The organism is Lysinibacillus sp. FSL P2-0066 (genome assembly GCF_037969495.1).
Lineage (GTDB): Bacteria > Bacillota > Bacilli > Bacillales_A > Planococcaceae > Lysinibacillus > Lysinibacillus boronitolerans.
Genome location: NZ_CP150202.1, coordinates 3,923,458 through 4,038,800 on the forward strand (window position 1 = coordinate 3,923,458; position 115,343 = coordinate 4,038,800).

The 115,343-nt window shown below is 38.3% G+C and carries 96 protein-coding genes, 3 rRNA genes, 2 pseudogenes and 5 riboswitches (1 of these 106 running past the window's edge); of the genes and pseudogenes, 21 read left to right on the top strand and 80 right to left on the bottom strand.

All coding sequences use genetic code 11. From position 1 onward, the window contains the following. The 17 genes and pseudogenes from MKZ14_RS19575 to MKZ14_RS19655 all read right to left on the bottom strand — a co-directional run. Positions 1-362, bottom strand: partial view of a DNA cytosine methyltransferase gene (locus tag MKZ14_RS19575; RefSeq protein ID WP_312753486.1) — the 5' end (the start) only. The gene continues 757 nt to the left of window position 1, outside the view; 362 of the gene's 1,119 nt are visible here — the first part of the coding sequence; it begins with the start codon at positions 360-362; the stop codon falls past the left edge of the window. Continuing rightward, positions 355-576, bottom strand: a complete 222-nt coding sequence (locus tag MKZ14_RS19580) for a helix-turn-helix transcriptional regulator (protein WP_053995397.1) — start codon at positions 574-576, stop codon at positions 355-357. Before MKZ14_RS19580 ends, MKZ14_RS19575 begins: the two co-directional genes overlap by 8 nt. Before the next feature lie 457 nt (positions 577-1,033). Continuing rightward, positions 1,034-2,404, bottom strand: a complete 1,371-nt coding sequence (rlmD, locus tag MKZ14_RS19585; protein WP_339281022.1) for a 23S rRNA (uracil(1939)-C(5))-methyltransferase RlmD — start codon at positions 2,402-2,404, stop codon at positions 1,034-1,036. 109 nt (positions 2,405-2,513) lie between these two features. Further along, entirely contained in the window at positions 2,514-2,636 is a 123-nt protein-coding gene (locus MKZ14_RS19590; protein ID WP_004225690.1) for a hypothetical protein, read from the bottom strand. Positions 2,637-2,649: 13 nt separating this feature from the next. Continuing rightward, a complete protein-coding gene (locus MKZ14_RS19595) occupies positions 2,650-3,675 on the bottom strand; it encodes a cytochrome d ubiquinol oxidase subunit II (RefSeq protein ID WP_016995189.1) in 1,026 nt (341 codons plus the stop codon). Next, entirely contained in the window at positions 3,672-5,018 is a 1,347-nt protein-coding gene (locus tag MKZ14_RS19600) for a cytochrome ubiquinol oxidase subunit I (RefSeq protein WP_036076878.1), read from the bottom strand. Before MKZ14_RS19600 ends, MKZ14_RS19595 begins: the two co-directional genes overlap by 4 nt. A 442-nt stretch (positions 5,019-5,460) precedes the next feature. Continuing rightward, positions 5,461-6,375, bottom strand: a complete 915-nt coding sequence (locus MKZ14_RS19605) for a diacylglycerol kinase (RefSeq protein ID WP_004225701.1) — start codon at positions 6,373-6,375, stop codon at positions 5,461-5,463. Between the two features lie 72 nt (positions 6,376-6,447). Then, the gene (locus MKZ14_RS19610) at positions 6,448-7,011 is read right to left on the bottom strand and encodes a thioredoxin family protein (protein WP_016995191.1); all 564 of its coding nucleotides are present in this window, start codon (positions 7,009-7,011) and stop codon (positions 6,448-6,450) included. A 158-nt stretch (positions 7,012-7,169) separates the two neighbouring features. Then, on the bottom strand, positions 7,170-8,597 hold the full coding sequence (gene gatB, locus MKZ14_RS19615; RefSeq protein WP_016995192.1) for an Asp-tRNA(Asn)/Glu-tRNA(Gln) amidotransferase subunit GatB: 1,428 nt from the start codon (positions 8,595-8,597) through the stop codon (positions 7,170-7,172). 1 nt (position 8,598) lies between these two features. After that, positions 8,599-10,062: an Asp-tRNA(Asn)/Glu-tRNA(Gln) amidotransferase subunit GatA gene (gene gatA, locus MKZ14_RS19620; protein ID WP_004225706.1), complete on the bottom strand. Its 1,464-nt coding sequence runs from the start codon at positions 10,060-10,062 to the stop codon at positions 8,599-8,601. Positions 10,063-10,086: 24 nt separating this feature from the next. Then, positions 10,087-10,374 (bottom strand): Asp-tRNA(Asn)/Glu-tRNA(Gln) amidotransferase subunit GatC, encoded by a 288-nt coding sequence (gene gatC, locus MKZ14_RS19625; RefSeq protein ID WP_274794581.1) that lies wholly within the window; start codon positions 10,372-10,374, stop codon positions 10,087-10,089. Positions 10,375-10,607: 233 nt separating this feature from the next. After that, positions 10,608-11,747 (bottom strand): CamS family sex pheromone protein, encoded by a 1,140-nt coding sequence (locus MKZ14_RS19630; protein WP_339280370.1) that lies wholly within the window; start codon positions 11,745-11,747, stop codon positions 10,608-10,610. Between the two features lie 119 nt (positions 11,748-11,866). Then, complete coding sequence (gene ligA, locus MKZ14_RS19635) at positions 11,867-13,870, bottom strand: NAD-dependent DNA ligase LigA (protein ID WP_036076877.1); 2,004 nt, start codon at positions 13,868-13,870, stop codon at positions 11,867-11,869. Between the two features lie 15 nt (positions 13,871-13,885). Continuing rightward, positions 13,886-15,445, bottom strand: a pseudogene (locus MKZ14_RS19640) (3'-5' exonuclease); the annotation flags it as partial. A gap of 100 nt (positions 15,446-15,545) precedes the next feature. Continuing rightward, a complete protein-coding gene (gene ltrA / locus MKZ14_RS19645) occupies positions 15,546-17,462 on the bottom strand; it encodes a group II intron reverse transcriptase/maturase (protein ID WP_016994770.1) in 1,917 nt (638 codons plus the stop codon). Positions 17,463-18,134: 672 nt separating this feature from the next. Beyond that, positions 18,135-18,827 (bottom strand): annotated as a pseudogene (locus MKZ14_RS19650) (UvrD-helicase domain-containing protein); the annotation flags it as partial. Positions 18,828-18,859: 32 nt separating this feature from the next. Then, positions 18,860-19,549, bottom strand: coding sequence for a heptaprenylglyceryl phosphate synthase (locus tag MKZ14_RS19655; protein WP_036076874.1), 690 nt, complete (start codon positions 19,547-19,549; stop codon positions 18,860-18,862). Positions 19,550-19,733: 184 nt separating this feature from the next. Between MKZ14_RS19655 and MKZ14_RS19660 the strand changes: the two genes are divergently transcribed. Continuing rightward, a protein-coding gene (locus MKZ14_RS19660; RefSeq protein WP_339280167.1) for an IS3 family transposase occupies positions 19,734-21,064 on the top strand; the annotation gives its coding sequence in 2 pieces (ribosomal slippage) (positions 19,734-20,115 and positions 20,115-21,064; 1,332 coding nt in all). A gap of 62 nt (positions 21,065-21,126) precedes the next feature. Here the strand turns inward: MKZ14_RS19660 and MKZ14_RS19665 are convergent. The 3 genes from MKZ14_RS19665 to MKZ14_RS19675 form a co-directional block, all read right to left on the bottom strand. Continuing rightward, on the bottom strand, positions 21,127-21,447 hold the full coding sequence (locus tag MKZ14_RS19665) for a YerC/YecD family TrpR-related protein (protein WP_004225717.1): 321 nt from the start codon (positions 21,445-21,447) through the stop codon (positions 21,127-21,129). Between the two features lie 15 nt (positions 21,448-21,462). Beyond that, positions 21,463-22,518 carry a DUF3048 domain-containing protein gene (locus tag MKZ14_RS19670; RefSeq protein WP_016992376.1) on the bottom strand — a complete coding sequence of 352 codons (1,056 nt, stop codon included), beginning with the start codon at positions 22,516-22,518 and terminating at the stop codon, positions 21,463-21,465. A 69-nt stretch (positions 22,519-22,587) separates the two neighbouring features. Further along, positions 22,588-24,309, bottom strand: coding sequence for an adenine deaminase C-terminal domain-containing protein (locus MKZ14_RS19675; protein WP_312127150.1), 1,722 nt, complete (start codon positions 24,307-24,309; stop codon positions 22,588-22,590). A 199-nt stretch (positions 24,310-24,508) separates the two neighbouring features. Here MKZ14_RS19675 and MKZ14_RS19680 point away from each other — a divergent pair, with 199 nt between their 5' ends. Then, positions 24,509-24,931, top strand: a complete 423-nt coding sequence (locus MKZ14_RS19680; protein ID WP_312127148.1) for a YgaP-like transmembrane domain — start codon at positions 24,509-24,511, stop codon at positions 24,929-24,931. 106 nt (positions 24,932-25,037) lie between these two features. Here MKZ14_RS19680 and purD read toward each other — a convergent pair whose 3' ends face one another. The 19 genes from purD to MKZ14_RS19775 form a co-directional block, all read right to left on the bottom strand. After that, positions 25,038-26,294, bottom strand: coding sequence for a phosphoribosylamine--glycine ligase (gene purD, locus MKZ14_RS19685; RefSeq protein WP_312127146.1), 1,257 nt, complete (start codon positions 26,292-26,294; stop codon positions 25,038-25,040). Positions 26,295-26,376: 82 nt separating this feature from the next. Then, complete coding sequence (gene purH / locus MKZ14_RS19690; RefSeq protein ID WP_312127144.1) at positions 26,377-27,903, bottom strand: bifunctional phosphoribosylaminoimidazolecarboxamide formyltransferase/IMP cyclohydrolase; 1,527 nt, start codon at positions 27,901-27,903, stop codon at positions 26,377-26,379. A gap of 112 nt (positions 27,904-28,015) precedes the next feature. Then, positions 28,016-28,585 carry a phosphoribosylglycinamide formyltransferase gene (purN, locus tag MKZ14_RS19695; RefSeq protein WP_004225729.1) on the bottom strand — a complete coding sequence of 190 codons (570 nt, stop codon included), beginning with the start codon at positions 28,583-28,585 and terminating at the stop codon, positions 28,016-28,018. Next, a complete protein-coding gene (gene purM, locus MKZ14_RS19700) occupies positions 28,585-29,640 on the bottom strand; it encodes a phosphoribosylformylglycinamidine cyclo-ligase (RefSeq protein WP_016992380.1) in 1,056 nt (351 codons plus the stop codon). Before purM ends, purN begins: the two co-directional genes overlap by 1 nt. Before the next feature lie 95 nt (positions 29,641-29,735). Next, a complete protein-coding gene (gene purF, locus MKZ14_RS19705) occupies positions 29,736-31,160 on the bottom strand; it encodes an amidophosphoribosyltransferase (RefSeq protein ID WP_004225733.1) in 1,425 nt (474 codons plus the stop codon). Further along, the gene (gene purL, locus MKZ14_RS19710; protein ID WP_016992381.1) at positions 31,136-33,370 is read right to left on the bottom strand and encodes a phosphoribosylformylglycinamidine synthase subunit PurL; all 2,235 of its coding nucleotides are present in this window, start codon (positions 33,368-33,370) and stop codon (positions 31,136-31,138) included. The genes purF and purL overlap by 25 nt, the downstream gene beginning before the upstream one ends. Beyond that, complete coding sequence (gene purQ, locus MKZ14_RS19715) at positions 33,357-34,040, bottom strand: phosphoribosylformylglycinamidine synthase subunit PurQ (protein ID WP_016992382.1); 684 nt, start codon at positions 34,038-34,040, stop codon at positions 33,357-33,359. Before purQ ends, purL begins: the two co-directional genes overlap by 14 nt. Positions 34,041-34,042: 2 nt before the next feature. Next, on the bottom strand, positions 34,043-34,291 hold the full coding sequence (gene purS, locus MKZ14_RS19720; protein WP_016992383.1) for a phosphoribosylformylglycinamidine synthase subunit PurS: 249 nt from the start codon (positions 34,289-34,291) through the stop codon (positions 34,043-34,045). 2 nt (positions 34,292-34,293) lie between these two features. Continuing rightward, positions 34,294-35,004, bottom strand: a complete 711-nt coding sequence (gene purC, locus MKZ14_RS19725) for a phosphoribosylaminoimidazolesuccinocarboxamide synthase (protein ID WP_312127141.1) — start codon at positions 35,002-35,004, stop codon at positions 34,294-34,296. Positions 35,005-35,132: 128 nt separating this feature from the next. Beyond that, the gene (gene purB / locus MKZ14_RS19730) at positions 35,133-36,428 is read right to left on the bottom strand and encodes an adenylosuccinate lyase (protein WP_016992384.1); all 1,296 of its coding nucleotides are present in this window, start codon (positions 36,426-36,428) and stop codon (positions 35,133-35,135) included. A 13-nt stretch (positions 36,429-36,441) separates the two neighbouring features. Continuing rightward, entirely contained in the window at positions 36,442-37,566 is a 1,125-nt protein-coding gene (gene purK, locus MKZ14_RS19735) for a 5-(carboxyamino)imidazole ribonucleotide synthase (RefSeq protein ID WP_339280371.1), read from the bottom strand. Next, positions 37,563-38,051 (bottom strand): 5-(carboxyamino)imidazole ribonucleotide mutase, encoded by a 489-nt coding sequence (gene purE, locus MKZ14_RS19740; RefSeq protein ID WP_312127137.1) that lies wholly within the window; start codon positions 38,049-38,051, stop codon positions 37,563-37,565. Before purE ends, purK begins: the two co-directional genes overlap by 4 nt. Positions 38,052-38,263: 212 nt before the next feature. Continuing rightward, a riboswitch (purine riboswitch) is annotated at positions 38,264-38,362 on the bottom strand. 93 nt (positions 38,363-38,455) lie between these two features. Beyond that, positions 38,456-38,650 (bottom strand): NETI motif-containing protein, encoded by a 195-nt coding sequence (locus MKZ14_RS19745; RefSeq protein ID WP_016992387.1) that lies wholly within the window; start codon positions 38,648-38,650, stop codon positions 38,456-38,458. A gap of 136 nt (positions 38,651-38,786) precedes the next feature. Next, positions 38,787-39,053, bottom strand: coding sequence for a hypothetical protein (locus MKZ14_RS19750; protein ID WP_312127134.1), 267 nt, complete (start codon positions 39,051-39,053; stop codon positions 38,787-38,789). 150 nt (positions 39,054-39,203) lie between these two features. Continuing rightward, a 5S ribosomal RNA gene (gene rrf / locus MKZ14_RS19755) occupies positions 39,204-39,319 on the bottom strand. A gap of 68 nt (positions 39,320-39,387) precedes the next feature. Beyond that, positions 39,388-42,315 (bottom strand): 23S ribosomal RNA (locus MKZ14_RS19760). A 182-nt stretch (positions 42,316-42,497) separates the two neighbouring features. Beyond that, positions 42,498-44,049, bottom strand: a 16S ribosomal RNA gene (locus tag MKZ14_RS19765). The 16S, 23S and 5S rRNA genes sit together here, the layout of an rRNA operon. 468 nt (positions 44,050-44,517) lie before the next feature. Continuing rightward, entirely contained in the window at positions 44,518-45,819 is a 1,302-nt protein-coding gene (locus MKZ14_RS19770; RefSeq protein WP_004230532.1) for an NCS2 family permease, read from the bottom strand. 131 nt (positions 45,820-45,950) lie between these two features. Continuing rightward, positions 45,951-46,052, bottom strand: a riboswitch (purine riboswitch). 209 nt (positions 46,053-46,261) lie between these two features. Then, the gene (locus MKZ14_RS19775; RefSeq protein WP_048395027.1) at positions 46,262-46,930 is read right to left on the bottom strand and encodes an MOSC domain-containing protein; all 669 of its coding nucleotides are present in this window, start codon (positions 46,928-46,930) and stop codon (positions 46,262-46,264) included. Positions 46,931-47,168: 238 nt separating this feature from the next. On the opposite strand from MKZ14_RS19775, the gene MKZ14_RS19780 reads away from it, so the two are divergent. Then, entirely contained in the window at positions 47,169-47,489 is a 321-nt protein-coding gene (locus MKZ14_RS19780) for a helix-turn-helix domain-containing protein (RefSeq protein ID WP_016995084.1), read from the top strand. Positions 47,490-47,497: 8 nt separating this feature from the next. Further along, entirely contained in the window at positions 47,498-48,361 is an 864-nt protein-coding gene (locus tag MKZ14_RS19785; protein ID WP_053996766.1) for an IS3 family transposase, read from the top strand. Between the two features lie 61 nt (positions 48,362-48,422). On the opposite strand, the gene guaA is transcribed toward MKZ14_RS19785, so the two are convergent. The 9 genes from guaA to MKZ14_RS19830 all read right to left on the bottom strand — a co-directional run bounded on the left by guaA (position 48,423) and on the right by MKZ14_RS19830 (position 58,642). Further along, complete coding sequence (guaA, locus tag MKZ14_RS19790; RefSeq protein ID WP_036076059.1) at positions 48,423-49,976, bottom strand: glutamine-hydrolyzing GMP synthase; 1,554 nt, start codon at positions 49,974-49,976, stop codon at positions 48,423-48,425. A 155-nt stretch (positions 49,977-50,131) separates the two neighbouring features. Beyond that, positions 50,132-50,233, bottom strand: a riboswitch (purine riboswitch). Between the two features lie 32 nt (positions 50,234-50,265). Then, the gene (locus tag MKZ14_RS19795) at positions 50,266-52,449 is read right to left on the bottom strand and encodes a transglutaminase domain-containing protein (RefSeq protein WP_339280372.1); all 2,184 of its coding nucleotides are present in this window, start codon (positions 52,447-52,449) and stop codon (positions 50,266-50,268) included. After that, positions 52,446-53,627 (bottom strand): DUF58 domain-containing protein, encoded by a 1,182-nt coding sequence (locus MKZ14_RS19800; RefSeq protein ID WP_339280373.1) that lies wholly within the window; start codon positions 53,625-53,627, stop codon positions 52,446-52,448. Before MKZ14_RS19800 ends, MKZ14_RS19795 begins: the two co-directional genes overlap by 4 nt. Further along, positions 53,624-54,568, bottom strand: a complete 945-nt coding sequence (locus tag MKZ14_RS19805) for a MoxR family ATPase (protein WP_048395021.1) — start codon at positions 54,566-54,568, stop codon at positions 53,624-53,626. The genes MKZ14_RS19800 and MKZ14_RS19805 overlap by 4 nt, the downstream gene beginning before the upstream one ends. A gap of 194 nt (positions 54,569-54,762) precedes the next feature. Then, complete coding sequence (locus MKZ14_RS19810) at positions 54,763-55,443, bottom strand: ABC transporter ATP-binding protein (RefSeq protein ID WP_103118863.1); 681 nt, start codon at positions 55,441-55,443, stop codon at positions 54,763-54,765. Further along, entirely contained in the window at positions 55,440-56,240 is an 801-nt protein-coding gene (locus tag MKZ14_RS19815; protein WP_279496392.1) for an ABC transporter permease subunit, read from the bottom strand. Before MKZ14_RS19815 ends, MKZ14_RS19810 begins: the two co-directional genes overlap by 4 nt. Continuing rightward, complete coding sequence (locus MKZ14_RS19820; protein ID WP_233436264.1) at positions 56,240-56,692, bottom strand: nitrous oxide reductase accessory protein NosL; 453 nt, start codon at positions 56,690-56,692, stop codon at positions 56,240-56,242. The genes MKZ14_RS19815 and MKZ14_RS19820 overlap by 1 nt, the downstream gene beginning before the upstream one ends. Then, positions 56,689-57,960, bottom strand: a complete 1,272-nt coding sequence (locus MKZ14_RS19825) for a NosD domain-containing protein (RefSeq protein WP_328025428.1) — start codon at positions 57,958-57,960, stop codon at positions 56,689-56,691. Before MKZ14_RS19825 ends, MKZ14_RS19820 begins: the two co-directional genes overlap by 4 nt. 58 nt (positions 57,961-58,018) lie before the next feature. After that, on the bottom strand, positions 58,019-58,642 hold the full coding sequence (locus tag MKZ14_RS19830; RefSeq protein WP_339280374.1) for a hypothetical protein: 624 nt from the start codon (positions 58,640-58,642) through the stop codon (positions 58,019-58,021). 329 nt (positions 58,643-58,971) lie between these two features. Here MKZ14_RS19830 and MKZ14_RS19835 point away from each other — a divergent pair, with 329 nt between their 5' ends. Next, positions 58,972-60,540, top strand: a complete 1,569-nt coding sequence (locus MKZ14_RS19835) for an IS1182 family transposase (protein WP_339280375.1) — start codon at positions 58,972-58,974, stop codon at positions 60,538-60,540. Between the two features lie 102 nt (positions 60,541-60,642). On the opposite strand, the gene MKZ14_RS19840 is transcribed toward MKZ14_RS19835, so the two are convergent. The 3 genes from MKZ14_RS19840 to MKZ14_RS19850 all read right to left on the bottom strand — a co-directional run bounded on the left by MKZ14_RS19840 (position 60,643) and on the right by MKZ14_RS19850 (position 63,426). After that, positions 60,643-60,963: a hypothetical protein gene (locus tag MKZ14_RS19840; protein ID WP_048395004.1), complete on the bottom strand. Its 321-nt coding sequence runs from the start codon at positions 60,961-60,963 to the stop codon at positions 60,643-60,645. A gap of 159 nt (positions 60,964-61,122) precedes the next feature. Beyond that, on the bottom strand, positions 61,123-61,947 hold the full coding sequence (gene nadE / locus MKZ14_RS19845; RefSeq protein ID WP_048395002.1) for an ammonia-dependent NAD(+) synthetase: 825 nt from the start codon (positions 61,945-61,947) through the stop codon (positions 61,123-61,125). Positions 61,948-61,965: 18 nt separating this feature from the next. Then, positions 61,966-63,426, bottom strand: a complete 1,461-nt coding sequence (locus tag MKZ14_RS19850; RefSeq protein WP_082148178.1) for a nicotinate phosphoribosyltransferase — start codon at positions 63,424-63,426, stop codon at positions 61,966-61,968. 312 nt (positions 63,427-63,738) lie between these two features. Between MKZ14_RS19850 and MKZ14_RS19855 the strand changes: the two genes are divergently transcribed. Together MKZ14_RS19855 and MKZ14_RS19860 are read left to right on the top strand one after the other, a co-directional pair. Next, positions 63,739-64,080: a P-II family nitrogen regulator gene (locus tag MKZ14_RS19855; protein ID WP_016995352.1), complete on the top strand. Its 342-nt coding sequence runs from the start codon at positions 63,739-63,741 to the stop codon at positions 64,078-64,080. 14 nt (positions 64,081-64,094) lie between these two features. Then, positions 64,095-65,393, top strand: coding sequence for an ammonium transporter (locus MKZ14_RS19860; RefSeq protein ID WP_131522325.1), 1,299 nt, complete (start codon positions 64,095-64,097; stop codon positions 65,391-65,393). Positions 65,394-65,625: 232 nt separating this feature from the next. On the opposite strand, the gene MKZ14_RS19865 is transcribed toward MKZ14_RS19860, so the two are convergent. Next, positions 65,626-66,126: a methylated-DNA--[protein]-cysteine S-methyltransferase gene (locus MKZ14_RS19865; RefSeq protein ID WP_312126812.1), complete on the bottom strand. Its 501-nt coding sequence runs from the start codon at positions 66,124-66,126 to the stop codon at positions 65,626-65,628. Between the two features lie 91 nt (positions 66,127-66,217). Between MKZ14_RS19865 and MKZ14_RS19870 the strand changes: the two genes are divergently transcribed. The 3 genes from MKZ14_RS19870 to MKZ14_RS19880 all read left to right on the top strand — a co-directional run bounded on the left by MKZ14_RS19870 (position 66,218) and on the right by MKZ14_RS19880 (position 68,747). Continuing rightward, the gene (locus MKZ14_RS19870; protein ID WP_312126810.1) at positions 66,218-66,949 is read left to right on the top strand and encodes a phosphate ABC transporter ATP-binding protein; all 732 of its coding nucleotides are present in this window, start codon (positions 66,218-66,220) and stop codon (positions 66,947-66,949) included. After that, complete coding sequence (gene fetB, locus MKZ14_RS19875) at positions 66,946-67,698, top strand: iron export ABC transporter permease subunit FetB (protein ID WP_333005906.1); 753 nt, start codon at positions 66,946-66,948, stop codon at positions 67,696-67,698. Before MKZ14_RS19870 ends, fetB begins: the two co-directional genes overlap by 4 nt. A 74-nt stretch (positions 67,699-67,772) precedes the next feature. After that, a complete protein-coding gene (locus MKZ14_RS19880) occupies positions 67,773-68,747 on the top strand; it encodes a proline dehydrogenase (RefSeq protein ID WP_036076039.1) in 975 nt (324 codons plus the stop codon). A gap of 42 nt (positions 68,748-68,789) precedes the next feature. Here the strand turns inward: MKZ14_RS19880 and MKZ14_RS19885 are convergent, their stop codons facing one another. The 10 genes from MKZ14_RS19885 to MKZ14_RS19930 form a co-directional block, all read right to left on the bottom strand. Next, positions 68,790-69,401 carry a response regulator transcription factor gene (locus tag MKZ14_RS19885; RefSeq protein ID WP_016993691.1) on the bottom strand — a complete coding sequence of 204 codons (612 nt, stop codon included), beginning with the start codon at positions 69,399-69,401 and terminating at the stop codon, positions 68,790-68,792. A 16-nt stretch (positions 69,402-69,417) separates the two neighbouring features. Beyond that, the gene (locus MKZ14_RS19890; RefSeq protein ID WP_333005916.1) at positions 69,418-70,425 is read right to left on the bottom strand and encodes a sensor histidine kinase; all 1,008 of its coding nucleotides are present in this window, start codon (positions 70,423-70,425) and stop codon (positions 69,418-69,420) included. A 271-nt stretch (positions 70,426-70,696) separates the two neighbouring features. Then, a complete protein-coding gene (locus MKZ14_RS19895) occupies positions 70,697-71,728 on the bottom strand; it encodes a fatty acid desaturase (RefSeq protein ID WP_333005905.1) in 1,032 nt (343 codons plus the stop codon). A gap of 108 nt (positions 71,729-71,836) precedes the next feature. Further along, a complete protein-coding gene (locus tag MKZ14_RS19900; RefSeq protein WP_016993695.1) occupies positions 71,837-72,337 on the bottom strand; it encodes a GNAT family N-acetyltransferase in 501 nt (166 codons plus the stop codon). A gap of 92 nt (positions 72,338-72,429) precedes the next feature. Then, on the bottom strand, positions 72,430-75,861 hold the full coding sequence (gene metH, locus MKZ14_RS19905; protein WP_333005904.1) for a methionine synthase: 3,432 nt from the start codon (positions 75,859-75,861) through the stop codon (positions 72,430-72,432). Continuing rightward, entirely contained in the window at positions 75,854-77,701 is a 1,848-nt protein-coding gene (locus MKZ14_RS19910) for a bifunctional homocysteine S-methyltransferase/methylenetetrahydrofolate reductase (RefSeq protein WP_333005903.1), read from the bottom strand. Before MKZ14_RS19910 ends, metH begins: the two co-directional genes overlap by 8 nt. An 89-nt stretch (positions 77,702-77,790) precedes the next feature. Further along, a riboswitch (SAM riboswitch) is annotated at positions 77,791-77,891 on the bottom strand. A 99-nt stretch (positions 77,892-77,990) separates the two neighbouring features. Then, positions 77,991-79,385 (bottom strand): protoporphyrinogen oxidase, encoded by a 1,395-nt coding sequence (locus MKZ14_RS19915; RefSeq protein ID WP_333005902.1) that lies wholly within the window; start codon positions 79,383-79,385, stop codon positions 77,991-77,993. 812 nt (positions 79,386-80,197) lie between these two features. After that, on the bottom strand, positions 80,198-81,490 hold the full coding sequence (locus tag MKZ14_RS19920; RefSeq protein ID WP_258859694.1) for a globin-coupled sensor protein: 1,293 nt from the start codon (positions 81,488-81,490) through the stop codon (positions 80,198-80,200). A 625-nt stretch (positions 81,491-82,115) separates the two neighbouring features. Beyond that, the gene (locus MKZ14_RS19925) at positions 82,116-83,402 is read right to left on the bottom strand and encodes a tetratricopeptide repeat protein (protein ID WP_333005901.1); all 1,287 of its coding nucleotides are present in this window, start codon (positions 83,400-83,402) and stop codon (positions 82,116-82,118) included. Positions 83,403-83,474: 72 nt separating this feature from the next. Further along, positions 83,475-84,491 (bottom strand): YdcF family protein, encoded by a 1,017-nt coding sequence (locus tag MKZ14_RS19930; protein ID WP_036076030.1) that lies wholly within the window; start codon positions 84,489-84,491, stop codon positions 83,475-83,477. Positions 84,492-84,675: 184 nt separating this feature from the next. Between MKZ14_RS19930 and MKZ14_RS19935 the strand changes: the two genes are divergently transcribed. Continuing rightward, complete coding sequence (locus tag MKZ14_RS19935; protein WP_036076029.1) at positions 84,676-85,140, top strand: hypothetical protein; 465 nt, start codon at positions 84,676-84,678, stop codon at positions 85,138-85,140. Continuing rightward, entirely contained in the window at positions 85,128-85,415 is a 288-nt protein-coding gene (locus tag MKZ14_RS19940) for a DUF2653 family protein (RefSeq protein ID WP_004224435.1), read from the top strand. The genes MKZ14_RS19935 and MKZ14_RS19940 overlap by 13 nt, the downstream gene beginning before the upstream one ends. 48 nt (positions 85,416-85,463) lie before the next feature. Here MKZ14_RS19940 and MKZ14_RS19945 read toward each other — a convergent pair whose 3' ends face one another. The 4 genes from MKZ14_RS19945 to MKZ14_RS19960 all read right to left on the bottom strand — a co-directional run bounded on the left by MKZ14_RS19945 (position 85,464) and on the right by MKZ14_RS19960 (position 89,082). Beyond that, complete coding sequence (locus MKZ14_RS19945; protein ID WP_036076026.1) at positions 85,464-85,832, bottom strand: potassium channel family protein; 369 nt, start codon at positions 85,830-85,832, stop codon at positions 85,464-85,466. Between the two features lie 106 nt (positions 85,833-85,938). After that, positions 85,939-87,564, bottom strand: coding sequence for an S-layer homology domain-containing protein (locus tag MKZ14_RS19950; protein WP_333005900.1), 1,626 nt, complete (start codon positions 87,562-87,564; stop codon positions 85,939-85,941). 109 nt (positions 87,565-87,673) lie between these two features. Further along, entirely contained in the window at positions 87,674-88,840 is a 1,167-nt protein-coding gene (locus MKZ14_RS19955; RefSeq protein WP_333005899.1) for an endonuclease Q family protein, read from the bottom strand. Positions 88,841-88,911: 71 nt separating this feature from the next. After that, complete coding sequence (locus tag MKZ14_RS19960) at positions 88,912-89,082, bottom strand: hypothetical protein (RefSeq protein WP_333005898.1); 171 nt, start codon at positions 89,080-89,082, stop codon at positions 88,912-88,914. A gap of 190 nt (positions 89,083-89,272) precedes the next feature. On the opposite strand from MKZ14_RS19960, the gene MKZ14_RS19965 reads away from it, so the two are divergent. The 3 genes from MKZ14_RS19965 (at position 89,273) to MKZ14_RS19975 (ending at position 90,593) form a co-directional block, all read left to right on the top strand. After that, a complete protein-coding gene (locus MKZ14_RS19965) occupies positions 89,273-89,851 on the top strand; it encodes a TetR family transcriptional regulator (protein ID WP_333005897.1) in 579 nt (192 codons plus the stop codon). A gap of 74 nt (positions 89,852-89,925) precedes the next feature. After that, complete coding sequence (locus MKZ14_RS19970) at positions 89,926-90,279, top strand: SMR family transporter (RefSeq protein ID WP_016993707.1); 354 nt, start codon at positions 89,926-89,928, stop codon at positions 90,277-90,279. Then, a complete protein-coding gene (locus tag MKZ14_RS19975) occupies positions 90,279-90,593 on the top strand; it encodes an SMR family transporter (RefSeq protein WP_016993708.1) in 315 nt (104 codons plus the stop codon). Before MKZ14_RS19970 ends, MKZ14_RS19975 begins: the two co-directional genes overlap by 1 nt. 82 nt (positions 90,594-90,675) lie before the next feature. Here MKZ14_RS19975 and dapF read toward each other — a convergent pair whose 3' ends face one another. The 3 genes from dapF to MKZ14_RS19990 are packed head-to-tail and all read right to left on the bottom strand — an operon-like array spanning position 90,676 to position 93,429. Further along, positions 90,676-91,533: a diaminopimelate epimerase gene (gene dapF, locus MKZ14_RS19980; RefSeq protein ID WP_333005896.1), complete on the bottom strand. Its 858-nt coding sequence runs from the start codon at positions 91,531-91,533 to the stop codon at positions 90,676-90,678. Between the two features lie 58 nt (positions 91,534-91,591). Continuing rightward, on the bottom strand, positions 91,592-92,377 hold the full coding sequence (locus tag MKZ14_RS19985; RefSeq protein ID WP_016993710.1) for a heme ABC transporter ATP-binding protein: 786 nt from the start codon (positions 92,375-92,377) through the stop codon (positions 91,592-91,594). Positions 92,378-92,382: 5 nt separating this feature from the next. Then, on the bottom strand, positions 92,383-93,429 hold the full coding sequence (locus MKZ14_RS19990; protein WP_036076018.1) for an iron chelate uptake ABC transporter family permease subunit: 1,047 nt from the start codon (positions 93,427-93,429) through the stop codon (positions 92,383-92,385). A 145-nt stretch (positions 93,430-93,574) separates the two neighbouring features. After that, positions 93,575-93,763, bottom strand: a riboswitch (cobalamin riboswitch). 145 nt (positions 93,764-93,908) lie between these two features. Between MKZ14_RS19990 and MKZ14_RS19995 the strand changes: the two genes are divergently transcribed. Together MKZ14_RS19995 and MKZ14_RS20000 are read left to right on the top strand one after the other, a co-directional pair. Further along, entirely contained in the window at positions 93,909-94,505 is a 597-nt protein-coding gene (locus MKZ14_RS19995; protein ID WP_339280376.1) for a biotin transporter BioY, read from the top strand. Positions 94,506-94,609: 104 nt separating this feature from the next. Next, entirely contained in the window at positions 94,610-95,179 is a 570-nt protein-coding gene (locus MKZ14_RS20000) for a YdhK family protein (RefSeq protein ID WP_258859698.1), read from the top strand. Between the two features lie 40 nt (positions 95,180-95,219). Here the strand turns inward: MKZ14_RS20000 and MKZ14_RS20005 are convergent, their stop codons facing one another. From MKZ14_RS20005 to MKZ14_RS20030, 6 genes are all read right to left on the bottom strand, one after another. After that, entirely contained in the window at positions 95,220-95,921 is a 702-nt protein-coding gene (locus MKZ14_RS20005; RefSeq protein WP_258859699.1) for a response regulator transcription factor, read from the bottom strand. Then, complete coding sequence (locus MKZ14_RS20010; RefSeq protein ID WP_339280377.1) at positions 95,899-97,293, bottom strand: ATP-binding protein; 1,395 nt, start codon at positions 97,291-97,293, stop codon at positions 95,899-95,901. Before MKZ14_RS20010 ends, MKZ14_RS20005 begins: the two co-directional genes overlap by 23 nt. Positions 97,294-97,420: 127 nt before the next feature. Next, complete coding sequence (locus MKZ14_RS20015) at positions 97,421-97,963, bottom strand: NADPH-dependent FMN reductase (protein WP_016993715.1); 543 nt, start codon at positions 97,961-97,963, stop codon at positions 97,421-97,423. A gap of 63 nt (positions 97,964-98,026) precedes the next feature. Beyond that, positions 98,027-98,644: a nitroreductase family protein gene (locus MKZ14_RS20020; RefSeq protein ID WP_339280378.1), complete on the bottom strand. Its 618-nt coding sequence runs from the start codon at positions 98,642-98,644 to the stop codon at positions 98,027-98,029. Between the two features lie 70 nt (positions 98,645-98,714). Then, positions 98,715-99,698 (bottom strand): ring-cleaving dioxygenase, encoded by a 984-nt coding sequence (locus MKZ14_RS20025; RefSeq protein WP_258859701.1) that lies wholly within the window; start codon positions 99,696-99,698, stop codon positions 98,715-98,717. Between the two features lie 49 nt (positions 99,699-99,747). Further along, complete coding sequence (locus MKZ14_RS20030) at positions 99,748-100,182, bottom strand: MarR family transcriptional regulator (protein WP_036076013.1); 435 nt, start codon at positions 100,180-100,182, stop codon at positions 99,748-99,750. 152 nt (positions 100,183-100,334) lie between these two features. On the opposite strand from MKZ14_RS20030, the gene MKZ14_RS20035 reads away from it, so the two are divergent. Then, positions 100,335-102,329: a catalase gene (locus tag MKZ14_RS20035; RefSeq protein WP_036076012.1), complete on the top strand. Its 1,995-nt coding sequence runs from the start codon at positions 100,335-100,337 to the stop codon at positions 102,327-102,329. Positions 102,330-102,376: 47 nt separating this feature from the next. Here MKZ14_RS20035 and MKZ14_RS20040 read toward each other — a convergent pair whose 3' ends face one another. The 3 genes from MKZ14_RS20040 to MKZ14_RS20050 all read right to left on the bottom strand — a co-directional run bounded on the left by MKZ14_RS20040 (position 102,377) and on the right by MKZ14_RS20050 (position 106,572). Next, a complete protein-coding gene (locus MKZ14_RS20040) occupies positions 102,377-102,841 on the bottom strand; it encodes a YusW family protein (protein ID WP_339280379.1) in 465 nt (154 codons plus the stop codon). 106 nt (positions 102,842-102,947) lie between these two features. Beyond that, positions 102,948-105,155: a YcdB/YcdC domain-containing protein gene (locus MKZ14_RS20045; protein WP_258859703.1), complete on the bottom strand. Its 2,208-nt coding sequence runs from the start codon at positions 105,153-105,155 to the stop codon at positions 102,948-102,950. 127 nt (positions 105,156-105,282) lie between these two features. Beyond that, entirely contained in the window at positions 105,283-106,572 is a 1,290-nt protein-coding gene (locus MKZ14_RS20050) for a glycoside hydrolase family 18 protein (RefSeq protein ID WP_339281023.1), read from the bottom strand. 487 nt (positions 106,573-107,059) lie between these two features. On the opposite strand from MKZ14_RS20050, the gene MKZ14_RS20055 reads away from it, so the two are divergent. Both MKZ14_RS20055 and MKZ14_RS20060 read left to right on the top strand, forming a co-directional pair. Continuing rightward, positions 107,060-107,479 carry a hypothetical protein gene (locus MKZ14_RS20055; RefSeq protein WP_016994781.1) on the top strand — a complete coding sequence of 140 codons (420 nt, stop codon included), beginning with the start codon at positions 107,060-107,062 and terminating at the stop codon, positions 107,477-107,479. Between the two features lie 12 nt (positions 107,480-107,491). Further along, on the top strand, positions 107,492-112,582 hold the full coding sequence (locus tag MKZ14_RS20060) for a DUF4132 domain-containing protein (RefSeq protein ID WP_339280380.1): 5,091 nt from the start codon (positions 107,492-107,494) through the stop codon (positions 112,580-112,582). Between the two features lie 45 nt (positions 112,583-112,627). Here the strand turns inward: MKZ14_RS20060 and MKZ14_RS20065 are convergent, their stop codons facing one another. After that, on the bottom strand, positions 112,628-113,359 hold the full coding sequence (locus tag MKZ14_RS20065) for a hypothetical protein (RefSeq protein ID WP_016994783.1): 732 nt from the start codon (positions 113,357-113,359) through the stop codon (positions 112,628-112,630). Further along, positions 113,352-114,689, bottom strand: a complete 1,338-nt coding sequence (locus MKZ14_RS20070; protein WP_036076003.1) for an AAA family ATPase — start codon at positions 114,687-114,689, stop codon at positions 113,352-113,354. The genes MKZ14_RS20065 and MKZ14_RS20070 overlap by 8 nt, the downstream gene beginning before the upstream one ends. A gap of 149 nt (positions 114,690-114,838) precedes the next feature. Here MKZ14_RS20070 and MKZ14_RS20075 point away from each other — a divergent pair, with 149 nt between their 5' ends. Beyond that, entirely contained in the window at positions 114,839-115,300 is a 462-nt protein-coding gene (locus MKZ14_RS20075) for a hypothetical protein (RefSeq protein WP_339280381.1), read from the top strand. The last annotated feature ends 43 nt before the right edge of the window (positions 115,301-115,343 follow it).

Consider the following 115,343-nt stretch of genomic DNA (forward strand, 5'->3'; position numbering starts at 1 on the left):
TCAATCAAAAATGCTTTTGGACGGAAGTATTTAACAGCATGAGCCACGGCAACATAAAGTTTGTTTCGAGAATCATTAATATCTCGTGATCCAGTTAGACTAAATCCTTGACATGGAGGACCCGCAATAATAACGTCAATATCTCGATTTCCAATCGCATTTTCTATACTTTTAATGGACTCCTCTTCTTTATACAAATCTTCCTTTAAGGCTTTTGCTCCTTTAATATTATGAGCATATGTACGAAGAGCCGCCTCATCAAAATCTATTCCTGCTAATATTTCATAACCTGCTTGTACAAATCCTTGACTAAGTCCACCCGCACCTGAAAATAAATCAATTACTGTATATCTCTTACTCATCTAAAATCACCTTATCTTCTATAAATTCAACAATATCTCCTATTTCACAATCCAAAGCTCGACAGATACGTTCTAAAGCCTCGAGTGAAACTCCTTGGTTTTTACTTAATCTAGCTAATGTAGCAGATGTAATCCCTGAACAGTCTCGGAGTTGTGTTTTATTTATTTTTTTGTCTATAATTAACTTCCATAATTTATCATATGATACAGACATGTCACTCATCCTTTTTTCTCTATAAATAGAAAAAAATTCTATATATATAGAATTAATACTAGGATAATACTACCACACTCATTTCATTTCGTAAACTAAAACTCTTTACCATTGCTCATTCATTTTTAACAGAATAATTGGGCACCTAACAATAATGAACTAACAATCTATTTATAAAGTTAGACATTTTAAACGCCTCGTAAATCCAAACACCTTACATTATTTTAAATACTTAATATAATCAAGACATTCAATGTATTCCATTACATCTGTCCTGTCTCCTCAACCCTACAAAATCATCCATTCTATCTCCTCAACCTTCCGCTGATTTTTTTAGTTGATATGTTTCCTCAATAAATAAAAATAAGGATTTCCAAGGTTAAAAGGCACTGCCAGACATCGGGCAGAAAACCCTCCAATCTTGAAAACCCTCTATTTATCAGTATTTTGAGCAGTCCTATTTCTCCGCCCTTGACATCAAAACAACACACTCCACATGCGTCGAATGCGGGAACATATCCACTGGCTGGATTTCCTGTGTGTGATAGCCGCCATCCTCTAAAATGCGAAGATCGCGTGCTAGTGTGGCTGGGTTACAGGATACGTAGACCACTCGTTTTGGTCGTTGCTCTAGAATAGTAGTTAGCAGTGCTTCATCGCAGCCTTTGCGCGGTGGATCAACTACTAGTACGTCTGCTTCCTTGCCCTCTTTATACCATCTTGGTATGACTTCCTCTGCTGGTCCTGCCTCAAAATAAGTATTTGTAAAACCATTAAGCAATGCGTTACGCTTGGCATCTTCGATCGCTTGTGGGACAATTTCCACGCCCATGACAGCCTTTGCTTTTTGAGCAAGGAATAAAGAAATCGTACCAATTCCACAATACGCATCAATGACACGTTCATCTCCCTGTAAGTCAGCATAATCTAGTGCTTGCTTGTAGAGGACCTCTGTTTGCTCTGGGTTGACTTGATAGAAGGAGCGAGCCGAGATTTCAAAACGTACGTCACCAATAGTATCAATAATAATGTCTTTACCCCAAAGGTTGATTGTGTCATCACCAAAAATAACATTGGTTTTCTCACTATTCACATTTTGCATAATCGATGTAACGTTTGGCACTAGCTTTTGGATTACTGTAATAGCTGCCTCTTTTTGTGGAAACTTTTTCTTTTTCGTTACAAGGACAACCATGACTTCGCCTGTTGCTCGTGCTTTACGGATAACGACATGACGCAACATGCCCTCATGTGTATGCTCATTGTAAGAGCGAATACCTAACGTTGCTAATTCCTTTTTCAAGCCTGCAAGAATTGCATCTGCTTCTCCTGTTTGAATTAAACAGCGATCCATATCCACAATGCTATGCGTTTTTGTTTTATAAAAGCCTGCAATTGCTTGTCCTGTTTCATTTTCAGAGAAAGGAATTTGCGCTTTATTACGGTAGTGCCAAGGTTCTTTCATACCTTTTACTGGGTGAACAGGTGCATGAATTTTACCAATGCGTTGCATCACATTGCGCACCATATTTTCTTTCCATTTTAGCTGCCCCTCATAGGATAAATGCTGTAATTGACAGCCGCCACACTGCTTGAAGTAATTACATGGAGCTTCAACACGGTCTGGAGATGGCTTGATAATATCTATTACCTTTGCAAAGCCATAGTTTTTTAATGTTTTTAACACATGGATTTCGGCCGTTTCGTTTGGTAGTGCACCTTGTATGAATAGTGGATAACCATCAACCTTTGCGACACCATTGCCATCATGTGTTAGATCTTCTATATAAACTGAAAGTCGTTCATTTTTTTTCACGGGTGCTGACATTCGTACATCCTCCATTTCAATCTCCTTATTGTAGCATGTGTTGGCAAATGAAAAAAGAACAAGACTTGGCTGTTACGTGTCTCTGCTAATTAACTTGAAAAAAGAGTCGCTATTCGCGACTCTTTTCCTGCTCTTTTGTAATATGATAATCTCTTGGTGCCCACCAAAATGCACACAAGATCCCAAGAATGACGACAATAAAAGGTGCATAAAAAATTAAAAAACTTTGCATACGTGCTTTCCTCCTATGCGTGATTGTCTTCTTTTCCTGTCACATATTTTTTATTGAATAAGAATAGTTTCATCAATAAATAAAGTGAAGGTAGAAGAAGACACAGTCCTAAAATAAATGCGATAACTAATGCGATCGCCATTTGTGTGCTTGTAAAGCTATCGTAAATGGTTAAGTACGGATACAGTAGGTATGGATATTGAGCAATTCCATAAGCAAAGAAGGCTACGGCAAATTGAGCAATTAGGAGCCCAACTGCAAGTCCGTACTTTTTCCGCATGGCAATGAGTACGACTGTGACAATAAATAAGACAGCTGAAATCGCAAACATCCACCATAAATTCACCATATGACTGTAGCTCTCTGGGTTGATGGATTTCATTTCATACATAATGCCCAGAGCACTAATCATAAGCGGTGCTGCCCACACAAGTGCATATTTTCTCATCAGTTTCGTTGCTTCGCTATCATTTGCTTTATGCGCGTACCATGTTAAAAATACGGCTGAAATATACAATACAGCAGCGATACTTAGCACCACAATGCTCCAAGCAAATGGACTTGTGTATAAAGTCCAGTAGTTCAGCACAGGTTGCCCATCAATTAAATCAACATAGCCTCCACCAGCAATAGCAAAGACCACAGACAAGGAAGCGGGAATTAATAAACCTGCCACACCATATGTCAGCGTATATCCGATATGTCCCCGTGTACCATACGATTCAAAGGCATAGTAGGAGCCACGAATTGCCAACAGTACAAGTGAAATACTGACTGGCACAAGTAAAATCGTTCCGTAATAAAAAGCAGTTTGTGGGAAAAATCCTACGATTCCTACAAAGAAGAATACTAAAAAGACATTAGTAACTTCCCAAACAGGCGATAAATAACGTTTAATAATATTTGTTAAAATATGATTTTTTCCAATAAGTAGGCTGTATGCATTAAAGAAGCCAGCACCAAAATCGATTGATGCGACGATGACATAGCCAAATAGGAATATCCATAATACTGAAATACCTAAAATCTCTAATGTCATAGGATGTCACCGCCTTTTTCAGAGTGGCGATCTTCAATCTCGCGTTCGATTGGGTTCTTTTTAAACATTCTTACCAATACGACAATACTTCCCACTGCTAATACTGCATAGACGCCTGCGAATAAAAGCAGCATTAAATCCACATGGTCGCTCGTCGTAGCTCCCTCAGGCGTACGCATTAGTCCATAAAGTATCCATGGTTGACGTCCAACCTCGGCAAGCCACCAACCTGCTTCAATCGCAATTATTGAAAGTGGTCCTCCCGCTACGATAATCCATCTATACCAACGTGAATGAATAAACTGCCAGCCCCGTGCTTTCCCTACAACATAAAGTAATGAAACTAGCACCATAAACATACCAATGGAAACCATGATATCAAAGAGATAGTGAATATAGAGTGGCGGTAAATCCTCTTCCTCAAATTGATCTAAGCCGGTTACCTCTGCATTAGGATTAAAATGTGCAAGAATGCTTAAAGCATACGGAATTTTAATAGCATATTTAACTTCTTCTCCATCTAAGACACCAAATAATACAAGGGAAGCCTTACCTTCTGTTTCAAAATGCCATTCTGCAGCGGCTAGTTTTTCGGGTTGATATTCAGCTAAGTATTTTCCTGAAAAATCTCCTATTACAGCGGCTGCAATGGAGAAAATCAAGCCAATTTTCATTAATAAAAGTAGTGACTTTTTATGGTATACATGTTTCGAGCCCTTTAACATTCTAAATCCTGCAATAGCTGCTAGGACAAATGCCGATGTCATGTACGCTGTCACAAGTACATGTGCAACCTTTGTTGGCATGGCTGGGTTAAACATTGCAAGAAAAGGTTGAATATTAACAAGTTCTCCGTCTACAATATCAAATCCTCTTGGTGCGTTCATAAAAGCATTAACGATGGTAATAAAGACTGCCGACATCGACGCTCCGACAGCTACAGGGATTAACAATAGCATATGCTTTTTCTGACTATCAAAGCGGTCCCAAGTATATAAATAGATGCCCAAGAATATGGCTTCAAAGAAAAATGCAAACGTTTCCATAAAAAGTGGTAACGCAATTGTTTGACCAGCAAGTTGCATAAAGTTAGGCCACAATAATGAAAGTTGTAAGCCAATTGCGGTTCCAGTTACCACGCCGACTGCTACAGTAATGACGAAACCACGGGCCCAACGTCTTGCCATTAAAATATAATGCTCATCATTCTTTTTATACCCAGTCCATTGAGCAATCATAATCATTAACGGAACGCCCACACCAATAGTTGCATAAATAATATGGAACGATAATGTTAACTCCGTTAATGCTCGGCTCCAATAGACCGCTGATTCATTAATCATCTCATTTGCCCCCCTTAACTTCCAAATATTCTTCCAAGAATAGAAAGTAGCATAATGATTGCAACACCAAAGCTTAGCCATATAAGCTTCTTTTCTTGTGACTTATACAAAGGCAACACTTCCTTTCCCTTATCCATACCCCCATTTTCCACTATTCCAACGAAAAAAACCTTAATAACGGACCGAAATTTCAGTCTATTATTAAGGTTTCAAATTTTGTTCAAGTAATATACGCACATTTGCCAAACATTTTTCTAATTTCATTCACAATCTTGCTTCTAGTGCTTAGTTTATGGGATTTAGTCAGTTTTATTCTAGTGATGGAATTTTTGTTAAGAGGATTTGGAGAGGTAACTTTACCTTTGAGAGCACTTCAAGCAATCAACCAAAAATACAAAATAAAGCTCATCCTCAATAAAATTGGATGAGCTTTTCGGGTTCATTAAATACGGTCTTCTTCTCGAATATCTGCTAGTGGGACAAAGATTTCGATGTGACGCTTTAGGTTTTCAAATGTAGCAGGGGCATCTCCGCCATATTCGCCATCGAGGTTAAGGTGGACCTCATTTTCTGTAGTAACTTTAACAACGCTAGCTTTTTTGTAGATGACACGATCATCATTTAAATGCTCGCCTCTTAATGCCATGGCAGCTAGTTGAATAAATTCAGGAAGACTAACTTTTTTTAGCACTATTAAAGTAAAGTAGCCGTCATTAATACTTGCATCAGGAGCTAGTTTTTCAAAGCCGCCTACTGAATTCGTTAACCCACATAGGAACATCATAGCGTCGCCATCAAATACTTCCCCATCATATTCAATGCGCATATGTGAGGCTTTGATGGATGGAATCATCTCAACTGCCTTTACATAATAGGCTAACTGACCAAGCATTGTTTTCATTTTGCTTGGTACTTCATAAGTTAGTTCTGTAATACGTCCGCCAGCAGCAATGTTGATGAAATAGCGTTCGCCATTTAAGAGTCCAACATCGACTGGTAATGTATCCCCTTGAATAATAATGTCTACTGCCTCTTCAATATTTCGAGGGATATGCACGGCACGGGCAAAATCATTTGTAGTGCCCATCGGAATTAGACCAACTTTCGGACGGTTTTCAAATGGACTTACACCTGAAACAACTTCATTTAATGTGCCATCTCCACCCACTGCGATGATGATATCAAAACCGCGTTCTACCGCATTTTTTGCTGCAAGCGTTGCATCGCCTTCACATGTTGTTGCATGACAGGATGTCTCATAGCCTGCTACCTCTAGTTTTTCCAACACCTCTGGTAGATGTTTCTTAAACACTTCGCGTCCAGATGTAGGATTATAAATGATTCTTGCTCGTTTCATAACATACCTTCCTGCTTCATAAGATTCTACTTCATTCAACGATTTATACGTTGAAATGTTGCAATGCTCTTGTTATTTTTGTAATGCTTCTGTTACTTGCTTCTTAAAGTCCTCATAAACATATGTCCAATATGTTTGATTTGAGATATTTTCCTCACGAATTTCTGCATACAGAGCCTTTTGAGCCTCTTCAAATGTTGGATCTTCTTTATCTGGTAAGCTTGCTCGTTTCGTTACGACGAACTCTTGTAATTCAGGTGCACGTGGTCCCCATTTTCCAATCACTTCACCAGCATCATCTAGTAAGAGATAAATCGGAATTGCACGACCACCGTTTGTTAAATATCGATCAATTAGCTCTGTATCAGCATCACGGAAAACAGTACGCATTTCTAATCCTGCTGCTTCAGCAACACGGCGAATAATCGGATTATTTAACATTGCGTCTCCGCACCAATCTTCTGTAATGGTTAAAATGTTAGGTTGCTTTTCCTTTAATAACTCGATAAAACCATCGTTTGTTGGTACTTGAAAGCCATCATAAATACGAAAGCTTTCTTCTTTCAACGTCGTCATGTTCTCCATATATTGTTGTATTGATATAGCTTCATTAAAATACTGTTGTTCTGTTTTCATTGGCTCGTCCCCCTTATTATTATCTATTCTATATTTTGCTATGAATACTCTTTTTAAACAACTATTAAGTTTCGTAAAATGCAAATTTGTTACATTTTTTGCAAATTAATAGCCGAGGGAGCAAGGAAGCTCTCTCGGCTATTATGTTACAACGAGTATTATCGTTTGGCAATTTCTTGTTGTAATAATTTATTAACCATTGGTGGGTTAGCTTGACCTTTTGTTGCCTTCATAATTTGACCAACTAAGAAGCCAATCGCACGGTCTTTACCATTTTTGAAGTCCTCGATAGATTGGGCATTGTTATCTAAAACTTCTGTTACGATAGCTAGTAATGCACCTTCATCGGAGATTTGAACTAAGCCTTTTGCTTTCACAATATCCTGTGCAGAGCCGCCATTTTCTACTAATTCAGCAAATACTTTTTTACCGATCTTAGAAGAAATTGTACCGTCCGTGATTAATTTCACCATTTCAGCAAGGTTTTCTGGTGTTAATGCTGTATCTTTAAGATCTTTTTGCTCTGCGTTTAAATAAGCAGAAACATCACCCATTAACCAGTTAGCAGAAAGCTTAGCATCTGCACCATTTGCTACCATTGCCTCGAAGAAGTCTGAGATTTCTTTAGAAATAACAAGCACACCTGCATCATATGGTGTTAAGCCTAATTCTTCAACGTAACGTTTTTTACGTGCATCTGGAAGCTCAGGAATTTCAGATTTTACACGCTCTAACCATTCGTCATCAATAGAAAGACGAACTAAGTCTGGCTCAGGGAAGTAGCGGTAATCATCTGTTCCCTCTTTAACACGCATTAAAATTGTTTTACCTGTTTTTTCATCAAAACGACGTGTTTCTTGCTCAATCACGCCACCTGATAACAATACATCTGCTTGACGTAATTCTTCATGCTCTAAACCACGACGAACATAGTTGAAAGAGTTCAGATTTTTAAGCTCTGTTTTTGTACCAAATTCTTCTTGACCATACGGGCGAATAGAAATATTGGCATCACAACGTAGTGAGCCTTCTTCCATCTTACAATCAGATACGTCAGTATATTGAATAATCGATTTTAATTTTTCTAGGTATGCATATGCTTCGTTTGGTGTACGAATATCTGGTTCAGAAACGATTTCAACCAGTGGTGTACCTTGACGGTTAAAGTCAACTAGTGAGTGGTCACCAGCATGTGAAAGCTTACCAGCATCTTCTTCCATATGAAGACGTGTGATACCGATACGTTTTGTATAGCCGTCTACTTCAATATCAATCCAACCATTTTTACCAATTGGTTTATCGAATTGTGAAATTTGATAAGCTTTCGGATTATCTGGATAGAAGTAGTTTTTACGGTCAAATTTTGTCTCTTGTTCGATTTCCATATTGAGTGCAAGCGCTGCACGCATAGCGAAATCTACTACATTTTTGTTTAGGACTGGTAGGACCCCAGGATAGCCTAAATCAATTACTGTTGTATTTGTATTTGGTTCAGCACCAAAGTGAGCTGGTGCTGGAGAGAAGATTTTTGAGTTTGTTTTCAACTCAACGTGTACTTCTAAACCAATGACTGTTTCAAAGTTCATGTTATTTTCCCTCCCACATTTGAGGAACTTCTTTATGGAACTCAGTTGCTTGTTCAAAAGCATGAGCTACACGGTAAATAGTCGCTTCATCGAAGTATTTACCAATTATTTGTAAACCTAATGGTAGACCATTTTCAAAGCCACAAGGAATTGAAATCGCTGGTACACCTGCTAAGTTCATCGGGATTGTTAAAATATCGTTAGCATACATTGTCATTGGGTCATCAACGTTTTCACCAATTTTGAATGCTGGTGTTGGAGCTGTTGGTCCAATGATAACATCAAAGTCTTCAAATACTTTATCATAGTCTGCTTTGATCAGTGTACGTGCTTGTTGTGCTTTTTTGTAGTACGCATCATACGTACCTGCACTTAGTGAGTAAGTACCTAGCATGATACGACGTTTTACTTCATCACCAAAGCCTTGTGCACGTGTTTCTTTATAAAGATCCATTAAATTTGTCACATTTTCTGCACGGAAACCATAACGGATACCATCGAAACGAGATAAGTTAGAAGACGCTTCAGATGAAGAAAGGATATAGTACGCAGCTAGTGCATATTTCGAGTGAGGAAGTGATACTTCTTCTACAGTAGCGCCTAAGCCTTTTAATACCTCTAATGCTGCAAGCACTGATTGACGAGCTGCTTCACCAACACCCTCACCAAGGAATTCCTTTGGTACTGCGATACGTAAGCCCTTTACATCACCAGTAAGAGCTGCAGCGTAATTTGGCACCTCAACATTCGCAGAAGTCGAATCATTTGGATCTAATCCAGCAATGGCTTCTAGTAATAGCGCATTATCTTCAACATTGCGTGTAATTGGCCCAATTTGATCTAGAGAAGATGCGAATGCAACTAGACCAAAACGAGATACACGACCATATGTAGGTTTCATCCCTACAACACCGCAGTAAGCTGCAGGTTGACGAATTGAACCACCTGTATCTGAACCAAGAGAGAATGGTACTTCACCTGCTGCTACTGCTGCTGCAGATGCACCTGAAGATCCTCCTGGTACGTGGTTTAAGTTCCATGGATTTTTTGTTGTTTTATAGTATGAGTTTTCGTTTGAAGAACCCATTGCAAATTCGTCCATGTTTAATTTACCGACTGTAATCATGCCAGCTTCACGTAGCTTGTTGACAACAGTTGCATCATAGATTGGCATAAAGCCTTCCAGAATTTTAGAGGCACATGTTGTTTCTAAGCCTTCTGTTACGATGTTGTCTTTCACACCGATTGGTAGACCGAATAATGGTCCACGCTTTTCAAATGGTACTTTATCCATTTCAGCAGCTTGGGCAGTTGCTTTTTCTTCGTTTGAAGCAAGGAATGCTTGTACATCGCCATCAAGCTTTGCAATACGCTCGTATGCTTCTTTCGTTAAGTCAGCGATTGATAAGTTACCCGCTTTAATTTCCGCTTGTAACTCCTTAGCTGAACGTTCAAATAACGTCATGAGGAATCCTCCTATGTTTTAGTATTACATGATAGCTGGTACTTTTACTTGACCATCTTCTTGTTCTTTTACGTTTAACATCATTACTTCGCGGTCTAAACCTTTTACTGCTACATCTTCACGCATTACATTCACTAATGGTAAAACGTGCGTTGTTGGTTCAACATTTGTTGTATCCAGTTCATTTAACTGCTCCGCAAATTCAGTAATTTTTCCAAGCTGTTCAGCAAATTTCTCTGCTTCTTCTTCTGTAATTGCAAGACGCGCTAAATTTGCCACGTGCTTTACTTCTTCTTTTGTTAATTTAGCCATTTTTCACACCTCCGAATACTTGTTCAATTCATTGTTTTTATTGATAACAATAGGGTTGAATAAAGTTAACCATGCCAATAATCATAACATTTTTCATATTAAAAATCACAACTTTCACTAAAAATATAGAAACTTTCACTACTATAACAAAGTGTTGTCTCTATCACCCTGTAGTGTTCCTCAATTTCTATCCATCTATATAAAAAATATAGCCAGCACAAAGGCTGACTATATTAATCATAAACATGCACATAAGGGTCTTTGTCGTTGGGCTTTTTAATGATTAATGCCTCAGGACCATTCACTGAAGTAACACTCACTTCCACATGAATATTATCAAATTGATTGATTAATATACCCGTCAAATATTGTGTAAATCCTATTATTTCTGCTTTACCGAAAAATTGGATCGGAATTTCAATCGAAAGATTTTGTATTTGTTTATTACGATAAAAACCAGTACCAATCACACTTGTGTAGTTAGAGAAGTATTTATCAACATCTTGTTTAAAATTCTTGAAGTTATTGTTGATGTCTCGGTATACATCTTGTGAATCATCTGTTGGGAATAAGACGTAATTTTCATCTATACCTTTCCACTCATCGATGTTATTCTGTCCAGATTTTGCTACACCATAACTAAAATAGGTCCCTGGAATAATTTGATTGCGGGCTTGTTGCTTAAACAAACCAACCACAATCGGTACATCCTTTAACTCATCACGTGAACGTAAACGAGAAACGATTTCAGCAGCCATTTTTTTGCCTTGCTCAATAAGAGTAGACTCTGAAATTGGTTCCTCGTAATATTCGCCATACTGTTCTTTTTGATAATAATAGATAGAATTTAAGGCAAGACCGATTGAAATCCCACCTAGTTTTACTTTATTATCCTTCGTTTTTGTTAAGTAGTTTTGCTCTACAATATGGGATAAATAAACTGGAGCCTTTGTTGCTCGCTCCTCTGGTGTCATTGTATCTGTTGTCGGTGGATTTAATCCATCCTCTGTTTGTGAACTACGAGCAAGCCAAGAGCTTACTGTACTTTCAGCTAAATATTGACCTTCTTGGAAGTAGTAGTTTTCTGTGTCGAACTCATTTTGAGATAAACGCATTAAACCTGATTCAACTTCCTTCATATCATATTTCGTATAAACGTTAGATACCACTAGACCTCTACTTGCACTCTCTTTATAAGGGATAAGCGTCTTATAATAAGATTCATCAATTTGTATGCTTGGGATAATTGTTGTTTCAGCTTTTTCTTTCTGTTGCGTTTCCTGTGTAAGCTCTGTCTCCTTCTTATCAGAAGGCACACAGCCGACTAGCATTGCAGCAGCTACGATTGCTGGAATGAGTCGAAAAGACTTCATTATTTAGTGCTCCTTTACTAATAGTCAATTTTAGGTCGACGAATCTTTTCGACGCCTTGATGTAACGGTTGTGCACTCCACATCGCTTCCTTCTTAGAAGGGTGAATGTTGTGCGCTTATTAGATGAGGTTAAGTTGTTCAATTAAGTTATCTTCAGTCCAAACTTCAATACCTAGTTGCTCAGCCTTTGTTAGTTTAGAGCCTGCATCCGCACCTGCGATCACCAGATCCGTTTTTTTGCTGACACTACCCGTGACTGTACCACCTAACTCTTCTATTTTCGCTTTTGCTTCGTTGCGTGTCAATTGCTCAAGTTTACCAGTTAAGACAATTGTTTTACCTGCAAAAGGACTATCACCTATCGCCACTTCTACTTTTTTACCTTTATATGTCATATTCACGCCTGCCTCAGCAAGACGCCCAATGACTGCTCGTGCATCTTCATTCGAGAAATACTCCACTAACGATGAAGCCATTTTATCGCCAATTTCATAAATTGCCACAAGCTGTTCCTCTGTTGCAGCCATCACCGCTTCCATTGAACCAAATTCCTCTGATACGATTTTGGCTGCTTTTTCACCAACATGCCGAATTCCTAGTCCAATTAATAAACGCTCCATCGAATTTTCCTTCGAAGCTTGAATAGCATTTACTAAATTAGTGGCTGATTTTTCGCCCATACGTTCCAATTCCACCAGTTGCTCCACCGTTAAATGATAGAGATCTGAAACATCATGTATTAAATCTGCACGCAATAATTGCTCCACTACTTTATCCCCAAGACCATCAATATTCATGGCGTTTCGAGAAACAAAATATTTTATGCTCTCTGCAATTTGGGCAAAGCAGGCTGGATTTACACAGCGCAGGGCCACTTCGCCTTCAATACGAATCAATTCACTATCACAAACAGGGCAATTTTTTGGCATAACAAAAGGTACTGAATCCTCAGGACGTTGCTCTATTAGCACACCTACAACTTGAGGGATAATGTCTCCAGCCTTTCGAATAATAACTGTATCTCCAAGACGAATATCCTTATCACGGATTAAATCCTCATTGTGTAAAGAAGCGCGTTGAACCGTTGTTCCCGCTACTTGGACTGGAGTTAAAATCGCTGTGGGAGTAACAACACCTGTACGTCCTACTGTTAAATCAATATCAAGTAACGTTGTAACAACTTCTTCTGCTGGGAACTTATAAGCAATCGCCCAACGTGGACTTTTTGCCGTATAGCCTAGCTCGTCTTGCTGTGCATAACGATCCACCTTAATCACGATACCATCAATTTCGTACGCTAAAGTTGGACGATTTTCTGTCCAATGTTCTATAAAGGCCATTACTTCTTCAATGGTTGTGCAACGTTGACGCTCTTTGTTAGAAGGGAACCCAAGCCCCTCTAAATAATCAAGCATTTCTGCATGTCCATCCATTCCATAAACCTCACCATCTCCACCAATGGCATAGATAAAAGTTGATAGTTGGCGACTTGCTGCAATTTTAGGATCTAATTGACGTAATGAGCCAGCAGCGGCATTCCGTGGATTAGCAAATAATTCTTCCCCATTGCTGGCACGTTGCGCATTTAATTTTTCAAATGATTTTTTTGGCATGTACGCCTCACCGCGTACTTCGATTGTAATAGGCTCTTTTAAACGTAATGGGATCGCTCGAATGGTCTTTAAATTGGCGGTAATGTCTTCTCCTATCACACCATCTCCTCTTGTAGCCCCTTGTACAAACATGCCATTTTCATATTTTAATGAAATAGCCAAACCATCTATTTTTAGCTCGCATACATAAGAAAATTGGTCTCCGATTGCCTGACGCACTTTACGATCAAATTCTCGTAAGTCCGCTTCATTAAAAGCATTTGAAAGACTAAGCATTGGGTAATCATGAGTCACTTTCCTAAAGCCCTCTACCACTGCTCCACCAACACGCTGCGTAGGAGAATCGGGGTAAATAAGGGATGGGTTCGCTTCTTCTAATGCAATCAGTTCCTGTAATAGCTGGTCATAGACACTATCTGCTACGACAGGTTTATCTAATACATAATAGGCATAGCCATATTCATGTAATAATTTATTTAACTCCGCTATTCGCTGTTCTATTTCGTTCATTTACCGTTCCTCCGCTTACGCTTTTTCAATCGGTGCAAATTGAGCAAGTAATCGCTTAATACCAATTGGTTGTGGGAATGCGATATCAAGCTCTGTACTATCACCTTCACCTTTTACACTAACAACCATACCTGTTCCCCATTTTTTATGAATCGCCTTATCTCCAGCCTTCCACCCAAATTGATCTCCACCCGTTGCTTGTAAACGTGCTGTAGCAGGTTGTGTTTGCTGAATAGCACCAAGTGTACGCTTTTGAAGGCCACCTGTTGAACGATTTGTAGCAAATGGTACTGTTGATTTTGTCCCTGCCTTCGAAATGGACTCTGTAATATCTTGAGAAATTTCACCTAAAAATCGTGAGGCATTATTAAAGCTTGAACGACCAAAAATCGTTCGGCTTTGTGCACATGTCAAATATAAACGTTCCTCAGCGCGCGTCACACCAACATACATAAGGCGACGTTCCTCTTCCATTTCATCTTGATCGTCTAGCGAACGGGAATGAGGGAAGATGTTTTCCTCCATACCGATAATAAAGACAACAGGGAACTCTAAGCCTTTAGCGGCATGCATCGTCATTAAAATAATATTGCCCTTAGATGCATCCTCTTTGTCGAGTGCATCTATATCAGCAATTAGGGCTAAATCTGTTAAAAAGGCAATTAAGCTTTTATCATCACTGCGCTCCTCAAAAGCCTTTGTGACAGATAGAAACTCTTCAATATTTTCTAAACGGCTTTCTGCTTCAATTGTTTTTTCGTTTTGTAGCATTGCTCGGTAGCCTGATTTATCAATAACTTGCTCTACAATTTCAGTGACAGATAGATATTCCTGCATTTGTGTAAAGCCTTTAATCATGGCATAAAATTGCTCCGCTGAATTTGCTGCTTTCCCTGATAGCCCCATAAAGACAAGATCATTCATCGCGTCAAAAATTGAACGATCCTGATCTATTGCATAACGTGCCATTTTTTCAAAGGAAGTTGCACCAATACTGCGCTTTGGCTCATTAATAATACGTGCTAGTGATAAATCATCATCATTATTGGCAATAAGTCGTAAGTATGCTAGTAAGTCCTTTATCTCTTTTCGATCATAGAACTTTGTTCCGCCTACTATTTGATAGGCCATATTGGACTTAACAAGCACTTCCTCCATTACACGAGATTGAGCGTTTGTACGATATAAAATAGCAAAGTCATCAAATGAACGATTTTCTTTTTCAATTAACTGTTGAATTGTTTGTACAACAAATTGCGCTTCCTCTTGCTCGTTATAAGCTTTATATAGTGCAATCTTTTCACCCTCTGAATTTTCTGTGCGTAATTCTTTTGGGTAACGTGTTGTATTATTTTGAATGACGTCATTGGCTGCCTGTAGGATGCGTTTAGTTGAACGATAATTTTGCTCAAGCATAATCACCTTTGCAGCTGGATAATCCTTCTCAAAGGATAGAATATTTCCAATGTCTGCACCGCGCCAACGATAAATAGACTGATCGGAATCCCCTACAACACAAATATTTTTAAATTTCTTTGCCAGTAACTGTACAAGTAAATATTGAGATTTATTGGATATGGATAGGTAAGCATTTGAAGTAATCTCCTGCTTTTCCCCCCATTCACACCGTACGTGAGGGTTTCCCCTCATACGGCGTTCCATCAATTATGAATCTTTATACTAATACTTTATTTCCAGCTTTCACACGAAGTTTATTTACTTTGTCCAAACTTTGTTTTGTTAACTCTAACATTTGAAGGTATTTATTAATGACGTCTTCTGTTGTGGCATGAATCAGTTTATGGGCTTCTTTCGTTATAAAAACTAAGTTGTCATACTTATCGTTACCACCTTTTGCCTTTGGAACGATGTGATGTAATTCCATATTTTTCAGAATGAGTGCTTCTCCTGTAATAAAGCAAACCCCTTTTTGAGCAATGTATTTAGAAATACGATTGTCGTTGTATTCAATACTACGATTGATGACAGGATTTTTCATGAGATACTTCACAACTTCTTCTGATACTGATTTTTGCTTTTTATGAATCAGACTTCTACCTTCAACTGTATAATTATTGATTTCTTGCGTAAAGTTTGTCGGATTTTTGTGTTTGATTCCATCGATAGGGAATATCGCTACTTTTGCAACGAATGTCTTTTTCTTGCCAAGATAATCTTTGAAATGTTTCTTGTAGTACGTACTTGGCTCACCTTTATCCGATGAAACTTTCTTCAAGCTGTTATATAAGGTTCGTTTGACTGAAAATGCAATTTCACTAAAATCTTTCGTTACCATCGTTGCTTGCTGATAGAAGTTATGAAGTCCTAGAATTGTTGCATTGAGTTTGGACACTTCTGAAGCATTAGATTTCTTTTTAATTCGTTTGATGTTTTCTTTGATTTTGCTAATTGCGTTTTTCTTCGCCTTATTTGTCATGAATGATTTTACGGTATGCTTCTTTTTATTTCTAGCCACTTTCATTTTAAACCCTAGAAATTCCGAAAAGTTTTTCCTTAAATTAATGACCTTTGATTTTTCTTTACTAATGTCGAGATGTAATCTTTCTTTTAACCATTTTTTCACACCTTCGAAAATCTTGAAGGCACTTTTATGGTCTCTACAAAAGATTTTAAAATCATCTGCATATCGCACAATGAACATTTCTTTCAAGCTTGTGGCTCTTTTTAAGGTACTATATTTCACTGACCTATCAAATCTAACCTTGCCACCAATAATTCTTTTACGCTCATAGTTTTTCTGCGTTTCAAACGTTTCCCATTGATTGCTTATCCACCAATCTAATTCGTTTAGCACAATATTAGATAGTAGCGGTGATAAAATACCACCTTGAGGAGTCCCTTTATTAGGTGTTCCTGCTCCTACAATTTCTGCTTTCAGTAGTTTACTTATGATTGAGAGAACCTTTTTATCCTGGATACCCATTGACCACATTTGTTTAAGAAGTTTGCCATGATTGACATTATCGAAGAAACCTTTGATGTCAATATCAACCACATAGTGCAGTTTGTTGATATTTGCTAATGTTACTGCTCTAGAATATGCATGTAAAGTTCCTCTGTTCGGTCGAAAACCGTAACTGTGATGATGGAATTTCGCTTCGCATATTGGCTCTAGAATTTGTTTAATACATTGTTGAATGATTCGGTCCTCGATTGTCGGGATGCCGAGTGGGCGAATTCCTCCATTAGCTTTTGGTATTTCTTTTCTTCTTATTTTGTGTGGTATGAAGTTTTCAAGTCTTTTTCTGACATAATCAATTAATGCGTTCGGGTCTTTTTCTCCGATAGTAATGATTGTCGATTCATTACTACCTTTGGTGAGAGAACCCTTGTTTTTCTTGATGTTTCGATATGCCAGTAAAATATTTTCTCTTCTAATAATCAATTCATACAGATTTTTAAAGCGTTTGTTCATTTGACTTGCTTTGTAAAGGTCATCTAAGGTTTGTTGCATGTCGTAATATTCATTGTTTCGTAAGGACTGTCGTTTTAAAACTTTCTTGTTTGCTGTTTCAGTCAATACTCTCACCACTTTATTACTTCTTTTGGCGATTGCATTTCTTTTAGTCATACGAGAACCTGATAGTATAAAGTAATGTTTTAGTTATTCATAAATTGACTAATGGCTATCCCTCCACCGCTTATTATCACGGCTTCACTGGTACTGTGCCATCACTTTCACTGTGCTTAAAATGAGGTTATACTATAGACGCTTTCCCTCATACCGCTTCAACGAGTGCAATCTCTCCACGTAGCCAGCTTACCACGTTCCAAGAAATCATATCTGTACATATAATACTTTTAGGTCATTCCTCTAACCCTGTTAGCTGGATAGTGCCTGTAACACTATAAGGTGTTTCATAAAGACAAATTTTACTCCACCTCACTAACCCAACAATAAGTTGGTGTACCCTTTCGAATACCTATACCTCTAGAGCCGTACATTCGGAATTTCGTCAGTAGGAAGTTTTGTTCCCTACATTCTAACCATGAGTATTTTTATAGACCCCCAGTCTATCCATCCCACAGAATACCTCTATCCCGCTTTCCTTCTTTCGATTAGGAGGATGTTCAACTGACTTCACCGAGCTTATAACATCATCACGATTGCACGCGACAATGCTATTCGGAGGATTAGGTCGAGCCTTTCAGAGCGTTACCTCATCATTCGACTCATCTGATTTCTTAGTTCTCCTAGCGAAATGATGCTAGTGGCTAATCTTTTCAATTAGCAACGTGTCGCACTATCCTGGTATTCATCTACATGAATATATTGAAATTTATTTTGATAATATTCTAGCACTTCAGGTACACGTTTAAATAAAGTAATCGTTGTCATAATTAAATCGTCAAAATCGAGGGATTGGTTACGGCGTAATCTTTTCTCATAGCCTTTATAGACACGTGCAACAGTTTGTTCATAAGGGTTTTTATCATTCATTTGTCCAGCGTAATCATCCGCTGTTATACACTCGTTTTTTGCTGCACTAATAGCATTTAAAATTGCTCGTGGCTCAAAACGTTTTGGGTCAATATTTTCTTCCTTCATCACATTTTTAATGACTGAAAGCTGATCCGTAGAATCTAAAATAGAGAAATTACGAGAAATGCCTAGCTGATCGATATTACGGCGTAAAATTCTTACACACATGGAGTGGAAAGTCGATACCCACATGCTATCGCCAGTACCATTGCCAAGAATGCCATCAATACGGTCACGCATTTCTCGTGCTGCTTTATTCGTAAATGTAATCGCTAAAATTTTAGAAGGATATACTTCCTTTTCGATAACTAGGTAGGCAATACGATGTGTTAAAACTCGTGTTTTTCCTGACCCAGCACCCGCCATAATCAGTAATGGTCCTTCAGTTGTTTTAACTGCTCTTTCCTGTTCAGGATTCATGCCTGCTAGTAAATTTTTTGTTAACTGTTCCATTTCGCACCGCCTTACAAACATTTGTTCTAAAATTATAACGTATTTTTAACAGCCTTAACAGTCGCAAGTGCAGCTTTTAAATCTTCGTAAATAATATTTCCAACTACTACCGTATCTGCAACCTGCGCCATTTCCTCTGCTTGCTTTGCAGATGTTATGCCACCACCATAAAAGAGTTTAGTATGCTTTAGTTCGTTTTTAACAGCACTAACTACCTCTAGATTGCCATACATTCCACTGTACTCTAAATAAAAAACAGGCAGTTTAAAGAAATTTTCTGCCATGCGTGCATAAGCTACCACATCATCAATCGTTAAATCTGTTTTCGCACCCGTTACATGGGCTACTTTACAATCAGGATTTAAAATACAATAGCCTTCCGCTACTAATTCATCCCATACCATAATATCGCCGTATTCCTTAATAGCCTCATGATGTAAATTTTTAATCCATTTTGGATCATCACTATTTAATACCGTTGGAATGAAATAATAGTCATAACCTGGTGTTACCGCATCGATCGTAGAAATTTCAAGTGCTATTGGCACCTCAAAACGACGCACGCGAACAAGTAAATCTAATACCCCATCTAATGTTACATTATCTGTTCCACCAACCAAAATAACGTCTGTCCCAGATTCACAAATTTTTTCTAAGTCTTCATCTGAAATGTCCTTCGCTGGATCTAGCTTGAACACATGTCTCCATTCTAAATAATCCATCTATGTTTACCACCTATCATTTTCTATCTATTCGTTTACAAGTATAGCTTATGATTCACGACAAAAAAATGAAAAAGACCGAGTAGAACTAAACTGTACCCTATAAGATAGACACTTTGAAAAAAGTCTATCCTATAGGGTATTTTTGTTTATAATGAGAAAAAAGATGTTGGGGTAGAGTGAAATGACCAAAAGATATTTTACGAAAATGGAACAAGAACAACTAAAATGTAATCCAAATGTGCAAGCAGTTAGCGAGAAAGCGATCACATATACTGACGAATTTAAACGTCATTTTATTGCGGAAAATGAAAAAGGTAAATTCCCAAGAGAAATTTTTGAAAATGCAGGTTTAGATGTTGAATTAATCGGTATAAAACGAATCGAATCTTCAGGCAAACGCTGGCGAGCTTCTTATCGTAAAGCAGGTGTCGGAGGTTTACAAGATACACGTAAAACAAATTCAGGTAGACCTTCCGAACGCGAATTGACATTAGAAGAAAAATTGAAGCGTTTAGAGGCGAAAAATCGGTTACTTGAAGCAGAGAATGAATTGTTAAAAAAGCTCGATCTACTCGAAAGGCAGATGTTGAAGAAGAAATAAAAATCGCTACGACACTAAAATTTGAACTCATCCATCACACGATGAAAAAGTATAAATTAAAGCGTTTAGTCAGCTATTTATGTGATGTGATGGGTATATCTCGGTCTGGCTATTACAATTATTTTTTAGAAAAATCAGCTCAGAAGCGTGTGGAGCAAGAACAAGCAGATGAAGTGGTAAAGGAAATCATTTTAAAAGCGTATCATTTCAGAGGGCGAAAAAAAGGAGCACGTCAAATTAAAATGACGTTAGAAAATCAATATGGAATTACGTACAATCTGAAACGTATTCGCCGTGTGATGAAAAAATATCAGATTATCTGCCCGATTCGAAAAGCGAATCCAACTCGACGTATGGCAAAAGCAACGAAAGAACATCGTACGTGCCCAAATGAATTACAACGCAACTTTAAACAGGGTATGGCCGGAAAAGTGTTACTGACAGATATCACCTATTTAACGTATGGAAGCAGTAAACGCGCTTATTTATCAACGATTAAAGACGCTGAAACGAATGAAATTTTAGCGTATGAAGTGTCGTCTTCATTAAGTATAGATATTGCCCTCAATACGCTTCATCAATTGAAGAAACACCGCCATTTAACGGAAGATGCCTTTATTCATTCGGATCAAGGATTCCATTATACCAATCCACAATTCCAAAAACTTGTGAAGAAAATGGGGTTAGGACAATCCATGTCTCGCCGTGGAAACTGTTGGGACAATGCGCCACAAGAATCATTTTTTGGACATTTTAAAGATGAAACAACTATCGAGAAATGTGAAACATTAGAAGAAGTCAAACGAGAAATTAAGAGTTATATGATGTATTACAACCATTATCGAGGGCAATGGCATTTGAAAAAGCTGCCGCCTGCAAAATACAGACAGCAGCTTCAACAAGTTACCTAGCTTTTTTTAAAATGTCCTTTACAAAGGGTACAGTTTAAACTTCTACTCAGCCTTTTATCTGACTATTCTTTTGGTGCTTGAAAGGGTTTTTCATCAGGATACAAACGACCTAACATTTCATCATATGTATCATTCCCATAATCGAAGCAGCGACGCACACGCGAAATAGTTGCAGTACTTGCCCCTGTTTCCTTTTTAATGGATTCGTAGGTTTTCTTTAATCGTAATAAATGTGCAACCTCAAAGCGTTGTGCCAACGATTGAATTTCACTAATCGTACATAAATCATCGAAAAACTTATAGCATTCCTCGATGTCCTTCAACTCTAACACTGCTTTAAATAATTGATCTGTTTGATGCCCCCGAATTTTTTCGATTTGCATGCAATTTTCCTCCCTTTAAGGCTGCGTTTTCACCATTGCTTGTAACCCTGGCGAAGATGGTACGAAATGAACCCACGACTTTCCTGGTACAAGCTTTACAGGATCCCCTGTTTGCTCTACAGCCATTGGTATTCCATTAACATTAGCCCATTTGACTTCCCTCAAATAGCCATTTTGAAATACATACGCATTTCCACCAGACGTTAAATCAATTGCTTGGCGACCAATATCATCAATTGTTTGGTGATCCATTTCGAAAAATAGAACATTTGCCAATGACACTGTTTCGCCTGTTAACATATCTTTAGTGTCCACGCTAGCCGATTGTCGTTCATAGTGATTAGTTTGATGATCATACACATACGCGTTATGGAAATCTTCATTATTTCCGTAATAAATGTCAACTTGACTTGTTTCAATACCTATTTTACCACGTTCATCTGGTTCATAAAAAGCCTGAAGTACTTTTTCACTGTAATTCATTGAAGCGCCTACCATTTCAGCACCTTTTAGAATGTTTTCTGCTGTAATATAGGAATTGTGTGGTGCAACGCGGTCGTTAGAACGTTTAAACAGAATACCATCATAAGCCATACCGTTGATATTGTCGACGATACGATGATCAAGCATTGTTTTCGCCTCTGGGCTATAGCCATGTGCTACATAAAAGGCATCAAATCCCTTGGCCATATCGATAAAATAAGAGCGTGCACTGCGAACTGGCCCAATATTTTCAGGCAGTTCACTTTGGTATACTGCTAAAAAGCGTGTCACATTACCTTCTGCAAGCATTTCATAAACAATATCCGCCGCAGCTAAGCCTGATTGTGGACGTGCCGCTGGATGATTATTAATGGTTACGATAATTGGTCGCTGTGTAATTTCTTCTTTTACAGCCTCCCCAGTAAGTGGTGCAACAAAAGCTGGTTGTTGCACAGGCTCCTCCACAACTGCTTCTTCCTCTACAATTGGTTCATCATCCTCTTTGACTTTTGGTGTATCCTTTGAACATCCCCCGATCACCAAAGCACTAAATGCAATAGCAATCCATAATTTTCTCGATTTGAACACAAGCATATCTCTCCTTTGAACAATTACACATATTTGTAATTGTTTAAACAACTGAAACACTTTCATGAATTAGCGCATAACAGCAGGTAATAATAACTTATTCTTCATGACATCGAAAATTCCTTGTGGTGTTATACGAATATACGGTAAATGAGTAGATTGTAAAAATAATAGTGTATAAATGGCATCTCCTAATTGATAGCCTCGATCTGCTAAAGCTTGTTTTAAAGCCTTTTCTTTCTCTGTTAAAGTGAATACATCTCCATCATATAAAAGTCCACCAATTGTTAATGGTATATCCGCTATAACTTCTCCTTTTTCGACGAGAACAATACCACCATTCATGGCCTTCATTTTTTCGAAGGCTTTCATCATATCGTCTTTATTTTTTCCAATTAACAATATGTCACCCGTGTTGGAGTAAGAGGATGCAAAGCCTTGGACATCTGTTGCAAATCCTTTAATCATTGTATTTACATGCCATTTGCCTTTTCGGTTAATGAGCATTAAATAGCACTCATCATGATTTGCCAATTGCCCTTCTTTAGTGATTAAAGAATTATAAGGCTTTGTAATGACATCATTGACTAATTGAATACCAAACGGCATAGAAAACTGGAAATCCTGTGAATCTAATGAAAAATCTAAATCTAAAGCTGGGATGGCAGAATAATCAATTGGCGCCATTCTATGCACACGATCCCCATCACGCTTCAACCAGACACCCTTTGATATGACACTTTCTGGAACAGGATGATATTCATCTTGTAAAATATTGAGCGAAGCAAAACGCCCCGTCGCGATAAAACCATGTAAATTGGACATGTTATAATAACGTGCCACATTATAGGAAGCCATTTGATAAGCATCGATAGGAGATACCCCTGCATCTAAAGCTACTTGAATGCATTTATCCATCACACCATCCTCATGGAATGAAGGTGTCGAACCATCTGTCGTCATCATTAAATGATCAAAAATTGGAAGCTGTTTTTCTACTATTCCTTTTAATAGATGCGGTAAGTCCGGTCGAATGGAGGAATGACGTAATGTAACAGCATAGCCTTGCAGGATACGACGCTCTACTTCTTCCACTGTCATTGCCTCATGATCCCCATCAGCACCAAGCAGTTTCATGCGTGCCAACGTTCTTTCTGAAGCTCCTGGGAAATGTCCTTCAATTTTTTTTCCGAGTCCCTTAGCCATTTGCATACGATAAAGCATTTGATCGTCACCATGCAACAGTTTAGGCCAGCCTGTCAGCTCTCCACCAAGCAAGACATCACTTCGCTCTAACCACTCTAATATAGAGGTATTAGAGAAAACCTCTTCCTCTTGCTCCAATTCAGTTTGTGAATCAAAGCGAGTCCACCAATAAAAAGAAAAGGGCAGCTTTTTCAAACTCTCTAAAATTGAAAACGCTTTCTTATTTTCCAAATTTAAAACAAAACTTAAATTATCCGAAATAAAAGTCGTTGTCCCGAGCTGACCACAAAAATCTGCAAATGACTGTGGATGATAAAGCTGAAACGGATGAACATGTGGTTCAATATAGCCAGGTACAATTGTTTTTCCCGTACAATCCACCACTTCTGTTCCTTCTAATAAAGGAGGCATTCTGTCACCAGCATAGACAATGCGATCTCCCAAAATCCAAATGTTTCCTACAATAAATTGTTTTAACATACTATGCAAATAACGTGCATTTTTCAGTACGATATCTGGTGCCTTTTTCCCATCGATTACTGCTAATTGCTGACGTATTTTTGTTATTTTCCATACTGGATCCATACTATTCGCTCCTTCCTAAATTACGTAATTTTTCATTGTGTAAATCCAACTTGAAATCACATACTACTACTGCATAATCGCATATTTTCATAAAAATTATGCTTTATGCAATCATCTTGTTTCAATCGTAACACAGCACTTTCATAAAGCAAAGTGCACCTCGCTTATTTTTTCCACAATGACTAAAGGAGGAAGTATGATGATGCAGCAAGCAAATTTAAGCGAAAAGAATGCATTTTGTCGTTTTGCCATGGGGACGAGTTTGACCGCATTTGGTATCGCTAAAGTTTCTAGAAATCCTAATTGTACAAAAGGTCGATTAATGATTGCATTAGGTGCCATGAAAATGGCTGAGGGACTTTTTAAATATTGTCCAACGAAAGCACTTTTAAGCTCCAATATGCAGAATGCCATGAACACCTCTATGCAAAGTATGTTCAGCGGGCAAAATTCTATGTCTACTGAACAAATCGATAAGCTCATGAAGGATTTTTCCTCTGCTATAGCTGGTAATTCTTCAGGTTCACAAGCTGCTTCAAAACAATCTGACACCAGCACTTCAACTCAAAATTCCTCAAATAGTAGCGATTCTTCAACGAATAAAGCTCAGAATCCTTCTTAGTCAAAGGAGCCGTCCCAATCTATTATTGAGACGGCTCTTACCTCTTACGTTTTGAAACAACAAGAGGTTTCAAAAGACGATAAAAAATATTTAGTGAAAATAATAATTACTTAAATGTACGCCAACCAATATCTTTACGGAAGAAAAAGTGCTCCCATGTTTCCGTTGCAATACCTTCATAAACCTTTTCCTGTGCTTCTTGTAAAGTAGCTGCTTTTGCACCAATTAACAGTACACGTCCACCATTACCAACGAATTGACCGTCTACTAATTTTGTACCTGCATGGAAAACTGCATGTGATGTCGAAAGTGCCTCTAAACTCGGTAATACCTTACCTTTTTCAACGTCTCCTGGGTAACCCTCTGCTGCAATGACAACACCAAGCATCGCTTCTTCTGACCACTGTAAATCAAAAGGCTGTTCATCCATTAGCGCCATCATAAATGCACCAAAATCTGAAACCATACGTGGCAATACAACTTGCGTTTCTGGATCACCAAAGCGAGCATTAAACTCTATGACCTGAGGACCTTTCTTCGTTAAAATTAACCCTGCGTATAAAATACCTGTAAAGGAAGCACCATCTGCCTCCATCCCTTTAACAGTAGGTTCTACAATCGTTTGAAAAGCAATATCAACTACCTCTTGTGGAATTTGTGGTACTGGTGAATAAGCACCCATACCTCCTGTGTTTGGCCCTTTATCACCGTCATAAGCTCGTTTATGATCTTGTGCAATAACCATCGGATAAATTTGCCCTTTATGCACAAAGGACATGAAGGAGAATTCTTCACCGTCTAAAAATTCTTCCACGACAACACGTGAAGAGGATTCACCAAAGCGTTGATTTCCAATCATATCCTCTACTGCTTCAATTGCTTCTTCCTCTGTCATTGCCACAACAACACCCTTACCAGCCGCTAAACCATCCGCCTTAATGACAATAGGCGCTCCTTGTTCTTTAATGTAGGCTATTGCTTTTTCTGCTTCAGAAAACGTTTCATGTGCTGCTGTAGGAATATTATATTTATTCATAATTTCTTTTGCATAGGATTTACTGCTTTCTATTTGAGCAGCCACTTTTGTAGGACCGAAAATACGTAAACCTCTAGCTGTAAAGAAATCGACAATGCCTTCAGCAAGCGGCTGTTCCGGGCCAACAAATGTTAATGCTATATCATTTTCCTTAGCAAATTGAGCGAGACCTGCGAAATCCATTGTATCAATAGCAACAACTTCTACCTCGCCTCGCATCCCATCATTTCCTGGCGCTACAAATACGTTGTTCACTGATGGAGAGATGCTAAATTGTTTAGCGATTGCATGCTCACGACCGCCGCTTCCGATTACTAGTACATTCATTTTTAGAGAATCCTCCTCTTTGTAAGTAAGACCGAGATGAACCAACATCTCGGTCTGTTTTGTTTCCTATATGCTTTAACAATTAATGTTTAAAGTGACGTACGCCTGTGAATACCATTGCAATGCCGTATTCATTTGCTTTATCAATGGAATCTTGATCTTTAATCGAACCACCTGGTTGAATAATTGCTGTAATTCCTGCAGCTGCTGCAGCCTCCACAGTATCACTCATTGGGAAAAATGCATCTGATGCTAATGCAGCACCTTTTGCTTTTTCTCCAGCTTGTTCAAAGGCGATTTTAGCTGCACCTACACGGTTCATTTGACCTGCGCCAACGCCAAGTGTCATGTGAGAGTCTGTTACAACAATCGCATTTGATTTCACATGTTTGACAACAGACCAACCAAGTTGCAATGCTTCCCATTCTTGCTCTGTTGGTTCACGATCTGTCACAACTTTAATATCCGCATTGCTAAAGCCATAACGATCTGGTTCCTGTACAAGTAGGCCACCCTCTACTGATACTACATTGAATGAATCTTGTTTCGCTTGCTCGAAAGGAATTGTTAGTAAGCGGATATTTTTCTTTTTCGTTAAAATATCTAATGCTTCTTGTGAGAAAGCAGGTGCAATAATAATTTCTAGGAAAATATGACTTAGCTTCTCAGCAGTTGCTGCATCCACTTCCATATTTAATGCGATAATACCGCCAAAAATAGATGTTGGATCTGCTTCATATGCTTTATCGAATGCTGCCTCTAACGTGACACCTGTGCCAACACCACATGGATTCATATGTTTCACCGCTACGGCAGCTGGCAATTCAAATTCTTTTACAATTTGTAAAGCTGCATTACCATCTTGAATATTATTGTAAGATAACTCTTTACCATGCAATTGTGTAGCAAATGCTAATGAAAAGTCAGAGCCAAGACGCTTTTGGTAGAAGGCCGCTTTTTGATGAGGGTTTTCGCCATAGCGTAAATTTTGCTTTAATTCATATGTCATCGTTAAGCTCTCTGGGAACTCTTCTTCAGTCAGGTAATTTGAAATATAGGAATCATAAGCGGCTGTGTGACGGAAAACTTTCGCAGCTAGTTTACGACGTGTTTCAATTGTTGTGGCACCGTCTGCTTTAAGTTCCTCTAATACAATTGCATAGTCATTGCTGTCCACGATTACTGTTACATATTGATGGTTTTTTGCAGCAGAACGTAACATTGTTGGGCCACCGATATCAATGTTTTCAATTGCATCATCCCAAGTTACATTAGGCTTTGAAATTGTTTCAACAAATGGATATAGATTAACACAAACAATTTCAATTGGCTCAATTCCATGCTCATTCATCTGTGCTTGATGAGACGCATCGTCAAACTTTCCTAATAGACCACCGTGAATCATTGGATTTAATGTTTTCACACGACCATCTAAAATTTCAGGAAATTTCGTTACTTCATCTACTGCTGTTACAGCTACTGCATTGTCCTGTAACATTTTTTTTGTACCGCCAGTTGATAAAATTTCATAACCTAATGCTACTAATTCCTTTGCAAATTCTAAAATACCATCTTTATTGGAAACACTGATTAATGCACGTTTTGTCACAACAATATCCTCCTAATTTTTATCGTGCTGTCCACGAACTGACCTTTAATAGATTAATAGAGTTAGGTCTTGTTTAAATTGAGTAGGGTTCTCGACCTAACTCCTTCTTCAGTTACTGTAATAATTGCTGTAATGCCTTTGTATATAACAAATGCTCTTGTTTATGAATTTCAGCTTCTGTTGCCTCGCGATTTCCTTCAATGACAGGTACCGCTGCCTGAGCGATAATTGGACCAGTATCCATCCCTTCATCAACAAAATGCACTGTTACACCTGTGATTTTCACACCATGATTGATGGCCTGTCCAATAGCGTCTTTTCCAGGAAAAGCCGGCAGTAGGGAAGGGTGAATGTTAACAATTCGCTGTGGAAAGGCTGCTAATAATACATCACTGATTAAACGCATATATCCTGCAAGCACAATCCATTTCACATCGCACTCATGTAAAGCTTCGATAATAGCTGTCTCATATGCTGACTTCGAGACAAACTCTTTTGGATTCAATGCTAACACTGGAATCCCAAAGTTTTCAGCACGTGTTACTACAAATGCTCCAGGCTTATCTGTGACCACAAGTGCGACCTTTGCATGAAGTTCACCACGTTCAATGGCCTCTTGAATGGCTTGAAAATTACTACCGCTGCCTGACGCGAACACGGCGATTTTTGTTGGTGCAGTCATTACACTAAACTCCCATCATGTGAGCCATTAAATACTACGCCATCACCTTTTATAACACGTCCGATTGTATAGGCCTTTTCACCATTTGCTTCTACTGCAGCAATTACTTTATCAGCTTCAGTTGCTGGCACAGCTATTACAAAGCCAATACCCATGTTAAACACATTGTATAAATCTTTATCTTCTAGCTGACCTTTTTCTTTTAGGAATTCAAAGATACGTAATACAGGCCAAGAACCTAAGTCGATTTCCGTTGCTAGTCCTTCTGGCATCATGCGTGGTAGATTTTCATAGAAACCGCCACCTGTAACATGTGCACAGCCATGTACATCTGCTGCCTTTAAAGCTGCTAGAACGGGTTTAGCATATAACTTTGTTGGCACTAGAAGCGCCTCACCGATTGGGCCTAGATCTTCATAGCCTTCTATAATCGCATCCACCGCATACTGATGATCTGCAAAGACAATTTTACGCACTAAAGAATAACCGTTTGAATGTACACCACTTGAGGCAATCCCAATCAGTACATCGCCTTCTGCAATTTTTTCACCTGTCACAATAGCAGACTTTTCACAAGCACCCACTGCAAAGCCAGCTAGATCATATTCATCTTCTTCATAAAGACCAGGCATTTCTGCAGTTTCGCCACCTATTAGGGCCGCACCAGATTGCACACAGCCATCTGCAACACCTTTGACAATTTGTTCGATTTTTGCAGGCTCTGCTTTTCCAAGAGCTACGTAATCTAAAAAGTACAGTGGTTCTGCTCCTTGGGCAACAATATCATTTACACACATTGCTACACAGTCCACACCGATTGTATCGTGTTTGTCTACCATGAAGGCTAGCTTTAGCTTTGTTCCAACACCATCTGTCCCTGAAATAAGAACAGGTTCCTTAAGATTAAGTTGTGACAAGTCAAACATGCCACCAAAGCCACCAAACGTCCCCATTACACCTAGACGGTTCGTACGTTCAACATGAGACTTCATTCGTTTTACGGCTTCATAGCCCGCTTCAATATTTACACCTGCTTGTTCATATGCCTTTGACACGCAGAGTTCCTCCTTATCATCCAAGTCGCCTAAGTTTCCTAGATAGAAATGACTGTAAATTCTCTAGAGTACACTAATTTGTTGCGATGTTTTTCTTAACGTAATAATTCTTTTTCATGAGGCAAGATCGTATCCGGGAAAATCTCTGTTGGATATTTGCCTGTAAAGCAAGCAAGACAAAGCCCTCTGTTTTCATCTTCATATGGTCGTGCAATTGTTTCTACCATCCCCTCAACAGAAAGGAAAGTTAGAGAATCTGCCCCAATTGCTTCACGAATTTCATCTACATTATGACTAGAAGCAATCAGTTCTTCGTGCGTTGATGTATCAATGCCATAATAACAAGGATTTGTCATCGGCGGTGAGGAAATAACAACATGAACTTCCGCTGCACCAGCATCTTTTAGCATTTTGACAATGCGACGAGATGTTGTACCACGAACGATAGAATCATCTACCATTACTACTTTTTTTCCTTTTACGACTTGAACAACAGGTGAAAGTTTCATTTTTACACCACGTTCACGTAACTCTTGTGTCGGCTGAATAAACGTACGACCAACATAACGGTTTTTAATAAGTCCTAATTCATAAGGGATTCCACTTTCTTCTGCAAAACCAATCGCTGCTGAAATACTTGAATCAGGAACACCTGTTACAACATCTGCCTCAATATGTGCACACTCACGAGCAAGCTGTTTACCCATACGTTTTCGTGCCATATGAACGTTAATACCATCAATATCCGAATCAGGACGTGCTAAATAAACATATTCCATCGCACACATTGAACGTTTATCCATATCAGCAAAACGATCTGATTTTACGCCCTCATCGTTAATAATGATTAATTCGCCTGGTTCTACCGAACGAACGAATTCTGCACCAATTAAATCGAATGCACAAGTTTCAGAAGCTACCACCCAGCCATCTCCTAGCTTTCCAAGAGATAATGGACGTAAACCATGTGGATCACGTGCAACAAGCATTTCATCCTTTGTCATAATTAAGAAAGAATAGGCACCCTTTAAAAGAGATAGGGCATTTTTCACCTTCGCCCGGAATGGTGAATGTGAGCTTTTCTTAATAAGATGCGCCAGCACTTCTGTATCCGAGCTAGAGTGGAAAATGCTACCTTGTCGCTCTAGATACTGCTTTAAATGTGTCGCATTGACTAAGTTACCGTTATGGGCAATTGAAAGGCTACCAGTTGAGGAATGGAATAATAATGGCTGTACATTTTCGATACCGCCACCACCAGCAGTTGTGTAACGAACATGCGCAATAGCTGCTTTACCGTTCACTGCTTTTAATTTATCTTCGTTGAAAACATCATTAACTAGTCCTTCGCCTTTCACCGCGCGAAGATGCTGTCCGTCTGAAACGACAATTCCAGCGCCTTCTTGTCCACGGTGTTGAAGAGCATGAAGCCCGTAATAGCTAAGGTGTGCTGGATTTGGGTTACCCCAAATACCAAACACCCCACATTCTTCGTTTAAGCCTCTGAGTTCAGCAAGCATGGGATTGCTCCTTTCCAATTAGAACGGAATTCCTCCACTGTACCTTCTACAAGCACACCTTTGTCCCCGTTGATTTTCACAAGTGCATCGTTTGTTACGACACCAATTTTTTGAGCATCTTTGATGATTTCTACAAATGCTGCAGCATTTTCTTCTTTTACTGTGACAACAAAACGAGATTGACTCTCACTGAATAACGCTGTTGTTGCAGAGCCTGTTAATGTTACGTCCACACCAAGACCGTTTGCGCCAAATGTTGTTTCCGCAATTGCAACAGCTAGACCGCCCTCTGCTACATCATGAGCAGATTGAACAAGGCCTGCTTTAATCGCTTTTAATAAAGCTTGCTGACGTGTCGCTTCAACCTCTAAATCGATAGATGGCGCTTTCCCTGAAATAACACCATTATTTAATAGCTTTTGAAGCTCTGAACCACCAAATTCTGTTTTTGTCTCACCAATAACAAAGACAATATCCCCTGCAGCTTTTACTTCCTGTGTCGTTACATGGGCTAAGTCTTCAATAAGACCAACCATACCAATTGTCGGCGTTGGATACACCGCTTCGCCTGAACGCTCATTATAAAGTGAAACGTTACCTCCAATTACTGGCGCATTTAATGCCGTACAAGCTGCTGAAATACCATCAGCAGATTTTTCAATTTGCCAGAAGATTTCTGGTTTCTCTGGATTACCAAAGTTTAAGCAGTCTGTAATCGCAAGTGGCGTACCACCAGTTGCCACGATATTACGAGCTGCTTCGGCTACCGCGATAGCACCACCTACTTCAGGGTCTAAATAGATATAACGAGAGTTACAGTCTGTTGTCATTGCTAACCCTTTATTTGTGCCACGTACTCGAATAACGGCAGCGTCAGAGCCTGGTTTAACAACTGTTGATGTACGTACCTGATAATCATATTGATCGTATACCCATTCTTTAGAAGCAATTGTCGGTGCTTTTAATAAAGCATTTAGTGTTTCTTTATAATCTGTCACAGCAGGCTCAGTGTTTTCGATTGCTTGGAACTCTGCATAGTAAGCAGGCTCTGCAGATGGTTTATGGTAAACAGGTGCATCTTCTGCTAATGCGTCTGCAGGTACCTCTGCCACTATTTGTCCTTTGTGTAGCAGACGAAGCATTTTGTCATCTGTAACGCGGCCAATCGCTACTGCATCTAAATCATATTTATCGAAAATCGCTTTAATTTCATCTTCGCGACCTTTTTTCACAACTAAAAGCATACGTTCTTGAGACTCAGACAACATCATTTCATATGCTGACATTCCTGTTTCACGTTGAGGCACTAAGTCTAAGTTCATTTCTACACCAGAACCAGCCTTTGAAGCCATTTCTGCTGAAGAAGAAGTAAGACCAGCGGCACCCATATCTTGAATACCAACTAAAGCATCAGATTTTACAACCTCTAAACATGCTTCAAGTAAAAGTTTCTCCATAAATGGATCGCCAACTTGTACTGCTGGACGTTGGTTTTCTGATTCCTCAGTTAATTCCTCAGAGGCGAATGTTGCACCATGAATACCATCACGACCCGTTTTCGCTCCTACATACATCACTGTATTACCTACACCAGCTGCAATACCTCGTTGAATATCTTTATGATCAATTAAACCGACACACATAGCATTCACAAGTGGATTGCCTTCATAGCAAGGATCGAATTGAATTTCGCCACCTACTGTTGGGATTCCAATACAGTTACCATAACCTGCGATACCCGCTACTACTTCTTCAAATAGATATTTACCACGTGCTGACTTTAATTCACCAAAGCGTAATGAGTTTAACATAGCGATTGGACGTGCACCCATTGAAAAAACATCACGGATAATGCCACCCACACCCGTTGCAGCCCCTTGATAAGGTTCTATTGCAGATGGATGGTTATGCGATTCCATTTTAAATACGACCGCTTGCTCATCACCAATATCCACAATACCCGCACCTTCACCTGGTCCTTGTAGTACTTGAGGTCCTTTTGTAGGGAATTTACGTAGTACTGGCTTTGAATTTTTGTAAGAGCAGTGTTCAGACCACATTACTGAGAAAAGACCTGTCTCTGTCCAGTTAGGTAGACGTCCTAAAATACCTTCTACCATTGCAAATTCTTCGTCTGACATCCCCATTCCAGCGTATAGCTTTTCATCTTTAATTTGCTGTGCTGTTGGCTCAAACTTAGTTGTTGACATGATTTTCCCTCCACTGCTTCACGATTGATTTAAATACTGCTAGACCGTCTGCGCCGCCCACCAGTGCATCAACAGCTCGCTCTGGGTGTGGCATCATCCCTAATACATTGCCGCGCTCGTTTATAATCCCTGCGATATCTTCTAAAGAACCGTTTGGATTGTCACCTGAGTATGTGAATACGATTTGATTATTATCTTTTAGTGATTGTAAAGTTTCCTCGTCACAGTAGTAGTTACCTTCACCATGTGCGATTGGAATATTGATGATTTGACCTTGCTCATATTGATTTGTGAATAATGTATTGTTGTTTTCAACTTTAAGCTGCACTGTACGGCACATAAATTTGAGGTTTTTATTGCGTAATAAGGCTCCTGGCAATAAACCTGCTTCCGTTAGGATTTGGAAGCCGTTACATACACCTAATACAGGTTTACCAGCATCTGCTGCCTTCTTAACTTCTGCCATAATGTTAGATTGATTAGCCATTGCGCCACAACGAAGATAATCTCCATAGGAGAATCCTCCAGGTACTAAAATGCCATCAAAACCACTTAGATCTGTTGCTGTATGCCATACATATTCTACTTCTTCACCTAGCTCGTCTTTAATCGCATGATACATATCGATATCACAGTTTGACCCAGGGAATACGAGTACTGCGAATTTCATGATTAAATAGCCTCCTCGACTTCGTAACGGTAGTCTTCAATTACAACGTTCGTTAAAACCTTTTCACACATTTCTTTTACTAGAGTATCAATGTCACGTTCTGTATCTTTAATTGATAGTTCAAGATATTTACCGATACGTAAATCTTCTACTTCACCGTAGCCCATTTTAGCTAAAGAACCCTGTACTGCAGAGCCTTGAGGATCAAGAATGCTCTCACGTAATGTTACATAGATTTTTACTTTTTTCATTGTTATTTGCCTCCGAGTCTAGAAAGTATAATAGTATAAACTTCAGTTAAATTACCAAGGTCACGACGAAAAACATCTTTGTCTAACTTTTGCTTTGTTGTAGCGTCCCAAAGTCTGCAAGTATCTGGTGAAATTTCATCAGCTAATAATACATTGCCATCCATATCACGACCAAATTCTAATTTAAAATCAATTAATGTGACATTAACATCTTCAAAGATAGGTTGTAGAACTTTGTTAACGGCTAGTGCGCCATCATAAATAGCAGTTACTTCAGAAGGTGTCGCAAGATCTAGGACGTCAATATGCTCTGTTGTAATAAGTGGATCGCCTAATTCATCATCTTTATAATAAAATTCGACGATTGGTCTTTTTAAAGCTGTACCCTCTTCAAGACCAAGACGTTTTGCTAAACTTCCTGCAGCGATATTACGAACAACCACTTCAATCGGAATAATTTCTACTTTTTTTACAAGCTGTTGCGTATCAGATAATAGTTTTACGAAATGTGACGCAATTCCGTTAGCTCGTAATTTTTCGAAAATTAATGAAGTAATGCGATTATTTAAAATGCCCTTGCCTTCAATTTCTTCTTTTTTTTCTCCGTTGAATGCTGTTGCACTATCCTTATACTCAACAAGAAGAACATCGGCTTCCTCTGTTGTGTACAATTTTTTTGCTTTACCTTCATACAAAAGTTGACCTTTAGTCATTTCGTTTTCCCCCTGATATTATGAGATACGCTTGTAATAATGTTCAGAATTGAACCATATCTCTACGATTCAACTCTGAAACTTTTACTGGTGGCTCTAACATTTATTATTAGATGGCTAAATAAATATTAGTTAAGTCCTAGTCGTTCAAAAATCATATCAACATGCTGTAAGTGGTAGTTGTAATCAAAACAATCATCCAACTCTTCTTTTGTTAAATAAGATGTGATTTTTTCACTTGCATCGACTAATGTACGGAATTGAACTTGCTCGTCCCAAGCCTGCATTGCTAAAGGTTGTACTGTATCATAAGCTTCCTCACGTACTAAACCTTTATCAATCAATGCTAGTAAGATGCGTTGAGAATAAATAAGACCAAATGTACGATCCATATTACGTTTCATGTTCTCAGGGAATACTGTTAAGTTTTTCACAATATTACCGAAGCGATTTAGCATATAGTTAAGAGTAATTGTTGCATCCGGTAAAATAACGCGCTCTGCAGATGAATGTGAAATATCACGTTCATGCCATAAAGCTACATTTTCATAAGCTGTCACCATATAACCACGCATTAAACGAGACATACCAACCATGTTTTCAGAACCAATTGGATTACGTTTATGTGGCATTGCTGATGATCCTTTTTGACCTTTTGCAAAAGCTTCCTCCACTTCACGTGTTTCAGATTTCTGTAGCCCACGAATTTCTGTTGCGAATTTTTCAATTGAAGTAGCGATTAAAGCTAATGCCCCTAAATACTGAGCATGGCGGTCACGCTGTAAAGTTTGTGTTGAAATCGGTGAAGCTGCAAGGCCTAATTTATCGCAAACGTATTGCTCAACACGAGGATCGATATTGGCATATGTTCCAACAGCTCCCGACATTTTCCCTGTTTCAATTACTTTGGCAGCCGCTTCAAAACGTTCAAGGTTACGCTTCATTTCCTCATACCATAAACCAAGTTTCAAACCAAAAGTTGTTGGTTCAGCATGAACACCATGTGTGCGTCCCATCATAACTGTATGTTTATGTTCTTTTGCCTTAGCAGCAATAATATCAATGAAATTTACGATATCCTTTCGTAAAATATCATTTGCTTGTTTGATTAAATAAGAAAGTGCTGTATCTACTACGTCTGTAGAAGTTAAACCATAATGCACCCATTTACGCTCTTCTCCAAGTGTTTCAGAGACAGCACGAGTAAAGGCTACAACGTCATGACGAGTTTCTTGTTCAATTTCTAAAATACGATTCACATCAAATGAAGCATTTTCACGAATTTTAGCAACATCCTCTTTTGGGATATCGCCTAACTCTGCCCATGCTTCACAAGCTAAAATTTCAACCTCTAGCCAAGCTTGGTATTTATTTTGTTCTGTCCAAATTGCGCCCATTTCGGGTCTTGTGTAACGTTCAATCATCGCTTATCTCCTTCTATTCTGACCAAATGCCAGAACTCTCGATTTGTTGTAGTGTAGCTTCTAAGTCTTTTGTCATAATCGTCACATGGCCCATTTTACGGTTGACCTTAGCTTCAGCTTTCCCATAAAGATGTATGGACCATTCAGGATATTTAGCAATTGAGTTACTGAGTGGCACGACATGCTGCCCTAATACATTGACCATAATGGACGGTGCCCATAATTGCGGCTTACGTAACGGCCATCCACAAACAGCACGAATATGCTGATGAAATTGTGAAACATTACATGCTTCAATTGAATAGTGACCAGAATTATGAGGTCTTGGTGCTAATTCATTGATAACAATACTACCATCTTCTAATACAAACATTTCTACTGCTAGCGTTCCTACTAAATGTAAGTAATCTGCAATTTTCAAAGCTTCTCGTTCCGCAGCTTGAGCTGTGCTTTCAGTTATGCGAGCAGGTACAATTGTCTCGTGAAGAATATGTTGAACATGAATGTTCTCTCCAACTGGCTGACAATACGATTCACCATGACCATTTCTTTGAACAATGACCGATACTTCCTTTACGAAAGGAACAAATCCTTCTGCAATACACTGCGAATGCATGAATAATTCTTTCGCTAAAGGTAAATCTTCAGTTGATTTTAAAAGCTGCTGTCCCTTGCCATCATAACCACCTCTTGCTGTTTTGACTATACAAGGATAACCAATCAAATCAATATTGGCTACTAATTCTTCATAAGTTTTTGCGACAATATATGGTGCTACTGGGCAACCAGCTTTCACAATAGCTTCTTTCTCTGTTATACGGTTTTGTGTAATACGTACCAACTCTGCTCCTTGAGGAACATACGCCATTTGAGATAAACGCTTTAAGCCTTCATAATCAATATTTTCAAATTCATAAGTGATAACATCACTTACTTCTGCAAGTTCTTCTAAAGCAGCTTCATCATCATATGGAGCTACAATACGAATATCAGCTACCTGCCCACACGGTGAGTCCATTGCTGGCTCAAGAACAGCCACTTTAAAACCAGACTCCTTTGCAGCCAGCGCCATCATTCGACCAAGTTGTCCTCCGCCTATAATGCCTATCGTTTGTCCAGGATAAATAATCTTCGTCACACTAAGTCACCTGTACTTTCTAATACTTGCTGCTTTGTTGCTTCACGTCTAGCATCTAATTTATTAGCAAGCTCCGCATCTGTTGTTGACAAAATTTGAGCTGCAAGTAACCCTGCATTAGTCGCTCCTGCTTTGCCAATTGCTACAGTTGCTACAGGTACGCCACCAGGCATTTGAACGATGGATAATAGTGAATCAAGTCCATTCAGTGCACGTGATTGAACTGGTACACCGATGACAGGTAATGTTGTTTTAGCTGCCACCATTCCTGGTAAATGTGCAGCCCCGCCTGCTCCAGCAATAATTACTTGTATTCCTCGTTCTCGAGCTGCCTCTGCATATTCAAACATTAAATCAGGTGTACGATGTGCAGATACAACTTTCTTTTCGTACGGTACTTGTAATTCTTCTAAAATATCACATGCATGTTTCATTGTTTCCCAGTCACTTGAACTACCCATAATGACACCGATTTTCGGATTCATAAATTGTCGCTCCTTTTAAACGATAGAAAAATGATCAATTATTTATTGTGCTAGCCTCTATTTTGATTAGCTACTGCAATTCTTATTTATTTACAAAGAAAATCCCCAAATAAACTACTCTCTACCATTACACGTGAAAGCAGTTTACTTGAGGACTATTAGGACAAGATCATCTCCATGTACATAGCTGTACAAAGACCTTCTCACCATATGCCAAAAGTGCTTTCCCGCATAGTCCAGCATTTACGGTGCCGGGTAGAGACACTAGAGCCAATCCTCTAGCATATATGTGGGATTTATTTGTTTTTCCTTCTCACATTTTAACAAGGGATTGTCTTATCGTCAATGCAAAAATGCGAACATTTTTTATTAGGTTAAAAAAAACGTTCGGTTTTTAGTCAAAATCATTCGATATCTTGAGCAGGTATACCTTTAAACTGAATTTTTTGGCGTAAATAAGCTGGCTCACCATCTACGATATGAAAAAGCGGCTCTTCTTTTCGTCCTATGACCATAAAGCCGTCTTTCTGCATTCTTGCCAAACAATCCTCAATTGACTCGTTTTCTTGTACCTCATACCAAATTTGCTTTTTTCCCAATTTTTTCTTCCTTTCCACTGTACATATTCATTCAACCAATTTGTAATTCATTATACCTTTTGTTGCTTACAGAAGTATGTAAGAACTTAAATATATAGAAAAACTGCAGATTTCTCTCCGCAGTTTTGATTAATGACTATGAACCATAAAATACCTTTAAATAGATACAAAAAAATAATAGCTGTAGGAACAAATGAAGGACAACAAGAACCAGACGATATCCTTTGATGCCTAATAGAGCACTGCCAATGCCTAAACCACCTAAAATAAACGGCATAAACATATTTATATGATAGAGAAGTGTAAAAAAGCCTCCATACCATTTTGCTGAATCATAACCAAACATAAAGAATATAAGTAGAAGACTCGAGATCGAAATCGCAGAAAAAATGTTCTGCCTCATTTTGATTCCTCCATTATTTAATCCAAAATGTATCTAGTTGAAAGAATTTATCTTTAAATCTGCTTGAAAATATTAAATATATTATAGCATTTTATGAATAGTTCACATAATAAAAAAAGCCATGGAATAGATCCATGACTTTTTTTTATTGCCTAGCGACGTCCTACTCTCACAGGGGGAAGCCCCCAACTACCATCGGCGCTAAAGAGCTTAACTTCCGTGTTCGGTATGGGAACGGGTGTGACCTCTTTGCCATCATCACTAGACATTTATTTATTTGAAAGAATTATTCTTTCAAAACTGGATAAACGGTGCATTGAATGCTTCAAACATATTGGTTAAGTCCTCGATCGATTAGTATTCGTCAGCTCCATGTGTCACCACACTTCCACCTCGAACCTATCTACCTCATCGTCTTTGAGGGATCTTACTTACTTGCGTAATGGGAAATCTCATCTTGAGGGGGGCTTCATGCTTAGATGCTTTCAGCACTTATCCCGTCCACACATAGCTACCCAGCGATGCCTTTGGCAAGACAACTGGTACACCAGCGGTGTGTCCATCCCGGTCCTCTCGTACTAAGGACAGCTCCTCTCAAATTTCCTACGCCCACGACGGATAGGGACCGAACTGTCTCACGACGTTCTGAACCCAGCTCGCGTACCGCTTTAATGGGCGAACAGCCCAACCCTTGGGACCGACTACAGCCCCAGGATGCGATGAGCCGACATCGAGGTGCCAAACCTCCCCGTCGATGTGGACTCTTGGGGGAGATAAGCCTGTTATCCCCGGGGTAGCTTTTATCCGTTGAGCGATGGCCCTTCCATGCGGAACCACCGGATCACTAAGCCCGTCTTTCGACCCTGCTCGACTTGTAGGTCTCGCAGTCAAGCTCCCTTGTGCCTTTACACTCTACGAATGATTTCCAACCATTCTGAGGGAACCTTTGGGCGCCTCCGTTACCTTTTAGGAGGCGACCGCCCCAGTCAAACTGTCCGCCTGACACTGTCTCCTGCCCCGCTAAGGGGCATGGGTTAGAATTTCAATACAACCAGGGTAGTATCCCACCGACGCCTCCTTCGAAGCTGGCGCTCCGAGATCTCTGGCTCCTACCTATCCTGTACAAGTTGTACCAAAATTCAATATCAGGCTACAGTAAAGCTCCACGGGGTCTTTCCGTCCTGTCGCGGGTAACCTGCATCTTCACAGGTACTATAATTTCACCGAGTCTCTCGTTGAGACAGTGCCCAGATCGTTACGCCTTTCGTGCGGGTCGGAACTTACCCGACAAGGAATTTCGCTACCTTAGGACCGTTATAGTTACGGCCGCCGTTTACTGGGGCTTCAATTCGCAGCTTCGCTTGCGCTAACCACTCCTCTTAACCTTCCAGCACCGGGCAGGCGTCAGCCCCTATACGTCACCTTACGGTTTTGCAGAGACCTGTGTTTTTGCTAAACAGTCGCCTGGGCCTATTCACTGCGGCTCTCATGCGCTTGCACGCTCAAGAGCACCCCTTCTCCCGAAGTTACGGGGTCATTTTGCCGAGTTCCTTAACGAGAGTTCTCTCGCACACCTTAGGATTCTCTCCTCGACTACCTGTGTCGGTTTGCGGTACGGGCACCTCTCACCTCGATAGAGGCTTTTCTTGGCAGTGTGAAATCAGGAACTTCGTCCATACGGACTCGCCATCACAGCTCAACGTTACAGTGTGCGGATTTGCCTACACACACGCCTTACTGCTTGGACGCGCACAACCAACGGCGCGCTTACCCTATCCTACTGCGTCCCCCCATTTCTCAAACGGTGAGGAGGTGGTACAGGAATATCAACCTGTTGTCCATCGCCTACGCCTATCGGCCTCGGCTTAGGTCCCGACTAACCCTGAGCGGACGAGCCTTCCTCAGGAAACCTTAGTCATACGGTGGACGGGATTCTCACCCGTCTTTCGCTACTCATACCGGCATTCTCACTTCTAAGCGCTCCACCAGTCCTTCCGGTCTGACTTCAACGCACTTAGAACGCTCTCCTACCACTGACATCGTAGATGTCAATCCACAGCTTCGGTGAATCGTTTAGCCCCGATACATTTTCGGCGCAGCGTCACTCGACCAGTGAGCTATTACGCACTCTTTAAATGATGGCTGCTTCTAAGCCAACATCCTGGTTGTCTGTGCAACGCCACATCCTTTTCCACTTAACGATTACTTTGGGACCTTAGCTGGTGGTCTGGGCTGTTTCCCTTTTGACTACGGATCTTATCACTCGCAGTCTGACTCCCGTGTATAAATATCTGGCATTCGGAGTTTGTCTGAATTCGGTAAACCGGGATGGCCCCCTAGTCCAAACAGTGCTCTACCTCCAGTATTCTCATCACGAGGCTAGCCCTAAAGCTATTTCGGAGAGAACCAGCTATCTCCAAGTTCGATTGGAATTTCTCCGCTACCCACACCTCATCCCCGCACTTTTCAACGTGCGTGGGTTCGGGCCTCCAGTAAGTGTTACCTCACCTTCACCCTGGACATGGGTAGATCACCTGGTTTCGGGTCTACGACCACGTACTATTTCGCCCTATTCAGACTCGCTTTCGCTGCGGCTCCGCCTTCTAAAGCTTAACCTCGCACGTAATCGTAACTCGCCGGTTCATTCTACAAAAGGCACGCTATCACCCATTAACGGGCTCTAACTACTTGTAGGCACACGGTTTCAGGATCTCTTTCACTCCCCTTCCGGGGTGCTTTTCACCTTTCCCTCACGGTACTGGTTCACTATCGGTCACTAGGTAGTATTTAGCCTTGGGAGATGGTCCTCCCGGATTCCGACGGAATTTCACGTGTTCCGCCGTACTCAGGATCCACTCAGGAGAGAACGAACTTTCGACTACAGGGCTTTTACCTGCTCTGGCGGACCTTTCCAAGTCGCTTCATCTAACTCGCTCTTTTGTAACTCCGTATAGAGTGTCCTACAACCCCAAGAGGCAAGCCTCTTGGTTTGGGCTCTTCCCGTTTCGCTCGCCGCTACTCAGGGAATCGATTTTTCTTTCTCTTCCTCCAGGTACTTAGATGTTTCAGTTCCCTGGGTCTGCCTTCAAGACGCTATGTATTCACGTCAAGATACTACGCGATTAAACGTAGTGGGTTCCCCCATTCGGAAATCTCCGGATCAAAGCTCACTTACAGCTCCCCGAAGCATATCGGTGTTAGTGCCGTCCTTCTTCGGCTCCTAGTGCCAAGGCATTCGCCGTGCGCCCTTAATAACTTAACCAAGTTATTAAGCCTATAAAAAAACTTAAAAAATAAATGTGTTTGTTACAATTTCAATGTCGTTTTATCCAGTTTTCAAAGAACAAGTTTTGAAGTATTTCATTCAGAAAGAATGAACCTTCAAAACTGAACGCAAAACGTAATCTTACAAACCCAAGGTTTGTATTCCGAAATAATCCTTAGAAAGGAGGTGATCCAGCCGCACCTTCCGATACGGCTACCTTGTTACGACTTCACCCCAATCATCTATCCCACCTTCGGCGGCTGGCTCCAAAAGGTTACCTCACCGACTTCGGGTGTTACAAACTCTCGTGGTGTGACGGGCGGTGTGTACAAGGCCCGGGAACGTATTCACCGCGGCATGCTGATCCGCGATTACTAGCGATTCCGGCTTCATGTAGGCGAGTTGCAGCCTACAATCCGAACTGAGAACGACTTTATCGGATTAGCTCCCTCTCGCGAGTTGGCAACCGTTTGTATCGTCCATTGTAGCACGTGTGTAGCCCAGGTCATAAGGGGCATGATGATTTGACGTCATCCCCACCTTCCTCCGGTTTGTCACCGGCAGTCACCTTAGAGTGCCCAACTAAATGATGGCAACTAAGATCAAGGGTTGCGCTCGTTGCGGGACTTAACCCAACATCTCACGACACGAGCTGACGACAACCATGCACCACCTGTCACCGTTGCCCCCGAAGGGGAAACTATATCTCTACAGTGGTCAACGGGATGTCAAGACCTGGTAAGGTTCTTCGCGTTGCTTCGAATTAAACCACATGCTCCACCGCTTGTGCGGGCCCCCGTCAATTCCTTTGAGTTTCAGTCTTGCGACCGTACTCCCCAGGCGGAGTGCTTAATGCGTTAGCTGCAGCACTAAGGGGCGGAAACCCCCTAACACTTAGCACTCATCGTTTACGGCGTGGACTACCAGGGTATCTAATCCTGTTTGCTCCCCACGCTTTCGCGCCTCAGCGTCAGTTACAGACCAGAAAGTCGCCTTCGCCACTGGTGTTCCTCCAAATCTCTACGCATTTCACCGCTACACTTGGAATTCCACTTTCCTCTTCTGCACTCAAGTCCCCCAGTTTCCAATGACCCTCCACGGTTGAGCCGTGGGCTTTCACATCAGACTTAAAGGACCGCCTGCGCGCGCTTTACGCCCAATAATTCCGGACAACGCTTGCCACCTACGTATTACCGCGGCTGCTGGCACGTAGTTAGCCGTGGCTTTCTAATAAGGTACCGTCAAGGTACAGCCAGTTACTACTGTACTTGTTCTTCCCTTACAACAGAGTTTTACGATCCGAAAACCTTCTTCACTCACGCGGCGTTGCTCCATCAGGCTTTCGCCCATTGTGGAAGATTCCCTACTGCTGCCTCCCGTAGGAGTCTGGGCCGTGTCTCAGTCCCAGTGTGGCCGATCACCCTCTCAGGTCGGCTACGCATCGTCGCCTTGGTGAGCCGTTACCTCACCAACTAGCTAATGCGCCGCGGGCCCATCCTATAGCGACAGCCGAAACCGTCTTTCAGTCTCTTGCCATGAAGCAAAAGAGATTATTCGGTATTAGCCCCGGTTTCCCGGAGTTATCCCAAACTATAGGGTAGGTTGCCCACGTGTTACTCACCCGTCCGCCGCTAACGTCAAAGGAGCAAGCTCCTTTTCTGTTCGCTCGACTTGCATGTATTAGGCACGCCGCCAGCGTTCGTCCTGAGCCAGGATCAAACTCTCCATAAAAGAAATTTGATTAGCTCAAATTGTTTTGCTGGCATCATGTTTGATGTCCAAAATTGTGTTTTGTTCACTAGCAAAGCTAGCTACTTAAAACTTTATTGATTACGTTTTGCTTGTTCAGTTTTCAAGGTTCATTTACTAGTTACGCTAAGTAACTTTTTATAATTTAACATATTGTTAACATGTTGTCAACTGTTTATGTTAATATTTTTGAAGTTGTTCGTTTGTTTCGTAACAACGTGTTTAAATATATCATCTTAAATTTAAGTTTGCAAGCCTTTCGTTAAAGTAAAACTATTCTCATTATTTAAAAACGAGTTTCTTCTATATAATGTATAAAAACCATAACTCTTTTAATTAGGATCAACTTAATTTTTGATTGCTCTAACCAACAATTTATTGCTTTTTATTTTTAATAAAAAACACCTCTCATGATTAGTATCTTACTAACAATGAGAGGTGTCTGTTTAACTAACGTACCCAAATGAAGTATGCAAGGAAAACAAAGAATAGACCATACATCATTGGGTGAATTTCTTTTTTACGACCTGCTAATAACATTGTAATTGGGTAGAATACAAAGCCGATTGCAATACCAGTAGCAATTGAATAACCAAGTGGCATCATTAATACTGTAAAGAATGCAGGTACTGCTATTTCGAATTTGTCCCAATCAATTAAGCGTAAGGACGATACCATTAGTACCCCTACGATTACTAAAGCTGGAGCAGTAACTGCTGGTGTTACCACTGCTAGTAATGGTGAGAAGAATAATGCAACTAAGAACAGTACTGCTGTTACGACTGCAGAAAATCCTGAACGAGCGCCTGCAGCAACTCCAGAAGTTGACTCTACGTACGCTGTTGTTGTTGACGTACCAAATAAAGAACCGATAGTTGTTGCTAGTGCATCTGCCATTAAGGCACGTCCTGCACGCGGTAATTTATTATCTTTTACTAAACCTGCTTGTGTCGCTACAGCCATTAAAGTACCAGCTGTATCAAAGAAATCAACAAACAAGAATGTTAACACTACTACTAAAAACTTCACGTTAAATAATGTACCGAAGTCACCAAGTGGTTCTAGTGCTACCATGAATGTAGAATCTACACTTGGAATAGCTGATACAACGGCTGTCGGAGGATCAATGATACCTGTGATCATCCCAATAACTGCCGTAATCACCATTCCTAAGAAAATACCGATACTGCGCAATTTAATAATAAGAATAACTGAAAGAATAATTCCGAATACCGCTAATAATGTAGCGCCTGTGAAACTTCCTAAAGTGACTAAAGTAGCTGGGCTATCGACAATGATCCCTGCTCCTTGTAAACCAACAAAAGTTATAAATAAACCAATACCTGCAGAAACTGCATATTTAAGTTGTACTGGTATAGCATTAATAACAGTTTCGCGGATACCAGTTAAAGATAAAATAATAAAGATAATCCCTGAGAAGAACACGCCTGTTAAACCAGTTTGCCACGGAATACCGTATGCTCCGACTACAGTAAATGCAAAGAATGCATTTAACCCCATCCCAGGAGCAAGTGAAATCGGGAACTTAGCGAAAATCCCCATAATCAAAGAACCGACTGCTGCTGCTAATGCTGTTGCTACGAAAACAGCCCCTTTATCCATCCCTGCATTTTCTAGAATACCTGGGTTAACAGCTAGAATATATGCCATTGCAAGGAAGGTTGTAATACCGCCTATTATTTCGCGGCGATAATTAGTTCCTAATTCATCGAACATGAAATATTTTTTCATTATCAAAAAATCCTCCGTGTGGTCGTCTTCAATATCGAAAACAAAAAAGACACGCTGACTACTCTACTAGTCGCATGTCTACGATATATTTCATCACAATTAGTGTGTGAAACAAATTAGTGTTTATACATTTATGTATAAACCTAAATCGTAGTCAAGTTATTTACGGTAACTTGGTAGAAACTCACGGGCCTTATCCCCGACATTATACGACGACGTATTTAATTTACATTCGTAATATATCATTTCGTTTTTTAGATTTCAACCCTATTTCCGAACATTTTTCTAAAAAGAAATGCGAAAGTTCGTGTAAAATTCTTATTTAATGTTCAGGTTCTATTAAATGTATTACTAAAGAGGCTTTGTACTGAACATTTCAGCAATTAGTTTAAAGAAAAAATCCCCTAGAAATTCTAGAGGATCCTTCTTTTGAACGTATGTTTTAACTCATCACTTTACTTTGCAAGACTTGAATTCTTTTTTCTAATTTTTCTTTCCAATCTTCTGCTAATGCATCTACTGCTTGTATTTGTTTCATAGCGATTGCATCATTGTTTTTGAAGTACACTTCATTGCAATACAAAACAGAGATACGTGCAGGATGCTTTTCTACAAGCTCAATTGTTGAATCTGCACAGATTGTCCCTTCTTCAAGTACACGCGCAAGGAAACCTGTATAGCCTGTTTCGATTAAACGTTTGAGTAATGTGTTTGCCTCGGTATATCTATCAATCGTACTACATGGAATACGTCCCTGTGTAATTTGAATGACAGCATCTCCAATTTTATAAATATCACCAATACAAACATCTGATTCTAACATATTTGTTACGGTTAAATTTTCGCCAAATGCAGCAACGGGTAACGTTTTTCCAAGTTCCTGTTCCCATTGTATGTAATGCTCCGCAGGATATAAACAAACTGCTCGATCAGGGCCACCGTGATGTTTTTTATCTGCCACATCATCCCCTTCAAAGCCTTGAGAGGACAAATAAACTTCTTGCACTCGTTGCTTTTCAATCCCTGTAATCATTGAACGTCCTTTACTATCAACCAATTCTTTTGGCATCCCAACCGTTAATGTATGAATCATTGGTTTATTTTTCTCCATTTAAATCCCCCCTAATCTGAATAGTATAATTTCTTGTGCATTCATTTAGTTTACTACATACAACACTTTACCAGCAATTTTTGCAGTTGAGATACTTCATTAAGCCATAAATTCAGAAGGAAATAAATCAAAAAAAGCCCTAAAAACCTCTCAGTGATATTATCCCCTTTAAGTAGACAATGTTAAAAAACCTACAGTACGCTGTAGATAAACATTTTACTTAAAGGGGATTTTCTCTATGTCGCGAAAAAATAATACGTATTCAAATGAATTGAAGTTAGAAATTGTACAAGCCTATTTAACGAGCAATGAAAGTATGCAAAAGATTGCGGATCGATATGAAATTCGCAATGTTTCACAAGTGAAGGCCTGGGTGAAAAAATTTAAAGAAGTTGGATCAATTGAAGCCTTTAATCGCCTTCCATCTACGGGTTCTGGAGCGAAAGGTGTGAAGAATCCGTTAAAAGGAAAACGTACCCACTTTAAAACTGTAGAAGAAGAACGTGATTACTATAAGGCACAGGTAGAATACTTAAAAAAGCAGTATCCAAATCTGTAAATGGAGGAATGCCCACTTATCCAGACCGTTATCATATTATCGAAGAAATGAAAGATCGGTATCCGATTACATGGCTCACTGAAATGGCGAAAGTTGAACGTTCAGGTTATTATAGATGGCTTAAAAATGGCAAGGTATCGTTACGTAAACGTGATGATATCCTTTTAAAGGAGCATATTTTAGCGATTCATCAAACGCATAAAATGTATGGTTATCCTCGTATGAAAATCGCTTTACGAGACAAAGGATTTCATGTGAATCATAAGAAGGTCTATCGATTAATGAGTGAGTTGGGTATTCAATCGATTATCCGTAAAAAGCATCGTATATGGGGAAATCGACTATCACGTGTATTTGATAATGTGCTGGCGCGTAATTTTAAGGAGCGTGTAGAAAATGAGGTGCTCGTGACAGATATTACATATTTACCGACGAAAAATGGTTTTCTCTACCTATCAGCTGTACAAGATTTATATAACAACGAAATTGTCGCCTGGAAAATTAGTGAGCGTAACGATTTAGAATTAGTCATGGACACACTACAGGAATTGACGGCAAAAAGAAAGGTGTACCGAAGCATCATCCATTCGGATCAGGGCTTCCAATACACATCGATTAAGTATCATCAGACCGTAAGTCAACTTGGCATGATTGGCAGTCATTCTCGCAAAGGAAACTGCCATGATAACGCTTGTATCGAGTCGTTCTTCTCGCACTTTAAAAGCGAGTGTTTGTATCTTTTACACGATAATACGGAAGAAGCAGTGAGGCAAGCCGTTGAGCAATACATCTACTTTTATAACTTCCAACGCTTCCAAAAACGACTCAACCACCTGGCACCGATAGAATATCGACACCAGATGGCTGCTTAGTCTTTTTTAAAGCTGTCTACTTGACAGGGGTAAGTCCACAGGGCTTTTAGGGCTTTTGCTATTATTCCCACTCAATCGTTGCTGGTGGCTTAGATGTAATATCATACAGCACACGGTTCACATGTTTTACTTCGTTTACAAGGCGGACGGAGATTTTCTCTAGTACATCCCAAGGAATACGTGCCCAGTCAGAAGTCATACCGTCGATAGATGTAACGGCACGGATACCGATTGCATAGTCATACGTACGAGCATCGCCCATTACACCAACTGAACGGATATCAGGTAATACCGTAAAATATTGCCAAATGTCACGATCAAGGCCAGCTTTTGCAATTTCTTCACGTAGAATGAAATCAGATTCGCGAACGATTTCTAATTTTTCTTCTGTTACTTCACCAAGCACACGGATACCTAATCCAGGACCTGGGAACGGTTGACGCCAAACGATTTTTTCGTCTAGTCCAAGCTCTAAGCCTAGCGCACGTACTTCATCTTTAAATAAAGTTTTCAGTGGCTCAATTAGTTGGAATTGCATATCTTCAGGAAGACCACCAACATTATGGTGTGATTTGATTGTTTGTGCAGTTGAAGTACCAGATTCAATAATATCTGTGTAAAGAGTTCCTTGTGCTAAGAAATCCATACCTTCAAGCTTAGATGCCTCTTCATCAAACACATAAATGAATTCATTACCGATAATTTTACGTTTTTTCTCTGGATCAGAAACCCCAGCAAGTTTGTCCATGAATCGTTTACGTGCATCAATTTTAATAAGATTCATGTCAAAGTCTTCTGTGAATGTTTTCATTACTTGTTCAACTTCGCCTTTACGGTTTAAGTTGTGGTCTACGAACATACAAGTTAATTGATCGCCTATTGCTTTATGGATTAACACCGCTACCACTGATGAGTCTACACCACCAGAAAGAGCACATAATACTTTTTTATCGCCAACGATTTCACGAATTTTTGCAATTTCAAGCTCAATGAAGTTTGCCATTGACCAATCGCCTTTCGCTTCACAGATGTCGAATACGAATTGACGTAATAGATCATTACCATATACAGAGTGACGTACTTCTGGATGGAATTGTACAGCATATAGTTTACGTTCAACGTTTGCCATTGCAGCAATCGGACAAGATGCACTAGTTGCGATGACTTCAAATCCAGCTGGAACTTCTGTTACATGGTCACCATGGCTCATCCAAACGATTTGTTCTGTAGGTAATTCACCAAATAATTTGTTTGGTGTTGTTACTTGAATTTCGGCTTTACCATATTCGCGTGTTTCAGCACCTTCAACTTTACCGCCGTTTGTATGGGCCATTAATTGCATACCATAGCAAATACCTAAAATCGGTAAACCTAATTCGAAGATAGCTGGATCCACATGAAAGGCATTTTCATCATAAACAGAGTTTGGACCACCTGAGAAAATAATACCTGTTGCGTTCATATCTTTAATTTCTTCTGCAGTTACCGTATGTGGATGTAATTCACTGAAAACACCAAATTCACGAATACGACGTGTAATTAATTGGTTAAATTGGCTACCGAAGTCTAGTACAACGATTTTTTCTTGCTCTTTTAATAAAGGGCTAGCTGTCAAAATTTCCACCTCTTCTATTATTTTTAAAGGATTTTTCATGTGTTCAAAGAAAAACGCGAAGAAAGTAAAAAAACTTTCTACGCGTTCATAAGCTCTAGAATATTGATAAAGGCGAATGCGTAGCAAAGTAAAGTGATTTACTATACTTTTCACCTAACGAAAACATCCGCCTTCATAGAGAAATCATTTAAGGTGATTTCGTAGAAACATCCGAACCCTATTATCGAACTTATATGAAAGCAATCCTTGCATTTAATTTTTTTCATTTTACTCTTTGTCTACGTTAAAATCAACTGATAGTGCGATTGATTAAATATTCCCAACTTTCTTTCAGCTTCACAAAATCAACATCTTCTTTGTCTTTCCCATAAATATGTTGCTCGTAAACTACCGTCAGCTTTTGCATTTCATCTGTTTCTAATGCTGAATCTACACGCTCTGCGAATGCACTTAACGTTTCTCCATCTTTTCTGCGCAAGCCAATACGGGATAATTGCTTCAGTAAAACATAGTAGGAAGAATCGAAATTTGACCAATCCGCTACTTTTTTACGGTATGCTCGAACATGCATCTTAGGAATCCACGTTTTACGCTGTAAGAATAAAGAAATACCTGTGATTATTAATAATACAACAATTATCACCCAAACATAGGCAAACTTTTTCATCCATAACCACATTGCATCAAAGCTAAATGTTGATTTTGTCTGTTCCTTCTCGGTTACCTGTTCTTGTGGTTGTGGCTGCTCGGGTTTTCGTTCTGGCTGCGCCACTTCCTCCTCATCAGACGTATCTAACGGAATATCATAATCGATGTTAACATTCCCAGAAAAGCCGATTGTAGGCTCAAACTCCATCCATCCCGTTCCAGGTATAAAAGCTTCTACCCATGAGTGCGCATTGTCATTCGTGATGCGATATTCGCGTAATCCATCTGACACAGGTCCTGCAGTCCCAGGTGCAAAGCCTTTCACCCATCGAGCTGGGATTCCTACTGAGCGTAAAAGTACCACCATTGAAGTGGAGAAATTATCACAATACCCAACTTTTGTATCGAACAAAAATTGATCGACATAATCCTGATTTTCACCAGGAATGGCAGCTTGCGTTTTATCGTACTTAAAACCATTTGTTCTAAAATAACTTTCTACAGCCTTAATTTGTTCATAAACCGTATCTTTCTTTTGCGTTATTTCAGACGCTAAGTCCCTTACACGCTGAGGAAGTTGGTTAGGTAACTGCAAAAATCGATCAAAGGAAGAATCCATTGTTTCAAGTGTTGCTGGATATGACAATTGGAGCTGCTCCATACTATAAACAGGCTCACTATAAGACAATGAATAGTTTGATAATGATTTCGATTCCCCTACCTGTTGTTCTATATTCATTTTTTCAGTCTGCTCATCTTGAATAAATAAAGTGGAATCTTGAGCCGAAACAGAAAGCATACCATATGTTTGAATTAAAAATGGCATTGGAACAGCAATATCTAATTGAATCTGACGTTCACTTTCGGGCGGCCCTACTTGTAAAGAAGTCAGAATGGGTGTATTTGACTCATAAACATTTTTCCCAAAGTTCCCCTCTGAAACAATCCAACCTTTTGACGTATACGTATCTTTTGTTTCAATACGCCAATAATGACGATCACGGGAAGAGGCAGTGAATATTAAAGTATTATCTCCTTGGAACGGACCACCTAACTGACTATCATCCTGGCTATAACCAACTGATTTTTGACCATTTCCATTTCCGTCTTGTCCAGTAACCCCTTGGATAAACGGCACCGGATCTGCCCATGTTGGCCCAGTCTTTGGTAAAAAGTATGCTACAGAACTAACGAGTAATACAGATACTAGCATGGGAATAACAATTTTCCATTTCTCCATTACCGTACTTGTAGTTTCTACTTGAAGCCATAGGCGCTTGACAAAAAGAACACCTGTCATGATTAATCCTAAAACAACAACTTTTACAATTGCCGCTTTACCGTCATAGTCACTAAATGTATCCAAAGTAGCAATAAAGAATACGGTCATGGCAAAGAAGTAGAATATATTTTTTCGCACCGAAACCCAATGGTGAATTAAATAGACCAGCATCCAAATCAATACAAGAAATAACACTGTTCTGAAAACATCTGAAACCTGTCCAAAGTCACCTGTTAGAATCGTGGCCATGTTCCCTCTCCATTCAGCCAATAAAAAAGGCAATGTATCACCAGATAATACAGGACTAGGGCTATAGATAAAAACGACAAACCAGGTAATATAACCAAACTTCACTAATCCTGATAATAAAGGATGTACGCGGAAAAGACTTAGCGCTAAAGACATACCGATAAACACTAAGAAAAGATGCATCCCACCTGTATTCGTTAATTGCATAATGGGAATAAGCCATTCACGCAAAATGAAAAATACAATAACATAAGCTATGGCTAATTCTAAAAATTCTCCTAATGATTGCTTCACGGTCTTATCACCTCCGTGAATAAATGATAGAAATCTGCTGGATTTACATAAATAACTTGTATATGTTTATACCGCATCGCAAGCTCAGATTGCACTGGTTGCTGCTTTGCCACTACAAAACAAAAACAGCTTTTCACTATATTCGCAAGAGTATGTAGGAATTCATCTGAAACATCACTTGTCACATAAAGCAGTGTTGCAACTTGTTTAAAGGCTTGTTGGTCATGAAATCGAAACTTGACATTCTCTGTAGGTTTTATCGCAGCTAAATGATACATGACTTGATCTAAATGCTTGTCACCCTGTATAGCTGGGAATACTTTCGTCATTGCTCCAGCAGAAATAAATGATAAATCTCCTCGTTCCTGAACGATCATTTGTAGCATTGAAGCTACTAACTCTACTTTTTCTTCAAACATCGAGGATTTTGTAGCGTCTAGCACTAACATTAGTTCAGATGATTGTCGATCCTCAAATTCCTTAGACTGTAACTTTTGTGTACGTGCAAATGATTTCCAATGAATCCACGAAAAACGATCTCCTGGAACGTACTCTCGTAATCCAACAGCCATCGATGTGTCCTTCACAATAGAGTATGGAGACATCATCAAGCCAACATCATATTTTGTTTGAAGCGCAGCATATTTCATCTCTTGTACTCTTGGGTAAACTAAAATAGTTTGGTCCTTTTCTGCTACGACAACCTTTTTAGCCCAGCCAAAAAAATCATAGAAAACAATTGTAACACCTAGGTAACGATGTTCACCACGTGGCATATTTTCCAATTCATATTGCCAGCTAAAGGTTTTTTTAAATCCAACGAACTTAATGGCATTCGCATTTTGTATTTTAGCTTGCACTAATCCCTCACTATCCACAAGTTCCTCCATTACGATATAGGCAAATGGAAAACGTGTTTTACGTTCTATCGTAATAAGCACCTTCGCTGATTGACCTCGTTCTATATGAATCGGGTCAATCTTGCGTTCGATTAGTAAAATATCTTCTCTAACGACAAAGAAAATGAATGCATATACTAAAAATGGGCTAACCGTAAAAAATACAAACCAGCTCACAAACCCACCTTGGAACATTGCATAACAAAATGTTACGATCATCAAGAAAGCGATTAATAGGAAATGTTTACTTTTTTCTACAAAAGCTTTCCATTGCCTCATTGTTCTGCAAACCTCTTTGTCGGAACTGGTGTTTTAGCAATGATCCGCTGGATAATTTCGTCTGCTGTCACGTTATCATAGCGTGCATCTGGTTTTAAAACTAAACGATGATTAAAAACAAATGGCACTAAATATTGAACATCATCAGGGGTAACATAGCTTCGTCCTTTTAAAAATGCGTAAGCTTGAGAAGCTTTCATTAGCGCTATTGTGGCACGTGGACTCACACCTAAATAGACATAATTATTTTCTCTTGTTAGGGTAGCAAGCTCCACCATATAATTTTTAACAGAATCTTCTACATACACACCTTGAACAAGTTCCTGTAATTCGATTAATTGCGCTACCGATAATACTGCTTCGATTTTTTCAATGGCTTTACCATTCTCAGCTCTTCGTAAAATTTCAACCTCTTGCCCCCTAGATGGATAGCCCATTTTTATCTTTAAGAGAAATCGATCTAGTTGTGCTTCAGGTAAAGGATAGGTACCTTCATGTTCAATCGGGTTTTGTGTAGCCATCACAAAAAATGGCTGATTGATCATCAGCGTTTTCCCATCAATTGTAACAGAAGCCTCTTCCATCCCCTCTAACAACGCTGATTGAGTTTTCGGTGACGTTCGGTTAATTTCATCGGCTAATACAACATCCCCCATGATTGGCCCTGGACGAAATTCAAACTCCATTGTTTTGGGATTATAAATAGAAATACCGACTACATCTGATGGCAATAGATCTGGCGTAAATTGAATACGCTTAAATTGTGCATCAAACGATTTTGCAAGTGCTCGCACCATCATTGTCTTTCCTACTCCAGGTACATCCTCCAATAAAACATGTCCCCTTGCTAATAATGCGACAATACTGAGCTCAGCAACTTCTCTTTTACCAATCATTACCTTTTCTATATTTTCTAAAACATTCTGTATTTGAGCATTCATTAATCGAAAAGCCTCCCATTCCATCAAGCAATTGTGTGAATTGCAAGCAAACTTAATCTAAGCATAGCGAAATCTGTCTTGTAAAACAATTATCTGAAACTTCTACTTCCTACGAACATTCATAAAAAAGGCTTGTTTGATAACATCCAAACAAGCCTAATCCTTATTATATAACGTCATTAACCATTAGAATGTTACAAATTCAATCTTTTTAACCATATTTCTTCTAAAGATGTAGAATTTTCTTGCAAGAAAATTTCAGATATCGCCCCAGAAATGATAATTTCACCTTCATGTAAAACTAATACATCATCTGCTATTTCTTCAGCAAAAGATAGCAAATGAGTAGAGAAGATAACGGTATTGCCTTTTTTCTTCTCCTCCAACATCATGTTTTTCAACTGTGCTATCCAAAAGGGATCTAGACCATTCGTTGGCTCATCTAAAATTAACAATGACCCGTTACCAAGTAAGCTCTGGGCTAGGTTTAGCCGTTGGAGCATCCCTTTGGAAAAGTGTTTAGCTCTTTGCTTCCGAACATCCCACAAGGAAACACGCTTCAGTACATTCTCTTGCTCATATTTATCTACTTGTTTTAAAGATGCCAACAGCTCTAATATTTCAGCTGCAGTTAGCATAGTTGGAAAGTTTACATCATCAGGCATAAAACGGATTGTTTGTGGTTGATGCCATATTATTTCACCAGATTGCTGTTTCTCTTGACCCGTTAACAAACGAATCAAAGTACTCTTTCCAGCCCCGTTTCCTCCAACCAATGCAAGAATTCGACCAGCTTGCAGCTGAAAGGAGGCTTCTTTTAATCCTCTATCATTTTCATAAACCTTAGCTACATTTTTTCCCTCTAACAGAATCATCGCCGCTCCCCCTCCTTTAACAGCTTCGTAGCAAGCATTAACGGTAGTACAATCCAGAGTATTGTTATTATTCCATACCCCACCTGACCAAGCGGTGATAAGTAAAACCTCGTTACATCATAAAAGGCTGGACCAAGCACACTAGCTTGATTACTAAATATAAAATAGCCGAAGCGCAGCCATTCTACTGGATTAATATGTATCGTTATGATGATGAGCTTTTGTAAAAGATGCCCTGAAACAACTGCACCTATCGCCATTAAAGCATAAGAAATGAGCAATAAAAGAAAGGACCATACTACAAGTGATAATGCAAGTGCAAATAATCTTGTTTTTGCAAATACCCCTAGCAAGATTCCTAAAGACACAAAGATAATAATACATAATAGCGTAAGAATAACTAAAACAATTGGTAACCGTACCCCACCTAGTAACCCACCTACGGTTAATACAAAACCAAATGCCACTACTATTACTAATAAAAACGCAAGTACCGTAGCTACATATTTGCCTGTAATATATTGCTTCCGCTTCATAGGGTATGTTTTTAATAACGATAACCAACCTGATTCTATATCACCAGCTATACTCATACTACCAATGGTGAGGATAAATAGCGGCAGCAGAAATAATAACACACTTAAAAATGATGCAGTTTGACGTGTAAAGCCTTCAATATCTGGTAAAGCCATTTGTTGAATGACGACTATGGCAACGAAAACAAACGTAAACAGAAAGGCTACTAGTTGCATCCATCGACTTCTTAAAATCTGCTTCAACTCTATTTTTACAAACATCACTCATGAATCCCCCAATTCAATGTCAGCAAATCACGATAGGCAAATAGTTGACCTTCTTCTTCATCATTCATCCATTCTTTGGCTTCGTCTTTTGTAGCAAATGCAATAACACCATAGTTCATCGGCGTCCAATAATTTTTGTTGTACACATAAATCGCTTTATAAACGTCAATCCATTCATTCGTTGCTTTATTTTTAATATAGGCTGCTCCCACTTCACCATCGCCATTTAGCTCAATGTAATCCATTAAGCATCCAATATCATCAAAAGTCTCATAGTCTCCATTTTTCAAAACAATTTGCCCTGCGTATTCATTATGAACAATACTCATATTACAAACTTTACAAACATCTGTTTCACTATTGATTTCACGTGGATGGTATGCTTTTTCACCACAGCCTCCTAAAATAACGCCACATATAATTACTATCATTATCCATCTAGTCACACTCGTATCCCCCTTTTCCAAAGCCATAAACTTCCCATAAACACGATAAAACCAATCACTAATTGTAAGATATTTAATGAAAACTCTATCTCTTTCATATTGCTCAGTAATTTTGGTTCATTATCTACCATTAGATTTCGTTCTGTTTTATTAATCTGTTGATCTAGTGACGTCAGGATAACAACGCTTGGTGATGCCACAAAAAATTGATAAACTGGTTGTCTCACCATCCATTGTCCAAAACTCGACACAGCCACATATGGAATATCTCCAAAACCATCACCTGTAACATCTAGCCCTGTATAATCATCATAAAAATTATGAATTAAACGTAATCCTCGATTGTCTGACCTTGCTGTTAATATATTGCCTGTAAACTGATTATTCATAATGATTGAACGCTCATCGACTTTTGTACCTTCTAATGCAGTTTGATTCATCTGAAAGCGATTTTCTTGTATTTGAATCACTGAACTCTTCTGCAACGCTACCCCTACACGATTATGTAGAAAGCTATTTTCTCTTACCATTGCCTCCTGTGTGTCATACATCATAAGTCCATAACTATTGAAGCCATTATGAGCACTAATTGTATTACTACTTATTTCTAAATTAGTAGTCATCATCACCATAAGACCTGTAACATTCTGTAAATATGTATTGAACAACACCTTCACATTGCTTGAATACATAAAATGTGTTCCATAACGGCTATTTGTTACCTTGTTTCGCTGTACATCTATTCGCGTCCCTTCTTCAACATATATACCATCCTGGACTTGTTCGATCGTATTTTGATCGATCACGACATCTTCACTTTTAAAAACCGCAATTCCATTTCCTTTTTCAGCAAAGTGAGATTCATTTCCAATGATCCTATTTTCTAAAATTCGAATATGCCTTGATTGTTGAAGATGTATACCAACTCGGATATCTTTTAGTTCTATAGCTCTTAGCTCTAAATTATCCGCCTCATTAGCAACAATTCCTTTATTTTTTGCTGTTATCCTTATATTTTCTATGGAAACATTCGATACATGTTCAATTTTTAATACAGGTTCATCATTTTGAGCATAAAGCTCAGTCCCTTTTTGTCCGTACAGTTTGATCGGTTTCTTCACCGTGAAATTCCCTTGGTAACGACCAGCAGGAATATGAATACTATCTCCAGCTTTTGCTTGATCGATAGCATATTGAATATCAAATTCTGCATACGCCGTTTGACTTGTCATGAGAAAAAATAAAAAGAACAACATGATTTGCTTCATTACTTTCCACCTCCTCATTCAGCAAGAAAAGACTAGAGGATTTCCCCTAGTCTATGATTTAATGACTGTGCCCTTCTTGATTCATCTCATTCGAATGCATAGAACTGGATGCATCTTTTTCATCCTCAGCCTTTTTTTGCATCATTTTCTTACGTCTCTCCAATGCATCATCTTTAATTTTTTGTAGTTCCTCCACATAAGCTTTCGAATTTTCTTGCATATATTTATCTGCTTCAGCCTTGTCCACGAAATAAATATAGCCCCAGTTCATCGGAGATTTCAGCTCTGTTTTTATAATTGTTACATCTTCAATCTTTGCCCAATCTTTCGACACAAAATCACGTACAAATTTTTCGTTTTTTTCTTCATTAGCAACCTCTGCATTTAATAAACAGCCAATATCGTCATAAAAAGCGATTGTTCCATCTTCTTTTATTGCCTGTGCTGAAAATACACCCATATCATGGTCTTTCATATAAACTTTCATATTACACATTTCACAAGTTGTCTCTTCTTCTGGCTCTTGTAACCGTGTATCTACTAATGAAGCAACTTGCACGGTTTCTGATTCATTTTTCGTAACTTCTTGCTCAATTTCCGTTTCTTCTACCTGTTTTTTTTCGCTACCACAAGCTGCAAGTACAAATAATAATATTAGTGCAGGTAACCATAATTTTTTCACAACTTTATCCTCCAAGTTTAGTTTTTTGTTGCCACCTCCTACATTACAGATTAGTTGTGAAATTAGTTAAAAATCACTGTGAAGAAACGGAAAAATTACCTTGAACATTCCATGAACATCTTCACTTCAAATATTTTGAATTTAGTACTTTCATTTACTTCCCCTCAAAAATAAAAGGGGCTGGGACAAAACCCATCTCTAAACTAAAAAGCCGGTGAAATTTTACGATCAGTAAAATTTCATCGGCTTTCAATTTTTTCATAAAAATAAGGACCACTTCTGATAAAATTAAGTCACCACAACCAAATTATACAGAAAGAAGGATCCTTATGTTTAAAGATTATAACATGAATCAATTAGTTTTGCCTTTAGATTTAGAAGTAAAATTACAAAAGAATGATATTGCCTTCCATGTCCATCATTTAGTCGAAAGTATCCCGCCTGAAGCGTTTGAACCATTCCTTCGAAATGAGGGCTGCCCTGCCTACCATCCACGCATGATGCTTAAAATTATCTTATGCGCCTACACGCAATCTGTCTTTTCTGGTCGTAAAATTGAAGCGCTTTTAAAAGACAGTATTCGGATGATGTGGCTAGCTCAAGGGCATGAACCAACCTACCGCACAATCAACCGATTCCGTGTCCAACCAGACGTAAAAGAGTTAATTCGTCAATGCTTCGTTCAATTCCGCTGCCAGTTGGTACAAGGGGGATTAATTAACCAGGAAGCTATTTTTATTGATGGAACAAAGATTGAAGCGAATGCGAACAAGTTTACATTCGTGTGGAAAAAGTCGATTGAAAAATATCATAACGGACTAATTGAAAAGTCAAACCAGCTATACGATGAGCTGCTTGAAAAAGAAATCATGCCAGAAATTGAACGGGAAAATGAAAATGAATTAGCATTGGAAGACCTCGCTCGAATGGTTGAAAAAGTAGATGAAGTGATTTCTGAATATGATCGAAAAATTGAGGATTCATCAGATGTAGCAGAGCGAAAGGCTTTAAGAACGGAACGGAAATTCCCAAAGCAAGCTCGGAAAAAATTAATCGACTATATTGAACGCAAACTAAAATATCAAAGAGACTTCGAAATCTTTGACGAACGAAATAGTTATTCGAAAACAGACCCGGATGCGACATTTATGCGTATGAAAGATGACTATATGAAAAATGGTCAATTGAAGGCAGGTTATAACATACAAGTGGCAACAGAAGGTCAGTATGCGCTTGCCTACAGCATTTTTCCGAACCCAACAGATACACGTACATTAATCCCATTTTTAGATGAAATCGAACAACGTTATTTTAAGTTACCCAAACACATTGTCGCAGATGCCGGATATGGCAGTGAACAAAATTATGATGATATCCTTTCGAATCGTAAGAGAGAAGCCTTAATCACGTACAATATGTATTTAAAAGAACAGAAGAAAAAGCATAGGCAAAACGAATTCAATACAGCGAACTGGGATTATGATAAAGAACATGATCGATACACTTGCCCAAACCAACAACAGCTTGTATTTAAATATCGTACCACGAAAACGGATCAATATGATTTCAAGCGTGAGTTTAAGATATACGAATGTGAAGACTGTTCCGGATGCCCTCTCCGTTCATCGTGTACAAAAGCAAAAGAAGGAAATAATCGTAAGATAATGGTGAATGAGAAGTGGGAAGAACAAAAAGAATATGTGCGAGCAAAGCTTTCAGAAGAAAAAACAAGTACCATTTATCGTCAACGTAAAATTGACGTGGAACCAGTTTTTGGATTCTTGAAGGCTAATTTGCGTTTCACCCGATTTTCTGTACGAGGAAAATCGAAGGTTGAAAACGAGATGGGCCTCGCATTAATGGCCGTGAATTTAAGAAAATTCACAGCCATTAGCTAAGATCTATAGGAAGACTACATAAAAATAGAGAAATCCGAATTTGAATTCATTCAAATTCGGATTTCTCACTAATTGAAGCTAGTTATGTCCCAGCCTCTTGGCTTATATGGAAGAACGGTAACTATTGAGACGCTTCTTTTGTTTGTTTAAACGACTGAGCTTTAATGCCGTCTCATTTAATTCACGGCGAATTTCCAAATCACTAGCGCTATCTATATGGATAGGTGTAATCGGTTGCTGCTGTTGTGAATTTACAGAAATAGTTGTTGAATTGTACGTCTTCTCTTTATTTTTTTGTAATCTATTCCGAAATTGCTTTTGTGGATTTTGCCCAAAGTTATGGCTGAGATCACCAGCATGTAAATACTGTTGTTCCTGCCGAAAAACACTACTTGTCGTTGCACTCACTCTAGAAGTCCTCATAAAAAGTTACCCTCCCCTACATTTTATTATCCTTATAGGTAATTATATCGACATTATATGCTGACAATTAACAACATAGAACCATAATACATAAAAAAAGAGCGAAAAGAGCTATTTTCAAAAGTGAAACCACTTTCTTTATAACCCTTTTCGCTCATCTTACTTCCAAAAATCATCAAATATTGTAATCGGCATATGACGTTTATGTTGGGAACGCAAATAATACCCTTCTAATCTTTGGCGAGGTTCTTCTGGAATTTCTTTCCCCTCTAAATAATCATCTATTTGATCATACGACACACCTAGCGCCACTTCGTCTGGCAATGAGGGACGATCTTCTTCTAAGTCTGCTGTAGGCACCTTTTTATAAAGATGCTCAGGGCATTGAAGTTCTGCTAACAATTGCTTTCCTTGTCGTTTATTTAAACGGAAGATTGGCATTAAGTCTGCTCCACCATCACCAAACTTTGTATAGAAGCCTGTAATAGCTTCCGCAGCATGATCTGTTCCTAATACAACCGCTCCATTCATTGCAGCAATTGAATATTGGACCTTCATACGCTCACGAGCCTTTTCATTCCCTTTCACAAAGTCATTCAGCTCAACCCCCGCATTTGTTAGAGCTCTCACACTAGCATCCACTGCGTCTTTTATATTTACTGTATAAACCTTCGTTGGCTTTATATAATCAATGGCATCTTGGCAATCCTGTTCATCAGCTTGTACGCCATATGGTAATCGTACAGCGAAAAACGAATACTTCATTTCTCCCTCTTCTGCATTTAATTCATCAATAGCCAACTGCGCTAGTTTTCCTGTTAATGTTGAATCTTGCCCACCAGAAATACCAAGAACAAAACCTTTTACAAAACTATAGCGTTTTGCATATTCCTTTAAAAAATCAATTGATTTACGTATTTCCCTCTGTACATCAATGTTAGGCAGTACGCGTAATTCCTCAATAATTTGTTGCTGTAAAGTCATTGCACCCGTCACTCCTTTTTACATTCGTTTAACCATCGCATGCACTTCTTCAATATTACGCATCTTATTATCCCAGCATTTTTGACTGAGATCGACCGGATATTCTTCAGGATTCATCGCACGCTTATATTCATCCCACAACAGCTCTAAATTCTCCGCCGCGTAATCACGCATTTCCTCTAATGTAGGGTTTTGATAATTGATCGCTCCATTTTTAATAACATGCTGATGTAAATTTTTTGCTTCAAAATTTGTGACAAACTTTGAGACAAACGTATGAATCGGATGGAACATTTTGATACGTTCCTCAGCTTGAGGATTTTCATCGTGCATTGTGATGTAGTCTCCTTCTGCCTTTCCATTCTTTTTATCGATAATACGATAGACATTTTTCAAGCCTGGCGTTGATACCTTTTCCGCATTAGCTGAGATTTTTATTGTATCTTCAAGTTGCCCTTCGCTATTCTCGATAGCCACCATTTTATATACTGCACCTAACGCAGGCTGGTCGTAAGCTGTAATAAGCTTTGTACCAATTCCCCAAACATCCACTTTTGCTCCTTGAGCTTTTAAATTTAAGATGGTGTATTCATCTAAATCGTTTGAGACAATGATTTTGGCATCATGGAAGCCTGCAGCATCCAACATACGACGAGCTTCTTTTGATAAGAAAGCAATATCGCCGCTATCTAAGCGTATGCCAATAAAATTAATTTTGTCTCCTAGCTCTTTAGCTACTTTAATTGCAGTTGGCACCCCTGATTTCAATGTATTATAAGTATCTACCAAAAACACACAATCGCGATGACGTTTTGCATAAGCATGGAATGCATCATAATCATTTTTATAAGCTTGCACTAATGCATGGGCATGTGTACCAGAGACAGGAATTTTAAAAAGTTTACCTGCTCGAACATTACTTGTGGAAGCAAAACCACCGATAAACGCGGCACGTGTTCCCCAAATAGCAGCATCCATCTCTTGTGCACGCCTTGTACCAAATTCCATTGCCACTTCATTTTTAATAATTTGCTTGATACGGCTAGCCTTTGTAGCAATTAATGTTTGATAGTTAACAATATTAAGTAAGGCTGTTTCAATTAGCTGCGCCTCTACTAATGGAGCTTCAATTCGGACGATTGGTTCATTAGCGAAAACAAGTTCCCCTTCTACCATGGAATACATTTCTCCAGTAAATCGGATGTTCTTTAAATACTGGATAAAGTCATCTTTATAACCTACTTCATCACGTAAATACGCAATATCCGATTCACTAAAATGAAAATCACGTAGATAATCAAGCATTCGCTCTAACCCAGCAAATATGGCATAGCCATTACCAAAAGGTAATTTTCTAAAATACAATTCAAAAACCGCTTTTTTATTATGTATGCCATCCGCCCAGTAGGATTCTGCCATATTGATTTGATATAAGTCTGTGTGTAGCGCTAAGCTATCATCTGCATAGTTTGATCTCAAAAGAAACCCCTTCTTCCGCTTTGATAATTAGTCCTAGTATACACTATATACCCAAATTCTTGCGTATTACATTCCCTCTTGTAGATGTTAGGTTTTCTAACATAAATAGTCAGAAAATTTAGAACTGTACACATTTTAGACACAAATTTTAGTACCGCTTTCATTCCCTATATAAAAACCTTTTTTCTAAAATACTTCGAGACTGGAAATATTCTATGTAAACTAACCTTACATAGAATTCAAAAAAACAATTGCACTGTTTTTAATACCGTTTTAACATGTAAATTAAATTTACGCAAGGAGCTGGTACTCATGAAAAAAATTGAAGCAATCATTCGTCCTGAAGTTTTTGGAGCTGTTCGGGATGGTCTTGCACAGGAAGGAATTGCAGGGTTAAGCGTTTCTGAAATCGCTGGTTGTGGTCGTCAGCTAGGTCGAACAGGACTCTTCCGCGGCAATACGTATGAAATTGAATTTTTACCTAAATTAAAATTAGAAATGATTGTAGACGATGGCAAAGTTGATGCCATTGTAGAGATTTTATTGCGTGAAGCAGCAACCGGTAAAGTTGGGGACGGCAAGATTTTCATTTATCCAGTAGAACAAGCAATTCGTATCCGAACAAAAGAAGTCGGATCGATTGCAGTAGAATAAAGGGGGCGATATAGATGGATGAAGTACTATTATCTGTTAATTTAATTTGGGTGATGCTTGGCACTATTTTAGTATTCTTTATGCATGCAGGTTTTGCTATGGTTGAGGCTGGATTTACCCGCTCAAAAAATGCAGTCAATATCATCATGAAGAATTTTCTTACCATTTCTCTTGGTGGAATCGTCTATTTTTTATGTGGCTATGCCATTATGTTCGGAGACTCAGTAGGTGGCATTTTCGGCACAAGTGGCTTTGCTTTAAAAGGAGTAGATGATCTTTCTTTCTTTATCTTCCAAACGATGTTTGCTGCAACTGGAGCAACTATTTTATCGGGGGCTGTTGCAGAACGTACTAATATTTTCGCTTATGTTGGAGTTATTATACTTATGTCTTTAGTTGTTTATCCTGTAGTAGGCCACTGGGTTTGGAGTGGTCAAGGTTGGTTAACAGATTTAGGTTTTGTTGATTTTGCTGGCTCGACAGTTGTCCACTTAACAGGGGCTGTTGCAGCATTTGTGGCAGCAGTTATGGTTGGACCTCGACTAGGCAAATATGAAAATGGACGAGTAAATGTTATTACAGGACACAGCATTCCATTAGGTGCATTAGGCGTATTTTTACTTTGGTTTGGTTGGTTCGGCTTCAATGGCGCTTCTACATTAGCAGCTGATCCAGAGCTAGTTCCTAGTGTTATTGCTAATACTTTTTTTGCAGCTGCAGCTGGTGTCGTTGCCACTGCTTTCTATACAAAATTTCGATACGGACATATCGATGGCTCTCTTACATTAAATGGTGCATTAGCTGGGCTTGTAGGGATTACTGCTGGTGCAGCGAATGTCAGCATTTTTGGCTCACTTATCATTGGTTTAATTGCTGCCCCTTTACTTGTGGAAGGTGTACGCTTCCTAGAGTGGAAGTTAAAAGTTGATGATCCTGTTGGAGCAATTGCTGTTCATGGTATTTGTGGTATTTGGGGAACACTGGCAGTTGGACTATTTGATATTGGTGGGCAAGGCTTATTTTATGGTGGGGGTTTTGGTCTATTAGGTATTCAAGCAATCGGCGTTATTGCAACTATTGCTTGGGTTAGTGTATCTGTTGCAGCAGGTTTATTGATCATCAAAGCATTTGTCCCATTACGCGTAACGGCTGAAGAAGAAATTGCTGGGTTAGATGTAATGGAACACGGAACGCCTGCGTACGAATACCAAGATATTTTCAAAAGCTCTGCTGTACGAGGCGAAACCTTCGCACATCGTTTAACACATTTCGGTAAAGCACAGAACAATGTTCAAGAAGAACAACATGTATAGCTAGTAGAAACATCTGCTCCTTTATCTCTGGATAATGGGGCAGATTTCTTTTGGCACTTTCCTACATTGGAAACCGTTCATTTACAGAAAAGGTAGGAGAGTTGGTATAAAGTGATCAAACCTCTAGAATCGATCATTTTTCAGCTAAGCGCTCTTTTCTTTGTTAGAACCGCTTTGTTTCTTTAATTTACAACTAATTACCATTTACAATAAATTACTTCGCTTCAATTAATTATTCCTGCTCTAGCTCAAGTAAAAATTGTTTCATAGCTAAGCCACTTCTGAAGCCTGTTAATTGACCATTTTTGCCAATGACGCGATGACATGGAATAATCGCTAGAATTGGGTTCGCTCCTATAGCAGTCCCTACCGCTCTAACTGCTTTGGGGTTACCAATGCGTTGAGCAATATTCCCATAAGTTGTTGTTGTCCCATAGGGTAATTCTTTTAATGCATCCCACACTGCTAATTGAAATGCTGTCCCTTTTACATGGATTGGAAGGTCAAATTCAATAAGTTCCTTCTTAAAATAGGCTGTTAATTGCTCTTTATATGGTAGTAATTTTTCCGAATTCTCTTCAAAACAATATCCTTTGAATGGTTTTTTAGCCCACTCCTTCACTTCATCGAATGCTGCATTTGGTGTTCCTATATAAACAAGTCCTTCGTCTGAAGCCACAACATACATATCACCTTGTGCATATGTCAAAGTATCGAAATACAATATTTCCATTTCCAAATTCCCTTCTTTCTTTTTTCAACACCATCTTCCATCATTTCATGCTACAGTTATTTTACTGACTAAAGCAAAGGAGTTTCAATAGATGAATATGTTATATGAGCCTGCGATTCACTTTCAACAAGTTCATTTTTCAGTAAATGACAAAATGATATTAAAGTCAATTACTGGGTCATTTCCAAAAGGACAAATTACGACTCTCGTTGGCCCCTCTGGCGCAGGTAAAACAACGTTACTTAAATTATGTAATGGCCTTCTTTCACCATCAAACGGGCATATACTCGTTGATAATCAACCTATTTCTACATATGATCCAACAGCTTTAAGAAGGCATGTTGGTATTGCTTTACAGGCAGCTCCTATGATAGCAGGTACAGTGTTAGAGAATCTTGCACTTCCCCGTACACTGCAAGGACAAAAACTTTCGGATCGGGAGGCTATTCAATATTTAGAGGACGTTGGGTTAAACGAAAGCTTCTTGCATCAATCTACAAGTGATCTATCAGGCGGACAACTTCAAAAGGTATCCATCGCTCGAACACTTATCAATCAATCCTCTATTTTACTATTAGACGAAATAACGTCAGCCTTGGATCGTCAATCCGTACAGGATATTGAAAAATTGATTGTCACCATTAACAAAAAATACAATGTCACCATGATTTGGATTACTCATAATTTACAACAAGCATTAACGATTGGTCACTATACATGGGTTATGATGAATGGGGAGCTCGTGGAAACTGGTAAAAGCTCTTTACTCAATGCACCAACAAATCCACGTGTTGCCGAGTTTGTACAGGGGGTAAACAAATGACCTATACAGCCTTATCACTGACATTAATTTTTGTTTGTATTCCGTTACTCTTATCCAAAATATTAAAGTTAGACCTTGAAAAAGATACGCTCATCGCAACATTACGCTCCATCATTCAATTGCTTGCTGTTGGCTATATATTAAAATTTGTCTTTGACGCAAATAGTTATAGCTATATTTTCCTCATGGTAGCATTAATGATTATCGTTGCCACGTTAAATGCCCGAAAAAAAGGAGCAGGCATAAGAGGAATAACCTGGAAAATAGCGCTAACTCTTGTCATAATAGAAATAATTACACAAAGTGTCTTGCTAGGCTTTCATATTGTTCCAGCAACTGCTCAATATATCATTCCCATTAGCGGGATGTTAATCGGTAATTCAATGGTGCTATCCATTTTATTCTTAAATCGTTTTACGGCTGAAATTATTAACCATAAGGACCAGATGGAACTAATACTATCCCTAGGTGGCACACCAAAACAGGCTATTCATCGCCAATTAATTAATGCTATAAAAGCTAGTATGATTCCTACTATCGAGAGTCAAAAGACAATTGGACTAGTACAGCTACCAGGTATGATGAGTGGTCAAATTATCGGAGGAGCTGACCCTATTCAGGCAGTCCAATTTCAACTTTTAATTATCTTTGCTCTCCTAACAACTGCAACATTATCCAGTGTTATGATTGGTTTTTTAAGTTATCCTGCGTTATTTAATGAACGTATGCAAATACTTGAAATGAAATAATTGTTAGGCTGAATGTAATATAGTTTAAAAAATTTATGTTATACTAAAAAGAAAATGCAGTTAGGAGAATGACCATGTTATTACGCGATTTTTTCATCCATTTATCTGAGAACCAACTATTAAATAGTGCTGCAAAGAAATATGGCCTAAAATTAGGAGCACAAAGTGTAGTAGCTGGTACAAATATCGAAGAAACAATTGCAAGCATCAAAGAGCTAAATGCACATAATATTTCTTGTACTGTAGATAACCTAGGTGAATTTGTTTCAAGTAAAGAAGAAGCGACTGCTGCTAAAGAAAAAATCCTTACTGTGATCGAAGCTATTCACGAAAATGGTGTAGCTGCACATATTTCATTAAAACCATCTCAATTAGGTTTAGATATTGATGTTGATTTTTGTTATGACAATCTGTATGAAATTGTAGAAAAAGCCGCTTCATATGATATCTTTGTAAACTTTGATATGGAAGACTATGGACGCCTACAAACTTCCTTTGATATGGTGGAAGAACTATCTAAAACATTTGATAATGTTGGTACTGTCATCCAATCATACTTTTACCGCGCAAAAGATGATATTGAAAAATTCAAGGACTACCGTTTACGTATCGTAAAAGGTGCTTATAAAGAGCCAGTTGAAGTAGCCTATCAAGACAAATTAGATATTGATTTAAACTTTATTGAGTTGATTGAATATCACCTACTAAACGGTAAATTTACATCAATCGCAACACATGATCACAATATCATTGCACATGTAAAACGCTTTGTAGCTGATCATAATATCCCACTTGATAAATTTGAATTCCAAATGCTATATGGTTTCCGTACAGATATGCAAAAAGAGCTTGCAAAAGAGGGCTATAACTTCTGTGTGTACGTTCCATTCGGTGAAGATTGGTACGGCTATTTCATGCGCCGTTTAGCTGAGCGTCCTCAAAACCTTAATCTTGTCACAAAACAAGTATTTACGAAAAAAACGAATACTGTTCTTGCAGTAGCAGCAGGTGCATTCGTTCTTGGTCGTTTAACTAAACGTAACAAGTAAAAAAGAGAACCTTTTCGCTTATGATGCGATAAGGTTCTCTTTTTATTTATTCCATCCTTTTTCTTTAAAGCGTGCAATGGCCTCAATTCGATTGCCAACGTTCAGTTTTTCTAAGATCGTTGAAATATAGTTACGAACCGTGCCAGCAGACAAAAACAGCTCTGCAGCAATTTCCTTTGTCGTCTTACCCTCTGCCACAAGTGTCAGTACTTGGCTCTCTCGCTCCGTTAAAGGATTTTCACTATCATCTTCATAGACAAAATCTACGAGCTCTGGTGCATAAATACGTTTACCATCCATTATTGTACGGATTGCGCTCACTAACTCCTCTATAGGGCTATCCTTTAATAAATAGCCTCTGACACTCGCTTTTCTAGCACGTTCGAAATAACCCGGTCTAGCAAATGTAGTTAAAATAATGACTTTACAATCTGAACCAGTACTATGCATTTCCTCTGCTGCGTCTAGTCCAGTTTTCACTGGCATTTCAATATCCATAATACAAATATCAGGTTGATGCTCTTCCACAAGCATCAATGCTTCCTCACCATTTTTTGCTAAGCCAACAACCTCCATATCCTCCTCCATACTAAGTAAAGAGCGAAGTGCGCCTAATAGCATCCCCTGATCTTCAGCAATCACAATTCGTATCATGTCACAATCCTCTTTTCTATATGTTCTTCAGATTGTCTTTGACATTCTGATGCGTAATAGCTACTGGGATAGTTACCGTTAATGTGGTACCCTCAACACTTTCAATTTTAAAGGACCCATTAATAAACTCTAAACGTTCCCGCATTCCCTTCAAACCATTACCAGTCCTCCAAGCTTGTTTTTTCGTAATACCTTGTCCGTTATCTCGTACGACTAAGTAAACTTCTTTAAAATTTTGATGGAAAGCAATTTCACATTTTGACGCTCCGCTATGTTTGACAACATTATTAACCGCCTCTTTTAAGCACATAGATAGAACATTCTCTACAAGTGGTGGAACTTGCAATGCATTTTTATCACCCTCAAAGACAAACTCCATTTCAGCCGCCTTTAGTATTTGTGAAATACGCATTAACTCATCTTCGAATTTTGCCGTGCGCATATCTGAAACTAATTCTCGAACCTCTTTTAAGGCAATACTAGCTGTCTGACGTATATCCTTAATCTCAATCAAGGCTTGCTGGGGATCTCGTTCAATCAGCCTAGAAGCTAGATCACTCTTCAAACCAATCATGGACAATTTTTGTCCTAATGTATCATGCAAATCTCGAGCTATTCTTTGTCGTTCCTCAAAAACAATTAACTCAGCAATACGTTCATTGGCTGTTTCTAATTGTCCCTCTAAATTTTCACGTTTATTTTTGGAATAAAGCGTTAGCGGTAAAAGGACGACAGCTAAAATAGTTAATACAACGAAAGGCAATTGTGATAAAAATAGGTTAAGCTCCACAAAGAATCCAGCCCCAGTTGAAATAACTGTAAACCCAATATGTAGACCGTACATAATATAAAAGCCGACGGGTCTTCGGATATTCCCAATAAAAAATGCTGTGAAAATGGACAAATAGACATAGCCATATAATATAGTCATAATGATGTTTATGACCATTTCAAAGCTAATCCACATATAAACTAAACCGCTTTTCGAATTCATGGCAAATCGATAGAAGATAAAATAGAGCATTAAAAACGTAATGCCTATCGATATTTCGATATAAGATGATTTCCTAAAAATGAAGAAAAACGGTAGGAAACAAAAAATTATCCATAAATATACACTGAGCATCGGACTATTCGGAATAATACTATGCCATTTCCTCAATATAATCTCACGCTCTTTCCTGCTTTTCCCTTATTATAACAAGAAAATTAAATTTATGCCTGTACATACTTTGACTAAGACTCTTCCCTTTACATAAAACAGCCATCTCTCTTGTAGAGATGGCTGTTATCAACTAAGCGGCAATACTGCCTCTTGCTTTACGCTTTATAATTTCATTTACCTCTTTAAACGTCACAAATTTACCTTGATCCTCATCATATAACTTGTAACGTAGTGATTCTAAACTCGTACGTAAAGTAATTGTTGTTGCCATGTGTAATGGCGGTGTTTCATTGTGTGCCTTTTCAAGATTATAGTTAGGTACACGAGGAGCTAAATGGTGGACATGATGGAAACCAATATTCCCTGTTGCCCATTGTAAAATTTTTGGCAATTTATAATACGAGCTACCTTCTACTGCGGCTTTCACATAATCCCACTCTGAATCATGCTCAAAGTAAGAATCTTCATACGTGTGCTGAATGTAAAATAACCAAATGCCTAAAGAACCTGCAATAAATAAAGTAACGCCTTGTACTAATAAAAACGCTTGCCAGCCCATGAAGAAAATTAAAGCTGCACAAATTCCCACAATGACAATATTTGTCAAAACTGTATTGAGACGTTCCTTCTTCTTCGCATCCTTACGATTAAAACGATTTAAAACAAGTACCATATATAGTGGTCCTAAACCAAACATCACAAATGGATTACGATAAAAGCGATACCATAAACGTTGGCCTTTTGAGGCTTGCATATATTCTTCCACTGTCATCATATCAATATCACCAATACCACGCTTGTCTAAGTTTGAGCTTGTTGCATGGTGAATTGTATGCTCACGTTTCCATTTTTCGTAGGGGAAAGATGTTAGCACCCCAGTAAAAAATCCAACCCAGTCGTTTGCCTTTTTACTTTTGAAAAATGACCCGTGTGTACAATCGTGAAAAATAATAAAAGTTCGTACGACAAAACCTGCTGAAATAGCACTTAAGCCAACTGTTAGCCAAGGTGAGACATCCACTAACAAGTAACCAGCCACCCATAATGCAATTAACGGTACAATTGTATTTATAATCTGAAAAACACTTTTACGCGTATCCGATTTAGCAAATGGCGCTACATCTTGACGTAACTTTTTCGTTTTTTCTTTAATTGTTGCCATCTTCTACTCCCTCGTTTCCTTTTCCTTATGAGCTCATCATAAAACAAGAGTACAAGTCAGTAACAGACGCAAACATCACAAAAAGGATATGACATTTGTCATATCCTTTTATGATTTGGGTCCAGTCAAATGAAGTTGGTAGAACACCAGGTCTAGCCATTGTTCAAATTTATAGCCTGCATTTTTGATTGTGCCTGCATATTCAAAGCCTAATTTTTCATGTGCTTTAATACTACCAATGTTTTCTCCATCAATACCCGCGACAAGCGTTTTCACACCATTTTCTTCAGCAATCGCGATCAACTTGTGCATGAGCTTTGTCGCAATCCCTTTTTGATAATGCTCTTTATGCACATAGACAGAGTGCTCCATTGTAAATTTATAACCTGGATAAGGACGAAATTGACTATAGCTAGCAAAGCCAGCGACAAGCCCATTATCCTCAAATACAAGCAAAGGATTACCTAATGCTTGTTGCTCCTTAAACCACTGTACTTTTTCATCTAAAGTTTGTATATCGTATCGATAGACAGCCTTGCTTGTTAAAATAATATCATTATAGATGTCCAAAACCCCAGGTATATCTTTCTCTTCCATAAATCGTATCATTCTGCTCACTTCCCTTAACCAAATCATTATCATCTACAATGAAACAGAGATAGATAGTCATTAAATGAACTATCTATCTCTTATTTTATGCCTTAAACATTGAAGTAGCGAGCATCAGGATGAGCAAAAACGATTGCAGATACAGATGCTTCTGGCTCCATCATAAAGCCTTCTGTAAGATGGACGCCAATATCCTCAGGTTTTAACAAGCCGAATAGTTTTTCTTGATCCTCCAAGTTAGGACATGCAGGATATCCGAATGAAAAGCGTTGACCCTGATATTTTGCAGCAAAACGATCTCTCATAGTGAAATCTGTTGCATCAGGGAAGCCCCATTGGTCACGAATTTCCTGATGCATACGTTCAGCAAAGCCCTCTGCTAATTCTAAAGCAGTCGATTGCAAGGCATGACTTTCAAGGAATTTCCCATCCTCTTTTAACTGGTGAGCTGTAGCCATTACTCCTTGACCTGCTGTTACAACCATAAGCGCAATATAGTCCATTTCACCGCTCTCTACCGTTTTTAAGAAATCTGCAAGACATAAAAATGGTTCAACCTGCTGACGAGGGAAGGTAAAACGTTCAATTTCCGTCTTACTATCAGCAGGATCATACACAACGACATCATCACCATCTGCTTGAGCAGGGAAAAATTGATACAAACCTGATGGCTTTAATAGATCACTTTTCAAATAATCATCTACTAAATCCTTTAGCTCTGTCGCTCTTGAATCACCCGCATCAAGCAATTGCTGAACCTGCCCTTTCAAGCCTAAATGGTGTCCCAATAAAGTACGCATATTAACATAAGGATATAAATGCGATACAGAATAGTCTTTTTTCACATGACGTCGTAAATCAGCTGGTAAAAATACAGGCGCTCCCTTTACTGTTCGTGCAGGCTTTATTGTTACCTCTTTTGCAGGACGAGCAGCTCGTTTTTCATCGGCCTCTAAACGTTTTTGACGGGATTCTTCAATTTCTGCTAAGAATTTTTCACGAGTCCCTTCACCCATTAATAAATTCGCTTGCTCTAAGCCTTGCATAGCATCCTTTGCATAAATAACAGGACCGCCATATTCATCTGCAATTTTTGTTTCAGTAAAACGACGAGAAAGTGCAGCCCCACCAACTAAAATAGGTACATCAATCCCCGCCTCTTTAAAATCCTGAGCAGTAATAACCATCTGTTGCGCTGATTTCACGAGTAAACCAGATAGCCCAATAAAATCTGGTTTTTCCTTACGAATCGCTTCAATCAATTGAGCAGGAGTTACTTTAATGCCCAAATCGACAACCTTATAGCCATTATTACTTAATATAATATCAACAAGGTTTTTCCCAATATCGTGAACATCACCTTTTACCGTAGCAAGGACCATTTTCCCTTTTCCAGCACTCTCTTCATCCTTCTCCATGAATTGCTCTAAATGAGCAACAGCGGCCTTCATCACACCTGCTGATTGTAAAACCTCTGCTACAATGAGTTGATTATCATTAAATAATCGACCTACCTCAGCCATGCCCTCCATTAAAGGACCATTAATTATATCAAGCGGCGCCTCGAAGATTTCCCGTGCAGCATCTAAATCCTCAATTAGCCCTTCTTTTGTACCTTCTAATATATAGTAAGCTAAACGACCTTCAACCGTTTTTGGAATATCGGCTTCCGTTTTTTCCTTCTTTTTATCACGATAAAAATCTGTAAACACTGCTAATGTTTCATCATTTGTATTAAAGAGCAGGTCATTTGCGAGTTTAATTTCCTCTTCCGGTATGGATGCGTAACGCTCCAATTTCTCTGTATTAACAATGGCATAATCTAAGCCTGCCTGTGTACAATGATAGAGATAGACAGCATTCAGTACTTCACGGCCAACTGGTGGTAAGCCAAATGAAATATTACTTACGCCAAGTACCGTCAATGTCTGCGGCAATTTTTCTTTGATGAGTCGAATGCCTTCAATCGTTTCCAAAGCTGAACCAATATACTGCTCATCACCCGTTCCTACAGGGAACATTAATGGGTCGAAAATGATATCCTCTGGTGCAATTCCCCATTTCTCCGTTAAAAGTTGATAGGAGCGTTCGGCAATTTCAAGCTTTCGATGACGGTCAACCGCCATTCCCTTTTCATCTATCGTTCCAACAACTAATGATGCACCATATTTTTTCACAAGTGGTAATACTGCATCAAATCGTTCTTCACCATCCTCTAGATTAATAGAGTTAATGATGGCTTTCCCTTGGGAAAACTTTAATGCTTCCTCAATTACTTTTTCATCAGTTGAGTCAATCACAAGAGGCACCTTAACCTTTTTTACAACCTCCTGCATAAATCCACGTATATCGGCTAATTCATCACGATCAGGGTTGGCTAAACAAATATCGATAACATGTGCACCATTTTTAACTTGAGCACGTGCAATCTCTGCGGCCTCCTCAAACTTTCCATCAATGATTAAATTCTTAAATTTACGAGAGCCGATAACATTTGTTCTCTCCCCAATAAATAACGGACGCATAGAATCGTCATACAATAACGGTTCGATTCCTGATACCGCATGACCATGTGTTTTTTCTGGAACTCGACGAGGTTTTTCATCTTTTAAGACCTCACGAATGGCTGCAATATGAGCGGGTGTCGTCCCACAACATCCACCTACAATATTAAGCCAACCCTTTTCTGCAAAACCTTTTAATTTTTGTGATAGCGATTCTGGGGATTCATGATAACACCCTTCTTCATCTGGTAAGCCAGCATTCGGGTAACAGCTAATATAGCCTGTTGAAAGCTCTGCTAATGAACGAATGTGATCCGTCATAAACTCAGGTCCTGTCGCACAGTTTAGGCCAACAGATAATGGTTTAATATGCTCGATCGAAATATAAAAGGCATCGATCGTTTGCCCTGCAAGCGTTGTACCCATCGGCTCTATTGTTCCTGAAATCATGACGGGTAGTTCTTTTCCCGTTGATGCAAAAGCACGCTTTACGCCAAGTGTGCCTGCTTTGACATTGAGCATATCCTGACTTGTTTCTAATAACAGAACGTCGGCTCCTGCCTCAATTAATGCCTTTGCCTGTACATAGAAATTTTCCTCTAGCTCATCAAATGTAATACCACCAGTTACTGATAACGTTTTTGTTGTTGGCCCCATAGCCCCTGCAACAAAACGTGGCCAATCCGATGTTGAATAACGATCCACTGCTTGACGAGCAATTTCCACTGCACGCTTGTTAATTTCTTCGGCTTTTGCGCCAAGATCATATTCATTTAACACTAGAGGCGTCCCACCAAATGTATTAGTACAAATAATATCTGCGCCTGCCTCTAAGTATTTATGATGAATTTTTTCAATGACATCTGGTCTAGTAAGCACAAGATTTTCATTACAGCCATCTAGCTCCTCACCACCAAAATCTTCTGCTGATAAATTTTCGTTTTGTAGCATTGTTCCCATTGCGCCATCAAGAATTAAAATACGTTTCTCTAGTTGCTCTTCAATCGAGTGCTTAGCCATGTATACTTACTCCTTTTTTCTGTTCATCCAATTGCTCTATATATTTCATCAACTCTAGTGTCACATCGTAACGTAAAAATGGTGTAATAAGGTATATACCATTGAAGTATTGCGCAGCCACTTCAACTAATTCTTTAGCAATGGCAATTCCTTCCAATTTCGCTCGTTCCTTGTCTTCTCCACATACTTTCATTCTTGCCAAGGCATCTTCGGATAATTTGATACCTGGCACTTCATGATGTAAAAATTCAGCACTTTTATAACTCGTAACAGGCATAATGCCGATGTAAATAGGAGCTTGTAAATGCTTTGTTGCCTCATAAATTTCTACAATTTTTTCTTTCGTATACACTGGTTGAGAAATGAAGTAGTCTGCCCCATGCTCAATTTTCTTCTCTAAACGTGTCACAGCACGTTCTAACACACGGACGTTTGGATTAAATGCAGCAGCAACTGAAAAATTTGCTTTTTTACGAAGTGGTTTACCTGAGAAGGAAACCCCTTCATTTAACTGCTTAATTAATTGGATCAGCTCCATCGAAGATACATCATAAACACTTGTCGCACCTGGGAAGTCTCCCACTTTCGTTGGATCACCCGTAACAGCCAACACATCATGAATACCTAAAGCATTTAGACCCATTAAATGCGATTGAAGACCAATTAAGTTACGGTCTCGACATGTAATATGTGTTAGTGGGCGTACACCATGTGTACTCTTCAACAATGCTCCCATTGCAATATTGCTAATCCGTGGTGAGGCCAGTGAATTGTCTGCCATCATGACTACATCTGCACCTGCATCATACAATTGCTTTGCTCCTTCAAGGAATCCATCAATCTCTAAATGTCTAGGCGTATCCAACTCTACTATGACAGAGCGTTCACGTTTTACTTTTTCATGAAGAGGCTCATACTTTGGTGGCTCCGCTTCACGTACAATCTCAATCTTTTCAGGTTTCGCATGCTTCTCCTGAACCGGTGATAACTCTTCTAAATACTTCTTTGCTGCTGCAATATGTTTGGGTGTAGTACCACAGCAGCCCCCGATTAAACGTACACCTTGGTCACGTAATTCAACAGCTGCTCGACCAAAATAATCAGCTTCTGACTCATAAACGACACGTCCATCCTCTAAGTCAAGAAGTGACGCATTCGGATAGGCAGACATGAATGCCTTATTAGGAAGTTCTACACCTTCAAATGCTAGAATTGTATGGTGAGGACCTAGTCGACAATTGACGCCAACAATATCTGCACCGAGGGCTTCAAGCTCATGGAGAGCATTATTTAAAGACATCCCATTTTGTAAAACACCAGGCTCATGCATAGAAACTTGTGCAATAATTGGCAAATTTGTTTTTTCTCGTAGCATCTTTAAGGTTGCTGATAATTCTTCAAAATCATAATAGGTTTCGAGTAAAAGACCATCTGGATTCCCTGCCAGTAAGACACTTGCTTGTTCTTCAATAGTCGCTAATATTTCATCCAAGGTTGCATCACTTTTACGAATTCCCCGAATACCTCCAATTGTTCCTAAGACAAATTGACCGCCATCTGCCGCTGCTCGTTTTGCAATGGTAATAGCTGCTTCATTAAACTGTTGGACACGTGATTCTAATCCATAGCGAGCTAATTTGATGGCATTTGCACCGTACGTATTCGTTTGAATGATGTCAGCACCAGCCGCAATATATTCTCTATGAATCTTCTCAATTAACTCGGGTCTCTGAACATTCATTTCCTCATGGCAATACTCCAATCCATAGCCATATAGCACTGTGCCTATTGCACCGTCCGCTGTCAATACATGCGTTTTTAACTTTTCAAGCAATCCCATAAAACTAGCCTCTCTTCCTATGTCTCTATATAATAAAAAGCCCTCTTTCATAAAAAAAGAAGGCTTTAACGATTCATCATTGTTGTTCCTTCTCATCTTCGACTCAACGGTCTTCTGGATTTAGCACCTGACAATAAAGTTGGTTGCTGAAGCTTCAATGGGCCAGTCCCTCTGCTTCTCTTGATAAGAATTAAGTATGAATTTTTTAAATAATTAAAAGAATCATATCGTTTACTGACGAATGAGTCAAGACTATTTCACATAAGAAAGTTTTTTTCCACTTAAAACCTTAGAAATTGGCAAGTTCCTTTGCAAGCTCTTCACCAATTTTTTTCCCATTTTGAATGCAAGCACCAATACCTACGCCAAAATATGAGCACCCAGCAATGGATAAATTTGGATATTTTTCATGTAATTCATGTAGTAACCCTTGTAATGCTTCACGATGCGCTAGATCATATTTAGGCATTTGATCAATCCATTTTGTTACATTTACAACGGTTGGCTGTTCTTCTATTCCTAGGCTCTTTCTCACATCTTCTAAAGCAACTGCTGCCAATTCTTCATCCGTCATGGCACGTAGTTGCTCATAGGCTGGATTGATGCTCTTATAAAAGAGTCGCAAAAGTAATTTATTTTCTTTCGATGTATGCTTCCATTTGCGACTAGTCCAAGTAGCTGCATTACAAGTAACGTCTGAATTATGGGAAACAATATAGCCCGTTCCATCTGCTGGTAATCTAGAGTCCGGCACATCAAAACCTAAATAAATAGTAATCGCTGACGCTGTCGTAAATTGGTCAAAATAGCGATTTAAAGATTCATCCTGTAGTAGATTTTGGACAGTATCGTTTGGTAATGCTAAAACGACATATTCTGACTCAATAATTTCACCATTGGCTAAGGAAATTGTATAGTTCTTATCTTGTTTTTTAACATTTAGAGTAGTAACGCCCTTGATGATTTCTACATCGGATAATGTTTGTTCAAGTCGATCAATTAAAGAAGATAAACCATTTTTAAAGGATATAAATTTTTTGTTCGCTGCTTTAACAAATTGCTCACGATTCGCATCAAAGCCTCTAATAATACTTCCATAATCATTCTTATAATCAATCAGATACGGTAAAGTAGAGCCAATAGAAAGCTGATGTAAATCTCCCGAATAAACACCTGCAAGGACTGGTGCAATTTGATTTTTCACCAGTTCCTCTCCTAAATAGTAAGTTAAAAATTCACCGATTGAACTTTCCTTTGTGAAGCGATCGTTAGGTAATGTTAAATCCTTCAACGCTTCTTTTTTCCCTTGCTCGGAAATGAGTGTACTTTCCTCTAAGGATGTCAAACTCATCGGTATTCCAAAAGTTGAATCTGCTGGAATAGCGTGTAACTCATTATTCGTATAAATATAAGAAATACCTGTTTCGTTGTAGACTAGTTCCGCTTCAAAATCAAGCTCCTGTACAAGTTCCATAACACCTTGGTGACGCGCTACAATAGAATCAGCACCTGTTTCCATGATGAAACCTTGTTCATGTGCCGAATATAATTTGCCTCCTAAATATGTATTTTTTTCTATAAGTACTAGACGAACATCTAAATTATGTTCCTTCACTTGACGTTGCAAATAATGCATTGTACATAGTCCTGTAATACCGCCGCCTAAAACAACAACTGTTTTCATAGTAACCGCCCCTATTATTCGTTCTTTCTACAGTATAATCTTTTTTTCATTGAAAATTACGTTAAACCCTTTACAAATTTAGCAAAAATAGAGCTATTTCATCAGCGAAATAGCCCTCCTTAGTGTTGAAAAACAAAACAGTCAATTGAAAGGTAGAAATGGATTTCCGTTGCAGGCTACTTGCTTTCCTGTGGGCGAGCGCCGAATCGCTTCCTCCGCTACCGCTCCGTGCAGGGCTTCGCCTGTCTCGCTATCCCACGGGAGTCAAGTAGCCCTCCACTTCAACCCACTAACTTTTTAGCAAAGGTTTTCAAATAAAGTGAAGGTGCTCACTACTCTTTATGAAGAGGTGTTGTCACGCATCACTTCTCCACACTGAAAATAAGAGCTTATCCCCGCTAAGAATACAGATAATGGGCGATTTGATCGCTATGCTACTATGAAAAAAAAGTAAAGACACTTTGCAGAATGGTTGATTGGAGTGGAGCCAGCGTCACTCCTAGGGGATTTAGCGTCACAGAGGAGACCCTGGAACGAACGGAAGTGAGTGAAGCGGCTCCTCGGACGCCCCCTAGAAAGGACGCTGGCGGAACGGAAATCAACCCCTCACCCTGCAAAGTTGCCTTTTCTGCCGTTGACATCATCTTTTTTCAACAACATGTAGAGCTATTTCATCAGTGAAATAGCTCTCGCTTTCTGAATCTCTAAAAGATCCATCCTCTATTGCAATATTTATACAACAAACATTTTAATAGGTACTATAGTGTTTATTCCGTCTAAAAATAGAACAAATAGATGTAAATGTTAGTAGTCTATCCTTTTAAATTTTGCGCAAAGCTCGCTAATTTTTCTGCTGAATTCGTTACATCAGTAAATGAAGTGCCTAATTCACTTAATATGCCTACAATTGCTTGTATTTTCGTTGCCATACAATCATTTTGTTCTTTTGCTTCTGTCATAGCTCCCAAAATATTCGTAAATTGGCCTTCCGTTTGTAACATATTTTCCTCACCTGCTGCAACTTCATCTTGAATATTTGTCAAAGAATGCTCTAATTTTTCTGTTCGTTCACCCGTTTTTTTCAATAACAAAGCAACCGCTGTAACTGATTCTTTTGTCTGAATCGATAATTTACGCACTTCATCAGCCACTACACTAAAGCCCTTCCCCGCTTCACCAGCACGCGCTGCTTCAATTGCAGCATTCAAAGCCAATAGATTCGTTTGATTCGCAATATTGGTCACAACACTCATGATTGTTTCCATTTCCTTAGACATCCCTGATAATTGTTCAATATTTTCCTCTATATCGTGAAGAGAATTAATAATATTGAGCATATTTTGTGATTGATTTTTTAAACGTTCGCGACCCTCTAGTGCTTGATTTTCAGCTAATGTAGATACATCGAGTGACTTTTTGGCCAAATGTTTAATTTCGTCAGATTGCTTGCTTAAGCAGCAAAATGAATTATTTGTTTCCTGCGAAATTGTTGCAAGAGCTTCTGAAGAGTCTACAATCTGTCGTTCAATAACTTCTTTCTCATGCACCATTTTTTCCTTCAGTTGTTCGACAGTGTTTTCAAAAGCTTCTAAAACGAGTTGTTGCTCAAAATTACAAATTTTCGATATAGCTCTGATCGTATTAAATTGATCTTGTGGGAATTCTATATTTTTTTCGACCAAATCAATAAATGACATTGATAAATCTTGGAATGCACAGATATACCACTGTGTTCTAAGCCCAATGTGGACATGCACCTTTGCAATTTTCACACGCCTTTGATAATACAACTCATCAATGGTTCCGTTAAACATTTCAATAATATGCTGCCGTAATGTTATTTTAAGCTTTTCTACAGAACTATGATGACTGATAATATCTATCAAATGATGCTCTGTTCCTATCATGTTGTAAAAACGGTTTACGATGTGATCTACATTGTCCATAACTATTGGCTGGAAAGCTTTTAAATATTGTAAGTCTTTCTTCGTTAAGTTCAGCATTTCAATTTGCTTCGCCATTGATTGACGAGAGGACAAATCCATTTTCACTGTGTATTGCTGTAAATCCAATACCTTCGTCTTTCTCTGTTTTTGAAAAATCACACATCTTCCCTCTTTCATTCCGTTTACTTTCATCAGGCTGAGAAACATCAAATCCTTTTAACATATTGATGGATACACGAAAAAATACCGATAAAATCAGATTGACCAGATTTAATGGTCGCAACAGATAGTGCATTCCGTATGACGTACTTCCTCCAAAAGTATGTGCGTATCCCTTTGCTCAATTATCATAAGGTCATATGCTCTCAACAAACAGATATAGTCACTACATGACTAACAGTAAATTATTTACGTATGCTTCTTTTCAAAATCACTCATATACATTAATCATTTTATAAATGACTGTCAATCTTACATATACCATTATTTTACATAAAATGTATAAAAAGTCCTTGTTGTTAAATAAAGCGTAATAATCAATAAAAAAGCTACCACAATATTATTGGGTAGCTTTTTTAACCATTTTTTTGTTTATTATGCTTACTTGTTTTATATTTATTCTATTTTTTTATTGATCATCTTTAAATTTCACTATATTAATATTTTTCATTCTCAATCAACATCTATCTACATACCCATCACAGTAATCATTTTTAGACCAAAAGTTTCGTTAACTATAGCTATATAAATAATTCTAAAAACCTATATTTTTTTAACACTAAATTTACAATCCTTTAAGTTCCTGTAATATTTTAGTCGCTTCTTCGGAGCCAGCATCTGCTGCAAGTCTATACCATTTAATAGCTTCTTTCAGATTTCTATCTATTCCTGGATCTTTATTAAAAATATGCCCTAACTGTAACTTGGCATCCACATCTCCTTGAAGTGCTGCCTGCTTAAACCAATGGATACCTTTTTCGATATTGCGTATTCCTGCCAGCCCGTTACTCCATATATAACCTAAGTCATAAAAGGCATCTACATGAAATTGTTCCGCAGCTCTTTCATACCAAAATAGGCCACGATTGACATCTTTCGCTTTCCCTAAGCGCCCCTCTAAATAAATTCCGCCAAGTCGATATTGTGCTTCCACATACCCTGCCTCAGCGGATTTTTTATAGGCATTAAATGCTTCTTCTGCATCTACCTCAACGCCTAACCCCTGCTCATACATAATTCCTAACGTAAACATTGCCTCTGCGACATTCTTTTGTGCAGCATAGTCAAACCATTTTTTTGCTAATGTATAATTCGTTGGTACGCCCTCACCATTAAAGTACATATCCGCTAAATTATTGGCAGCATCCGCATGTCCCTGCAAAGCCGCTTTTTCATAGTAGGAAAAGGCTAGGGAATAATTCTCCTCCACACCTATGCCCCCAAAGCAAAAATTCCCAAGCATATATTGAGCATCTGCATTTCCCTGGGCAGCAGCTAGCTCGAACCATTTCAATGATTTTTCAGGTTGAAAATGTTTACCCTCTCTAGAATTATAGTATTCTCCCAGTTGATATTGAGCATCCCCATCCTGCTCTTCAACCGCCTCTTTATACAAATCAATAATGAGCTCATGATCTAATTCCTCTTCATCTAAAATAGCGACTTGTTCCTCTTGATGACGAAAATACCACTCGACAATATCAAGCACATCATCCACTACTTCTATACTGTTTTTTAACTTTTCTAGCGAAGAAATTTGCCAAATGAGTATATAGATAGGCTGGGGGATAGCATCGCGCAAGACATCATCATATTCTGCTAACAGCGTTAATACATTTTCCTGAATCGATTGAGATTGCACTGTATGGACAATCTGCAAATGACGCTGTTGCTGTTCTTTTAATAACCCCCGTACTACTTGATACAATATCCTCTGCAAGGCTGTCAGGTTAACTTCAGCGAATGTAAGCAATTTTATATTTTGAGCAAACCACGGATCTTGAGTTTGTGTAAGACTTTGTAGGGTATTTATTCGTTCTTTATTTCGCTTGGCTAAAATTTGCTCGTACATTATTTTCCTCCCCTGCACACTATGTAAAAAAACTGTCTTACCACTATTATATGGAAGACAGTTGAAGTTTGGTTACACATATGCTCTCAATAGTAAGCCTACGAATAGCGTAATAATTAAAAAGACTGTGACATGGGTCCATTTATACATTACTAATAAACCTATAAATTCTCGTGTGAATGCATTAGGAACATAGTAAAATGCTGTCTTTGAGCCAATCCCCTCGGCATCTAGTGCTGCTTTCCTAGCATAAATACTTGCACGAAACACATGAAAATTATTCGTAACAAAAATGGAACGATAGTTCACCCCATGAGAATGGTGGTCCATTATTTGCTTTGAAAAGATCATATTTTGTTCTGTATTGGCTGAACGATCTTCAATAAGAATCTTGTCAGTTGGAATATGATGAACTTCTATTAAGTATTGTTTCATTGCAAATGCTTCAGATACCTTTTCATCATTTCCCTGACCACCAGAAACAATGATAAAAGGCTTCTTCTCATACTTTATATATTGCTTTACTGCTTCATCTAAACGACTTGCTAAAAGTGGAGGTACCCTATCGCCAATTAACCCTGAGCCTAATACAATGATGTAATTTGGTTCATAACGGATAGGTGTAAAATGATACAACGTTGAGTAAGCAAGGACACTCGTGTATAAGAACATGGTATAGCCAAAAATCAAAAACGCATAGAAGAAAAGAATATGCCAAAATACATTTTCAATTTGAATAAAAATGACGAATACATACCATATCATCATAATAACAAAACTTAGCCCCAATATGGCTAACATTAAATTATGAAATTTGCGCCCTTCTTTTTCCAATAATACTTTACTATTAAAAAACATGGCTATCGATAAAATAAACATAATACTTGGAAAGCTTCCTAATATAATAAATATCCCCATTTCGGAAATAATCCCCTGATCATTTGGCAGCAATAATGGATAATGAATAATAAGCGCTCTAATAATAAATATACCTATCAGGCCAAGGATTACCGCGTTGAGAAAGCGCCTTTTTTCTGTTAGGTAGAAAATGAAAAAAATGATGATGAAGATCGATAAAGTTAGTAGCATCTTTTCACTCCTTTCTATTGCATAATTTATCCAATCATTACATCTGCCACTATTTGTCCATATTTTTTGGTATAGCTCAATTTTTGAAAGCGTTTGTTTTATTTTTTAATATAGTTCATGTAATATTACTATATAAGAACTAGTTTATGATTAGATTAAAAATTATATTGGAGGAATGTATGTAATGAAAAAAATTCTTGCCGCTCTTTTTGCAGCGACACTGATATTTTCGACTGTTGGTGCAACATTATTCATTTCTGATACGCCAACCGCAGAAGCTAAATCCTATAAATCGGGTAAAAAGGGCTTCTCTAACAATAATAATAGCTCGAATATCCAAAAATCGAAGGATACTACTAAAGATCAAAACAATGCAACAACAAATAAAAACAACTCAACATCTACTAATAAAGCAGATACTACTAAAAAAGGTGGCTTTTTCTCAGGCGGCCTGATGAAGGGATTAATGCTTGGCGGGCTTGCTGGATTATTATTTGGTAGTCTATTTAGTGGTATGGGCATACTGGGGAATATTTTAGGTTTACTTATTAATGTAGCAGCAATTGTTGTTATTGTGATGCTTGTGGTGAAGATAATGAATATGTTTAAAGATAAAAAGCGTAAAGAGGAAGCACAATGGCACAAATAATCAACGAACAAGATATTATTAATGCTATTTGCTTATCTCAAGCCTACTATCAAAACATTCGCCCCGAGGATGTTCTAGTTGAATTGACTTACGAGGATGATGCAGGCTTTGGGGCAGAGGTTGAAGTCAACGGACAAATCGAGGTGCTTAATACAGCAGCCATGATTGGTGCCTTACGTGTTTGGATCAAGGATGTTCTACATGGTGATCCATTCTCGACAGGGATTGAGCTTGTTTTAGATGACGAAGAAGGCATTATTGCCAAACTATCATAAAAAATAGCAGTACAATGAATCGTCCAAAAGATTCATTGTACTGCTATCTTACTTTTTCAAACGTTTTTTAACCTCATCTTTTTCTTCTTCATTAAGAGAAAAATCTACGATAGAGCGTCCCAGCATTAATAACATGATAAACATTACTCCTGTACCAACAATCAAATAAATCATTGTAAATATTTTAGAATAAGTCGTTGTTGGATATAGTCCTGTTTCAACCCCTGTTGGAATCAAGCTTACTACAGCAAAATACATGGCATCCAACCAGTACCACCCTTCTGTCCCCTTGTAGAATAAAGTTCCTGATAGAATGATTAAAAACAGTGTAGTAAATAATGATAGGAACTGTGGACGTTTAAAGGCCCTCCACAAGCCTTTTAGTAATCTTTTAGCGGATAATATAAATGACAGCATCCCATTCTCCTTTATCTATGGACGTTCAACAGCATAGTTAGACTATACTTCGTTTTTTACAAAAACGTCAAAAGGTAGAGGTGACAGTACCCCTACCTTTTAATTATTATTGAATGTATAGCTGACTTAGGTTTGTAAATATTTTAGCTGCTTGACCTCTTGTTGTGACAGCTTCAGGTGCAAATTTCCCTCCATTCCCTGTCACGATTCCTAACTCATAAAGCATTGTGATTGCATGTTTTGTTTCTGCATTATAGGAAGCGACATCTGCAAATGGCACATCGCCTTTTGCAATATATGGCTGATTAAATTGCTGTTCATAGGCGCGATGAATCATTACAGCTAATTGAACACGTGTCACAGGCTGTCCAGGCTTAAATTTCCCATCTGTCCCTTTAATAAGACCATGTACATATGCTGCCGCTATTTCGGACTGAGTTGTTGCATCATAATTTGCGATATCAGTAAATGGTGCTTTTTCTTCTGTAGTTAAGCCTAAACTTCTTACAAGAATAGCTGCAGCTTGTGCACGTGTTACACTGCTTTCAGGTCTAAATGTCCCATCTGTATAGCCATTCATTATACCTGTATTTGCGGCTTTTTGAATATACTCTTTTGCCCAGTGATTCTGTGTATCTGTAAAGCTAACTGTTCCTTTCGTAGTGAAAGTAACTGTAGGATTTTGAACACTTTCATTACCAGCAGCATCAATTGCTTTGATGGATACATTGTAGGTTGTATTTTCTAATAAATCTTTGAGCGTAATTTTAGTAGTATCAGCATTTAGTGTTGACGTTAATTTTCCATTCACATAGACATGGTAATTTGCTACGCCTACATTATCTGTCGCTTCTTGCCAGCTAACCTCAACAGTTGTACGATCTTTTACATCTATTCCAATGGCCTGCGTTACATCCCATAAAGAGCTTGTTTTAATAATTGGTAAAAATGCTTCTTTTGCTACCGCTAAATAACCAGCTTCACTTAAATGAATATTTTCAGGGTTTGGTAGATAGTTGGCAACATCCTTTGCAACAACATCATATGTAGGAACAAAAATAGCGCCCGCTTTTTCAGTAGTTGTTTTGATTGTTGAATTCAAGGTAGCTAATAACAGTTTAAATTGATTTTGTAAGCTCTCACTATAGTATGGGAAGGAATTATAATAACCCATCACATATACTTCAGCTTTTGGATTAATCTTTTTGATTTCCGATAGAATAGTAGCAATGTTCGATACAGCTTCTTTAGTAGCTTTTATAATAGCCACAGTGTCAATACCCGTTGCTTGAGATTCTTTTAATATTGGCAGTAAATCATTTGCCCCAGCTGTTAATGTGATGATTTCAGCTTCTTTTATAGAAGCTCGTAATTTTGCCTGCTCCTCTTTATAACCAAAACCAGTCACTGTTTTTGCTACATCATTTTGTAGATCCGCCAAAACATTTTTAGTTGTGTAGCCTGACATAGCAAAACCCTTATTAAAGGAAGTAAGGAAGCCGTCTTGCTGTAAAGCCTGTGCAATAAAATCGGTGTAGCCTAATCCAATTACACCTATTTCATTCATCCCATGTGCTAATGAATCACCAAGTGCTACATAATCGGTTTGTACAACCCAGCTTGGTGCTATATGGTCACCTTGTACCTCTTCTGCATTAGCTGCTACAGGTATAGCTAATTGCAAAGCCAATATACTTGAGGCTAAAAAACGAAATTTCTTCGATAATCGCATTTACTGTCTCCTCCGCTTATAAAATAATCATTGTTTTCACTATTTTACTAGAGGAGCGTTAAAAATAGGTTAAATTACACCAATCTTTTTGAAACTTTTCATTTTTTATCTAGTCAACCTGTATCTTTCCATAAATTCCACCTCCACCAACTTCAATAGCTAATTGACCCGTTCTCGCTAAATCGATTAATTGAGCTAGTTTATGTGGCACAATTTGCTCAAGCTGGTCTACTGTTACACGGTGCAAAATATTCATTTCTGTGCCAAATGCTTCGATTAAACGTTCCATCATTTTAGGACCAACACCTGGAATGAAATCAAGTGGTACCTGATGAATGTAAGGTGGTCTATTTCGCTTATTGGGAAAGTCTTCAGATAGCTCCTGTATACGGGTAGCTACTCCCTTTATAATTTGAGTACTCCCACATTGTGTACAAATGGTAGCTTCTTTACTTAGCTGTTTACTACATTTTGCACAAACTGTTTGATGATATTTGCCAAGAAGAGGATTTAGGCCATAATTGGCAATTACTGCTCGTCCATGCTGATCATGCAGAGCCATTTTTAATTCTGCAAAATTCGCTTCTGCTAATCGTAACTTTTGATACTCTCTTGCCAATTTCCCAAGCGAATGCGCATCAGAATTGCTAACGAATGTATATGCTTGTAATTCTTTAATATGACTTACCATATTTGTATCAGAGCTTAAACCTAATTCAAGGCCATCGATAAGCTGCGGATCAAAGACTTCAGTTAAACTTCGACAAACCCCTTTGCCATACAAGCTTTTAAATGGTGTAAATACATGTGCCGGAATAAAAATACCTTCCAATTCATGCACCTTTTGCTGCAAAGTTTGGCCGTCACAATAAATGCGCTGTGAACTTAAATGGATATTTTTCATATGCTGTGACATCCAGTCTGAGAACTGCTTCATGAGCTCTAGTGTAGGAAAGTAAGCAAGCACATGAATAGGACCATGACAATGTTGATCATAAATTTCGATCTCCGATCCGGGAATCAAAGTTGTTTCCTGAAATTGCAGACCACCTTCTTTTAGTTCTTTCAGTTCTCCGCGTTCAATCATCTTCACCATTTCTTCGATTACTTCAGGGGAGTGACAATCAATGATCCCAATGATGTCTAATCCTTTTCTTGCACTAGCCGTCTCTAAAATTCGTGCTAATGTTAACGTTTTACTGCCAGTAATTTTCACAGCCCTTCCACTAGAAGTACGTCCAATATGAATATGTAAATCCGCATAGAATTCTTTCAATTCAAACACTCCTTTTAGTACGTCTATAAAATGAAAATACCTTACATTACTGCAAGGCATTTCTCACTTCATTATGATGGATGATTTGTAGTAGTGCTATTATTTGACTCAAAAGCGCCAGAACCCTGTGATGGTGTGGAGGAAGGATCATAGGCAACTAATGTTACACCAATCTTTTCTTCAAGTTCATTAATTTTTTCAAGTTGCTGCTTGTCTAATTGTGCAAACTTAATTTCGTTCATGTTCATCAATCCTTTCAATCTTAAAATTCCCCGAAATATAGAAAATATACTCCTTCGCATCATTGTGTTATTGGCTATTCAAATGAACATTGAATAACAAAAAATGACTGACTATCAGTCATTTTTATATTGACATTGTTTTTCTTATTCTGTAACATACTAAATAAGTAAGGCAAAAGTGAGGGATTGCATGTCAAAGGAAGAAAAAATCATTCAAGCCGCCATTGAGGTTTTCAGAGAAAAAGGTATTGAAAAAACAAAGGTTTCAGATATCGTTAAAGCTGCTGGGATCGCTCAAGGAACATTTTATCTTTATTTCCCATCACGCCTTTCTGTTATGCCTGCTATTGCAAAAAATATGGTAGAAAGAATTATCGCTACCTTAGATGAAGGTATTTCAAATCATAAGCCTTTTGAACAACAACTTGAAGAGGTTGTGGAAATGATTTTTTTAATCACGAAAGATTATGGAGATATCGTTGCACTTATTTATGCAGGTATTGCGCAAACTGAGCATTTAAAAGAATGGGAAAATATTTATGCACCTTATTATGACTGGATGAGGCATTTCTTATTATCTGGTCAGCAACAGGGAATGATACGTGATTCTATTGATCCAACGCGTTCTGCTAAACTGATGATTGGTCTAATTGAATCTGCTGCGGAACAAATTTATTTATTTGATGATAGTAAGGATGAAACAATGAAATTGCTCAAGCTTGAGCTTATCGACTTCCTATATCATGCACTTGGCCTACGTCACCCATAAAAGTGACGTTCTCTTTTACTTTAAAAATGACTGAATGTCAGTCATTTAATTGCCTAATAGAAAGGGTTTTAATTATGAAAAAAGAATGGATGTACGTCGTATTAACAAGTTTATTTGAATTGCTTTGGGTATTTGGCTTTAACGTAGCAAGCACATGGTGGCACTGGATAATTATTGTGACAATCATTGCTATAGATTTTCACTTCTTATCAAAGGCTTGTGAAAGCTTACCTACTGGAACAGTCTACGCTATTTTCGCCGGAGCAGGTGCAATCGGTACTACATTAATGGATATTTTCATTTTCGATGGTGAGTTTAATGCCATTAAAGGACTGTTTATGTTTATTTTAGTATTAGGTGTAATTGGTCTAAAGTTAGCAGATAATTCCGCTAAAGAGCAGGATCAAACGAAAGGAGCAAATGTATAATGGGTTGGATGTTTATTATCTTAGCTGCATTGTCTGAAATTATAGGTGTAATCGGCTTACGCTTTTATAGTCAGCATAAAACATTACGAAATTTAATTTTATATATTGGTGGTTTTGGTGTGTCCTTTGCCCTTTTATATGCATCCTTCAACTATTTACAGTTAAGTATTGCCTATGTTGTTTGGGTAGGAATTGGTACTGTTGGAGCTGTACTTGTAAATATCATTTTCTTTGGGGAATCCAAAAATCTATCACGTATTATCAGTATCCTAGCGATTATCATAGGTGTAGCAGGCTTAAAAGCAATATCTTAATGGTTCTACAATAAAGGACGCCTCCGATTTCAGAGTGGCGTCCTTTAATTTAATATGGCATTGCGAAAAAGTATTGGCGTAATTAAGATAAAAACTCATAAATTCCATCCGCAATAAATTCTGCAGGACCACGCATCCAGATATGGTCATTGTCAGCCCATCGTATGACTAAGTCACCACCACTAAGTTGGACTACTATCTCTTCTCCCTTCTGACAAAAACCATTTAATATAGCAGCCACTACCGCTGCACAAGCACCTGTTCCACAGGCCTCTGTTATACCCGTGCCTCGTTCCCAAACTCGACATTTTAAAGCTTTCGCATGAACAACCTCAACGAATTCAACGTTGCTACGATGAGGAAATCTCATATCGTTTGCTATAATACCGCCTAATGTTCTTAATGGTGCTTGCTCGATCGCATTCACAAAAACTACAGTATTCGGATTGCCCAAAAACAAAGCAGTTACCAAAAGAGATTGTTGGGGTAAAGGAAATATCTCATTGATGACAAGCTCATTTGGGTTTCCTAACATCGGAATGTCTTTGCGCAATAAGAGAGGTTTGCCCATATCGACAATCACTTCTATTACGCTATCGTCTTGCACCACTACCTGTGCCAGCATAATGCCCGATTTCGTTTCAATCATAAGCTGCTCTTGTCGCACAATATGACGCTCAAAGATATACTTAGCAACACAGCGAAGACCGTTACCGCAATTTGTCGCCTCAGAGCCATCTTTATTAAAAATACGCATACCACAGTCAGCAGTTTTGGATGGCTGGATAATAATTAACCCATCTGAGCCTATACCTGTATGAACATTGGCTATTTTTTGAGCCAATTCACTAAAGATCTCTTCCTTATAATCATATTGGAAAAGATCAAGATAGATATAGCTGTTGCCAGTACCATGCATTTTCGTAAAAGCTATTTGCATACAGTCACTCCTTAAAGGATGTTTTATGTATCTAATAGAAGATCTTGCTTTTCTATATTTAGCTAAACTTTTTCGTGAATTGTTCAGGAACATATGTAAGATACGGCTTCCCTGTCATTGGATGTGTTTGAATATCCGCAAAAACACCAAATACATCTTGCAGCACTGTTGGCGTAAGCACTTCCTCTGGTGTACCATGACAAACGATTCGCCCTTGCTGTAAAACGTAAATTTGATCGCAATACATAGCAGCAATATTCAAATCATGTAAAGCAGCTACGACGGTTAAATGCAAGGTCTGAATTAAATCCATAAGTTGAAGTTGATGTTGAATATCTAAATGATTCGTTGGCTCATCTAATATTAATACCTGTGCTTGTTGAGCAAGTGCTCTTGCAACCATGACACGCTTTTTCTCGCCACCAGAAAGCGAACTAAAGCTTCGTTTCTCTAAATGCGATATGCCCGTTTGCCTAAGAGCATCTTTAACAATTTGAAAATCTTTCTCTTGATCAAGCTCTAATAGCTTTTTATGTGGCGTTCTTCCCATACTGACTAAATCATGCACAGTGAAATCAAATAATACGGGTGTCTCTTGGCTTACAACAGCCAAATTTTTCGCAATAGCTTTACTTGATTGCTTTAATATATCTTGCTCATTTAATACTACTTTACCGCTTTCAGGTTTTAGCAGACGATACATATTTTTTAACAATGTTGATTTTCCGCTCCCATTAGGACCTATTAATCCAACAAATTGCTTTTCTTTTATTTGAATGCTTACATCATGTAGTATACGCTGATCGTAAATGGAGAATGATACTTGTTTCGCTTCTAATGTCATTGAAATTAATCTCCTTCACCGAATGAATAGTTGTTACGACGGAGAAGCCAAATGAAAAATGGTCCTCCACAAAAAGCTGTAATAATACCAATTGGCATTTCCTGGGGAGCAATGATGATTCGAGCAAAGGCATCTGCCCACACTAAGAATATTCCACCTATTAAAGCACTAATAGGTATCACGTATTTATAATTTGAGCCCACAATTAATCGCACAATATGCGGAATAATCAATCCCACAAAACCTATAGAACCACTAACTGCGACAAGCACACCTGTTAATAGAGATACTAGTAGTATTAACTGAATACGGAATTGCTGAAGATTAACGCCTAATGTCACTGCCGCTTCTTCTCCCAGTAATAGTAAATTTAAATTGCGATAATGTAGCCACAGTAGCCCAAAAACAACAAAGAATACGAAAGCTGGAATCACAATATTATTCCATTTGGCTCCAGCTAAACTACCTAGCATCCAAAACATAACAGCCTTTAAGGCTCCTTCTTGCTTTGACATCATTAAAATAAAATTAGAGATAGCCGTTAAGATAAAGGACACAGCCATACCTGCCAATAGCAAGCGGAAAATAGAGACACGTCCCCCAACACGTGATAAGAAAAAGACAAGTACTATGGCAAGTAATGAACCAAGGAATGCGGATACTGAAAGAGCGTAAATACCTAAAAATGAAAAGGCTCCTAAAATAATCACAGAAGTAGCTCCGACAGCTGCCCCTGAAGAAATCCCTAGAATATACGGGTCTGCTATGGAATTACGTACAAGTGCCTGAATGGCTGCGCCTGCAATGGCTAACCCCGCTCCTACTATAGCAGCTAGCAAAACACGAGGTGCTCTTATTTGCCAGATGATGATTTCCTGAGAGCGACTCCAATCTTGCTCAATCGCATTTTGTATAAAAGGTATTTTAGAGAGAATCACTTTCCAGACATATAACGGTGTAACTGAAACTGAGCCAACCATTACAGCAAAGGTCATTGAAACAATTAAAACCATGAAAAGTACGAAGGAAAATAACATAAATTTTTTATTCATCTGTTTTAATCTCCTACTGAATATTGATGAATGAAGCAATAAAAAAAGGTATCCCATGCGAAAGTGCGCATAGAAATACCCTAGATTAAACAAAGTCAGAAAAATATCCAGCTATTGTCCGTAATTGCTTGCATCCTCGTGGGCATTACAGGTATTACTAAATGGCAGGTCTCCTGGCTTCGATTCACTATCCTATAATTGCCTTCCCATTCTTAAACAGTGGCAAATCATATTATAGGATTCCTCGTTACAGTTGCGGGACAGCGTCGGACTTCCACCGACTTCCCTTTTAAGTGATATTCAAAAATATCACACCAATAGTATTTGAAGTTATAAAATTGTGACGATTCTATCATACATTTTTATAGATAGATAGTCTACTTCAAGCAATTGAGTTAACTTATTTAAATTATAAAGTTGACACAACTACTTTCGTTTTTTACACTAACAGTAATAACTTATAAAACGAGGTGAAATTCATGGCAACCGTTACGCAACATAGTCATCATAAGTTAAGAACTGTTGACATTACCTATATTGGATTATTTTCAACGCTAATGATGGTGGGTGCTAATATCACGTCCTTTGCACCTTTTATGGTAGTTGGTGGTGTACCCATTACGCTTCAAACCTTTTTTGCGATTTTAGCAGGACTTATTCTTGGTAGTAGAAAAGGTGCGCTCGCCTGTACAATTTATATGTGTGTAGGATTGGCAGGAGCTCCTGTCTTTGCTCGTTTCGGTGGTGGAATTGGCCAAATTTTAAGCCCAACCTTTGGGTTTATAATTTCATTTATTTTAGCGGCATTTGTTGCAGGGTTGATTGTTGAACGAAGCGGTACAAAGAAAAGCTTTATCGTAGCTGCTTTGGTAGCAACAGCGATAAATTATTTGATAGGAACAAATTGGATGTTTTTTGCATACAAGCTTTGGGCAAGTGCACCAGAGAATTTTTCATATAAGCTCGCTTGGCTTTGGATGATTCCTCCTCTACCAAAAGATATTATTTTAGCTATTTTTGCTGGTGTCTTCGCCTATAGATTACAAAAAACATTGAAGATCATGCCCATTCAATAGCATATCTTCTCACCTATTTGTGCCAGATGTTTTTCATAGATCATATCCATCGTTTCTGCACATTTATTTGCTACATTAGGAGCAAAGAGTGAGGAGGATATCATATGAAATTCAATAAAAGATGGTCAGTCGGACTATTATCAGTAGTCGCTCTAATTAGTTTATCGGCTTGTACTGAGGAGCAAACAAAACCTGCATCCACTTCTAATGAAGCTGCTGAAAAAATGGATCATTCTACAATGAATCATTCAAGTTCTGGCGAAGTACCCGTAACATTAAAAAAAGCTGAGAATCCGAAATTTCCTGTAGGGAGCACAGCCATAATTACAGATGGACATATGGAAGGTATGAAAGGGGCCGAAGCAACAATAGTAGGTGCCTATAATACAACTGCCTATGTTATTTCCTATGAGCCTACATCTGGTGGAAAGCGAATAGAAAAGCATAAGTGGGTAATTCATGAAGAATTAATTGACCCACAAGAAGCACCACTGGCTCCTGGAACAGAAATAAAAACGGACGCAGCACATATGGAAGGTATGGAAAATGCGACTGTCCTTATTGACGAGGCTGTGCAAACAACTGTATATATGGTTGATTATACTTCCACTACAAATGGTGAAGCCGTAACAAATCATAAATGGGTAACAGAAGAAGAGCTTAGCCCAAAATAATAGAAATAACCTCTACCTTCAATTCTGGTAGAGGTTATTTCTAGCTTTTATGCTCCATTTGCTTTCTATTAGCAGACTTATGCCATTTATAGCCGATGCCCCAAACTGTTTGCAAGTAATCATCCGCCGGAAAACCACTTTTTCTTAATTTTTCTCGTAAATTACGTACATGTGAATCAATGGTACGATCTTCAATCGTTACATCATATCCCCAAACGGCATGAATAAGGTGTTCTCGAGAAAATGCTCTATTTTGATAATCTAAAAAAAGGGCGAGCATGGCAAATTCCTTTGGTGTTAATGGAATTGGCTTATGTTGAAAATATACTTCAAAGGACTCTCTATCTAAACAAAGCCCTTCAAAGTTAATTACTTTTTCTTCAGATTTTGTTCTTCTTAATACAGCATGTATTCGTGCTAACAACTCTTCCTCATCAAAAGGCTTTAAAATGTAGTCATCAGCACCAAGGTTTAAGCCTTTTACAATATCAGCTTGTTCTCCTTTTGCAGTAAGCATAATGATCGGAACATCCCAAAACTTCCTAATTTCCTGGCAAACCTGCCACCCATCCATCTCTGGCATCATAATATCCAAAAGAACTAAATCCACATGCTCTTCTTCTAAAAAATCCAATGCCTCTTGTATAGAAGACATGGCTCTACAAAGAAATAGTGGTTCCAAATAAAGGGTTAATAAATCTAACATTCTTGGTTCATCATCAATGCATAAAATCGTTTTCATTCGTTTCTACTCCTTTAAATGATAATTCAAAAGTAGTCCCTTTATTTATTTCACTTCTAACCTTTATTTCTCCCCCATGTGCTTGTACAAGCTCCTTGACAATAGCAAGCCCAAGTCCAGATCCACCTAAAGCACGACTACGTGATTTTTCCACTCGATAAAACCGATCAAAAATATACGGTAAATCCTTCTTTGGAATTCCTCTACCTGTGTCTTCCACAACGATACTTAAAACGCTATTGTCCTTTTTTACAGTGACGGTAGTCGTATCTCCTGGCGCACAATAGATTAAGGCGTTATTTAATAGATTAATCAGGATTTGCTCAAGTCTTGCTTCATCTGCACATAGTGTTAAACCATTATCACAATGTATAGCCAAATAAATACCTTTATCTTGAAAAGCGGGACTTAATTTTTCTTCAATGCTTGAAAAAAACGATTCTAAATGTAAGCAATGTTTTTCAATCATAAATGAGTTTTCATCCATTTTCGCTAAATCAAATAAGTCTTTGATTAACCGAGAAAGTCTATTTGTTTCTTCTATTATAATAGTTAAATACTTTTGACGATCTTGCTCTGTTAAATCCCGTTTAGCAAGAATATCTGTATAGCCTTTAATAAAGGTTAGCGGTGTACGAAGCTCATGTGCAATACTCGATAAAAATTCCTTACGCTCTTGCCTTAGATGATTTAAATCATTGGACAGAAGCTGTATAGCATTCGATAAATCCCCAAGCTCATCTTTCCCATTCGTAGAAAGAGCGACTGTAAAATCACCCTTACTCATTTTCAATGTAGCCTCTTTCATTTGAATAAGTGGTTTAGCGAGCTTGCGAGATAGAACAATAATGACTGCAATACTGACAAGACCAGATACAATACCAACGATGAGAAAATGCTTATTGAGCCGTTTCATTAATGCATGGATAGAATCGGTATTTTGAAACATAAATACATAGCCAATCGTTCCTTGCTGATTTTGAATAGGGCTTATCGTGGCAATAGATTGAACTTCCTGCCAATTGTCTTGTAAAACCATTCCCTCATACGGTATGTCCCCCTCTATCTCACCAATCAGATTACTGATTTCTAAATGAGGTTGTGAGGAGGCTAGGATTGTCCCTAAATGGTCAGTCACCACGACATCAGTACTTGCTTCTGATTCCATAAGAACAACATGTGCTAGTGTTTCATTATTGAAGTTCTGCTCTAATATAGTACGATGTGAGTTTCCTCTCGCTTGTAAACTCTCTAATTCCTCTTCCACTCTAGAATTCGTCAAGGAAACATGCAAAAAAAACATCATAAATGTTTCAATACAAAACAATGTGATGAAAAAGATAATCCCAAGCTTTAATGATAATTTTCTCATCCTTAACCACCATTTTAGAATTTGTTAAAAGTATATCGTGAAAGTATGAAGATTTCATGCAGAAGTAGCATCTTTCCAAACAAAAAATGCCCATAAGTATATTGTATACTTATGGGTTAGATTTTAATTAAACGTATTTTTTTGCCCAACTTAAGAAGTTATCAATGACTACGTCAAGGAATTTCACTGTACCTTCATCAGTTAAATTGCCTTCTTCATCAAATTTAGTGTGAACAGCACCAATATAAACGTCATTGCCGCTAAGTAAAGGTGAGTTAATGCCTGGAGAGAATAAAATATCACGTAAATGTAATTGTGCTTTTACAGTTCCTAAGTTCCCCATTGATGCACCCATAATGATAGATGGTTTGCCAATCATTACTTTATCTACACGAGATAGCCAATCAATGGCATTGACCATAACCCCTGGAACTGTACCATTATACTCTGGTGTAACCCATAGTACAGCGTCTGCAGCTTTTACTTTTCCTTTAAAATCAAGAACTGCTTGTGGAGCCTCATTTTCAATATCTTGATTATACATTGGTAGGTCCTTTAAGCTTAATACTTCAAGGTCTAACTTTTCTGTATAACGTTTTTGAATAAATTGAGCTAATTGCATATTATAAGATTCTTTACGGATACTACCTACGATTGCTACTACTTTCATGATGTTTCCTCCTAAGTGTACATTATTCATAGTATTTGTATAGTTATTGTATTTTATACCATTTCAATAATAAATGGAAAATTCTTCAACTGGCTTACGATAGCCACGTAATCGACGACTGCTTTCTTTTTCTTTCCCAATAGTAATCATTAAGGCTATTTCATGTGTTTCTGGCACATTGAAAAGCGCACGCATTTTCTGATTATCAAAGCCAATCATTGGACAAGTGTCCCAACCACGATTTTTCGCAGCAAGCATGAATAACATAGCAGACAAAGAAGCATTTCGAATGGCTTCATCTTTCATGAATCCTTCACCGCGATCCTCATAAAAACTTGTATTCTCTGCTACAATATCCTCTAGTTCGCCAGCAGTAATTATGCCTAAATCCACCATACCTTGACTTAGCTCAGCAGTATTTTTATATGCTTCCTTGTCACCTAGTACAAGAATTACACCCGAAGCTGAATGCACTTTATATTGACCATATGCCGCCTCTCTTACCTTTTCTTTCATATCCTCATCAAGTACAACAATATAATTAGCATGCTGTAAGTTAAATGCTGAAGGGGCAAGCTTAACATCCTCCAAAATAGGGCGTATATCTTCTTCAGTCATCTTAACGTCCTTGATAAAATTATTAGCAGAGCGACGCTTATCAATCAGCTTGGAAAATTCCATTTTTTTATCCCCCAATACAGTTATGTATGCATCCAGTGGAGCTTTTCTTTCCCAACTGGATGAAATTGTGTTACTCATATTCTTTATCGAACATAATGGAACTTCTTACAGTGTCAATCGGACGAACAAGACTTTCAATCTGTTCACGTTTTGGTTCTAAAAACGGTGGTAATGACAGCTTTTCTCCTAATGTTTCATATGGCTCATCGCCCATAAATCCTGGACCATCTGTAGCCAATTCAAATAAAATCTGCGGAGCTACTCGTGCATACAATGATTCAAAGAAATGACGATTTACATAGCCAGAAGTGTGGAAACCAAAACTTTCGAAACGTGCAGTCCATTCATCTAATACAGCACGATCCTCTACACGAAAGGCAGCATGGTGAACAGTACCAAAACCTTGACGAGCAACAGGTAACACTGTGTTGTGTTCGACAATAATCTGGGCGCCATTTCCTCCCTCACCTACTTCAAATAAATGAAAGTCTCCTTCTTCTGCAATCTCTGTAAAGAGCATTACCTTTTCTAACACATCTTTAAAGTATTTAAAATTAGCGACACGGACAAAAACTGGTCCTAAACCTGTAATAGCGTACTCAAGGGGGATGGGGCCATTCTGCCAAGGCGTACCTGCTGCCACACCTGTATTGTGCTCATCAGAAATTAACTGATAGTGTTGATCATCAAAATCTACGAAAGATAGTGTTTTCTTACCAAACTGTTCTTTCATACCAGTATGCTTCACATTTAAACGGTCAAAGCGCTTTATCCAATAATCTAAAGCAGCATCCGTTGGTACACGAAAAGAGGTCTTTGAAATTTCATTTGTACCATGTACACCTTTTGGGATATTAGGGAAATCAAAGAACGTCATATCTGTACCCGCACTACCCTTATCATCTGCAAAGAATAAATGGTATGTTTGAATATCATCCTGATTCACTGTTTTCTTTATTAAACGCATTCCTAAAACATAGGTGAAGAATTTATAATTTTCTTCTGCACTACTTGTGATAGCCGTTACATGGTGTACACCTTTTAAATGATTCATAATATGCTCCTTCTATATATCTCGATATCGAGATATATATATAAAATTTTTATTGGTTAGCGGCGTTCTTGCCAACTTTTTTAAGTGATAAAATCATGTTGTCCAGCTCATGAGCTTCCAATACTTCGAATATCTCATTTATTTTCTGTTCATGCTTAGGGAATATTTCCTCCATCAAAACCTGTCCCTCAAACGTTAATAATACATACGTGACACGGCGATCTCTTGGACATGCCTTACGATATACATAGCCTTTTTGCTCGAGTTTATCAATCACATAGGTAATACTACTGCTTGCAATTAATATTTTTTTACCAATCATTTGAACTGGTTGTTCTCCATGATGATACAAAAATTCAAGAACAGAAAATTCAGTTTGATTTAAATCGAATTGAAGTAAATCTCTTTTAGTTGCATCTTGAATCGTTTGATATGCTCGGAACAAGACCGTAAATGCTTTTAAGTTACGATTGTTTTGCTTCATACGACTCCCTCTTTTTATTTCGAATTTAATTATCTCTAATTCGAGACAATAGTAACATATTCATTTTTAAACAGCAAACAATTTGTTTCTTCATGTTTGCCATCTTTTCGTTCGGGTAGAAGGTAGTTGTAACTTATAAAGGAGGATTCTAAATGAAAAAAGATGTCAATCAAAAACAACAACAGCTAGAAGCATTCCGAGTAAGTGATAAAGATCAACCTCTTACAACCAATCAAGGATTAAAAATATCGGAAGATGAACATTCACTAAAAGCAGGTGAGCGAGGACCTACTTTACTAGAGGATTTTCATTTCCGTGAAAAAATGACTCACTTTGACCATGAACGAATTCCTGAACGAGTAGTACACGCACGTGGCTCAGCCGCTCATGGAATTTTTGAAACATATGAATGCGCAAGTGATATTACAAAAGCTCAATTTTTAAATGGAAAAGGAACTAAAACCCCTGTCTTTGTCCGCTTCTCTACCGTTGCAGGATCTAAAGGCTCTGCAGATACAGTTCGTGATGCACGCGGCTTTGCTACTAAGTTTTATACACAAGAGGGTAATTATGATTTAGTTGGAAATAATATACCTGTATTTTTTATTCAAGATGCTATTAAATTCCCCGATTTTGTACACGCTGTAAAGCCTGAACCAAATAACGAAATTCCCCAAGCACAAAGTGCCCATGATACATTTTGGGATTTCATTGCAAATAATCAGGAGTCTGCTCATATGGTTATGTGGCATATGTCAGATAGATCGATTCCACGAAGCTATCGAATGATGGAGGGGTTTGGTGTTAATACTTATCGCTTTATCAATGCCGAAGGAAAAGCCCACTTTGTTAAATTTCATTGGAAACCTGTACTTGGGGTAAAATCACTAGTATGGGATGAGGCACAGATCATTGCTGGAAAAGACCCCGATTTTCATCGTAGAGATTTATGGGAATCGATTGAACGTGGGTATTTCCCAGAATTTGAGCTCGGTGTTCAACTTATTCCCGTTGAAGATGAATTCAAATTTAGCTTCGATATTCTTGATGCCACGAAAATATGGCCCGAAGAAGAGGTTCCAGTACGCATCCTTGGGAAAATGACCTTGAATAAAAATGTGGATAATTTTTTTGCAGAAACGGAACAAGCCGCATTCCATGTCGGCCATGTTGTGCCTGGCATTGATTTTTCAAATGATCCTTTATTACAAGGTCGCTTATTCTCCTACACTGACACACAGTTAATACGACTAGGAGGACCTAATTTCCATGAGCTTCCTATAAATAAACCAATCTGTCCATTTCATAATAACCAACGAGATGGCTATGGCCGACAAACCATTAATGTGGGACAAGTTAGCTACCATAAAAATTCCTTAGCCAATAATACACCACACCCTGTTTCTGAAGCAGATGGTGGATACAAGCATTATGAAGAAAAAGTTGAAGGGCATAAAGTACGTGCACGTAGTGAGAGCTTTAAAGACCATTTTTCACAAGCAAGATTATTCTGGCTTAGTATGACAGACATTGAGAAAAAGCATATTATCGATGCCTTTAGCTTTGAGCTTGGCAAAGTAAAAAATAAAGCCATTCGTAAACAAGTTGTAGACATGTATGCTCATGTCAGTTATTCACTTGCTTCAGCTATCGCTGAACGAATTGGTATAGTTCCCCCTATAGAAGTGGAAGTACCGCATATTCACCAAACTTCTCCTGCTGTTAGCCAAGTAATCAATGCAAAGGAAAGTGTCAAATCTAATAAAGTAGCCATAATTGTTACAGAAAATAGTAGTGAAAAATTAAATGAACTAATTGCTACATTTTTAAGTGAAGATATTGTAGTTGAACTAGTAAGTAATAAACAAGGCATAGTAAGCGGCTATGAAATTCACGAAACATTTGCTACAACCTCCTCCGTTCTTTATGATGGGGTTTATGTTACTGGAGCCTTTCAGGATTCCTCTCAACAATCAAAAGCAGAACAGTTTATTAAACAAGCCTATCAACACTGTAAAACAATAGGTTATACGAAAAATGTTTCATTTTTACAGCCTATTGCTAATAAAAATGGGGTTGTAAATGATCCAAAATCTTTTGTTCATGCCCTTGCTAAACATCGACATTGGGTACGAGAATGTAAATGAATGAAAAGCCAGCTAACTGATTCTATCAGCTAGCTGGCTTATTTCCATTATTTAATTCGTTTAAATTCCTTTTCATTGCCGTCTACAAATTCGACATCTACTTCAATGGATTGATAGTTATCTTCAATATTGAATACTTTGATTACTTGATCAATCACTTCGTCATTAGGTGTTGTAGAATCAAAATTCAACTGCTTAAATAATGGCTCTAATTTAGTATAAGCCTCATCACCCTGAAGCTTTTCATTTTTTCGATCATCCTCTAATTTTGCGTCTATTCCTGTTTTTTTATCCTCATATTCTACCTCATAAGACTCTGTTTCAGAGTAATCAACATCTAATGAAAACTCTAAAAAATTAAATGTCACTTGGTCAGTTGGCGTATCACCAGTCTGCTGAGTACCATTTTGATCTGCTGGTGCGTTTGCAGGCACATCCTTTACCTCATCCTTATTACAGCCGTAAAGGATAACAGTCATTAAAGAAATTACTAAGATAAATTTCAATTTCAATTTTATTCACTCCTTTCTTTACATATCATTTCCCAATTCCTCTTCAAACTAACCTAAAAAGGGCATCTCCTACATATGAGGAGATACCCTTTTCGTGGAATGCGTCTTAATAATAGAAGTTACGATCCACTTTATTTTCTTGAATAGCTTTTGCTAAACGGATTGTTGAAACAGCCATATCGGCATATGACACACTCTTGGTAGCATTAAAATTATTTTGCTGTGTATCAATCAGACCCATCCCATTTGCTATTGCTATATAGCCAGTATATGCTGGATCAATAGAAGCTGCATCCGCAAAGTTTAATTTGTAAATATCCTTATACTTTGCCACATTCTCCAATTGCATTACTTTAACAGACCATACTGCTAGCTCTTGACGAGTCAATGCTTCATCCAATGGGAATTGGTTTGCTGGCTGTAAAATTCCCATTCTTACAGCTTGTTCAACCACTCCATATAAAGGATGGTTTTTATCGATATTGCTGAAGGATTGCTTTTCACCATCGCCGCCACCAAAATAGCCATATGTTAAAGATTTTAGTAGAATCTTTAATGCTTCTCCCTTTGTTACAGCAGCATCAGCATTAAAGTTTGCTATATCTTTTACCTCTAATACATTTTGATTTAAAAGATAATTTAATTCATTGGCTGCTGTTGGATGTGAAATAGATTGCTTTTCTTTTGAACCATCTACCTGATACAACCATTCACCGGTAATTGCATCAATCTGATTAACTAAGCTACCGTTGTAAGTTGGAGCATAGACTAGATCATAATGTTGTTTACCTTCAGTATCTTGTTTTGCATATTGAAGCTGTAATGTAAGTGCCTTACTATATGCTTCTTTTGCTTTATCAGCTGAGATTACTTGGCTAATAGAAGGCCAGTTAGTAACCTTTTGTTTATTAACATTCAATGAACGTAATGATCCATCAGAGCCAATACCTACGTTTATTTCATCTCCAACAACTGCAATTCCGTTTACGATGCGTGGGAAGGAGAAGTAATAATCTTTACTATAATCATCATGTACAGGATCATCAATTGGCATCGAATACTCATGTAAATAGGATGGAGCCCATTGCTTTAAGTATTCAATCGCCTTTGCTAATGCCGCATCCTTAGAGATGGTATTTGTTTTGTCAGTGTTGATAAAATCTCTCATAATATCGTGATACTGCACGATATCGCCTGTTGCCTTATTAATTTCTAAAGAGGTACCAGATCCGCCATTATTGTACATATACATGTAATTTACTGTATAAACCGTTTCACCATTGTCATTTTCTCTTTCGTCAACCATATCAATAGTGAGCTTTGCCTTGTCTTCATCAACTTTTAATAAATTTTTAGCAAATTCCTCAACCTCTGCTACAGTCATACCACTTTTTCTTGGTGGTAATTGCTGGGAGGATATTTTCTCAGCGCTTTTCGTCTTTGGAACTTGTGTAGAGAAGCCATTCGTTGTTTGCCATTGACCCGTTAAAGCATGTACACCATTAAATCCTGTTGCTGGCATATAAACAAGCTTCACATTACGTTGATCGCTAAAATAATCAACGTAATAACGAAGTTCAACTGCTAAGTTATCACGTACTTGTGCTACAATTTCTTCCTCACTTTTTTTCTGGCTTGAGCTATCAAAGGTTGCTTTACTTAAAGATTCTGTATTACGATACATTCCTGTTATTTGACCATTAGCAAGAACATCAATAGTAATACTTTGATCGCCAATAAGCACTCCATTATAAGTTGGTGAATAAACAAATGAGTAGGTAATTGGTTGTGATAATGGACGATTAATGTCATTGTAATAACCGAAGCCATCTTCACGGAGTTTATAGTTCTCTATTTTCGCAAATTTTCTTAGGAAGTCATCAGCAATTTTTTTTGCTTCAGTCTCTGAATATTTTGCGGGATATAGTGCTTCAGCGATATTAGCTGGCTGATAATAGAAATGTTCTAACTCTAAATCTTCACCTTTAAATGTAAAACCACCATATACATCTTTACCATTTACTGTTTTATTGAAGTTTAAATCATAACGGACCGTTGTATCATCTCTAAAGAAATGACCGCCTCCAGAATTAAACTCATTATCAGCTACAAATTTGAACTCTTCAGGGAATAGTGCACGTAATTTGTTAATTAGCATACCTTTTGTCACTTTTGTCTCTGAGGCAGCCAACTGTATTGCAATACGCTCTGAAGGTTCTTTCACATTTGCAGAAGCTTGTGAAACGGGTGCTAGAATCCCAACAGAAAATGCAGTAGTTGTTAAAATAATACCTAACTTTTTAAATTTACCCAAAATATACCTCCTAAAATACTATTTACCATAATTATAATATATTTATCCATAATTGGGAATGGATTTTACAGATAATTTCCTCTTCGCAGAAAATACATTGGGCAATTCGTCCTTTTTCTTCATTTTCTCATTTCTTTACCACATCAAAATTTGCGCCAATTAACACCCAATTCTGAGGGAATGATAGTCCTAATTTCCAATAACCAATACCACGAAGGTTATATTGTTTAATGAGATTGAATTTAGCTTGAATAGATCTAGCATCTTCAAACCACACCATATGCGCCCTACCTTGCTCATCATAGTATTCAAAAAATGGTGCTTGGGCTCTCCAATCATACTGAATTGCTGCATTATAACGTTTAGCAATTTCAATGGCTCGCTGTGGACTAAGCGCTTCTGCATACGGTCCCCCCTGAACAAAAGGTAACGTCCAATCGTAGCCATATAAATTTTGCCCCAACATAATTTTGCTTGCAGGTATTTCACTCACCGCATATTTTACAACTGCCTCTACCTCTGGGAGAGGTGAAACGGCCATTGGTGGGCCAGCTGAATATCCCCATTCATAAGTCATGAGTAAGACAAAGTCCACGATTTCCCCATGTGCTCTATAATCATGTGCCGCTGTCCATGGTCCTCGTTCACTATCACTTGTTTTAGGAGCTAATGCTGTAGACACTGTATATCCCTGAGCATGAAATTTTTCTACAGCTCTTCTTAAAAAATTGTTATAGGCTTGTCTTTGATCTGCTGGCAAATTTTCAAAATCAAAGTGGATATCTTTGACGTCACCAAGTTGCTTTGCCTCCGCAAGAATATTATCAAATAACAAATCTTGAACAGCCGTACTTTGAAAAATATCTCTCGCTAATTCCCCACTAAAACTAAAATTCTCCAAATTAGAAATAACCATCGCCATTGAAGCTCCCGTATCATTTGCAATTTGCGTCACACCTTGGCTTGGCGGTCTCTGTAAAGTACCATCACGCCTAGCCTCATAACTAAATAAAGCTAAATATGTTAAATAGGGACCCGCTTCCCTTGCTTGATTCAAGAGTGCCTCACTAACAGATGTTCCTCTCGGCTCTAAATAGGCCAATGTTTGTGCTCTTGTTTTTGGCGGTTGTGGAATATACAATCTCGCTCCAACAGCTAATGGTTGATTGGGATGAATGCCATTTACTTGTGCAAGCGTTACATAATTAATACCGAAACGTTGACCAATTGACCATAAGCTATCACCTGGCTGTACATAATAAAAGCTTCCGACAATCGGGATTACAAGAGCTTGCCCCACAACTAAACGATTTGGCTCTGGAATTTGATTGGCATCTATAATGCTCTGAACCGTAGCCCCATACGCCTGTGCAATACCCCATAAAGACTCGCCAGCCCGTACAACGTGTATTTGAATGATTTTGCCTCCTTCTAGCTTGATAAAATCATACCTATAAAGCTTATGAAATCAGAGATGAAAAGATGTCTGTTAACAACTCCACAAAAGTACACCACTATTTATAGCAAATAAATAGTAGGCTGTATTATGTCACCTATTTAATACTAATGAGAATAATCTTCGTTTACGAGATTTCATGAAAGAATGTTCTTTTAAATACGTATGTCTAAAAAGTTACCTGAGTAATATATTCTGCTTCTTCACCGTTATTAGAATAAAAAAACGCAAAATGATACTTATCTTGATAACAATAATCGTACAAATGTTCTATTTTCCGCATAATCTTCAGTAAATTTTTACCCACTTTCTACCCTACAAATCAGTTGTAGCAGGCTACTTTTGATAACACTTTTCCCAAATTTTTTTACGCAACTAGCGTCATATGCCTTATTCTTTTCCCTGTTCTCACTCTTGTATAATGAAATTATTGTAAGGAGGTGTTAGATTGCGTTTATTTTACCAGCAAAAAGTAATCGGTAAGAAATCTCGTAAGCTTGAAAAAATTCCATTTTCAATTGAAAAGCCTGTCATAACGTTACAAGATTTACTTGTTCAGCTTGTTACACAGCAAGTACAACAATTTAATGAAAAAATGGTAGATACACCACTTCATCTATATTTAACGGATCAGCAATTAGTAGACGCGGCCCAATATGGCAAAGTACAGTTTGGAGAAAAGAAAAAGGATGCTTTACAGTCAGTTGATCATGCTATTTCCACAATGCTTCAAGCCTTTCAGGACGAGCTGTTCTTAGTCCTTCATAATGAAGAGCCTTTAGATTCTCTTTCTACACCATTAAACATACAGGAAGATGATGTTTTTACATTTATTAAACTTACTATGCTTGCAGGACGAATTTGGTAGGAGGGATTTTTGATGACACTTTCACCTGAACAAAAGACACATTTTCAAACTATAGCTGATTCTGCACCTATAGCGATACAGCCTTTAGCAGCCGCACTGTTAAAATACATGGACAATAGAGATTATGACATTGAACCGCTTATAGCTGCTCAGCAATATTCATCACTTGGAGAGCTATTTAGTGGACCATTATTTGAAGTGCTTACCTTGTTTTCTTCACAAGAACGTGCACTCAAGATCAAAAAACTAGCATTACGTTTTGATGCTACAATGTTTCAAACAGATGCTTTACGTCGATCTTTTCGTTCATCTCAACCAGTGCAAGACCATCTTTTTCAATGTTTACAGTTAATAGAAGAGATGCTGACATTTGAGGAAATTACTTTGCAGGAGTTATTAACGAATCATCGCCAATATGAACATGGGACTTATCCAAACTATAGCTCGTATGTCTTGAAGAATGAAAATGTGAAAGTTATGGGTTTTAATGTTTTTGAACAGTTGCTTGCTGAAGAACTATCATTAGAAAACCCTTCCATCGAAGAAGCAGTAGAGAGTATTTTATTTGATGAGCATCAAAGTAGCTTTTTCGGTCATCCATTCATTCGAGGTATTTTCAAGTCAAGTAATCGTCGTATGCATGATGCACTTGGTAAACTCTTAATAGCAGCTGCACGACAAGAAGGTTTACGACAGGCAATAGTAGAAAATATTGACCATGGCAATCTAGATGCACAGCTCAACATGATGAAGCTTATTCAGGAGCATCGCCTAACACGCTTCTCCTCTGTAATTCGAGCAGTCGATACTTGGATGGGACTTGGCTATAATAGCTTCGAAAATCAAAAAATAACAGAGGAAGTTCTTACATTAGCCATCCAAGCAATTGAAGAAGACAGCTTTGTTGAGCAATTGTTAAAAAGTGAACGTACAATTGATGTTTATGTTGCATTATGGGCTACTGCTACAAAGGACTATACGAAGTTAAATGACCTTGTAACAAAACTCTTAAAGCGTGACAAGCATATCCAACTTACAACGCTTGCCTTTTTGAAAAACTTATCGAAAATCTCCTTTACAGCGCCATTTGTGAAGGATTTAATCTTATCAACAAAAGATATTGAGCTGTTTGCCTTTGCATGGGGCAATTTTCTTTATGCTAATCACCATATTAATAGTGAGTATGCAAGAGACAATGAATGGGAGCAAATCCTTCAAACCTTCATGCAAGAAAACACACAGCTACAAGGGATTGAATACCTCTTATTTGAACAGCTTGAGTGGGCAAAGAATGAAATAACGAAAGATGGGCTTATCATTACAGGCAAACCACTATCCTTTGTCTATGTCCATTTGTCATTAGAAGATTTAATTTCAACACAAATTATTTTAGCCCACCATATACAAGACGAGGCATTATTCCAACGAATTATTGAGCATGCAGATTCTTACTCACCATCAAGTAGAATCGGCCTACTGAATATTTATTGTCTTGACCCTGTCACAGAAGGTCAACGTGAATTTTTATTTAATTCTTTACGGGATCGCAGTTCCATCAATCGTTCTCTTGCGTTAAAGAAAATACATGCTCTAACACCAACAGAAGAAGAAATAGCAAAAATTGAAGATCTTTTAGCTAATAAATCAGGTGCACTTCGTAAAGAGGCTATTTCACTCTTAAAAGTTCAGCCACAGAACCATCTATTACAAAGTGCTGAAAGGCTATTAAAAGATAGTAAGCAGTTAAAGAGACTTGGAGGGCTTGAGTTACTATTAGAAGCCTCTAAGGAATACAGCTTAGCAAGCGAGCTAATTACAGCTTTATGCTCCTTATTACCAAAAGTAACTAAAAACGAGCAAGTTTTGTTAGAGCAATTAATTACAAGGGATGCCCCAGAGTATAACGAGCGTAATGGCTTTGGCTTATATACACCACATCCCCCTATTCAATACGGCTGTATTTCTGATGGAGCCATTCAAATGAACGGTGAAGAGCCTTGGCAACAACTTGTTCCACTTTATGCACAGACACCTACACCCTTCGAAAAATTCTTTCAATATGATGTTGATAAATTATTATCTAAGCTAGAGCAGCTTATTCAACTTTTAGATAAACATGCTGAACTAGAATATGAAACATACCAATGGAATGACACACCCATAAGCACTACATTAGGACAAAGATATAGTGTAATGGCAACTAAATCGGATAATCAACGACATGCTAGTCTTGATGCTTATCCTATCCCCGAAGAAATTGTTCAATGGATAAAGACAGCATTATTTAGTAATGAGGACTTAGCCTATTTTAATTTTTACCATAATCTATCAGAATACCCTGCTGCTCATGATCTTTCCGAAGCAGCTCATACACTAATTAAACCGTTCTTCCAATACAAAGAATTAAAAGTACGTGTTGCGCAATTTAATTCCTTGAAATATGACGATACAATTCAACAGATTTTCTCAGTGCTATCCCAAGACATCGACAAAATCTCAGGTGATACAGTGCTACATCAGGAAGCACTTTCATTACTCGAAAAGCATGCACCCGAATTTAATCGCTTCGAACAGGCAGTAGGAATAATGTTACAGCTATTCAAACAAATCCCTGCTGATCAGTGGCAACTTGATGTTCGAGAGAAGGGTTATTATTACTATCGTTCCACTTCTACCATTATCGATTTAGATGTCATTGAGACATTTGTTGATCGATGCTGGTCTGATTACACAACCTATGGTGAATATGTCAAAATGCTAGCTATCAATGAAGAGCTAACAAAGCGTATGAAAAATGAAAGCTATAAGCCAAACGTCTACAATTTATCTTTATTCCAATATTTAGACGCAATGAAGGTTGGTTTATTTACGCAAGATCACTTATTTGAGGCCATCTTTACCAATACGCTCGCTTCAGAAATATTTATCGAGCCAACTAAATTGCGAGAACGCTATCAACAGTCATTTGAAGATTTAACCGATTTCTTTACTATTCGTGAACAAGCAATTGATCGAATTTTAGCCATAGAGCTAAAACGTGGTGATACGCCTACTGCTGTTACAAAGTTAGCTAGTAGCATTTCTTATTTTGAGGGTATTAATTATTTCTTACAAATTCTACAGGCACTTGACGGAGAAAAACTTGTGCGAGGATATATTTGGCAGGCAGAAACGAAAAAGGATGTATTCTCCAGATTGCTAACTAACTGTTACCCTAAAAAAGAAGAAACAGCCCAGCAATTAAAAGAAGCATGGCTGAAAACAGACATTTCTAAAGAACGTTTAATTGAAGCCATGATGTATAACCAACATTGGATAGACCTTGTCAGTGAAGTGATTGGCTGGGATGGACTAAAAGAATCAGCCTGGTATTTTATCGCTCACACCACAGATTCTTTATCCGACTTTGCCAAAGATCAGATTGCCCTTTTCTCTAGCATAACTGCCGAGGATTTCCGTGATGGTGCATTCGATTTAGCTTGGTTCCAAAGCGCCTATCAAACACTTGGGGCTAAGAAATTCAAACTTGTTTATGATGCTGCAAAATATGCCTCTGAAGGAGCCAACCATCGTCGGGCACAGCTTTATGCCGATACAGCCATCGGTAAACTCAGTCCAAAAACGTTAATGCAAGAAATTCAAGATAAACGCAATAAAGATAAACTACGCGCACTTGGTCTTATCCCTTTAATAAAATCGGATGACAAAGACGCCCTAACACGCTATCAATTTATTCAACAGTTTTTGAAGGAAAGTAAGCAATTTGGTGCCCAACGCCGCGCAAGTGAGGCTCGAGCAGCAAGTATCGCACTAGAAAATTTAGCGCGTAATGCAGGAGATGGAGAAGCCACTCGCTTCACATGGCGTATGGAATTATCTGCCTTTAACGATATGAAGCATTTGTTTAAAGCACAACAGATCGAGCAAATTACAGCACATCTACAAATAGAAGATGACGCCTCTGTAGCTATTATTGTTGAAAAGGATGGTAAACGTCTAAAGAACGTTCCTGCTGCATTAAAAAAGCATGCTGGTATTGTAACCTTGCAGGAAGCCAGAAAAGACCTACAAGAACAATACAAACGAGCACGCCCAGCTCTTGAGCAAGCAATGGAATTAGAAACTGTATTTTCGATCGAGGAGCTCATTCATTTACTGGCCCATCCGATCCTAGCTCCACTTTTACAAAAACTAATATTTATCAGCGATGATTACGTTGGAATGCTTACACCACAAGGCTTACAGCTTCTATCGGCTGACATTGTGGACCTTGCTCCTTCGTCCTCTATAAAGATTGCTCATCCTTACCATCTTCTAGAAAGTGGTCAATGGAGACAGTGGCAATCCTATATGTTCGAGCACAAAATACAACAGCCATTTAAGCAAGTGTTCCGTGAGTTATATCTCATCAATGCTGATGAAAAAGCACAGAAACAATCATTACGCTATGCAGGACATCAAGTAAATCCTTCACAAACAGTAGCCTTGTTGAAAACACGTGGCTGGCAAATCAGCTATGAAACAGGACCACGTAAAGTATATTATAAGCAAAATATTGTGGCATCCTTATATGCACAGGCAGATTGGTTTACGCCAGCAGAAATTGAAGCACCTGCAATCGAAGGTGTTTACTTCTATGATCGATTATCAGGCAAACATATCGTTTTAGATGATATTCCAGCTGCGATATTCTCTGAGGTTATGCGAGATATTGATCTCGTTGTCAGCGTTGCTCATATTGGGGGTGTAGACCCAGAGGCAAGTCATTCTACTGTTGAAATGCGCAGTATTATCGTAGAAGAATTGGCGAAATTATTGAAGCTAAACAATGTGGAAGTGAAAAAGCAACATGCCCTCGTAGAAGGTAAGCTAGCAAGTTACTCCTTACATTTAGGAAGTGGTGTGGTGCATCAAATAGGCGGTTCCATGATCCCGATTATTGCTGTACCTTCTCAGCATCGTGGACGAATTTTCTTGCCGATGGTGGATGATGATCCGCGTACTGCTGAGATCATGTCCAAGCTTTTATTATTAAGTGAAGATACAAAAATTAAAGACCCTGCCATATTAACTCATATTCGAAGCTATGAGCAAATGCGCTAACTTCACACTAGATAAAAACAGGTGACGTATTTCGTCGCCTGTTTTTTACTGTACATCTGTTTTAATCATTTCAAATAATAGCGGTACATTCGTGCCTCGTTGCAATGAATGGCAGTCCTCCATTAAAAATGACCAACTTTTCTTTATCTTTTCCCTATAAGGCAACTCTGAACTGACCGGGAGGTATGCGCTTAGGTATTCCTCAATCGTGCCTGACAGATTGTCCATAAATTCATCTGCTTTTTGCATTTTTTCTGTAGGGATTTCATTGCGCTCATTCCATAAGACATGCTCTAAATTCGTAGAAAAATAAAATAATTGATAAGGTACTTTCATACGGTTAATGCTAAAGTGATCGTTGGCGATCAGAATTCTGGCATTCTTCGCCTTCATATCATTGCGTTGTTCAATTTGTTGTTTACGTTTATCCGACTTCACTAAAATAGCATCCTCTGTATAAAATAAGTTTTGCTCGATAGTCTCATCTACCTTGACGCATTCTGGTGCGATAAAGCATCCATCTGCATCTGTAATATGAACAACAGCAGTTAAATCATTGGCTAAAAATTTATATTTTTGAAGATAGCTTTGAATCACACGTACAACACTGTTTTTAATATTGGGGATCCGTTTGTGTGCATCCCACTTTGTTAAAATATCTTCACGTTGCACATCAAAGCGTATCGTCGAATTTGCAAAATGAGCATCTAAATAATCCTCTAAAATAATTTGCTCTGTCTGCCCTTCCACAATAATTAAAAGTACTTTTTTAGTCATGTTGAACACCCGCTTTACGAAAAGCACGCTTTATTTTAAATGTTTTGGTTTCCTTATATATCTCTTCGTCCTGTCCACCAAGTTGGATAGCACGTAAATAGACATCTCTAGCGTTATTCACTTCTTTAATACCTTTTAGCTGCATATAACGGTGATGTTCATTTGTTGTCGTAAACCATAAATTTTTAATAGCTAGCACCTCTAACACACGTAGATTATGGGATGTAAAAATAAGTTGCCCTTTTCCATCCTCATCTATCACTGTTAACAACTCGCCCAATAAATATTCAAATACACCTGAGTCTAATTCATCAATCACTACACATGCATTCGGATTATTGTATACAGCAATTAATACACTAAGAATCGAAATGATTTTTAAAATTCCCTCTGACTCTGTTCGTAGCGGTAATTCCCGCTCCCCACGCTGAGACAAAAATTCAAAACGAATTCCCTGCTCACCATTGTCCATCATTTGCTTTGTAATGATATTAATTTTAATCGTCAAACCAGGAATAATTGCTGAGAGCACTTGATTACTTTGTTCAATAACTTCACATAGAGCATAGAATGCATCCTCTGGTAATAAAGCTGGTCCATTTAAATCATAGGGAATAAGGCCTCTTGTTTTCTCTAAATGAATACTGAATGGCATCATTCGTTCTTCAAATAGTGGGGCAATATTTTGATTATTAACAACATGTAAGTCACGACTAAAATCGACGGCAATATTTTGTAGCAACTGCATTTCTAACTCAGAAAGTCGTTCCTTTAATAATGGCTTTATATCTTTATGGAATAGAAATGACATATTTTGTTTTCTTGCTAGCTGTTGAATAACAAGTAATTGGATTCGTGCTTGTTCACTCAAATCATCCAGTTTTAATTGACGGATTTGTACATCCTTCTCTGTCACTGCCACTAAAATCTTTGATCGCTTCCCTTTCGTATTTTCTCGATAGGTAAGACGTTCTAGCGTAGTATATAGTCGGTGCTGATCCTCCTGTAGCTCCACATAGTAATTCACAAAAAATGTACCGAATTGATTCTCAACTAAAAATTCCACATTCATGCTAGCGGTTTGCTCTCCTGCCAATATGAGTCGCTTCTCTTTTGAGGGTAGCTTCATTTCAGTAAGCCATCCTGATATAAGTGTCTTCAATAAACTGAATGCATCTACAATGGTTGTCTTTCCAGAGCCATTTTGTCCATATAGGCCAACAACATTCGCTTGTAGAAATGTTTCAAAATTTACTGCGAGTACAATTTCACCCTGTCGTACATTTCGTAAATTCTGTATGTTTATTTTTTTTATCTTAATAATTGCCATATGCTAAACATCCTTTTAGCTTTTTCCCTTATTATAATGAATTTCGTTATATTTTATAACAAATTCAAACTTAGGTATCCATAGCCTATTGCCTATGACAAAAATTGCAATAGGCATATGTTAGAAAAAATGAAGAAAGGTGTGTTTTATTGGTTTATCCTAGATTAGCCCCTGATGATTTTAACAGTCAATTTCGACCAGGTATGAAAATATGGGTAACACTCCCTACTGGTACTTATTCAGGTACATTGATTCGAACATTTGGAACTGGAGGAAGAACAGCAGAAATTCAGCTAGATAACGGTCAAATAGTAACTGTGGATGTTAGTCAAATCACTGCTGCAGGTACAGGAACACCGCCTGGTAGTTCCTATCCGCCGCCATACCCACCACCTTATCCGCCACCTTATCCGCCACCCTATCCGCCTCAACCTTATCCACCACAGCCCTATCCACCGCAGCCTTATCCGCCACGACCTTATCCACCTCAACCTTATCCACCGCAGCCTTATCCGCCACGTCCAGGGGGACAATATCCTGGTTTCCCACCACCATTAATACCAGGACTTCCGAATATTTTACCGGGTATTTTTGGTAATACACGACCATAACAACTAGAAAAGGTTATTTCTTTATTCAGAAATAAAGAAATAA

What these genes read in the sequence shown, in the direction of transcription:
- MKZ14_RS19825 (WP_328025428.1), bottom strand. Translation starts at nt 57,960, where the DNA reads ATGAAGCAAATCATGTTGTTCTTTTTATTTTTTCTCATGACAAGTCAA.
- ltrA (WP_016994770.1), bottom strand. Translation starts at nt 17,462, where the DNA reads ATGACTAAAAGAAATGCAATCGCCAAAAGAAGTAATAAAGTGGTGAGA.
- MKZ14_RS20010 (WP_339280377.1), bottom strand. Translation starts at nt 97,293, where the DNA reads ATGAGAAAATTATCATTAAAGCTTGGGATTATCTTTTTCATCACATTG.
- purC (WP_312127141.1), bottom strand. Translation starts at nt 35,004, where the DNA reads ATGACTAAAGGTCAACTTTTGTATGAAGGTAAAGCAAAAAAATTGTAC.
- MKZ14_RS20015 (WP_016993715.1), bottom strand. Translation starts at nt 97,963, where the DNA reads ATGAAAGTAGTAGCAATCGTAGGTAGTATCCGTAAAGAATCTTATAAT.
- MKZ14_RS19600 (WP_036076878.1), bottom strand. Translation starts at nt 5,018, where the DNA reads ATGATTAATGAATCAGCGGTCTATTGGAGCCGAGCATTAACGGAGTTA.
- MKZ14_RS19590 (WP_004225690.1), bottom strand. Translation starts at nt 2,636, where the DNA reads ATGCAAAGTTTTTTAATTTTTTATGCACCTTTTATTGTCGTCATTCTT.
- MKZ14_RS20005 (WP_258859699.1), bottom strand. Translation starts at nt 95,921, where the DNA reads ATGAAAACGATTTTATGCATTGATGATGAACCAAGAATGTTAGATTTA.
- MKZ14_RS19775 (WP_048395027.1), bottom strand. Translation starts at nt 46,930, where the DNA reads ATGGAGAAAAATAAACCAATGATTCATACATTAACGGTTGGGATGCCA.
- MKZ14_RS19750 (WP_312127134.1), bottom strand. Translation starts at nt 39,053, where the DNA reads ATGAGGCAGAACATTTTTTCTGCGATTTCGATCTCGAGTCTTCTACTT.
- MKZ14_RS19780 (WP_016995084.1), top strand. Translation starts at nt 47,169, where the DNA reads ATGTCGCGAAAAAATAATACGTATTCAAATGAATTGAAGTTAGAAATT.
- purF (WP_004225733.1), bottom strand. Translation starts at nt 31,160, where the DNA reads ATGCTTGCTGAACTCAGAGGCTTAAACGAAGAATGTGGGGTGTTTGGT.
- MKZ14_RS19815 (WP_279496392.1), bottom strand. Translation starts at nt 56,240, where the DNA reads ATGTTTGTAAAAATAGAGTTGAAGCAGATTTTAAGAAGTCGATGGATG.
- MKZ14_RS19940 (WP_004224435.1), top strand. Translation starts at nt 85,128, where the DNA reads ATGGCACAAATAATCAACGAACAAGATATTATTAATGCTATTTGCTTA.
- rlmD (WP_339281022.1), bottom strand. Translation starts at nt 2,404, where the DNA reads ATGTCAGCACCCGTGAAAAAAAATGAACGACTTTCAGTTTATATAGAA.
- MKZ14_RS19910 (WP_333005903.1), bottom strand. Translation starts at nt 77,701, where the DNA reads ATGGGATTGCTTGAAAAGTTAAAAACGCATGTATTGACAGCGGACGGT.
- MKZ14_RS19925 (WP_333005901.1), bottom strand. Translation starts at nt 83,402, where the DNA reads ATGTACGAGCAAATTTTAGCCAAGCGAAATAAAGAACGAATAAATACC.
- MKZ14_RS19960 (WP_333005898.1), bottom strand. Translation starts at nt 89,082, where the DNA reads ATGAACGAAATTAAGTTTGCACAATTAGACAAGCAGCAACTTGAAAAA.
- MKZ14_RS19985 (WP_016993710.1), bottom strand. Translation starts at nt 92,377, where the DNA reads ATGACATTAGAAGCGAAACAAGTATCATTCTCCATTTACGATCAGCGT.
- MKZ14_RS19965 (WP_333005897.1), top strand. Translation starts at nt 89,273, where the DNA reads ATGTCAAAGGAAGAAAAAATCATTCAAGCCGCCATTGAGGTTTTCAGA.
- MKZ14_RS19995 (WP_339280376.1), top strand. Translation starts at nt 93,909, where the DNA reads ATGGCAACCGTTACGCAACATAGTCATCATAAGTTAAGAACTGTTGAC.
- MKZ14_RS20025 (WP_258859701.1), bottom strand. Translation starts at nt 99,698, where the DNA reads ATGAATCATTTAAAAGGTGTACACCATGTAACGGCTATCACAAGTAGT.
- MKZ14_RS19680 (WP_312127148.1), top strand. Translation starts at nt 24,509, where the DNA reads ATGATGCAGCAAGCAAATTTAAGCGAAAAGAATGCATTTTGTCGTTTT.
- MKZ14_RS19610 (WP_016995191.1), bottom strand. Translation starts at nt 7,011, where the DNA reads ATGAAAACAGAACAACAGTATTTTAATGAAGCTATATCAATACAACAA.
- MKZ14_RS19890 (WP_333005916.1), bottom strand. Translation starts at nt 70,425, where the DNA reads ATGCTCTATTTTATCTTCTATCGATTTGCCATGAATTCGAAAAGCGGT.
- MKZ14_RS19860 (WP_131522325.1), top strand. Translation starts at nt 64,095, where the DNA reads ATGGATGAAGTACTATTATCTGTTAATTTAATTTGGGTGATGCTTGGC.
- MKZ14_RS20035 (WP_036076012.1), top strand. Translation starts at nt 100,335, where the DNA reads ATGAAAAAAGATGTCAATCAAAAACAACAACAGCTAGAAGCATTCCGA.
- ligA (WP_036076877.1), bottom strand. Translation starts at nt 13,870, where the DNA reads ATGAACGAAATAGAACAGCGAATAGCGGAGTTAAATAAATTATTACAT.
- MKZ14_RS19805 (WP_048395021.1), bottom strand. Translation starts at nt 54,568, where the DNA reads ATGAATGCTCAAATACAGAATGTTTTAGAAAATATAGAAAAGGTAATG.
- MKZ14_RS20000 (WP_258859698.1), top strand. Translation starts at nt 94,610, where the DNA reads ATGAAATTCAATAAAAGATGGTCAGTCGGACTATTATCAGTAGTCGCT.
- MKZ14_RS19835 (WP_339280375.1), top strand. Translation starts at nt 58,972, where the DNA reads ATGTTTAAAGATTATAACATGAATCAATTAGTTTTGCCTTTAGATTTA.
- MKZ14_RS19855 (WP_016995352.1), top strand. Translation starts at nt 63,739, where the DNA reads ATGAAAAAAATTGAAGCAATCATTCGTCCTGAAGTTTTTGGAGCTGTT.
- MKZ14_RS19970 (WP_016993707.1), top strand. Translation starts at nt 89,926, where the DNA reads ATGAAAAAAGAATGGATGTACGTCGTATTAACAAGTTTATTTGAATTG.
- purS (WP_016992383.1), bottom strand. Translation starts at nt 34,291, where the DNA reads ATGAAAAAAGTAAAAATCTATGTAACATTACGTGAGAGCATTCTTGAT.
- purQ (WP_016992382.1), bottom strand. Translation starts at nt 34,040, where the DNA reads ATGAAATTCGCAGTACTCGTATTCCCTGGGTCAAACTGTGATATCGAT.
- purD (WP_312127146.1), bottom strand. Translation starts at nt 26,294, where the DNA reads ATGAATGTACTAGTAATCGGAAGCGGCGGTCGTGAGCATGCAATCGCT.
- MKZ14_RS19975 (WP_016993708.1), top strand. Translation starts at nt 90,279, where the DNA reads ATGGGTTGGATGTTTATTATCTTAGCTGCATTGTCTGAAATTATAGGT.
- MKZ14_RS19655 (WP_036076874.1), bottom strand. Translation starts at nt 19,549, where the DNA reads ATGGATTATTTAGAATGGAGACATGTGTTCAAGCTAGATCCAGCGAAG.
- MKZ14_RS19945 (WP_036076026.1), bottom strand. Translation starts at nt 85,832, where the DNA reads ATGCTGTCATTTATATTATCCGCTAAAAGATTACTAAAAGGCTTGTGG.
- MKZ14_RS20020 (WP_339280378.1), bottom strand. Translation starts at nt 98,644, where the DNA reads ATGGAATTTTCCAAGCTGATTGATAAGCGTCGCTCTGCTAATAATTTT.
- MKZ14_RS19900 (WP_016993695.1), bottom strand. Translation starts at nt 72,337, where the DNA reads ATGATACGATTTATGGAAGAGAAAGATATACCTGGGGTTTTGGACATC.
- purN (WP_004225729.1), bottom strand. Translation starts at nt 28,585, where the DNA reads ATGACTGCACCAACAAAAATCGCCGTGTTCGCGTCAGGCAGCGGTAGT.
- fetB (WP_333005906.1), top strand. Translation starts at nt 66,946, where the DNA reads ATGACCTATACAGCCTTATCACTGACATTAATTTTTGTTTGTATTCCG.
- gatA (WP_004225706.1), bottom strand. Translation starts at nt 10,062, where the DNA reads ATGACGTTATTTGAACGTTCAGCTAAGGAGTTACAAGCGGAAATTAAA.
- purL (WP_016992381.1), bottom strand. Translation starts at nt 33,370, where the DNA reads ATGTCAACAACTAAGTTTGAGCCAACAGCACAGCAAATTAAAGATGAA.
- purB (WP_016992384.1), bottom strand. Translation starts at nt 36,428, where the DNA reads ATGATTGAACGTTACACAAGACCCGAAATGGGCGCAATTTGGACAGAA.
- MKZ14_RS19880 (WP_036076039.1), top strand. Translation starts at nt 67,773, where the DNA reads ATGTTATTACGCGATTTTTTCATCCATTTATCTGAGAACCAACTATTA.
- MKZ14_RS19930 (WP_036076030.1), bottom strand. Translation starts at nt 84,491, where the DNA reads ATGCTACTAACTTTATCGATCTTCATCATCATTTTTTTCATTTTCTAC.
- MKZ14_RS19580 (WP_053995397.1), bottom strand. Translation starts at nt 576, where the DNA reads ATGTCTGTATCATATGATAAATTATGGAAGTTAATTATAGACAAAAAA.
- MKZ14_RS20065 (WP_016994783.1), bottom strand. Translation starts at nt 113,359, where the DNA reads ATGACTAAAAAAGTACTTTTAATTATTGTGGAAGGGCAGACAGAGCAA.
- MKZ14_RS19990 (WP_036076018.1), bottom strand. Translation starts at nt 93,429, where the DNA reads ATGAATAAAAAATTTATGTTATTTTCCTTCGTACTTTTCATGGTTTTA.
- MKZ14_RS20060 (WP_339280380.1), top strand. Translation starts at nt 107,492, where the DNA reads ATGACACTTTCACCTGAACAAAAGACACATTTTCAAACTATAGCTGAT.
- MKZ14_RS20070 (WP_036076003.1), bottom strand. Translation starts at nt 114,689, where the DNA reads ATGGCAATTATTAAGATAAAAAAAATAAACATACAGAATTTACGAAAT.
- MKZ14_RS19840 (WP_048395004.1), bottom strand. Translation starts at nt 60,963, where the DNA reads ATGAGGACTTCTAGAGTGAGTGCAACGACAAGTAGTGTTTTTCGGCAG.
- gatC (WP_274794581.1), bottom strand. Translation starts at nt 10,374, where the DNA reads ATGGCTAAATTAACAAAAGAAGAAGTAAAGCACGTGGCAAATTTAGCG.
- MKZ14_RS19870 (WP_312126810.1), top strand. Translation starts at nt 66,218, where the DNA reads ATGAATATGTTATATGAGCCTGCGATTCACTTTCAACAAGTTCATTTT.
- metH (WP_333005904.1), bottom strand. Translation starts at nt 75,861, where the DNA reads ATGGCTAAGCACTCGATTGAAGAGCAACTAGAGAAACGTATTTTAATT.
- dapF (WP_333005896.1), bottom strand. Translation starts at nt 91,533, where the DNA reads ATGCAAATAGCTTTTACGAAAATGCATGGTACTGGCAACAGCTATATC.
- MKZ14_RS19800 (WP_339280373.1), bottom strand. Translation starts at nt 53,627, where the DNA reads ATGAGGCAATGGAAAGCTTTTGTAGAAAAAAGTAAACATTTCCTATTA.
- MKZ14_RS19810 (WP_103118863.1), bottom strand. Translation starts at nt 55,443, where the DNA reads ATGATTCTGTTAGAGGGAAAAAATGTAGCTAAGGTTTATGAAAATGAT.
- MKZ14_RS19675 (WP_312127150.1), bottom strand. Translation starts at nt 24,309, where the DNA reads ATGGATCCAGTATGGAAAATAACAAAAATACGTCAGCAATTAGCAGTA.
- MKZ14_RS20030 (WP_036076013.1), bottom strand. Translation starts at nt 100,182, where the DNA reads ATGAAGCAAAACAATCGTAACTTAAAAGCATTTACGGTCTTGTTCCGA.
- MKZ14_RS19595 (WP_016995189.1), bottom strand. Translation starts at nt 3,675, where the DNA reads ATGACATTAGAGATTTTAGGTATTTCAGTATTATGGATATTCCTATTT.
- nadE (WP_048395002.1), bottom strand. Translation starts at nt 61,947, where the DNA reads ATGACTTTACAGCAACAAATTATTGAGGAATTACGCGTACTGCCTAAC.
- MKZ14_RS19605 (WP_004225701.1), bottom strand. Translation starts at nt 6,375, where the DNA reads ATGAAACGAGCAAGAATCATTTATAATCCTACATCTGGACGCGAAGTG.
- purE (WP_312127137.1), bottom strand. Translation starts at nt 38,051, where the DNA reads ATGAATCCGAAAATCGGTGTCATTATGGGTAGTTCAAGTGACTGGGAA.
- MKZ14_RS19950 (WP_333005900.1), bottom strand. Translation starts at nt 87,564, where the DNA reads ATGCGATTATCGAAGAAATTTCGTTTTTTAGCCTCAAGTATATTGGCT.
- MKZ14_RS19895 (WP_333005905.1), bottom strand. Translation starts at nt 71,728, where the DNA reads ATGGCAACAATTAAAGAAAAAACGAAAAAGTTACGTCAAGATGTAGCG.
- MKZ14_RS19915 (WP_333005902.1), bottom strand. Translation starts at nt 79,385, where the DNA reads ATGAAAACAGTTGTTGTTTTAGGCGGCGGTATTACAGGACTATGTACA.
- MKZ14_RS19785 (WP_053996766.1), top strand. Translation starts at nt 47,498, where the DNA reads ATGCCCACTTATCCAGACCGTTATCATATTATCGAAGAAATGAAAGAT.
- MKZ14_RS19665 (WP_004225717.1), bottom strand. Translation starts at nt 21,447, where the DNA reads ATGCAAATCGAAAAAATTCGGGGGCATCAAACAGATCAATTATTTAAA.
- MKZ14_RS19630 (WP_339280370.1), bottom strand. Translation starts at nt 11,747, where the DNA reads ATGAAGTCTTTTCGACTCATTCCAGCAATCGTAGCTGCTGCAATGCTA.
- MKZ14_RS19935 (WP_036076029.1), top strand. Translation starts at nt 84,676, where the DNA reads ATGAAAAAAATTCTTGCCGCTCTTTTTGCAGCGACACTGATATTTTCG.
- MKZ14_RS19885 (WP_016993691.1), bottom strand. Translation starts at nt 69,401, where the DNA reads ATGATACGAATTGTGATTGCTGAAGATCAGGGGATGCTATTAGGCGCA.
- gatB (WP_016995192.1), bottom strand. Translation starts at nt 8,597, where the DNA reads ATGAACTTTGAAACAGTCATTGGTTTAGAAGTACACGTTGAGTTGAAA.
- MKZ14_RS19865 (WP_312126812.1), bottom strand. Translation starts at nt 66,126, where the DNA reads ATGGAAATATTGTATTTCGATACTTTGACATATGCACAAGGTGATATG.
- MKZ14_RS19770 (WP_004230532.1), bottom strand. Translation starts at nt 45,819, where the DNA reads ATGAAAAAATATTTCATGTTCGATGAATTAGGAACTAATTATCGCCGC.